Here is a 115,343-nt window from a genome sequence, read left to right as displayed (position 1 = left end):
GTACGCTTCGAGGACATGCGGCCGGGCTGCTACGACATCGAGGCCCGGGTCGGCGACATGGACCGGGCCGGGATCTGGGCGGCGCTGTGCTTCCCCGGCATGCTGGCGAGCCAGGCGGGGGTGGCGTTCGGCCGCACCCGCGACCAGGACCTCGGGCTCGCGCTCGTCCGGGCCTGGAACGACTGGCACGTGGACGTGTGGGCCGGCACCTACCCCGAGCGCATGATCGCGCTCCAGCTTCCCTGGCTCCCCGATCCCGAGATCGCGGCGAAGGAGATCAGGGCCAACGCGTCACGCGGTTTCAAGGCCGTCGTTTTCCCCGAGTTCCCCACCCGGCTGCGGCTGCCGTCCATCCACACCCGCCACTGGGACCCGTTCTTCGCCGCCTGCGAGGAGACCGGCACGGTCGTGTGCCTGCACACCGGCGCGTCCTCCTGGGCACCGGTGCCCTCGCCGGACACCCCGGTCGAGGCGATCACCACGCTGATCCCGGCGAGCGCCATGTTCGCCTGCGCCGACTGGCTGTGGTCGGGGGTGGCGCTGCGCTTCCCCAAGCTGCGCGTCCTCATCGTGGAGGGCGGCGTCGGGTGGCTGCCGATGCTGGCCGAGCGGGCCGACTACGCGCTCGACCACCCCGTGGCCGGCGAGCCGATCTGGGAGGGCGGCCTCAAGCCCAGCGAGGTGCTGCGGCGCAACTTCTACTTCGGCACGCTCGACGACAGCGCGCTGAGCTCGGTGCGGCTCGCCGTGGGCATGGAGCGCGTGCTGCTCGAGTCCGGCTATCCGCGCGCGGAGTCCACCTGGCCCGACACCCAGCGCGCCGTTGCCCGCAACCTCGGCAGCCTGCCTCCCGCCGACATCGCCAGGGTTTCGTACGGCAACGCCGCCCGCCTGTTCGGCCACCCCCTGCCCTCCCGGGCCTGGCTGCGGCAGGAGCAGCTCTAGCTCGCCGGCGAGGGCAGCCGGGGGACGCTGTCGATCAGCCGTCGCGTGTAGGGGTGGCGGGGAGCGCCGAGCACCTGGGCGGTGTCCCCCCGCTCGACGATGCGGCCCCGCTCCAGCACGGCCACCTCCTGGCAGAGGGCGGCCACCACGGCCAGGTCGTGCGACACCATCACGACCGTCAGCGCGCGGGTCTCCCGGAGCTCCTGCAGCAGGTCGACGACGCGCACACGGGTGGAGACGTCGAGCGCGCTGACCGGCTCGTCCGCGAGCAGCACGCGGGGCTCGCACACGATCGCCCGTGCGATGGCGATGCGCTGCCGCTGCCCGCCGGAGAACTCCTGCGGATAGCGGCTCGCGGCGTCCTCGGGCAGGCCGACCGACCGCAGGGCCTCGGCGACCCGGGCGGCCATGTCCTGTCTGAGCCCCAGCGACCGCAGGGGTTCCGACACGATCCGGCCCACGCGCTGCCTGGGGTCGAGCGACGAGTACGGGTCCTGGAACACCGTCTGCACGCCGCGCCGGAACTCCCGCATCCGGGCCCGGTCGCGCGGCGCGAGCTCCTTGCCCTCGTAGAGGACCTGGCCGCTCGTCGGCCTGGCCAGCCCGAGTAGCAGGCGCAGCAGCGTGGTCTTGCCCGCGCCCGACTCCCCCACCAGCGCGAGGCTGCGTCCGGGCGTGACGGCGACCGAGACGTCCGTGAGCACGGGGGCCGAACGGCCGTAGGCGAAGTGCGCGCCCCGCACCTCCAGGACGGGCCGGGTCGGCTGCGTCATGACGTCCTCCACTCGAGTGCGCCGTCGAGCCGGCGCGCGCTGCCCACCAGCTCTCTCGTGTACGGGTGGCGTGGTGCGTTGACGACCTCGCCGACGCTGCCGGACTCCACCGCCACGCCGTTCTTGAGGACGATGACACGCTCGGCGATGCGCGAGACGACCGCCAGGTCGTGGCTGATGAACAGCAGCGCCATCCCCCGTTCCTCCACCAGGCCGTCGAGCAGCGTGAGGACCTCGGCCTGCACGGTGACGTCCAGGGCGGTCGTGGGCTCGTCCGCGATGAGCAGGGCGGGGTCGCAGGCGAGGGCCATGGCGATCGCCACCCGCTGGCGCTGGCCGCCGGAGATCTCGTGGGGGTACGCGCGAGCGATCCGATCGGGGTCGGCCAGCCGCACCTCCTCGAGCGCGGCCCGCACCGCCGCGTGCAGGGCGCGTCCGCGCAGCCCCCTCCGGCGCCGGAGCGGCTCGGCCACCTGGCGGCCCACGCGCATGAGCGGGTCGAGGGCGGTGAGCGGCTCCTGGAAGACCGTGCTCGTCGCCCGGCCGCGCAGCGAGGTGAGCCGCCGCTCTCCAGCCGTCACGACGTCCGTACGGCCCAGGCCGGGCGCGTCGAACACGACGCCGCCCGAGACGGTCATCCCGGGAGGCGCGAGCCCCATGATCGCCAGGGCGGTCATGGACTTGCCCGACCCCGACTCTCCGATCAGGCCCAGCCGCTCGCCCGCGCCCAGGGTGAACGACACGTCCGAGACGAGGTCGCGGCCCTCGGCGCTGCGTACATGAAGCCCGGTCACGGTGAGCAGGGTCACCTCGTCCTCCTCCGGGTCGGGTCGGCCACGTCGCGCACGCCGTCGGCGATGAGGTTGACGCCGACGACGAGGACGACGAGCAGGACGCCGGGGGCGATCACCCCCGCCGGGGCGATGAACACGCTCGCCTGGGCCTCCTGGAGCATCCGCCCCCAGGAGGCGTTGGGGGGCGGTGCGCCCAGGCCGAGATAGGACAGGCTCGCCTCCGCCAGGACGGCCAGGCCGAACTGCAGCGCGAGGTTCACCGACAGCGTCGGCCAGATGTTCGGCAGCACATGTTCGACGACGACCCGGGGCCACGACGTGCCCGAGGTGCGTGAGGCCGTGATGAAGTCCTGGGCCAGCACGCGCTTGACCAGCACCCGGGTGAGCCGGGCCACGATCGCCGACATCGCCAGCCCGATCGCGATGATCGCCGAGCCGAGCGACGCCTCCCGCGCGGCGGTCACGAGCATGGCCAGCAGCACGGTCGGGAACGCGATGAGGATGTCGAGGAGGGCCGAGAGCGTGTCGTCGAGCCAGCGGGTGGCGAAACCGGCGGCGAGGCCGCCCGCGAGCCCCACGAGCCCGCCGATCAGCACCGCGCCCGCGCCCGCCTCCAGGGCGACCCGCGCGCCGATCATGAGCTGGGTGAGCAGGTCTCTGCCGAGCTTGTCGGTGCCGAGCAGGTGGGGCAGGCCCGGTGGCATCAGCCGGCCGCCCGTGGTGTCGTCCGGCGCGTACGGCAGCCAGAAGAACGACACGACGGCCACGGCGAGCACGAGACCGGCCAGGACGCAGCCGGCGATCAGCGTCGCCGACCGGGGGACACGACGGGAGACACGGCGGCGGCCCGCGCTCATGCGCCGTCTCCCGGGAATCTCCCGCCGAGGGAGCGGCGCAGCCGCGGATCGACGAGCCGCTGCACGAGGTCGGCCGCGAACCCGATGACCAGCACCGCGAACGTGCTCACCACGAGGATCCCCTGGATGACCGGATAGTCGTGCTGCGCGAAGCCCTTCACGAGCATGGTGCCGAGCCCGGGCAGCGCGAACACGCTCTCCACCACGACCGCGCCGAGGAAGGTGGTGGCGAGCTCGATGCCCAGGATCGAGACGACCGGCACCACCGCGTTGCGCAGACCGTGCCGCCACATCGCCCCGATGAACGACGAGCCGAGCGCCCGCGCCGTACGCAGGTAGTCGCTGCCCAGCACGTCGAGCGTGGCCGACCGCACGTAGCGGATCAGCGAGGCCGACATGACCAGGGCGATCGTGACGACGGGCAGCGTCAGCGAGGTGAGCGCCTCACCCGGGTCGGCCCAGTCGTCCTGGGGGAACCCTCCGGCCGGCAGCACGCCGAGGTGGAGCGCGAACACCGTGATCAGCAGCATGCCGACCCAGAAGACGGGCACCGCGATGCCGAGCTGCGACAGCGCGCTGAGCACCGAGCCATACCAGGTGCTCGCCCGGTAGGCCGCGACGAACCCGACCGGTACGGCGATCACGACGGCCAGGAGGAAGGAGAGCAGCGTCAGCGGCACCGTCACGACCAGCCGGGCGGCGATCTCGGGGCCGACGGGAAGCGTGCTGACGAACGAGGAGCCGAGGTCGAGCCGCGCCATCTCGCCGAGCCACGAGACGAACTGCTGGAGCAGCGGCCGGTCGGTCCCGATCGCGTGGCGGGCCGCCGCGACCTGCTCCGGGCTCGCCCCGACCGACAACAGCGCGTTGGCGGGGTCGCCCGGCAGCAGGCGCAGCAGCAGGAACAGCACCACGGCGGCCAGGAACAGCGAGACGACGAGGAACGCCGTCCGGCGCAGCAAATATGCGGTCATCAGGGTGCCACAGACGAGGGCATCAGCCCCGGCCGCCGCTCTTCTTGATGCCGTACGCGTAGAACTGGGAGTTCAGGCCGTTGACGGGGTAGCCCGACAGCGACGAGGACGCCACGACGATCTGCGGATAGAGGTAGAGCCAGTCGCTGGCCGCGTCGGCGGCGATCTGCCGGTTGACCTTCTTCAGCAGCTCGGTCTGCCCCTCGGCCGTGTCGGACTGCTCGGCCTGCTCGACCCACTTGGTGACCTGCGGGTTGTCGTAGCCCCAGTAGAAGTCGGGGTTGCCGTACCAGACCACGTCGCGGTCGTTGACGTGCTCCTGCAGCGTCGCCGCGAAGTCGTGGTTCTTGTAGACCTTGGTGTACCACTGGTCGGCCGTGATGACGTTGATGTTCACGGTGATGCCGACCTTGGCCAGCTCCGACTTCACGAACGTCGCGACAGTGGGATGGGGGTCGTAGTTCGGCGTGTCGAGCGTGAAGGAGAAGCCGTTCGCGTAGCCCGCCTGGGCGAGCTCCTGCTTGGCGAGGTTCGGGTCGTACGGGTTGACCGAGGTGAGGTCCTCATACCAGGGGTCGGTGGGCGGCACCATCGAGCCGATCAGCGTGCCGTAGTCGCCCCAGATCGAGCTGAGCAGCTTCTTGTTGTCGATCGCCGAGGTGATCGCCTTGCGGACGAGCACCTTGTCGAACGGCGCCTTGCGGTCGTTGAACGCCAGCAGCAGCTTGGTCGTCGACTTGCCGTTGTTGATCGTGTAGTCGGCGCTGTTCTCGAAGTTCGCCAGCGCGTCGGGGCTCTGCTCGCTGGTCACGACGTCGACCGCCTTGGTCAGCAGGGCGTTGTTCAGCGCGGTCGCGTCGGTGAAGTAGTGGAAGACGACCTGCTTGTTGGTCGCGGGGGTGCCCCAATAGCCGGGGAAGCGCTCAAGGGTGAGCGCGGAGCCGCGCTTCCACTCGCCCAGCGTGTAGGGGCCGGTGCCGTCCTCGGTGGTCGTCAGGTTCTTGGCCTGGGAGTTGACGATCCACACGTAGCTGAGGTTGTAGACGAGTGAGATCGACTTGCTGGAGAGCTTCACCTTGACGGTGGAGTCGTCCGGCGTGTCGATGCTCTTGATCACGGTGAGGCTGCTCTTGCGGGCCGACTGGGAGTCGGGGCCGATGACCTTCTCGATGCTGTACTTGACGTCGGCGGAGGTGAGCGGCTTGCCCGAGTGGAACTTCACGCCGTCGCGCAGGGTGAAGGTGTAGGTGAGGCCGTCCTTGCTCACCGTGTGGTCCTTGGCCAGCAGGCTCTCGACCTTGCCGTCGTCGGTGAGCCGGAACAGGCCCTCGTAGACGTTGCCGTTGAACGCCTCCGTCACGCCCTGTCCGCCCCCGGCCGTGTTGTCGAGGTTCTGCGGCTCGTAGAGCGATCCGATCTCGATCGTCGCGTCCGGGTCGTACGCCGCCGTCGTCCCGGCGCCGCTCGTCGAGCCTGCGGACCCGGAAGACCCTGCGGACCCGGAGGAGCCCGATCCGCACCCGGCGAGGGCGAGCGCGAGCACGAGTGCGGCGCCGAGCAGCGACGTCGTCTTGCTGTTCACTGTTTCTCCTGGTCGGCGGCCATGCGGCCGCTTGGTGCCGTGGGGTGAGAAAGGGGGTGAGGGAATGGGGGAGAAAGGTGGGAGAAAGGGGGGAGATCAGTGCGGCAGGAAGCCGTCACGGAAGACGGGGAGCTTCTCCCCCGCTTCGACGGGCACGTCCAGCCGGTTCCGCGTCGGCGGCAGCGGACAGTTGTAGAAGGGCGAGAAGGCGCACGGCGGCGCGAAGGCGCGGTTGAAGTCCAGGACGACCCGGCCGCCGGGCTCGGGCTCCACCGTCACGAACCGCCCGCCGCCGTACGTCGCCGAGCCGTTGGTGCGGTCGCCGAGGACGAGGAGCAGCGTCCCCTCGTCGTCGAAGGCGGCCAGGTTGTACGGCGTGCCGTCGAGCGTGAAGGTGATGTCGCCGGGCACCGCGTGGTCGCGGGTGCCGCCGGCGTCCTTGAGGTGCTCGAAGGGCAGCAGGCGCGTGTCGGACACCGGGGTGAAGACGGCCTCGATCACCCATTCGGGAGCGAACGGGAAGACGTCGATGGTCTCGAAGTGACGGATGGCGGGCGACTCCGCGTCCCACAGCCGGATGCCGTGCTCGGGCTCGCCGGTCGCGATGTGGGTCCGCTCGATCCGCGTGGCCGTGACGCTCGGCGGCCGGCCGGCGAGGGCCTCCTCAAGGGACACCTCCTCGCCCGGGGCCGGCCACAGCGTCTCCACCAGAGCCAGGTTGCCCAGCGGGGCCCGTACGGCGGCCAGCCGCTCCGCCCGCCACGCCTCCCACCCGGCTCGGGCGGCTTCGATCGTGGCTGCGGAGGCGCGTGAAGACATGGCGGTAATGCTCGTTTCGGTAGATCAGCACCTTTAGTGAGGTTTGAGCATTACCCTACATAATCGGTAGGATTATGACCAATTGATCACTTCACCGTGGCGCGGGGGTCCCTCTCCCACTCGACGAACTGGCCGCTCTCGCCGAGCAGCGCGGTCGCCAGCCAGACGAACACGCCGAAGTCGTCCACGATTCCCAGACCGAGCAGGAAGTCGGGGATCACGTCGATGGGCGACACGATGTAGGCCACGGCCATGCCGAGCATGGCGAGCTTGCCCTTGGTCAGGCCCCGATAGTCGCCCTTCACCGCCGCGCGGAGCATCCGGGGCACGGCCCGCAGCCGGGCCGAAAGGCCCGGCGAGCCGGGCTTGGAGACCTCGCGGTAGGCGCGCCAGGTGGCCGCCGCACGTCCTGCCTTCGCCATGAGGACACCTCCAGGGGGATACCTCTGCCCGCTTTGCCCTTTGGTTAACGTACGGCTGCTTAACGTACGGCGGGGCCCACCCGGTTCCGGCTGTCAGGCTTCCGGCGCGAGCGCGCGTACGGTCTCGGCGAGCGGCAGGTCGCCGCCCGGCAGCGGGGCGAGCACGGGCGTGTCCAGCCCGGCGGCCACGTACTCCCGCACCCGGGCGCGGCAGGTCGCCGCGTCGCCGTGCACGACGAGGTCGTCCACCACCTCGTCGGGGATCGCCTTCAGCGCGGCCTTCCGGTCCCCGGCCGCCCACGCCTCCTGCATGGGCCGCAGCAGCTCTCCCCGGCCCAGCCACTCGTGGAACGCCGCGTACACCGGCACGGTCAGATAGGCGGCCAGCAGCCGGCGGCCGATCTCGCGGGCCTTCGCCGCGTCCTCGGTCACCACGACGAACAGCCGCGCGGTCAGCTCGGTCTCCGGGCCCAGCTCGCCCCGCACCTGCCGTACGTCCTGGGGCGACAGCCAGTTGGTGATCGCGCCGTCGGCCTCGCGGGCGGCCAGGCGGAGCATCCCGGGCCGCAGCGCGGCCAGCACGATCTTCGGCGGCGTCGCGGGGGCCTTCTCCAGCCGGAAGCCCTTGACGGCGAAGGTCTCGTAGCTCTCGCTCACCTTCTCCCCGGCCAGGGCCGCCCGCAGGAAGCGCAGGGTGTCGCGCACCCGCGCGTACGGCTTGTCGAACTCGCCGGCGTTCCAGTTGCCCACGATGACCGGGGACGACGCGCCGATGCCCAGCACGAACCTGCCGGGGGCGAGGTCCGCCAGCGTCGCCGCCGACATGGCCAGCAGGGCCGGGCCGCGGGTGTAGACGGGGACGATCGCGGTGCCCAGGCGCAGGGACGGCGCCCACTCGGCCGCCAGGGCCAGCGGGACGAACCCGTCCGTGCCGCCCACCTCGGCCGACCACGCGTCGGTGTAGCCCAGCGCGGGCAACTCGGCGACGAGCTCCTTCGACTCGACCGGCGTCTGCCCGAAGAACGGAATCGTCATGCCCCAGCGGTCCACGGCCACCCCTCTCACGGTTGTGACCCGACCATACCAACCGGACGGTATGGAGTCGCGGTCACGCCCGAAGTTCGTGCACCACCTCGATCACTTCCCTGGCCACGCCCTTGATACCGGGCAGGTGCGACAGGCCGACCAGCCGGTCGACGAGCGGGACGACCCGGTCGATCAGCCGATAGGTGCGCGCGCAGCCGGGCGAGTTGTCGTGGACCCAGAACAACACGACCCCCATCCACAGCAGCCACAGCAGTTCGGGAAGCTCCTCGCGCAGCTCGTCGTCCATCCGTCCGGCCGATCCCTCGACCACCTCCCGATAGAGCGCAATGGCCGACTCGCGGGCGGGCGCCGACTCGGCGCTGAACGGGCTCAGGGGGTTGCTGGGCTCCGCCGCGTGCTTGAAGAACTTCACCGCGAACTCGTGGTAGGGCTCGGAGATCCGCACCCATTCCCGCAGCACGCCGCCGAGCCGTCCGGCGAACGATCTCTCGGCGGCGAACACCTCACGGCAGGCCGCCTCGTGTGTCTCCTGCGCCCGGTCGTAGTACGCCTGGATCAGCTGTTCCTTGGACCTGAAGTAGTAGTAGGCGTTGCCCACCGACACGCCGGCCTCCGCGGCGATGGCACGCATGGTGGTCGCTTCGTACCCCCGATCCCTGAACAACCGGAGGGCCGTCTCGACGATCTGCTCCCGTGTACTCTCGGCCACGCTCGTCACTGTACGGCTCGGGCCCGTGTCCGGTCATGAACCGACAAGATGATCCACGAGTCGCGGCAAACCGCGTCGTGGCAGCGAGCCTGCCCGTTCCCACGTGTGGCATTGAAGACCTCAGCCCCCGTCGTCGACCAAGGAAACACCGAGGAAGCGAGGCACGTGGAAGTCCGCCCGTCATGGCGGGGGCTGGCCGGCATCGGCACCGCCGTACTGATCTGCCTGCCCATGCAGCACGGCAGGGACCCCCTCCCCCCTCCGTCACCGCCGCCCGCGGCCGATCCCGGTGTCGAGGTGAGCGGGGAGGTGAGCGTTGAGGTGAGCGGGGAGGTGAGGGGGGAGATCTCCCTCCCGCCGCTGCTGGCCGGCACGTTCATCGCCACGGTGAAGACCTGGGACACGATGGCGGCGGACGAGCGGATCGGCCACGCGCGAGCGGCCGGCCTGCTGCTGGACGCCGGGGTGCGCCGGAAGTCGACCGGAGGCTGCACCGACCGCCGCCGCCCCTCCTGCACGTCGCTGGAGGCGATCCGCTACGGCACGCTGATGCGCACCATCGACCTGCGGCGCGACAGCGGCTGCCCGGTGACGGTCACCGGCGGCACCGAGACCGGGCACGCCGACGGCCGCTACAGCCACGGCAACGGCTACAAGGTGGACCTCGCGCACAACCGGTGCCTCGACGCGTACATCACCGGCGCCCATCACTACTGGCGCACGCGCGCCGACGGCGCGGCGCTGTATCGCGCCGCGCCGCCGGACATGGGAGCGGAGGTGGGATCGGACATGAGAGGTGATGTGTGGGCCGACGAGCCGACCCACTGGGACGTGCTGTTCCGGTGACGACCTACGCGAACTCGGTCGCGACCAGCGCGGCGATCTCGGCGGTGTTCAGCGCCGCGCCCTTGCGCAGGTTGTCGCCGCACAGGAACAGGTCGAGCGTGTTCGGGAAGTCGATCGCCTGGCGGATCCGCCCGACGTAGGTCGGGTCGGTGCCCACGACGTCGGCCGGCGTGGGGAACACGCCGTTCGCGGGGTCGTCGAGCACCACGACGGTCGGCGCGGCGTCGAGGATCGCCCGGGCGCCCTCGACCGTGACCTCCCGCTCGAACGTCGCGTGGACGGCCAGCGAGTGGGTGGTCACCACCGGGACGCGCACGCAGGTCGCCGAGACCTTCAGGCCGGGGATGCCGAGGATCTTGCGCGACTCGTTGCGGACCTTCAGCTCCTCGGAGGTCCAGCCGCCGTCCTTGAGCGAGCCCGCGAGCGGCACCACGTTGAGCGCCAGCGGGGCCGGGAACGGCGAGCCGGCCAGGTCGGGCACGGCCTTGCGCACGTCGCCCGCCACGGTGCCCATCGTCCGGTCGCCGGCGACGGCCTCGATCTCGGCGTACAGCCGCTCGGGCCCGGCCACGCCGGCGCCGGACACCGCCTGGTAGGAGGCGACGACCAGCTCGCGCAGGCCATACTCGCGGTGCAGCGCGCCCATCGCGGCCATCATCGACAGCGTGGTGCAGTTGGGGTTCGAGATGATCCCCTTGGGCCGGTTGCGGGCCTGCTCGGGGTTGCACTCGGGCACCACGAGCGGCACGTCCGGGTCCATGCGGAAGGCGCCGGAGTTGTCCACGGCCACCGCACCGCGCGAGGCGGCGATCGGTGCCCACTCGGCGGAGACCTCGTCCGGCACGTCGAACATCGCGATGTCGACGCCGTCGAACGCCTCCGGCGACAGCGCCTGGACGACGACGTCCTCGCCGCGCACGCTCAGCACCTTGCCCGCCGACCGCGGCGAGGCGATCAGCCGGATCTCGCCGTACGCGTCGGACAGGTCGGTGCGGCCGGTCAGGATGTCGAGCATGACGGTGCCGACGGCACCGGTCGCGCCGACGACGGCGAGGGTGGGCTTGCGGCTCATCGTCCGGTACCTCCGTACACAACGGCCTCGACCTGGTCGGCGTCGAGGTCGAACGCGCGGTGGGCGGCGGCGACCGCGGTGTCCACCTCGTTCTGCCCCACGACGACGGAGATGCGGATCTCCGAGGTCGAGATCATCTCGATGTTGACCCCGGCGTCGGCCAGCGCGCCGAAGAACTTGGCGGTGACACCCGGGTGCGAGCGCATGCCCGCACCGATCAGGGAGACCTTGCCGATCTGGTCGTCGTACAGCAGCGACTCGAAGGCGACCTGGTTCTGGATCTTCTTCAGCGCCGTGAGGGCCGTCTGGCTGTCGTTGGCCGGGAGCGTGAAGGAGATGTCGGTGCGACCGGTCGCCGCGGCCGACACGTTCTGGACGATCATGTCGATGTTGATCTCGGCGTCCGCCAGCGTGCGGAAGATGGCCGCCGCCTCGCCGACCTTGTCGGGCACCCCGACCACAGTGATCTTGGCCTCGCTCCGGTCGTGCGCGACCCCGGAGATGATGGGCTGCTCCACTTCGGTTCCTTCGCTGTAGGGGTCGGAGACGACCCAGGTGCCTTCCCTCGTGCTGAACGAGCTTCTGACGTGGATGGGCAGGTCGAACCTGCGGGCGTACTCCACGCAGCGCAGGTGCAGGATCTTCGCCCCGCACGCCGCCATCTCCATGGCCTCGTCATAGGAGATCCGCGGGATCTGCCGCGCCGTACGGACGATGCGGGGATCGGCGGTGTAGATGCCGTCCACGTCGGTGTAGATCTCACAGACGTCCGCGCCGAGCGCCGCCGCGAGCGCGACGGCCGTGGTGTCGGACCCGCCCCGGCCCAGCGTCGTGATGTCCTTGCTGTCCTGGGAGACGCCCTGGAACCCGGCCACGATCGCGATCTGACCGGCGTCGACGGCCTCCTGGATGCGGCTGGGCGTCACGTCGATGATGCGCGCCTTGCCGTGCGTCGAGTCGGTGATGACACCGGCCTGCGAGCCGGTGAAGCTGCGCGCCTCGTGACCGAGGTTGGCGATCGCCATCGCGAGCAGCGCCATCGAGATCCGCTCACCCGAGGTCAGCAGCATGTCGAGCTCGCGGCCGGGCGGCAGCGGCGACACCTGCTGGGCGAGGTCGAGCAGCTCGTCGGTCGTGTCGCCCATCGCGGAGACCACCACCACGACGTCGTTGCCCGCTTTTTTCGTCGCGACGATCCGCTGGGCGACCCGCTTGATGCAGGACGCGTCGGCTACGGAGGAACCACCGTACTTCTGCACAACGAGCGCCACTGGAATCTCCAACGAATCAGGACGTGGAGCTCACAGTGTACTTGGACGTCCCAAACTGAGACCGGCACCGACCAGCATGTGGACGCCCCGCCGTACGGTCAGACGGCGGTGCCCTCTTCCACCACGTCCAGCCGGGTGTGCGCGACGAGCGCCTGCAGGGCCCGCAGCGCCGCGCCCGCGTGGTTGCCCCAGGTGTTGAAGTAGGAGTACTGCCACCACCACAGCGCCTCCAGCGGACGGCCCGCCTGGTAGTGCCGCAGCCCGTGGATGAGGTCGGCCGCCACCGCCGTGAGGTCGTCCGACAGCCGGTAGGGGGTGACCACGGTGTCCTTGTAGGGGTCGAACACCTCGGCGTAGTCGTCCACCGGGGCGAGGCGGGCGGCGAGAGCCGTACGGAGGGGGTCGATGTCGGGGTCCTCGCTCAGCGCGGGCTCGACGTTGCCCTGGAGGATCACGTCCTGGGCGGCCCCGAGCTGGGTGCCCGCGAGGCTGACCTGGGCCACCTCCACCAGGAGAAGCGGCAGCGTCGCGTCGCCGCCCTCACCGCCGGCCAGGCGGGTGAGGCCGTCGATGAAGTTCTGCGCGTGTCCGGCGACGCGTGCGGCCAGGTCGTTCCACTCGTCAGACATCCAGCAGCCTCCGTCCTTCGAAAGCGCGGCCCAGAGTGACCTCGTCGGCGTACTCGAGATCACCGCCCACAGGCAGACCGCTGGCCAGTCGGGTCACTTTCAATCCCAGGGGCTTGACGAGCCTGGCCAGATAGGTGGCCGTCGCCTCGCCCTCGAGGTTCGGGTCGGTCGCGAGGATCAACTCGGTCACCTGTCCGTCGGCCAGCCGGGTCATCAGCTCGCGGATCTTCAGGTCGTCCGGGCCGACGCCGTCGATCGGGCTGATCGCCCCGCCGAGCACGTGGTAGCGACCACGGAACTCGCGGGTCCGCTCGATCGCCACCACGTCCTTCGACTCCTCGACCACGCAGATGACGTGCGGGTCACGCCGCGCGTCGCGGCAGATCCGGCACTGGTCCTCTTCGGCCACGTTTCCGCACACGCGGCAGAAGCGCACCTTCTCCTTCACTTCGAGCAGCGCGTGCGCGAGCCGCTTGACGTCGGCCGGGTCGGCCGCGAGGAGGTGGAACGCGATCCGCTGCGCGCTCTTGGGACCGACGCCGGGCAGCAGCCCGAGCTCGTCGATCAGGTTCTGGACGACCCCTTCGTACATGCTTCTAGAACCCCGGCAGCTGGCCGCCGAGGCCGCCCCCGAGTCCCTGCGCGAGCGGGCCGAGCTTCTCCTGCTGCAGCTCCCCCGCGGCGCGTACGGCGTCCCGCACGGCGGCGAGCACGAGGTCCGCGATCGTCTGCGCGGTCTCCTCCGGGTCGCTCGCGTCGATGGCCAGCGGGCTGATCTCGAGCTCGAGAAGCTCGCCGCTGCCGTTGACGGTGGCGACGACCAGGCCGCCTCCGGCACTGCCCTCGACCTCGGCGTCGCTGAGCTCCTGCTGCGCGGTGACGAGCTGCTGCTGCATCAGCTGAGCCTGCTCCAGCAACTGCTGGAGGTTGACATCCCCTGGGTTCACGATGGTTGCGCTCCTCAGCGTCCAGCGACGTGTTCGTCGCGACCGAGCCTACGGTGTCCGCCCCGGTTCCGCACCGGCGTGCGTACGTGTTCCGCGCCGGGTCGCAGGCGGACGAACACCGGTTACCCCACCAGTCTCCGTCCATGCGGCGGCGGTTCTTCAGGCAGGGAAGGCGCTCAGGAGTGGTCGATCTCCTCGATGACGCGACCGCCCAGCTCGCGCTGGATCAGCGCCATGCCCGACAGCTCGCTGACGTCCGCGTCGTCGTCGTTGAGCGGGTCCACGTCATCGTCAGGCCGGGAGGATCCGCCGCCCTTGCGGCCGGGCACCGTCTCCGGCCAGGCCTGCCGGGGGCCGGTCTGGGCGGCGGCCCTGGCCGCCGAGCGCGCCGCGGCCAGGCCCGGGCCCGGCGCGGACCGTGACGATGACGATGACGGGGACGGGGACGGGGACGGGGACGGGGACGGGGACGGCGCGTCGTAGTCGTCGGACGGCGCGTCCGGCCACGACTCGTCGGTCGTGCCGGCGGGCGACGCCGCGGGTGCGGCGGCCTTCCGCTCCGGAGCCGGGGCGGTTTTGGGAGCGGCGGCCTGCGGCGGCGCGGGCGTAGGAGCCGACGCGGCGGGCGCGGCCGGCGGAGCCGGTGGAGCCGTGGGCGCGGAAGACGGCGCAGGGGACGAGGTGGGGGACGAGGTGGGGGACGGGGTGGGCGCCGGCGGACCGGACGGCCCGCGGGTGGCGGGACCGGCAGGGCCGGGGCCCGAACCGCCGACGACGACATCGACGCGCCAGGTGCCGCCGAGCACGTCGCCGAGCGCGGCGGCCACCACCTCGTCGCGCTTGCCCTTGAGGAAGCCCTGCACGTCGCCCGGCTTCTCGAAGCCGACGGTCACGACGTTGCCCTCGACGCCGAGCAGCCTGCCCTGCGCGTTGAGGATCATCCAGGCCACCCGCTGGCGGTTCTTGATCGCTTCGAGCACCCGAGGCCACGCCTGCTGCACCGGCCCACCGCCCACGGCGGGTGCCTGGGCCTGCTGCGCCTGCGGAGGCGGCGACGCCGCCCCGGCGCCGGGCCGTACGGGGGTCGGCCAGTCGTCCGCGGCCGGGCCGGGAGCCTGTGTCGGAGACGGTGCCGGGGTCGCGGGCTGTGGAGCCACGGGGGCCTGGGGAGCCGCGGACGACACGGGAGCCGGCGGCGCGACGGTGTGGGTCCCGGCCGCGACGCCGCGCTCCAGCCGTTCGAGGCGGGTCAGCAGCGCGGCCTCGCCCTGGTCGGCCCCGGGCAGCAGCACGCGGGCGCACATCAGCTCCAGCAGCAGCCGGGGGGAGGTCGCGCCGCGCATCTCGGTCAGCCCGGCGTTGAACACCTCGGCCGCCCGGGTCAGCTCGGCGGGGCCCATCGACGCCGCCTGCGCCTGCAGACGCTCCAGCTCGTCGGCCGGCCGGTCGAGCAGGCCGCTGCCCGCGGCCTCGGGGACGTTGGAGAGGATCACCAGGTCGCGGAAGCGTTCGAGCAGGTCCGTGGCGAAGCGGCGCGGGTCGTGACCACCCTCGATCACCCGGTGCACGGCGTGGAACACGGCCGCGCCGTCCCGCTTGGCGAACGCGTCGACCACCTCGTCCAGCAGGTCGCCGTCCGTGTAGCCGAGCAGGGACACCGCCCGCTGATAGGTGATGCCCGACTCGTCGGCGCCCGCGAGGAGCTGGTCGAGGATCGACAGGGTGTCGCGGGCCGATCCCGCCCCCGCCCGTACGACCAGCGGTAACGCCGCCGGCTCGTACGGCACGGACTCGGAGTCGAGAATCTCCTCCATGAGGCGGCGCAGGGTCGCGGGCGGCATCAGCCGGAAGGGATAGTGGTGCGTGCGGGACTTGATCGTCCCGATGACCTTCTCCGGCTCGGTGGTGGCGAAGACGAACTTGAGGTGCGGCGGCGGTTCCTCCACCAGCTTCAGCAGCGCGTTGAAGCCCTCACGGGTGACCATGTGGGCCTCGTCGATGATGTAGATCTTGTAGCGCGCCGAGACGGGGGCGAAGAAGGCCCGTTCGCGCAGGTCGCGGGCGTCGTCCACACCGCCGTGCGACGCCGCGTCGATCTCGATGACGTCGAGGTGGCCGGGCCCGGTGGGGGCCAGCGCGACGCACGACTCGCACTCCCCACAGGGGTCGGGCGTGGGGCCTTTCTCGCAGTTCAGCGACCGGGCGAGGATGCGGGCGCTGGAGGTCTTGCCGCAGCCGCGCGGACCGCTGAAGAGATAGGCGTGATGGATCCGGCCGCTGCGCAACGCCTGGCGCAACGGGTCGGTGACGTGCTCCTGCCCCTTGACCTCGGCGAACGTCCCGGGCCTGTACTTGCGGTACAGCGCAAGACTCATGCCGCCTCCTCGGAGGGTCGACCCGGCCGGAGTACCCCGCTAACGGAGAGACCCCTCGCACACCCGCCAGAGCCCGCTTATCCTTGCTGCCTTCCGGCCCTGGGGAGGTTCACAGGATGACGCCGCGCGAGGGGTCCGTTCCACAGTCTAGCCACTCGACGGGTGTGCGCGGGCCGTCGAGACAACAGTCGAAACCACGCCGGAAAGTGGGCTAAGCTGTCCGACGGAGGATTCGCCTAGTTGGCCTAGGGCGCACGCTTGGAAAGCGTGTTGGGGGCAACCCCTCAGGAGTTCGAATCTCCTATCCTCCGCGCTTGGTTGAGCAGCAAGAACGCGAAAGGCCCGGTCCATCCAGCCGGGCCTTTCGCGTATCCGGAGATTCACCAGGAAATCGGCCCTGCGTCGTCGAAGAACCCGCCGGTCGGGCCGTCGTCGGGCAGGGTCGCCAGCTTGATCGCGATCGCCGCGCCCTGTTCCGGCGTACGGACGCCGCGGAAGCCGTTGAGGTCGGTCGCACAGAACCCCGGGCAGCCGAGGTTGATCAGGATGTTCGTGTCCTGTAGCTCCTTGGCGTACTGCACGGTGACGGCGTTGAGGAACGTCTTCGACGGCGCGTACGCGGCGGCGATCGGGCCCGTCTCGACGCCCGGAGCGGTCTGCCGGGTGAGAGAGCCGACGGTGCTCGACATGTTCACGATCCGCGGCGACGCCGAGCGGCGCAGCAGCGGCAGCATCGCGTTGATGACGCGGATGACGCCGATCACGTTGGTCTCCACGGTCGCCCGCATCGTGGCGGGGTCCACCGTGGTGGGCGTCTGCGGCATGCCCCCGGTGATCGCCGCGTTGTTGACGAGCACGTCGAGGCGGCCCCCGCGCTCCTCGATCAGCGCGGCGGCGGCGGCCACGCTCGCGTCGTCGGTCACGTCGAGCGGCACGCCGAACGCGTCGACGCCGGCCGCGCGCAGCTTCTCCACCGCGGACTCGCGGCGCTCGTCCTCGCGGGCGCCGACGCCGACACTCCAGCCGAGGGCGCCGAGGCCGGCCGCGATCTCATAACCGATCCCCTTGTTCGCGCCGGTGACCAGCGCGATCGTCTGTTCGCTCATGCGTCTCATCCTGTCCGCGACCCCGCCGGGACCTCCAACACCGTTTGGTCCACCATCGATACCTCGCGGGTATCGATCCCGCGCTCCCCGGGGATACCGTGGCGGCGTGGAGACGCGGGAACTGCGGTATTTCGTCACCGTCGCCGAGGAGATGCACTTCGGACGGGCCGCCCATCGGCTCGGGATCGCGCAGCCGCCGCTGTCGCGGGCGATCAGCCGGCTCGAACGGCGGCTCGGGGTGGTGCTGTTCGAGCGCACGAGCCGCTCCGTCACGCTGACCGAGGCCGGGTCGGTGCTGCTGCGCGAGGGCCGGGCGGCCCTCGACGCGGTCGAGGCCGCCGAGCGCCGCACCCGCCGCACCGCGCTCGCCGCTACCGGCAGCCCCAGCCTGGTCCTCGTCACGAAGGCCGGAGCGGCCGCCGAACTGCTGCCCAAGCTGCTCGACGCGTACGCCGCCGAGCCCGGCGCGGTCGCCGTCGACGTGCTCCTGTGCGGCATCGGCGAGCAGGAGCGCCTGCTGCGCGACGGGCGGGCCGACGTGGCGCTGCTGCACCGGCCGTTCGACTCGGCGTCCGGGTTCGACACCGAGGAGCTGCGTACGGAGGGGCAGGTGGCCGTCCTGCCGGCCGGGCATCCCCTGGCCACCCGGTCGCACGTGCTGATGGCCGACGTCACCGCCCTGCCCGGGCTGCCGATGCCGCGCTGGCCCAACCTCGACGGCACCTACCCGGACGGCCCCGGTCCGCAGGTCCGCGATCATGCGCAGCTGCTCCAGCTGATCGCGCTCGGCCGGGCCGCGGCGGTGCTGCCGGAGTCGGCCAGGGCCTATCTGCCCGCCGGTCTCGCCGCGGTGCCGGTGCTGGACGCCCCGGAGGTGACGACGCTGATCGCGTGGCCGCCGCACAGCCGCTCGCAGGCCGTCGCCGGGTTGGTCCGGGCCGCCACCCGTCTCTAGGTCGTGTCTCCCTAGGCTGGCCCGCATGGAACTGATCGACTTCCCGGCGAGTCCGCGTGCGGGAGACCTCGACGTCCGGTGGATCCACGGCTCGGAGTCGGCCAAGCACAACGCCGACCCCGACATCCAGGTGCACCGCTACGACGAGCACACGTACGTCCTGCGCCAGAACAAGGCGATCAACTACGAGGCGCCCTTCATGTTCCTGATGTTCGGGAACACCCGGGCGCTCCTGCTCGACACCGGCGCGACCGCCTCACCCGCGTACTTCCCGCTGCGCCGGACGGTGGACGAGATCGTGGACCGCTGGCTGGCCGATCACCCCCGCGAGGACTACGGGCTCCTCGTCGCCCACACGCACGGCCACGGCGACCACATCGCGGGCGACGGCCAGTTTCGCGACCGCCCGCACACGGTGATCGTGGATCCCGCGCCGGAGCGCGTACGCGAGTTCTTCGGCCTCGGCGACGATCTCGACACGCCCGGCGCCGTCGACCTGGGCGGCCGCGTCCTGGACGCGGTGGCGAGCCCCGGACACCACAAGTCCGCCGTGACCTTCTACGACCGGGCCACCGGTCTGCTGCTGACCGGTGACACCGTCTATCCCGGGCGGCTGTACGTCGCCGACTGGCCGGCGTTCGCGCAGACGATCGACCGCCTGGTGAAGTTCGCCGAGGACCGCCCCGTCACCCACGTGCTCGGCTGCCACATCGAGATGACCACCACGCCGGGCGAGGACTACCGGATCCGCACCACCTATCAGCCGGACGAGCCGCCGCTCCAGATGACGGTGGAGCACCTGCGGCAGGTCCGCGACGCGGTGGCGGAGATCGGCGGCCGGCCCGGCGTCCACGTCTATCCCGACTTCATCGTCTACGCCTAGCGATCAGATCCAGGCGCGCAGCAGCATGCGGCTCAGCCAGGCGTCGTACGGAATGGGCACGGCGGTGAGCACGGGCGACAGCCACCAGAAGTTCACGAGCGCGAGCAGTGTGAACGCGCCCACCACCGCCGCCCCCGTGGAGCGCCGCGCGGCCGGCGCGCCCGGCGGCCCGAGGACGAGCCCGCACGCCAGCACGATCGCGAGGACCATGAACGGCACCGCCGGAAGGGCGTAGAACAGGTACATGGTGCGGTCGTCGGCCAGCGCGAAGTAGAACCACGGCAGCCATCCCGCGCCGTAGGCGAGCAGGACGGCGCCGGCCCGCCAGTCGCGGGTCCCCAGATACCACGCCACCATCGCGACCAGCGCGAGCAGCCCGCCGTACCAGATCACCGGGGTGCCGGTCCCGAGGATCTCCTGGGAGCAGGAGGCGGCGCCGCACGTGCCGCCGGGCGACCGGTAGAAGAACGCGATGGGCCGCAACAGCAGCGGCCAGGTCCACGGGTCCGATTGGTAGTCGTGGTGCGTGCTCAGCCCTTGGTGGAAGCCGAACACCTGGCTCTGGTAGTCCACCAGGGAGCGAAGCGAGTCGAAGACGAAGTAGGCCCAGCCGTTCGAGGTCGCGCGGTCCCAGTTGCGGCCCCACCCTCCGGCCGAGGCGAACCATCCGGCGAACGACGCGACGTAGACGACGACCGGCACGGCGCCGAGCCAGGCGAGGCCGAGCGGCCAGTCGAGGCGGGCGGCCCGCCGACAGGGCCGGGGCAGGCCGACGGCACGCCGGGCCCCGCAGTCCCAGACGAGCGTCATGATCCCGAACGCCACGACGAACAGCAGGCCGGTCCATTTGGTCGCCGACGCCGCGCCCAGGCACACGCCGGCCGCCAGCCGCCAGGGCCGCAGGCCGAGCCGGGGAGGGGGCCCGAGCAGGGCGGAGGTGCGATACCACTCCGTCAGGCGGGTGCGGGCCGCGTCGCGGTCGGCGACCAGGCAGGCGAAGCCCGCGAGCACCCAGAACATGAGGAAGATGTCGAGCAGGGCGGAGCGCGACAGCACGAGATGCAGGCCGTCGATGGCCAGCAGCAGCCCGGCGAGGCAGCCGAGGAGGGTCGAGCGGGTCATCCGGCGGGCGGTCCGCGCCAGGACCAGCACGCTGAGCGTGCCCGCGAGCGCGGCGACGCACCGCCACCCGAAGGGCGTGACGCCGAAAAGCCACTCTCCTGCCCCGATGAGCCATTTGCCGAGCGGCGGGTGGGCGACGTATGCGGCGCACTCCTCGACCGTGCCGCACGCCTTGAACACGTCCGTGCCGCCGCGTACGAACACCTGGTCGGCGCCGTCGGCGAACTGCCGCTCGACCCCGAACCTGATCAGCGAATAGGCGTCCTTGGCGTAGTAGACCTCGTCGAAGACGAGCGCGTGCGGGACATCGAGGCGATAGAACCGGAGGAACCCCCCGAAAGCGGCCACGGCCAGCGGGCCGAACCACCCCCGCCCGCCCGGCATCGGCGGCACCAGCCGGGGTAAGGCGGTCAGAGGCACGCGGTGATCCTAACCCGGCAAAACCCGAAGATCAGGGCAAGACGGATCCGGCATGGCGTTCGTCCCGCATGATCATCGCCGTCCGGGGCAGTAGCCCGCCGACCACCGGCCACTCCATTGGGAGCGTCGCAGATGGATTTCGATGACCGAGCGCAACTCGACGCCTCGCAGGTCGAGGACGTCGGCCGTGGAGGAGGGTTACGCGGCGGGGGTCTGGCCGTCGGCGGCGGAGCCGCCGGCATCATCGCCCTCATCCTGGCCCTGATCTTCGGCGTCAACCCCGGCGACATCACCGGCCGCGACGAGCCCGCCGGCCTGCAGCCGACCAGCGACCTGAGCGCGCAGTGCAAGACCGGCGCCGACGCCGACCAGTCGGAGAAGTGCCGCGTCGTGGGCGTCGTCAACAGCATCCAGAAATACTGGGGCGAGCAGATCGACGGCTATTCCGGCGCGAAGACCACGCTGTTCTCCGGCGGGGTGCAGACCGGGTGCGGCGCCGCGGACTCGTCCGTCGGCCCCTTCTACTGCCCCGCCGACAAGCACGTCTACCTGGACCTGTCGTTCTTCGACGAGCTCCAGTCGCGGTTCGGGGCCAAGGGCGGCCCGTTCGCCCAGGCGTACGTGATCGCCCACGAGTACGGCCACCACGTGCAGGACCTGCTCGGCACGATGAACCGGGTGGGCCAGGACCAGGGCGCGCAGAGCGGCTCGGTGCGGCTCGAACTCCAGGCCGACTGCTACGCCGGCGTGTGGGCCAAGAACGCGGTGGACACCGGCTTCTACGCCAAGCCGTTCACCGACGCCGACATCCAGGAGGCGCTCGACGCCGCCGCGGCGGTGGGCGACGACCGCATCCAGGAGCAGGTGCAGGGCAGGGTCAACCCGGACGCGTTCACCCACGGCACCTCCGCCCAGCGGCAGAAGTGGTTCACGAACGGCTACGCGTCGGGCGACCCGGCGCGCTGCGACACCTTCTCCGGGGGCATCTGAGACCCTATAAAGGGCCTCGGGCGCGAACCTTTGCGTCGTCTCCTAAACTACATACCGTGATCTTTAAGTTGGTCGGTGACGGACGGCCCTATCCCGAGCACGGACTGTCGTCCCGCGAGTGGGCGAAGATCCCGCCCCGGCAGGTCCGGCTCGACACACTGATCACCACGAAGGCGGTGCTCGACCTGCACTCGTTGCTGGCCAAGGACTCGACCTTCTACGGCGACCTGTTCCCGCACGTGGTGCAGTGGAAGGGCGAGCTCTACCTGGAAGACGGCCTGCACCGCGCCCTGCGCGCCGCCCTCCACCAGCGCTCGGTGCTGCACGCCCGCGTGCTGGAGGTCCAGGACTAGGCCGGTCTCCGGGCGAGATCCGCTGTCTGCCTGCTTCGGTAGCCTTACGGTCATTTGACGTGACCTGCCCTCGAAAGAAGGGAGCCGGGCAGTGCTCGACGACGCCGGACTCCACGCCCTCCGCGAGGCGGCTCGGCTGTCTCCTGACAACCTTCCCCTGCGGCGCCACCTCGCCGAGCAGCTTCTGACCAAGGGTTACCTCGCCGAGGCCGAAACCGAGTTCCGCGCCGCCCTCGTGCTGTCGCCGCAGGACCCGGACGTCATCGCCGGTCTCGCGGAGGCCTTCGTACGGCAGAGCGCGTACGGCGCCGCGCTGTCGGCGCTGGAACCGCTCCTGGCGGCTCCCGGGCACGCGCCGCGTGTGGGGCTGCTCGCCGCGAGGGCGCTGCTGGGCGAGGGCGACGTGGCCGGGGCGGCGCGCCGGTATCACGACGCGGTCGCCCGTGATCCCTCGCTGGCCGACCCCGATCTCGCCGCCCGGCTGACCCCCCAGCCCGTCCCTGCCGCCCCGCCGTACGCGCCCGAAACACCCCTTTACGGCGCAGAGGCCGAGCGCTCGGGCGTCACGTTCGCCGACGTGGCCGGCATGGAGGCGGTCAAGGAGTCGTTGCGGCTGAAGCTCCTGCTGCCCGTCCAGCAGCCCGAGCTGTTCGCCGCGTTCGGCAAGCGGGCGGGCGGCGGCGTGCTGCTGTACGGCCCTCCGGGCGCGGGCAAGACCCACCTGGCGAGGGCCGCGGCCGGCGAGCTCGGCGCGGCGTTCATCAGCGTCGGGCTGGCCGACATCCTCGACATGTACATCGGCTCCAGCGAGCGCAACCTGCGGGCCACGTTCGAGATGGCCCGCCGCCACCGGCCGTGCGTGCTCTTCTTCGACGAGGTGGACGCGCTGGCCGCGCGCCGCTCGGACATGCGGCAGGCGCACACCCGGCAGCTGGTCAACCAGTTCCTGGCCGAGCTCGACGGCGTGGAGGAGAACGCCAACGAGGGCGTCCTCGTGCTGGCGGCCACCAACGCGCCCTGGTACATCGACGTGGCCTTCCGGCGTCCCGGGCGGTTCGACCAGATGGTGTTCGTGCCCCCGCCGGACGCCTCGGCCCGCGCCGCCATCCTGCGCATCCTGTGCCGCGACAAGCCGCTCGCCGAGATGGACTACGACGCGGTGGCGAAGGTGACGGACGGCTTCGTCGGCGCGGACCTCAAGGGCGTGGTCGACCGCGCCGTGGAGACCAAGCTGCGCCAGTCGATCAGCGCGGGCCGTCCCCTCCCGCTGACGACGAACGACCTGCTCACCGTGGCCCAGGCGACGCGGCCGACGGCCGTGAAGGAGTGGCTGGGGACGGCGCGCAACTACGTCCTGCACGCCAACGACTCCGGGGCGTGGGACGAGCTGATGCCCTGGATCGACGGCAAGGCGGGCAGGACGGGCAAGAAGGGCAGCAAGGGCGGATGGTGACCGCCGCACCGCTGGAGCGGGCGCGGACACTGCTGGAGCTCAACCGTCCCGCCGAGGCCGAGCGGGAGCTGCGGGGCCTGCTCGCCGAGGATCCCCAGAACGTCAGCGGGCACGCCTACCTCGCGGTGGCGCTGGCGCAGCAGCGCAGGCCGGCCGAGGCGATCGGCGAGGCCGCGGAAGCCGTACGGCTCGCGCCGGACCACTGGTTCCCGCACTACGTGGCCGGTCAGGCGTACTACCGGGCGGGTCGCCCAAGGGAAGCCGCCGAGGCCACGCGGGCGTGCCTGGAGCTCGCCCCCGAGCACGCGCCGGCCTGGGAGCTGCTGGCCCGGGTGCACGTCGACGCGGCGCAGTGGCCGCTGGCGGCCGACGCGGCGCGCCACGGGCTCGCCCTCGCGCCCGAGGACGCCGACCTGGCGAGCCTGCTCGCGGTGGCCCTCGCCATGCTCGGCGACGCCGCCGAGGCCAAGGAGGCCGCCGCGCGGGCCGTGCGGCTCGATCCCGAGAGCGCCCTGGCCCACCTGGCGTACGGACGCGCGCAGCTCGCCTTCGGCTCACCCGGCGAGGCCGCCGGTGCGTTCCGCGAGGTGCTCCGCCTGTCTCCGGGGTTCGACCAGGCCAGGGACCTCCTGGTGGCGGCGCTCAAGCAGCGCAATCCGATCTATCGCCTGCTCGCCCGGCTGCGCGGCACGTTCTTCGGCGGGTGGCGGATGCTGCTCCTGCTGCCGGTCGCGCCTCCGGTCATCGCCCTGTTCGTCCTCATCGCGCTCCTGCACTGGGCGGCCTGGGTGGCCGAGGCGGTCACCACCCTGCGCCTGGCCCGCGCCAGGGCCACCCGGCTGCTCTTCGAGGGCCCGGAGGCGCGCACCGCCCTCGTGTGCTGCTGCCTACCGGCCCTGGGCGCGGCGCTGCTCGTCACGGGCGTGGCGACCGCCCAGGAGGCGGTGGGAACGGGCGGCGCGGCGGTCATGGCGCTGGTCACCCCCGTGCAGGAGGCGGCGCACACGAGCGCGCCCCGGGGCCGGGCCGTCCTGTACGGCTGGGCCATCCTCCTGGGACTGGCCGCCGCCCTGGCGATGCTCCTGTCCTCCACCTCCGGCGCGCTGCTCACCGCCTACGCCGCGCTGGCCGGCATCTGGATCGCGGCCGGCGTACGGCGCCTGGCCGGCCCCAAGTCGACCGCCCCCTGAACGCACAAGAGCCGCCGACCCGTTCACGCAGGTCAGCGGCTCTTTTTGGTGGCGGTGGAGGTGGGATTTGAACCCACGGTAGGTTGCCCTACACACGCTTTCGAGGCGTGCGCCCTCGGCCACTAGGCGACTCCACCGCGCAGCAGCTTACCGGACGAACCCCACTGCGCGTGCATCCGTTTTCTTCCGGCCGCCGGCTCAGGCGCGGCGGCCCGAGAAGAAGCCGGTCAGCACGGCCGCGCACTCGCCCGCCAGCACGCCCATGACCACCTCGGGCCGGTGGTTGAGCCTGCGGTCCCGCAGGACGTCCCACAGCGATCCGGCGGCGCCGGCCTTCTCGTCCGCCGCGCCGTACACGACGCGGTCCACGCGGGCGAGGACGGCGGCTCCGGCGCACATCGTGCAGGGTTCCAGGGTCACGACCAGCGTGCAGCCCGTCAGCCGCCAGTCGCCGATCCGCGCGGCGGCCGCGCGCAGGGCGAGCACCTCGGCGTGGGCCGTGGGGTCGGCGCTCGCCTCGCGGTCGTTGCCCGCGGCGGCGAGCACCTCTCCCGGCTCCTCCGAGCCGGGCCGTGACGGGCCCAGCACGACGGCGCCGACCGGCACCTCGCCACGCCCGCCCGCCCGTACGGCCTCCGCCAGCGCCAGCCGCATGGCGGCCTCGTACGCGTCGGGCGGGGAGGCGGTCACCGCAGCCGGTCGAGCTCGTCGGGGAAGCCGAGCCGTTCGGCGATGAGGGAGAGGATGTCGGCGGGCAGAACGCCCTCCTCCATGCTGAGCTCCACGAGCTCCTCCGCACTCAGCGAGAAGTCGGCGAGCAGCTCCAGGTCGCCGACCGGACGGATGCCGAGGTCGGGCGCGTCCTTGTCGACCACGACGCCGGCCAGCTCGGCGAAGATCTCGCCCAGAGGGTCGTTCTGCACGGCGTGCGCGTCGGAGATGAACACGCGGGGATCGAGGTCGTCCTCATAACGGATGATCGCGAACCACTCGTCCTCGACCTCCACGCAGAGCAGCGCGAGCTCATCGCCGCTGAGCCCCAGGGCTTCCTGCAGGGCGTCGCTCAGGTCGTCGGCGATCTCGGCCTCGCCGAGATCGACCTCGGCGCCGATCCACCGGCCGTCGATGCGGGCGAAACCGGCGGAGAAAAGGTTGGATCTGGAGGGCATTGCCGTCTCCCCAGGTCAGCCGATGGCGGCGTCGACGGCGCGTTCGAATGGCTGGGAGAAGCCCAGCCGCGCGGCGATGCTGGACAGGACCTCGTCGGGTAGCAGATCGAGGTCTCCGGACAGCGCGCCCAGCTCCATCTCGTCGAGCCCGAGGTCGGCGAAGATGGACAGGTCCCCGGCGGGAAGCACGCTGTCGAGCTCCTCCTCCTCGGGGACGGGCACGTCGAGGTATTCGAGGACCTGCTGCGCCAGCGGCCACTCCCAGGCGGCCGTGATGTCCGAGAGGAAGACGTCCACCTGCTCGCCGAAGACCCGTAACGCCACGAAGAAGTCATCCCCTACGGCGACCATGCCAATCGTGGTTCCCATGCTGGGGGTCTGGCGGAGGGCGTGAATGAGGCCGTCCAGATCGGAGGTCAGCGCCACCGGGAGCATCTCCGCCTCCCAGCGGTCCTCCTCGCGATAGACGACGATGGCGAAGTCAAGAGTGTCCACGTCTGTCATCGTCTTCCCCACCGCACGCTCTTCACGCAGGCAATGGTCGCAGAATCGGAGTCGCACCGTATGGCGCTCACTCCAAATCGTGATCAAAGACTCAGCCGACGTCGAGGCTTTGCCCAGGAGAGGGTAACTTTTGTTCCCATGGAGACCCTCGTCGTCGACCACCCGCTCGTCGCCCACAAGCTCACCACTCTCCGCGACGTGCGGACCGACTCGCCGACGTTCCGCCGTCTGGCCGACGAGCTGGTCACGCTGCTCGCCTACGAGGCCACCAGAGACGTGCGGGTCACCGACGTGACGGTCGACACACCGCTCGTGTCCACCCAGGGCGTACGGCTGGCGCGGCCCGCGCCGCTCGTGGTGCCGATCCTGCGCGCGGGGCTGGGGATGCTCGACGGGATGACCCGGCTCCTGCCGACCGCCGAGGTGGGCTTCCTCGGCATGATCCGCGACGAGTCCACACTGAAGGCCCAGACCTACGCCACCCGGCTGCCGGAGGACCTGTCCGGCCGGCAGTGCTACGTGCTCGACCCGATGCTCGCGACGGGCGGCACCCTGGCGGCGGCGATCAACTTCCTGTTCGACCGCGGCGCACGGGACGTCACCGCGATCTGCCTGCTGGCCGCGCCGGAGGGCATCGCCTACCTGGACGGGGCGTTCCGCGGCGGCGGCCGGCCGATCCGGGTGGTGACGGCCGCCCTCGACGAACGGCTCAACGAGAACGGCTACATCGTGCCCGGCCTCGGCGACGCCGGCGACCGCCTGTACGGCGTCGTCTGACCTCCCGCCGCGCTGATTCCCCCGGGTGATTCCCGGGGGTCTGATTTCCCTTCCTTTCCGCGTGGTCCGTCCGCATCCCACCTCTGGTTACACTACGCGCCCGGTAGGGTACGCAGTGTGATGACGACGTCACCTCGCGCTCTCGCGAGCGGCGCGCCACCAGGGAGAGCGATGATCCAGCATCCGGCCGAGGAGCCCTACGAACAGCTCGAGGCCCTGCTCAGGGACGAGTTCGCGGAGGTGCATCCTCCCGCGACGGTGACCCGGTGTGTTCAGGCCGCCCACCACGGCGCCATCGAGGTCACCGGACAGGCGCATCCCGCACTGGTCGAGCGCATCGCCCGCAAGCATCTGCGGGTCCTGGCGACCGCCGCGGCGGAGCGGGGCTGACCGTCGTCACGATCAAGAAAACCCGTTGGCGATTAGCCGCTTTACCAAACGGGGCGTCTGGGTAATGTATTGGTCATGGGAGTGGTGACGGCGGTGCAGGCGAAGAAAGTCATCAAGTGGACGCTCATCGTGTCGGCGGGTTTCTATCTGCTCACAAGACCGACTGACGCGGCCCACACGGTCCACGGGGCCTTCAACGGGATCATCAACGCGGCCGACTCGATGGCGCAGTTCTTCGCAACCCTGACATGAGACTTGTGACCCACGGGGACTCGGCCCCGTCGTCGGTCAACCGCTACCTCCTCCCCCACGAACAGCAAGTCATCATGGTCCGGCGTCACCCCGCCGTCCTCCTGCGCCCGATCGCCGAGATCTTCGGCGGCCTCATCCTCGCCGGAGTCCTCAGCAAGTTCCTGAGCGACAACGGCGCGAGCCAGGCCCTCGCCCTCGTCTGGTGGGCCTGGCTCCTGCTGCTGGTTCGATTCGTCTGGAAGGTCGCGGAGTGGTCGGTCGACTACTTCGTCGTCACCTCCCAGCGCATGCTTCTCACTACGGGCCTCATCACGCGGAAGGTCGCGATGATGCCCCTGAGCAAGGTCACCGACATGAGCTTCCAGCGCTCGCTCCTCGGCCGCATGCTCGGCTACGGCGAGTTCGTGATGGAGTCGGCCGGCCAGGATCAGGCCCTGCGCACCGTCCCCCACATCCCCTATCCGGAGACCTTGTACCTGGAGGTCTGCCAGATGATCTTCCCCAGCAAGGACGGGGACGACGACTGACCGAAGGCCCACCGTCCGATATCTCGACACCGTGATCGAACCTTCATCGTCGTGATTCTTGACGGAGGGTTACACGATTCGGCCGCTTCGTGCCATTATGGCGACACTATTGACCCTTCCCCCGCCCTGAGAGATCAGATGCCGAGTCAGGGAACCATCGGCGACCGCGTCCGCGGATTGCGGTTGAGCAGGCGCATGTCACAGGCCCAGTTGGCCGGACCCGACCTGTCCGACAGTTACGTCTCACTCATTGAGTCCGGAAAGCGGACACCTACACCGGTCGTCGCCCGACTGCTCGCCGAGCGGCTCGGTTGCACCACCGAGTTCCTGCTCCACGGGATCGAACCCCGGCAGCGAATCGACACCGAGCTCGGCCTGCGACATGCCGAGCTCGAGCTGTATCACGGCGATCCCGCCGTGGCGGCCGACCGCTTCGGGGAGATCGTCAAGGCGGCGGGTGAGGACAACGCCATGCTGGCCGCCCACGCGCGCCTCGGTGTGGCGCGGGCGCTGGAGGCCCAGGGCCGCATCGGCCGGGCCGTCGAGGCGTACGAGCGGCTGCGCCGCGAGGCCGCCGCGCATCCCGAGCGCCTCGCCGACCTGCCGCTGACGGTGGCGCTGTGCCGCTGCTACCAGCGGGCCGGCGACCGGCTGCGGGCGCGCGACCTCGGCGCCCAGGCGCTCGGCCAGATCGACCGGATCGGCGTGGTCGAGGGCGAGCTGGCCACCGAGCTGGCGCTGGCGCTGGTGGAGGCCGAGACCGGCCTGCCGTACGTCGAGCGGGTGCTGTCGGCCACGGACCCGGGGCACGCGAGCGACCGCAGCGCGGAGATCCTCGCGCTGTGGCAGGCCAGCGTCGCGGCGGCCGAGGGCGAGGACTCGGCCCTGGCCGTGCAGCTCGCCGAGGACGCCCTCGCGGCGGGCCGTCCGGCCCGGATCGCCGTGCGACGAGCCCGCATCGCGATGCACTGGGCTCGCATCACGGCGGCGAATCCCGAAGGCGCCGATTTGGATCGAGCCAACGCCCTGGCGCAGGCCGCGGCGGACGTCTTCGCGGCGTTCCCGGCCGAACGGCAGGACCACGGGCGGAGCCTCGTGGTGCTGGGTTTCGTACGCTTCCGGACCGGAGACGCGGAATCCGCAGCCGAGCTCGCCAGCCGGGCACTGGATCTGTTGGACGGCGCCAAGGGGACCACCGCGGCGACCGCGAACATGATCCTGGCCGAGATCGCCTTGGCACGGTCCGAAGATCCGGCCACCGCTCTGGAGCGCGCGCACGACCTGCTGGACGGCGAGACGCCCGACCGGGAGACCGCCCGGGCCTGGCGCATGCTCGGCGACCTGTGGGGCCAGGCCGGTGCCCTCGACCGGCAGACAGGGGCATATCGTAGAGCCCTGGAAGCGGTCGGAATCCGCGTGAACATACCGGGCTCCATGACCACGACGGTGCTCGCTCGATAGCCTCCTGGGGCTCCGGACTTGTGCTGGAGGCTCTGGAATAATGAGGGTCTACCACTCATTCCATCATCGGATGATTGGCAACCCAAAGGAGGCTGACGTGAGCCTGCGGACGGCGCAGCGGGCGTCTCTCGTGGACCAGGTGATCGACCAGCTCAAGGAGCAGATCACCTCCGGCTCCTGGCAGATGAATGCCAAGATTCCCACCGAGACGGTGCTCGCCGAGCACCTCGGAGTCGGCAGGAACACGGTGCGTGAGGCGGTCCGCGCGCTGACGCACGCCGGACTGCTGGAGTGCCGCCAGGGCGACGGCACGTACGTGCGGGCCACCAGCGAGCTGTCGGGCGCCATGGCCCGGCGGCTGCGCGCGGCCGAGCAGCTGGAGATCCTGGAGGTCCGGCGCGCCCTGGAGGTCGAGGCGGCCCGGCTCGCCGCGACGCGGCGGACCGACGGGGACATCGCGTCCGTCGAGGCCGCGCTGGCCGCGCGCGAGAAGGCATGGTCGGACGGCGACCCGGACGCGTTCGTCGAGGCCGACCTCGCCTTCCACGTGGCGGTCGTCGAGGCCACGCACAACAGGGTGCTGATCGACCTCTACATCGACTTCTCCGCGGCGCTGCGGGCGAGCATCGCGGCGGCCGGCGGCTCCCTGGAGCAGAACTACATCCCCCACGACGCGATCGTGCGCGCGATCGTCGCCGGCGACGCCACCGCAGCCGAGCGGGCCGGACACGCGTGCATGGAGCACATCCTCATCGCCCTCACCGACTCCGCCGCCATCCCCTCCTGAGCCCCTCCTGAACCCCTCCTGAGCCCCGCCCGGCGAGCGTGCTCAGCCGAGCCGCAGGGACATGACGAGGTAGCGGAAGCCGGGGTCCTCGCCCTCGTCGGTGATCAGCGCGGGACGGGTCGGCGAGTCCATGTGGATGCGCGCCCGCCCCGTCTCGACCCCCGCCAGCCCGTCGAGCAGGAAGTGGGGCTGGAAGGCGATCTGGATGTCCGGGCCCGCCAGCGCGGCCTCGACGACCTCCGCGCCCCTGCCGATGTCGCCGCCCCCCGCCTGGATCAGCACCTGTCCCTGGGAGAACGACAGCCGGACCGCGGCGTTGCGCTCGGCGACCAGCACGACGCGCTTGACGGCCTCCACGAACGGCGCGACCTCCACGTCGGCGTGGTTCGTCCACTCCGCGGCCAGCCGGGACCGGTAGTCGATGAACTGGTCGTCCAGCAGCCGCACGGTGGTCGTGCGTCCCTGGCTCTCGAAACCCGCCACGTTGTCGCCCAGGCCGATCGCCACCTCGCCGCCCCGCAGCGATCGGGCCACCTCGACCAGCACCCGCGCCGGCACGACCACGCCGTGCCGCGCGTCCTGCCGCTCGGGATGCCACAGGAACTCCGCGGCGGCGATGCGGTAGCGGTCGGTCGCGGCCATCGACACCCGCGGGCCCTCGATGTCCACGCGGATGCCCGTCAGCATGGGCAGCGTGTCGTCGCGGCTCGCGGCGGCGGCCACCTGCCCGACCGCGGTGGCGAACGCGCCGCCGCCCACGGCGCCGACCTTCGGCGGCATCGGCGGGATCGCGGGGAAGTCCTCGTCGGGCATCGTGATCAGCCCGAACTCCGTGCTGCCGCAGGTGAGCACCGCCTCGGAGCCGCTTCTGACGATCTCGACGGGCCGGGCGGGCAGGCTCCGGGTGATCTCGGCGAGGACCTTGCCGGGGATCAGCACCCGCCCCGGCTCGGCGACGTCGGCCTCGACGTCCGCACGGGCCGAGACGTCGTAGTCGAAGGCGGACACCCGCAGGTCGTCACCCGCCTCCAGCAACAGGCCCGCGAGGACGGGCACGGCGGGCCGGGCGGGCAGCACCCGGGCCGCCCACGCCACCGCGTCCGCCAGAACGTCGCGGTTCACCTGGAATTTCATCCCGACCTCCTGCCTGTGCCACAGCTCGCTCCCAAACGTAGCGGCCTGCACCGACAATCCCGGCGGCGCTACTTGCTGTTGAGGAAGGCGAGCACGGCCAGGACCCGGCGGTTGTCGTCGTCGGAGGGCGCGAGGCCCAGCTTGGTGAAGATGCTCGCGGTGTGCTTGCCCACCGCGCTGTCGCTGAGGAACAGCCGCTGCCCGATCGCGGCGTTCGACCTGCCCTCGGCCATCAGCTCCAGCACCTCGCGCTCCCGGGGGGTGAGGCGGCCGAGCGGTTCGTTGCGCGCGTTGCTCGCCAGGAGCCGGGCGATCACCTCGGGATCCATGGCCGTCCCGCCGGCCGCGACCCGGCGTACGGCGTCGACGAACTGCTCGCCGTTGAACACCCGGTCCTTCAGCAGGTAGCCGACGCCGCCGGACCCGTCGGCCAGCAGTTCCCTGGCGTACAGCTGCTCGACGTGCTGGGAGAGCACGAGGACCGGCAGGCCGGGCACCTGCCGCCGCGCGGCCAGGGCGGCCTGCAGCCCCTCGTCGGTGAAGGTCGGCGGCAGCCGTACGTCCACGACGGCGACGTCGGGACGCTCGCCGACCAGGGCGGCGAGCAGCTCGGGGCCGGACTCGACCGCCGCGACCACCTCGAACCCGTGTGCGCGCAGCAGCGCGACCAGCCCCTCCCTCAGCAGGTGCAGGTCCTCCGCGAGAACTACACGCACCCGCCGCCCTCCGTTTCCCTGGTCCGCACCGTCGTCGCCAGCGCGACGGCCAGCAGGCCGCCGCCGAGCGCAATCATGCCGACGATGACCGGCCACTGGAAGGGCCCGGGCACGTGCAGGGCCAGGAACCACGACTTCACCGGCGATCCCACCAGCTTGAACACCATCGCGACCAACCCCTGCGGAAACAGCGCGATCGGCCACAGCACCCAGCACAGGCCGCCGAGGACGCGCCACGGGGACGACGGCGCCGGACGCTGCCGGAACGCCCGGGGCAGCTCGATGACGGCCGTGGTCGGGCCGCCCACGGGGCTGTTCACCGCGAGGACGCCCTCGAAGGCCCCGAGCCTGCGCTCGATGCCGCGCAGGCCGGTGCCGCGCTCGGGGTCCGCACCGCCGTGGCCGTCGTCGGTCACCGTCACGCGCAGCGCCGGGCCCTGCGCGCTCAGGTCCACCCACACCTCGGTCGCGTCGCCGTGCCGGGCGGCGTTGGCCAGCAGCTCGCTGACCGCGAAGTACGCCGCCGACTCCAGCGGCGCGGAGGCGCGCTCGGGCAGGTCGACCGTGACGTGGACGCGCAGCGGGCTGTCCAGGGCGAGGGCGCGTACGGCGTCGCCGAGGCCGCGCTCGGCCAGCACCGGGGGATGGATGCCGCGCACCAGCCGCCGGATCTCCTGCAACGCGGTCGCCGACGCCTCCCTCGCCTTGCCGAGCAGCGCCCGGGCGGCCTGAGGGTCGCTTTCGAGCAGTTGCTCGGCCGCGCCGATCGTCATGCCGATCGCCACCAGGCGGGCCTGGGCGCCGTCGTGCAGGTCGCGCTCGATCCGGCGCAGCTCGGCGGCCTGCGAGTCCACGGCCTCGGTGCGGGCGGCGTCGAGGCGGGTGACCCGCTGGGCCAGCCTGGCCTTCTCGGTGGGGCCCAGCAGCGCGGCGGCGACCTGGCCGTGCAGGCGCACGGCCCACGGCGCGTACCAGGGCGTGGCGATCACCGCGAGCAGGATCCAGACCACGCCCGTCGCCGGGTCGCCTCCGGCCGCCCACGCGACGCCGTACGCGACCGCGAGCAGCGGAGCGGCGACCACGAAGCCGCCGGCCACCGGCGCGGAGAGCAGGAAGGCGAGGTCGCGCCAGGTGGCGGGGTCCTTGGTCATCCAGTTCCACCGCTTGTTGAAGGCCGGGATCGTGGGCTTCCTGTAGAGGGTGCGGCCGTCGCGATACCACCCGTCGGCCTGCGGGACCGGCGGGGGCGGCGCGGGCCGGTAAGGATCGTCGATCGAGATGCCCGACCAGCGGGCGGCCAGCACGCGCTGCCGCCGGGTCACGGCCCGCGCGAGCCGTACGGCCGAGGGGAAGACGATCACCAGGCCGACCAGGAAGGTGAGCAGCACCGCCGTCAGCATGACCAGGCCGGCGGCCAGGCTCAGCAGGGCGAGGCCCGCGAGGGCGGTGCTCCGGGCCAGGGCGGTGAGGGTCGGACGAGCTGCGGCCATGAGTCCAGTTTGGGCGCTGACGCCGGGTGGGCACAGTGGCCGAAGCCGCACGATGGGGGTGGAGGAAAGTGCACCCCCGTCGGGTCCGCAGCCGCATTCTCCGCGGACCGCCGAATTCCTAGCGTCGTGGCCATGGCAATCATCACCGTGGATCACCTCCGCAAGACGTACGGGACGCGGGTCGCGGTCGAGGACGTGTCGTTCTCCGTGAAGGAGGGCGAGGTCTTCGGCATCGTGGGCCGCAACGGGGCGGGCAAGACGACGACGGTCGAATGCGTCGCCGGGCTGCGCACCCCCACTGCGGGCACGGTCACCGTGGACGCGGACCTGAAGGAACAGGTCGGCGTGCAGCTCCAGGAGTGCTCGCTGCCCGACAAGATCCGGGTCGGGGAGGCGCTGGCGCTCTACGCCTCGTTCTACTCCCGGCCGGCCGACTGGCGGGCCCTGGCCGAGGAGGCCGGTCTCGACCTCCGCGCGCCCTTCGGGAAGCTGTCGGGCGGGCAGCGCCAGCGGCTCTCGGTCGCGCTCGCACTGGTCGGGAGCCCGCGCATCGCGATACTCGACGAGCTCACCACCGGCCTCGACCCGCGCGCCCGCCGCGAGACGTGGGACCTGATCGCCCGGATCAGGGAACGCGGCGTCACCATCCTGCTGGTGACCCACTTCATGGAGGAGGTGGAGCGCCTGTGCGACCGGGTCGCGGTCATCTCCCGGGGACGGGTGCGCGCGGTGGACACCCCCGAAGGGCTGGTCGCCCGCGCCGGCGGCGAGCAGCGCCTTGTCTTCCACACCGACGACCCCGTGGACGACCTGCGGGCGCTGCCCGAGGTGGCGTCCGTCACCGTCGCCGACGTCGGGAACGGCCCGGAGGTCACCGTCACCGGCACCGGCGAGCTGCTGAGCGCCGTCGCCGCTGTGCTGCCCCCGTCCCGTACGCGTGGCCTGCGCATGGAGCGCACCACCCTCGACGACGCGTTCCTCGTTCTGACCGGCAAGGAGGAGTCATGACGAAAGCATTCGGAAAGCTCGCGGCCGTGGAGGCCCGGCTCTTCCTCCGCGAGCCGATGGCGGTGTTCTTCGCGATCGTCCTGCCGGTGGGACTGCTGCTGGCGCTGGGCACGACGATCCCCGCCTTCCGCGAGGCGGATCCGTCGCTGGGCGGGCAGCGGCTGGTGGACGCGCCCTTCACGGCGATGATGGTGCTGCTGTCGGTCGTGACGCTCGGGCTCAGCGTGCTGCCGGCCGGCCTGGTGCTCTACCGGGAGCGCGGCGTGCTGCGGCGGCTGTCCACCACGCCGGTGCGGCCGGGCGCGCTGCTGTCGGCCCAACTGCTGATCAACGTGGTCGTGTCCGTGGTCGCCACCACGCTGACGCTGGTGCTGGGTCACCTGGTCCTCGGGGTGCCGACGCCGGGCTCGCCCTGGGCGTTCGCGGGGGTCTTCGTCCTCGGCACGCTCACCGTCCTCGCCATCGGGCTGCTGCTGGCCGCCGTCGCGCCGAGCTCACGGGTCGTCCAGGGCGTGGGCGCGGCCCTCATGTTCCCCCTGCTGTTCCTCGCCGGGATGTGGCTGCCCCGGCCGCTGATGCCCGAGGTCCTGCGCCGGATCAGCGACTTCACCCCCACGGGCGCCTTCGGGCAGGGGCTGATGGACACCCTGGGCGGGCACACCCCCCAGCCGCTCCACCTCGCCGTACTGGCGGGCTGGGCACTGGCCGCCGGTCTCGCCGCGGCCCGGCTGTTCCGCTGGGAGTAGCCCATGCGGCCCGTACGGCCCGGCGCCTACCTCGGAGGTAATCGCCGGGCCGATCGGCGACCGGATAGCGTCCAGGGCGTGACCGTCGCAACGCCCTATCAGCGGTCGTTCGGGGAGCTCCTGCGCCAGTGGCGCGAGCACCGGCGGATGAGCCAGCTGGACCTGTCCAACCGCGCCGAGATCTCCACGCGGCACATCAGCTTCCTGGAGACCGGCCGGGCCACGCCGAGCCGCGACATGGTGCTCCACCTCTCCGAGCATCTCGACCTTCCGCTCCGCGAGCGCAACCACCTGCTGCTGGCCGCGGGGTACGCCCCCGTCTATGGCGAGTCGCCGCTCGCCTCGCCGCAGATGGCGGCGGTGTACGACGCGATCCGGCGGCTGCTGTCGGCCCACGATCCCTTCCCGGCCGTGGTGGTGGACCGGCTCTGGAACCTCGTCGACGCCAACGACGGCATCGGGCTGCTCGCGGAGGGGATCGACCCCGACCTGCTGGGCAACGTGCTGCGGGGCAGCCTGCACCCCGAGGGGCTCGCCCCGCACATCGTCAACCTGGGCGAATGGCGGGCGCACCTGCTCGGCCGGCTGCGGCGGCAGATCACGCTCACCGCCGACCCGCAGCTCGCCGAGCTGTACGCGGAGCTGCGCGAATACCCCTGCGACCAGCCCGAACCCGAGGTGGAGCTGCCCGGCCCAGGAGACATCCTCGTGCCGCTCCGGGTGCGGCGGGCCGGGCGGGAGCTGTCCTTCTTCAGCATCGTGGCGACCTTCGGCACCCCGCTCGACATCACGGTCTCCGAGCTGGCCATCGAGTCGTTCTATCCGGCCGACCCCGCGACGGCGGCGTTCCTCCGCGGCGCCTCTTCGTGATCGTCCGGATATCGTCCGGCGTCCGTGCGGCGATACGGTCCTGCCACAATTCCCTCAACCAAGATCCAGGGTGAGGAGACCGGAGTGCCCGCACGGGTGCTGACCAACACGTTCCACGTGGACGCCGCGCCGGAGGAGGTCTTCGAGCACCTCACGACGCCCGAGAGTTACATCGGCCTGTCGCCGCTCGTGGTGGCCGTACGCGACGTCGACCGGTCGGAGCCGGGGGTGGTGCGTTACACCTCGGTCGAACGGTTCCGCTTCCTCGGCCTGAAATACGACAACCCCATCGCCGTCACGCTGCTGACCGAGCGCACGGCCGAGAGACTTTCCGTACGGGGACAGGTGGACAGCCCCGGCGGCGTGCGGATGGGCTACCGCTTCGACCTGTCGCCGGAGGACGGCGGCACGCGCATGGACGACCGGCTCGACCTGAGCGCGCCGTGGCTCGTGATCGGCTTCGCGGCGGGCCAGGCGCGGAAGGTGCAGCTCGCCAGGGCCCGCATCCTCGCCGAACGGCTATCCGGGCGGTCTACGCGGGGTTCGTGAACGACTCCAGCGACTCGGTGTACGTCGCGGTCGCGAGCGCCTCACACGATCCTTGCGTGAGAAGCTGGAGCTCCCATTACGCCCGGGAGGTATCACATGCTCGTGCTGGCGCACGTCAGTGACATCCACATCGACGGAAGCGAGCGCAACACCTCGCGTGCCGCCCGCGCGCTCGCCTACGCGCGGTCGCTGCGGCCCGACGCGATCGTGCTCACCGGTGACCTCGCGGACCACGGCACCGCGGAGGAGTACGAGACGGTCCGCGAGCTGATCGCGGGCGACGACGTGCCGCTCGTGCTGTGCCCGGGCAACCACGACGCGCGGGGCGACCTCCGCAAGGTCCTGCTGGAGCAGGACGGCGACCACCCGGTCAACCAGGCCCTCAACCTCGGCCACGCGACGATCGCGCTGTGCGACTCCAGCATCCCCGGCCGCCCCGAGGGCGCACTGGACGACGACACCCTGGCCTGGCTCGACTCCGTACTCGCCGCCACACCCGGCGTCCCCGCCCTCGTCGGCATGCACCACCCGGCCGTTCCGCTCGGCATCCCGTACGTGGACGGCATCCGGCTCGGACGGCCGGAGGGGCTGGCGGAGGTCCTGGGCCGCCACCCGCACGTCGTCGCGGTGCTGGCCGGGCACGCCCACACGGCCGCGGCGACGACGTTCGCCGGGCTGCCGTTGCTGGTCGCGCCGGGAGTGGTGAGCACCGCGCTGCTGCCGTCCGAGGCATCGGGGCGCCCCACGCTCGACTACGACCTGCCGCCGGCCATCGCCCTCCACGTGCTGGACGACGGCCGGATCACCACCCACTACCGCCCTGTGCTTTAAAACGCGTGCCCTGAATACCTGGGCCTTGAATACCTGGGCCTTGAATACCCGTGCCCTGAATACCTGGGCCCTGACCTGTCAGGCGCCGGGAGCCTCGTCGGGGATCCACGAGCCGTGGAACCCGGCAGGCACCCGGCGCGGCAGCCGTACGGACGCCACCCTGGCCAGGTCCGACGCGTCGAGCACCAGCAGCTCGGCGCCGTGCTCGGTGGTCGCGATCGACAGCAGCCAGCCCTCGTCCTCGGCCCCGGCGTCCGGCGCGGGGACGAACACGGCCTCGCCCGGCGAGCGCTCGCCCGTCTGGTGGGCCCGGCTCGTGCCGTTCGCGGTGTCGTACTTCACGATCGCGTCCTTGCCGACCGCGTAGACATAACGGCTGGTCAGGCCGGTGCGCGTCTCGTTGATCGTGGGAAACTCGACGTCCAGGTCGTCGAGCTGCTCGTCACGCGCGACGCCGGTGGCGGGGTCGAGCGTCCAGCGATGCAGGGCCGCGCCCCCGGTGTGGGCGGCCGGGTTGGCCACGCCGCCGATGGTGGGCCAGAAGCCGCAGAACGCCCCCGGCGAGTAGCGCACCGCGTCGACGACGACGCGCCCGTGCTCGTCCTCGCTCGCGTTGCCCACATGGAAGACGTAGCAGGGGTCGATGTCGAACCACCGCACGTCGCCGGTGGCGCGGCTCATCACGCCCAGCCGCGCGCCGTACGCGTCGTCCCACCGGTAGGGCATACCGCGGCCCACCAGGTCGAAGTCGAAGACGACCGGCAGGTCGAGCCACACCACGTGGTGCCGGGTGATCGCGAAGTCGTGGGCCATGGTGGGCCCCGGCACGTCCACCGGCCGGCTCTCCACCAGCTCGCCGCCGGCCGACAGCCGGTGATAGGTGAGGTAGGGCTTGGCCCAGCCATACCCGAAGAAGTGCAGCTCCCCGGTGATCGGGTCCTCCTTCGGGTGCGCGGTCATCGCGGTGGCCAGCCGCCCGCCGAAGTCGCAGGGGCCGACCGTGTCGAGCTCGGGCGTCATCTCGTACGGCAGGCCGTTCTCCACGAGCGCGAGGATCCTGTCGGCGTGCCGGATCACGTGGGTGTTGGCGGGCACGGCCGCGAGGTCCACCCCGCGCTCGTGCACGTACGGCGCGCCGGCGAAGCGCGTGGTGCGGACCCAGCGGTTGCGGTACCACTCCGCTCGCCCGTCGCGCAGCCGGATGCCGTGGATCATGCCGTGGCCGACGAACCAGTGCCCGCCGTCCTCCCCAGGGCGGGGGTTGGGGCCGTTGCGGAAGTAGCGGCCGGTGAGCTCGGGCGGCAGCGTGCCCTCGACGGGCAGGTCGATCGCGTCGATCTCGTCCGGGACGGGGGCGAGGCGGCCGGTCAGATAGGAGGCGGTCGGCTGCGAGGTCGCCGGTGTCGTCGTCGGCTCCGTGGTCGTCGGCTCTGTGGTCGTCGGTGTCGTGGTCGTCGGCTGCGTGGTCATGGCGGAGGCTCCGATCAGGCGGCGTAGCGGGCGCGGACGATCTGGGGGTAGCGGATGGTGAACAGGGCGGGGAGCGCGAAGCCGCACACCTTCACGGCGATGATCGCGGCGGTGGCGTGCGGGGCGAACGCGAGCAGCAGGGCGAGGCCGACGGCGTTGAGGGTGAAGCCCACCGCCCAGACGGCGGTGATGACGGCGTTGACCCGGTAGAACAGCGGGGTCGCCTGCACCTCGGCCGGGGTCGTCCGGCGGGCGATGCCCAGCGTGAACGGCTTGCGGATCGCCAGCGACCCCCAGGCGGTGAGCGCCAGCCAGGCCACCGAGACGGCCGGGCCAAACTCGCCGAAGGGCGCCGGCGTGATCGTGAACGCGGCGAGCGTCAGACCGGCGAAGAACACCCCCGAGCTGAGCTCGATGACCAGCTCGTCCCAGCCGCGCCCGGCCCTGCGGTCGACGGCGAGCAGCACGAGCGAGACGAGGAGCGCGGCCGTGGCTCCGAACCTGGCCTCGCCGTTCGTGCTGAGGACGGCGAAGGCGATCCACGGAAGGAAGGTGAGGACGTAACGGAGCACCGGGGGTTCCTTCGGTTCGACGTTCCATTAGTGACATGTCGAAAGTAGAACTTCCATTATCGACATGTCAACACAGGAATGTACGATCGGATCCATGAGCCTTCGTCATGCCATGCTCGGCCTCCTGTCGGCCGGGCCCGCCAGCGGCTACGACCTGCTGAAGACCTTCGAACTGTCGCTGGAGAACGTCTGGCCCGCCACCCAGAGCCAGCTCTACGCCGAGCTCGGCCGGCTGGCCAAGGAAGGGCTGGTGCGGGTCGCGGCGGAGGGCCCGCGCGGGCGCAAGGAATACGAGATCACCGAGGAGGGCCAGGCCGAGCTGCGCCACTGGCTGGTCGACGTGCCGCCCACCATGACCCGGCGCAGCGACATGCTGCTGCGGGTCTTCTTCCTCGATCAGGTCGGCGCCGACGCCGCCCGCGGCTACCTGGAACGGCTGGCCGAGCGGGCCGTCCACGAGCACGACCAGCTCCTCGGCATCCGCGAGTTCGTCATCGGCCAGGGCGGCGACGCGCTGCGGCTGTACGGCGACATCGCGCTCGAGTGGGGCCTGCGCCTGACCGCCGCGCAGCGCGAGTGGGCCGAATGGGCCGCCGCGCGGGTTGCCGCACTGGAGCCCGAAAAGGCCGGGCAGGCCGGGGCCGAGTAAGGACTTCCGCGGGCCCGGCTGGGTGGGTGCACTCCGGCTCCCACCCGCGGATACCGGAGCCCACCCACCGTTCGTTCACCGTCGAGGCGGTCTTCATCCTCACCCTGTGGGAGGGGAAGATGCCCGCAGCCGGAGCCGTCGCCCCACATGCCCAGGGGCGCGCACAGCGTGGGGAAGCTAGTGCGTGGCCATGTCCACGAAGCGGCTGTAGTGCCCCTGGAAGGCCACCGTCACCGTGGCCGTGGGGCCGTTTCGGTGCTTGGCCACGATCAGGTCCGCCTCGCCCGCGCGCGGCGACTCCCGCTCGTACGCGTCCTCCCGGTGCAGCAGGATGACCATGTCGGCATCTTGCTCGATAGAGCCCGATTCGCGCAGGTCCGACACTTGTGGGCGCTTGTCCGTACGCTGCTCGGGGCCACGGTTGAGCTGGGAGATCGCGATGACCGGCACCTCCAGCTCCTTGGCCAGCAGCTTCAGCGCACGGGACAGCTCCGAGACCTCCTGCTGGCGGCTCTCGGTCTTCTTGGGCGAGCTCATGAGCTGGAGATAGTCGACGATCACGAAGCGCAGGTCGTGGCGCTGCTTCAGGCGGCGGCACTTGGCCCGGATCTCCATCATGGACATGTTCGGGGAGTCGTCGATGAACAGCGGCGCCTCGGCGACCTCGCCCATCCGGCGGGCCATCCGCGTCCAGTCGTCGTCGCTCATCATGCCCGAGCGCATCGTGTGCAGCGCCACCCGCGCCTCGGCGGACAGCAGACGCATGGTGATCTCGTTGCGCGACATCTCCAGCGAGAAGATGACCGTGGTCATCCCATGCTTAATCGCCGCAGATCGGGCGAAATCCAACCCCAGGGTCGAGTTGTGCGTGGGGATGCATGACCTGCCGGCCAGATACATGTGGTCGGCGTTGTCGACCTCCACACACCTCACCGGGACGGAAGACACCGGGCGGACGTCCACGATGTAACGCACCCGCGTGGTGGGATGCGCCTTCGTCACCTGCCTGTCGGCCTTCCGCGCGAGCCGGAAGGCCTTCTCCACCGGAGTAAAGTTGATCATGTAGCAGGTGGACGACTCCGCGGTCCTGCCCTTGACGGTCTTCGTCCTCATCGTGGCCTTGTGGCCCAGGCTGAGCACGAGTTCGAGCGCGTCTTCGGCGAGCCTGCGGTTCGTGAGAGCGAGCTGCACCTGCCCGTTGCGGTTCACGTAGCCGTCGGTGTCCAGGAGTCCGGCCAGAAGATCCCGCCGCTGGCGCTGCGACGCGCGAAGGTACGACCGGGGGATGTGCTTGTCACCGAGCACGCCGAGGCCCCGCAGGATCGCCTGCACGCTGCCGTGGTCGTCGTGACACTTCTGACACCGCCTGCCCCCCGAGGACGGCTCGCCGCAGTCGCCGCAGGCTGGAGCGGAGACCGGCTCCGAGACGAACCGCGCCCCGCCCCCGCAGGACCGCCCGCACGTGCGCACCTGGGAGGTCCTGGGAACGAACGGTTTTCCACAGACAACGCAGTCACGCTCCGGCGACGGCTCCGGAGCGGGAAGCTTCAGCGCGTAGGCGATGCCCGTGCCCAGCCGGACGACCCGCAGGCCCTCGGACTCGAGCTGCGCGACGATCTCAGGCTCGACGGTCGTGATCCTCGCGCTGTCGCTGTGGCCGTCCCCGAGCCAGACGCCCAGAGCGTACGGCGAGAGGGGCAGCTCACGCTCGGGCAGGTCGAACGCCTCCGCGACGGCCACCGCGTGGTTCGGGCGGTTGTCCGACGAGGCGCAGCGCAAAGTGGCGGCGATCTGCTCGGTGGTCACGACGTCGCCGTGGACGGCGGTCGTGGCCGCGTTCTTCGGCCTGCGCACGTGCTCGTTCAGGCTTTCGAAGAGCCGCCTGCGCGAGTACACGGGCGTGTTCCAGACATGGCTGCGGGCCGGGCCGCTCAGCGGGCGGGGCGCCTTCCCCGCCGATCCGACCGCGCGCTCCACCGTGTGCAGCACGTTATGGAACCGCGAGCCTACGACGGCCAGCGCCTCCCGATGGGTGATGAGCTCGTCGGGAAGCGTCAGCGCCGCCGCGTAGGCGTCCTCTACCTTCCGCAGCTCGGCGGAGGACCAGTAATAGCTCGTTCTGCTCTCCGAGCGCTGCCGGCGGCCGGCCCGCGTGCTCGTACGCCACTGGTGCTGGGCATCGGCCACGATGACCGTGCCGTCGCTGAACTCGACCTCGTAGCAGGGCCTGTCCACCATGACGTCCGTGGCGGCCACGACGCGAGTCGGACGTCCGTCGGCGCCGATGAGATGGTCACCGACCTTCACCTCGCCCATCGTGGTCCACCCATCGGGCGTGGGCAGTGGTGTGTCGAGGGCCAGCGCCTTGCCAATCGCCGGACGGGCGGCCACGACGATCATCTGGCCGGGGTGGAGGCCGTTGGTCAGGGCGTCGAGATCCTGGAAACCGGTCGGGACGCCGACCATCTGGCCGCCGCGGCTGCCGATGGCCTCGATCTCGTCCAGCGCCGACGGCATGATCTCCGCCAGCGGGAGGTAGTCCTCGGAGGTGCGGCGCTCGGTGACCTTGTAGATCTCGGCCTGCGCGCGGTCGACCAGGTCGTCGACCTCCTCGCCCTGGCCGCCGTAGCCGTAGGAGACGATGCGGGTGCCGGCCTCGATGAGGCGGCGCAGCACGGCCTGCTCGCGGACGATCTTGGCGTAGTAGCCGGCGTTGGCGGCGGTGGGCACGATCGCGGTCAGCGTGTGGAGGTAGGCGCCGCCGCCGACCCGGGCGACCTCGCCGCGCTTCTGCAACTCGTCGAAGACGGTCACCGAGTCGGCGGGCTCGCCCCGGCCGTACAGATCGGTGATCACTTCGAAGACGATCTGGTGGGCCGGCCGGTAGAAGTCGTCGGCGCGCAGCACCTCGATGACGTCGGCGATGGCGTCCTTGGACAGCAGCATGCCGCCCAGCACCGACTGCTCGGCCTCGATGTTGTGTGGCGGCGTCCGCTCGAACGTCGAATCGGAGCCTCCCGGTCCCCCCGGGAAGTCGAGCACGCTCACCCTCACACCCCCTGCCCAGCGGTCACAGCAACCCCAGCCCGGTGCGCAAGTCTCCCCAACCCCGGGGTCAGGCGGCAACTTGACCAGTGGACAACCCTGTGGACAACGTGTGCAGTCCGCTCCCCCGACATGTGAAAACCCTGGGGACGACCCTGTGGACAGTGCGGTGACCACGTCGGCGAAGGCCGCTGCCACCTGGGATTTCGATATCCACGGCCTGTGGAGGAAAGAAAGTGGCCGGAGAATCTCGATACCGATCGAGCATGGCTCAGTAAGCCCCAAAATAGGCTTATGCCACTTACCTCCGGGGCGGGACACGGCCGTGCCCACGACAGGGAGATCCTCAGGCTCGCGATCCCGGCATTCGGGGCCCTGGTGGCCGAGCCGCTCTTCCTGCTCACCGACTCCGTCATCGTCGGCCACCTCCCCGATCCAGCGCTCGGCGCTCTCGGCGTGGCCAGCGCGGCTCTGTCGGCCCTCGTCGGACTGTGCGTGTTCCTCGCATACGCCACCACCGCCGCGGTCGCGCGGAGGCTGGGGGCGGGGGACGTCAGGCAGGCGATGCGCCAGGGGATGGACGGCCTGTGGCTGGCCGCGATCATCGGACTGGCCGTCAGTGTGGCGTGCTGGCCTCTTGCTCCATTTATCGTACACCTGTTCGGAGCGACCGGCCAGCTCGCCACGCAGGCCGTCACCTATCTGCGCATCAGCCTCCTCGGCATCCCCGGCATGCTGCTGGTCCTCGCCGGCACCGGCGTCCTGCGCGGGCTGCAGGACACCCGCACCCCGCTGGCCGTGTCCGTCGCGTCGTTCGGGCTGAACGGGCTGCTCAACATCTGGTTCGTGCTCGGCCTCGGCTGGGGGATCGCCGGATCGGCCTGGGGCACCGTCGTCGCGCAGTCTCTGGCCGCCGCGACCTACCTCGCTCTGGTCGTGCGGACCGCCCGCGCGCACGGCGCCTCGCTGCTGCCCGACCTCGCCGGTGTGCGGGCCGCCGGCGCCGCCGGGTTCGCCCTTGTCGTCCGTACGGCATGCCTGCAGGCCGTGCTGCTCGTCGCCACCTCGATCGCCACCCGGATGGGCGACGACCAGATCGGCACGCACACGATCGCCGCCCGCATTTGGACCTTCCTCGCCTTCGCCCTCGACGCCATCGCGATCGCGGGGCAGGCCATCACGGGCCGCGCGCTGGGCGCGGGCGACACCACGGGCGCCCGCGAGGCGACCAGGCGCATGGTGATGTGGGGCATCGGATGCGGTGTCGTGTTCTGCGCGGCCGTCCTGCTGGCGCGCCCGCTGGTGCCCGCCCTGTTCGACGCGCACGGCCAGGCGGCCGCCGAACTGCTCGCCGTACTGTGGCCGGTCGCGCTCCTGCAGCCGGTCGCGGGCGTCGTGTTCGTGCTCGATGGGGTGCTCATCGGGGCCGGCGACCAGCGCTACCTCGCCTGGGCGGGGCTGTGGACGACGCTGGCCTACCTGCCGTTCGCCGCCGTCGCGGGCACCCTGGTCGCCCTCTGGCTCGCGCTCGGCGTCTGGATGGCCGCCCGGCTCGTCACGCTGGCCCTCCGCGCGTACGGCAGCGCCTGGATGGTCACGGGCGCCTCGCGGACGGCCGCCTGACTCACATGCGGCGGGCCTCCAGCACGCGCTGGAGGAACGCCTGCGTGCGCGGATGCTCGGGTGCGCTGAAGATCTGCTCGGGCGGGCCGCTCTCCAGCAGCACGCCGCCTTCGAGGAAGCACACGGTGTCGGCGATGTCGCGGGCGAAGCCCATCTCATGGGTGGCCAGGATCATCGTCATCCCGGTCTCCTTGAGCTCGCGGATCACGCCGAGCACCTCGGTGACCAGCGTGGGGTCCAGCGCGGAGGTGACCTCGTCGAGCAGCAGCAGGCGAGGGTCGGTCGCGACCGCGCGGATGACCGCGACCCGCTGCTGCTGGCCGCCGGACAGCCGGTCGGGATACTCCCCCGCCTTGCCGGCCAGCCCGAACCGGTCGAGCAGCTCGCGCGCCCGCGCCTCGGCCTCCTCGGGCCGCACGCCGTGGACCTTGCGGGGCGCGAGCGTGATGTTGTCGAGCACGGTCATGTGCGGGAACAGGTTGTACGCCTGGAACACCATGCCGATGCGGCGGCGCACGTCGTCGGGGTCGGCCCGCACGTCGGTGATCTCCGTGCCGTCCAGGTGGATCGCGCCGTCGTCGATCGTCTCCAGCAGGTTGACGCAGCGCAGCAGCGTCGACTTGCCCGAGCCGGACGCCCCGATCAGGCAGACCACCTCGTGCGGCGCGACCTCCAGGTCGATCCCGCGCAGCACGCTCAGCCCGTGGTAGTGCTTCCAGACGTCTTCGATCTTCAGCAGGCTCATGCCGTGCCGCCTCCCGTACGGCGCCGGGCGGCCCGCGCGGCGAGATGGTCGGTGAACCGCGCCATCGGCACCGTCAGCGCGATGAAGAGCAGCGCGGCGACCAGGTAGGGCGTGTAGTTGAAGGAGGATGCGACGTGGATCTGGGCCTGGCGCAGCGCCTCCAGCGGGCCGAGCACGGAGACCAGCGCGGTGTCCTTCTGCAGCGAGACGAAGTCGTTGAGCAGCGGCGGGATCACCCTGCGGACGGCCTGCGGCAGCACCACGTGACGCATGGTCTGACCGTGGCTCAGGGCCAGCGACCGCGCCGCCGCCCGCTGGCTCGGGTGCACCGACTCGATCCCCGCCCGGAACACCTCCGCGACGTACGCGCCGTAGGACAGCACCAGTGCGATGATGCCGAGCGTGACCGGGTCGCTCGGCGTGCCCTGCAACTGGAGTGCCGGGATGCCGAACCCCACCAGGTAGATGAGCAGGATCGTCGGAATGCCGCGGAAGACGTCCGTATAGAGCACGGCCAGGGCGCGCAGCGGGAAGAACACCGGTGAGCGCAGGCCGCGTACGACGGCGACGAGGAGGCCCACCACCAGGATGAACACCTCGGCGATGAGGAACATCTCGATGTTGAGCACGAAGCCGCGCAGCACGTCGGGCAGCGCGGCGACGAACGCCTCGGGGCTGAGGAAGGTCTCCCGCACCCGCGGCCACCCCGGCGACGAGGTGATCCCGACGACCAGGGCGACCACCACGACGATCGTGGACGCGGTCGCGACGGAGACGGACCGCCGCGCCCGGCCGCGCAGCTCCGCCTCCCGGCGGAGCTGGCGCTCGCTCTTCACCCAGGCGGGCGGCTTCGTGTCCTCGGAAGCCCCCGCCGCGGATTGCCCGTCGGTCACTTGAGCTCCGGCGCGCCCGCGGCCGCGGTCAGCCACTGGCTCTCGATCTGCGCGAGCTCACCCGACGACTTCAGCTCGCCGAGCGCCTTGTCGACGCAGCTCACCAGCGGGTTGCCCTTCTGGAACAGCAGGCCGAACTCCTCGGGCTCCCCGGCGTTCGCGTCGAACTGACCGACGATCTTCGAGCCCTCCACCTGGGCGGCGGTGACATAGAAGGCGGTCGGCAGGTCGACGACGATGGCGTCGATCTGCTTGTTCTTCAGCGCGTTGACCGCGTCGACCTGCTGGTTGAACACGCTCGGGTCCTTGGAGGGCTGGATGACCGACCGCACCGCCTCCAGCGCGGTGGTGCCCGCCTGTACGCCGATCTTGGCGTCCTTGAGCTCGGCGAGGCTGGTGGCGGAGGCGAACTTCGTGCCGTCGAGGGCCACGACGCCCTGCTTGACCGTGTAGTAGCCCTGGCTGAAGTCGACGGCCTTGGCCCGGCTCGGGGTGATCGAGATCTGGTTGACGTCGAAGTCGAACTGCTTGGGCCCCGGGGCGAACGACGAGTCGAACGGCACGACCGCCCAGGCGACCTCGTCCTTGGTGAAGCCCATCTTCTCGGCCACGGCGTAGGCGACCGCGCTCTCGAACCCCTGCCCGTTGGAGGGGTTGTCGTCCTTGAACCACGGCTCGTACGCCGGCTTGTCGGTGCCGATCGTGAGCTTGCCGGGGGTGGTGAGCTTCAGGCTCTCCTTCGCGCACGCGTCGGCGGCGGCGGAGCCGGCCGGGCTCGCGGCGGCGCTCGCGGTGGTGGAGGTGTCGTCCGCCGGAGCGCAGGCGGCGGCCGCCAGCACGAGGGCGCCGGACGCCAGCAGGAGTGAGGGACGGCGCATCGCAGCCTCCATCAAGGGGTGTTTCCACGAAATCCGCTAAATCGGACGGCAAGATACTAGCGTTCCGTATAACCCTTGTTGACCTGAGGGGAATCACTCCGCACCGGACGGCTCGGAGAACCGCGAAGGGCCCCTCTCCGGCGTACGGAGAAGGGCCCTCGACGGAACTGCGAAGGGTGTCAGCCCGCGACCACCTCGACGTCGAGGGTGGCGGCGACCTCCGGGTGAAGCCGGACGCTCACCTTGTGGGTGCCGACGCTCTTGATCGCGTTGCCGATCTCGATGCGGCGGCGGTCGAGCTGCGGACCGCCGGCGGCCTTGACGGCGTCGGCGATGTCGCCGGTCGTGACCGAGCCGAACAGCCGGCCCGACTCGCCCGCGCGGGTCGTGAGGCGCACCTTGAGGGCGCCGAGCTGGCCGGCGACCTCCTTGGCGGAGCCCAGGTCGCGGATCTCGCGGGAGGCACGCGCCTTCTTCAGCGAGGCGACCTGCGACTCGGCGCCGCGGGTCCAGCGGATGGCGAAGCCACGCGGAATGAGGTAGTTGCGGCCGTAGCCGTCCTTGACCTCGACGATGTCGCCGGGAGCGCCGAGGCCGGAGACCTCAGTGGTGAGGATGAGCTTCATTTGTCCTGAGTCTCCTTTCTCAGCGCGCGGTGCTCGTGTACGGCAGCAGGGCCATCTCACGAGCGTTCTTGATAGCGGTCGCCACGTCGCGCTGGTGCTGGGTGCAGTTGCCCGTCACCCGGCGGGCACGGATCTTGCCGCGGTCGGAGATGAACTTCCGCAGCAGCCCCGTGTCCTTGTAGTCGACGTAGGAGATCTTGTCGTGGCAGAAGAGGCAAACCTTCTTCTTGGGCTTGCGCACTGCCGGCTTCGCCATCGTGGTGCTCCTCTCAGAGCCCCGCATGAAGCGGGAATGGTCGCTCGGTTGTGTTTACGGTGGTTGGGACCGGAAGGCCCCGGTGACCTAGAAGGGCGGCTCGTCGCTGAAGTCGCCGCCGAAGCCGCCGCCGCCGCCCTGCGGGCCGCCGCCGAAGCCGCCGCCACCGCCGGAGCCGTAGCCCCCCTGCGGAGCGGGCGCCGCGGTCGCCCACGGGTCGTTGGCCGGTCCGCCGAAGCCGCCGCCACCGCCACCGCCACCGCCCTGGCGCGAGGTCTTGTTGACCTTCGCCGTGGCGTTGCGCAGCGAGGGGCCGACCTCGTCGACCTCGACCTCGTAGACCGTGCGCTTCTCGCCTTCCTTGGTCTCGTACGACCGTTGGCGCAGCCGTCCCTGAACGATCACCCGCATGCCGCGCTGGAGGCTCTCGGCGACGTTCTCCGCCGCCTGCCGCCAGACGTTGCAGGTGAGGAACAGGCCCTCGCCGTCTTTCCACTCGTTGGTCTGCCTGTCGAGGAACCGCGGAGTGGACGCGATGCGGAACCGGGCCACGGCCTGCCCCGTCGGGGTGAAGCGCAGCTCCGGGTCGTCGACAAGATTGCCGACGATCGTGATCTGGGTGTCGCCTGCTGCCATCGGTCGCTTTCGCCTTCCTATCCCGTCAGCTGAGCCGTCAGAGGCTCAGAGTACGGCCCGGGCCCGACAAACCGCCGGGCTTCGGGGTGCTGCCAGTGAAGCTCAGTGGAGCTCGGGGCGGATGACCTTGGTGCGGAGAATGCCCTCGTTCAGGTTGAGCTGGCGGTCCAGCTCCTTCACGGTGGCGGGCTCGGCGGTCAGGTCGACCACGGCGTAGATGCCCTCGGACTTCTTGGCGATGTCGTAGGACAGACGGCGACGGCCCCAGACGTCGACCTTCTCCACGGTGCCGCCGTCGTTGCGGACGACGCTGAGGAACTGGTCGAGCGACGGCTGCACGGTGCGCTCGTCGAGGGACGGGTCGAGAATGACCATCATCTCGTAGCGACGCATGTGTGATCCAACCTCCTCTGGACTCTTGCGGTCACGACGCCTTGCCGTGACAGGAGGACCCTGCGCCTCGCGCCGGGTGGCATGCCCCCCGGCCCTTATCAGACGCAGTCGAATAAGGCTATCAGCCACTTGGCCCCACCCGGCCCGGAGAGTGAAACTGGAGGTCGGAGAGGGGGTAGCCGCGATGCGAAACGCCATCGGCCGAAAAAGAAGGCACCCCGGTCACTTCACACTCGACACGGACGGCAGGCCGCACCCGCGGGAGAACGCGATGACGATCGCGACGCTGGTGTGCGGCCTGGTGGCGTTCGTCACGGGCTTCATCGTGGCGGCCCACATGATCGCGTCATGGGTGGGCGCGGTCGGGTTCTGGGGCGGGCTGTACGCCCAGTTCGTCTCGTCGACCACCAGACAGCGGGCGCTGATCATCGTGGGGATCGTGGGGTCGTTCGTCGGCGCCGCGCTGGGCATCGCGCACGGGGGATTCCTCCCCCGTGGCTTCTCCCTGCGCAACTGACGCGTGACCGTTCAGCCGCCGATGTGCAGGTCCACGCCGAGCAGCACGAGGAACCACAGGAAGACCGCGATCAGCGCCTGGGCGACCTGCTTGAGGAGGGTGGGGGTGATGTAGTGGTGGAGCCAGGCCACATAGAGGCCGACGAGGATGTAGATGAGAAGGATGAAGCTGCCTAAGCGATATCTCATGCTCGTCTCCTTGACGACGAAGTAGTATCGCGCGCGGGTCTGGGGGGCGCGTGCACACGCGACTGCCCTGTTTCGCACGCTTGAAACAGCGCGCCCTCTTGAAACGCTCTTGGAGAGCGCCTAGAGTTCGCCCCCGCGTCCGGCGGCCTCGCGATCAGGCGGCAAGCATTGATGGAGGAACGGCATGGACAGCCACAACGGCGCCCGCCCGCGGATCGGAGCCCACGTCGACCAGGACGATCCGCTGGCGCACGCGGCGGCCCGCGGCGCCGACGTGGTGCAGTTCTTCCTCGGCGATCCCCAGGGGTGGAAGGGCCCGGTGATCCCCGCCACCGCCGACGCCCTGCGCGCCTCGGACGTGGACGTCTACGTGCACGCGCCGTACGTCATCAACGTGGCCACCGCGAACAACCGCATCCGCATCCCGAGCCGCAAGCTGCTCGACGCGCATCTCAAGGCGGCGGCGGCGATCGGCGCCAAGGGCCTGATCGTCCACGGCGGGCACGTCAGCGCGGGCGACGACCCGCAGATCGGCTTCGACAACTGGCGCAAGGTCTTCGAGCGCACCGAGTGCCCGATCCCCGTGCTGATCGAGAACACGGCCGGCGGCGGCAACGCCATGGCGCGCAAGCTGGAGCGCATCGCCCGGCTGTGGGACGCGGTGACGGCGGGGGCGCCGGATCCCTCGGTCGTCGGCTTCTGCCTGGACACCTGTCACTTCCATGCGGGCGGTGAAAAGCTCGACGGCATTGTGGAGCGGGTGAAGGCGATCACGGGCCGCATCGACCTCGTGCACTGCAACGACTCGCGCGACGCGTTCGACTCCGGGGCCGACCGCCATGCCAACATCGGCAACGGCCAGATCGACCCCGAGCTGCTCCTGGAGGTCTGCCGGAAGGCCGGGGCGCCGATCGTGGTGGAGACGCCGTTCGAGGGCCAGGCCGACGACATCGCGTTCCTGCGCAAGCACCTGTAGGCACTCGTCCACACCCTGTGGATAACTCTGCGGATTGAAACCGTCAGGAAGCGGGTACGGGCGCCGGAACCCCTCGCTCGTCCCGCACCCTCCCGGTCCTGCGCGTGGCGCGCCACAACTGCACGTACGACGTGACGGCCGCGGAGAGGAAGACGAGGTTGCGCAGGACCAGCACGAGCGTCCCCGGCAGGGTGCCTGTCCAGCTGTAGTCGAGCTCCACCCAGGGATACATGACGCCCGTCAGCAGGGCGGCGACCATGACGAGCAGGGCGGCGGGCCGCTGCGTCGGGCCCGGCCGGTCGCGCCGCACCGACAGGATGACGGCGGCGATGCCGATCACCCACACGAGATACTGCGGCGACAGCACCCGGCTGGTGGCGACCAGGAAGAGCACCGTGGTGAGGGCGGCGTCGTAGTACGACCGGGGGCTGGGGGCCGCGCGCAGCCACCACAGGCCGATCAGCGCCAGCGCCACGGGCGTGGCGGCCAGGCTCAGCATCGTCGCCACGCCCACGCCGCCGCCGACGGCCTCCATCGCGCCGTGCCGATAGGTGGTGTAGCCGTCCCACCAGCCGAGGGCGCGGGCGAGCGCGAACGGCGTGGCGGCCAGCGACTCGATCTGCAGCCCGCGCTTTTCCTGCGCGGTGAGGAAGTCCAGCGCGTGCGGCAGGCTAAGGGCGGCCACACCGCACCCCCCGGCAGCGACCGCGATCGTGAGCCCCGACGCGGTCAGCAGTTCGCGCCACCGCCGCAGGCCGGCGAGCAGCGCGACCGGCCAGACCTTCACGAGGAGCCCGGCGCCGATGAGCGCCCCCCGCACCACCGGGTTGGCCGACGCCGTCAGCGCGAGCACCGCCACGAGCGTGACCATGAGGTCATAGCGGGAGACGAGCACCGGGCCGAGCAGGGCCGCGCCCACAGTCCACGCCCACGGGCCCGTACGGCTCCCGCCGCGCCGGGAGTTCGAGAACCGCACCAGCACGAGCAGGATCACGAGGTCGCACAGCGCCGCCAGCAGATAGAAGGCGACGTGGTAGCCCAGCGGCAGCAGCCGGGGGGCGAGCAGCGGCAGCGCCGCGAACGGCGGATACTGCCACTTCTCGTCGCCCGCCGGGAACTCCCCCTGCGCCAGGATCTCGGACCAGTGGCGATAGAGGGTGACGTCGTTCCTGAACGCCTCGCCGTGCCCGGTCGGGATGGTCTGGGTCGCGACGAGGAGGAGCATCCCCCTGGTCACGACCCACACCAGCAGCAGGAGCCATGGTGGCCTCCGGCGCATCGTGTCTCCCCCGTTCGTCGCGGACACTCTCACGCGACGCTACGCGATGCCTCCGCACGGACGGCTCGGAACCGCGCCGCGACGGGCGCGAAATCCGATGTAAGTTTCACGGCTTCACACCGTCTCCGGCTGTCGCCGCACCCCTCGCGAGAGGAGCGAACGGCGCAGCACGAGACGGTCCTCGGCGTGGTCGAACACCCCGCCCGACGGGTCGTCGACCTCCCCCTGGCGGATGACGTCGTGCTCGGGCCGCAGGATGTCGCGGACGACGAGCGCCATGAGGATGACGATGGTCAGCGCCCGGGCCCAGACCGACAGGAAGTAGGGGTCGTCGCCGATGCCCTCCCCGGCGTGGTCGGGATACTGGCTGATCAGGTAGAGCCAGATCGAGAAGAAATACCAGCACTCGGCGACCTGCCAGGCGGCCAGCGCCCCCCACCTCGGCCTGGCCAGCACCGCGAACGGCACCAGCCACAGGACGTACTGCGGCGACCAGACCTTGTTGGTGATCATGAAGGCGGCCAGGGCGAGAAAGCACAGCTGCATCAGGCGCGGGCGGCGCGGCGCGGCGAGCGCCAGCACGGCGACGCCCAGCAGGAGCACCGCCAGCGCGGCCATGGCCATGGTGTTCAGCTTCTCGGCGTCGCCGAGAAAGGCCAGGAAACCGGGCCTTTCCATGCCGAACCACTCGGTCTTCTGGAAGAAGAACCACAGCCCGCCCCAATCGGCGCCGCGCTCGCTGCTGAACGCGTAGAACTTCTCCCAGCCCTCGAAGTTGACCAGCATGATCGGCACATTGACCAGCAGCCACGCGGCAGCGGCCCCGGCGACGGTCTTGAGGAACGGCACCCACTTCGCCGTACGCACCGTGAGCAGGAACAACGCGCCGAAGAACATCAGCGGGTAGAACTTCGTGGCCACGGCGAGGGCCAGCAGCACGCCCGCGAGCCACGGCCGGTCGCGGGCCCAGGCCAGCAGGCCGCCGAGCGCGAGGGCCCCGGCGGCGAGGTCCCAGTTGATGTACGCGCAGAGGATGACGGCCGGGCCGACGGCATACCAGAGCGCGTCCCAGCGGCGGGCGTGCCCGGCGAGCGCGGCCGTGAGCAGCACGCCCACGACCAGCGCGATCCCCATCAGGATCACGGTGACGTCGTAGAACACGATCCCGTCACCACCCGCGAGGCGGCGGGCGAACTCCATGATCCCGCCGATGCCCACCGGATATTCGACCGGGTAGTCGACGTACGGGACCTTGCCCTCGTTGAGCTTCTCGGCCCAGAACAGCGGATAGATGTCGGTGTAGCAAAAGTTCGTGAACTGCCCGACGCCGCCGTTCCAGGCTCCGCCGAACCGGCAGGGATATTTCCACAGGTACGCGAGAACGGCGCCGAGCCCCCCGAGAAGCCCGAGAGGCAGGTACGGCATCGCCCGCGCGGCGACCCTGAGCAGCCGGGCGAAGTCGTTCGTGATCCGGGTCGTCATGCTCGGTATTGCACCATTCAACGCCTCGGCTTGGCGACTCCGCGCATCGGAAGGGCCCGCGGCGGGAGTCGCCGCGGGCCCCTTCGGGACACCGGATCGCGGATCAGGCGCCGGTGCCGTTCCTGCCGTTTCCCGACCCGGTCGGCAGGGCGGCCGGGGGCTGGTTGATGTTCAACGGGACGTCGTCGCCGCCGGGGCCGCCGTCCGAACCGCCCGTGCCCCGGTCGTCGCCGAGGCCGTCGCCGCTGTCACACCCCGGGCCGCCGTTGAAGCAGCTGCCGTCGTCGGGGAAGTCGGTCGGGAAGTCGGTCGGGAACCCGGCGTCGTCCGGCTCCGGGCTGGGCGTCGGCGTCGGGCTCGGCACGATGTTCTCCGGGCTGCCCAGCCCGGCCTTCTGCGGGAACTGCTCGACGGGCTTGCCCGCGAGCGCCTCCATCATGAAGTTCCGCCAGATGGTGGTCGGGTAGGTCGCGCCCTCGATGCCGGCGCCGAGCGATATCTCACGGGGCTTGGAGTAGGGGTTGTTCGGGCCGTACTTCTTGCTCGGCTTCCCTCCGGGGGTGTCCGGGCAGTTCGCGTTGACGGGCTGGACGATCTTGCCCGACTTGGTGACGCACTGCTCGCGGTACATGCCGACCGCGGTGGAGATCTGCGGGGTGAAGCCGACGAACCACGCTTCCTTGTTGTCGTTGTTCGTGCCGGTCTTGCCGGCGGCCGGGCGGCCGATGCCCTTGCCCTGCGCCGTACCCGTCTTGAGGACCTCCTCCATCGCCGCCACGGAGTCGGCCGCCGCCTCGGGCGTGATCACCTGCTTGGCCTCACGGCGCTCGGCGAAGACGACCGCCTTGTCCTTCCGGACCTCCTTGACCACGTGGTAGTCGACGTGCTTGCCCTCGTTGGCGAAGATCGAGTAGCCGGCGGCCTGCTCGACCGGGGTGACCAGGGCGCTGCCGATGGAGAACGCGTACTTGTGCTCCTTGACGTCGTCCTCCAGCCGGGTCTTGTCGAGCCCGGCCTCCTCCGCGATCTGCTTCACCGCGCTGAGCTGCCCGATCGTGCCGTTCTCCTCGTCCAGCTTGTACGCCATGGACGCGAAGGCCGTGTTGACCGAGTCGGCGGTCGCCGTGGTGACGTTGATCGCCGACCCGACGTTGTGGCTGTTGCCGATGGGCTTGGTGCCCGGGAGCTCCTCCGGCACCGTCTTGTTGCCGGGCACGAAGCTGTTCAGGCTGTGCCCGGCGTCCAGCCAGGCGGCCAGCACGTACGGCTTGAACGCCGAGGCGGCCTGCTTCTTCGAGTCGAACGGTTCGTTCCAGTTGTCCTTGACGTAGTCCTCACCGCCATAGAAGGCGAGCACCCGTCCGTTCTTGGGGTCCACGGCGGCCAGACCGGCGTGGATCTCCTTCGGCAGGCTGGCGGTGGTGCCGCGGACCGCCTTCCTGGCGGCCTGCATGAGCTTCTTGTCGAAGGTCGAGATGATCTTGTAACCGCCGCTCCTGACCTGGTCGGGCGGCAGGTTCATCCGGGTCTTCAGCTCCTGCAGCACCTGGACGACCATGTAGCCCTTCAGACCGCCCAGCTCGTTGCTGTTGCGCTCCGGAACGGTCTTGGGGAACTTGGCCGTGCCCGGCAGCTTGCCGTACTTGGCCGGGTCGAGCTTCGCCATGGCGTTGACGACGTCCTTGAACCGGCTCTGCAAGCGCGGGGAGTCGGCGTCCAGGGAGGGCGTCTGGATGCGCGCGGCGAGGTAGGCGCCCTGCTCCACGGTGAGCTGTTCGACGTGCTTCTTGAAGTACGCCTGCGCGGCGGCCTCGATGCCGTACGCCCGGCCGAAGGGCACCGTGTTGAGGTACTGCAGGAGGATCTGGTCCTTGGTCATCTCCTTGTCGAGCTTGACCGCGACGAAGATCTCCTTGATCTTTCGCTTGATCGACACTTCCTGGCTGAGGCCGTCGTAGTAGTTGCGGGCCATCTGCTGGGTGATGGTCGAGGCACCCTGGAGCTGCTGCCCGGTCGCCGTCATGTAGACCGACCGGATCATGCCGGGGATCGAGATGCCGCTGTCGTCGCGGAAGGTGTCGTTCTCGATCGCGATCACGGCGTCCTGGACGTGCCGCGGCACCTTGTTGATGTCGTCCAGGATGACGCGCGGGGTGCCCACCTTGGCGATCAGCGTCTTGCCGTCGTTGTAGTAGATGGCGCTGCCCTGCGCTATGGCTTCCGCCTGCGTCGCCTCCGGAACCGGGGTGTTGGCGTAGGCCACCGCGATCATGCCGAAGGTGCCGGCGGCCAGCACGGTGAAGGCCGCCACCAGGATCTTCCAGCTCGGGACGAAGCGCCGCCAGCCCGTACGGCGCGGCCTCTCGTCGTCCTCGTCGAAGTCGTCGAAGTCACGCGGATCCCGGGGGCCGCGTCCGCCGGGACCACCCGGACCACCCGGACCACCCGGGCCGCCGGGTCCACCGGGGCCGCCGGGGCCACCCCGGCCCGCGGGCCTGCGGCGGCGGCCGCCGGTCTGGATCGCCTCGGTGCGCTGCTCGTCCCCCCGGGGGTCGCGGGGGTCGCGGGGGTCACGGCCGTCACGGGTGTCGCGGCCGTCGCGGGGGAAGCCGCCCGCCGGCATGCCCATCGCCTGGGTGCGCTCGTCCCCGCCGGGACGGCCGGGCCTGCCGGTGCCCGCAGGGCCGCCGGGACCGCCGGGGCCGGCCGCGTAGCGCGGGTCACGGCCCCCCGGCGGGCGTCCGCCGCCCGCCGGTCCCCGGGCCCCCTGCGGTCCCGGAGCCGTTCGCTGCGGCCGGCCCTGTTCCGGCCGCGGTTCCGGCCTGGGAGGCACCGCGTTCATGGCCGCCGTGTCCTCGAAGGCGGCCGCCTCACGGCGGCGGTCGGGTCCGGCCGGCCGGGCGCCGCGGGGCGGCTGCGGGGCCGGTCCCCTGCCGGGCTGCCGTGGCGGGGCGGGCTCGCCGTACTCGCCGTACTCGTCGGATTCCCGGGGCGAGCGACGACGGCGCCCAGGGCGGGATGATCCACCGGAGCCCGAGGCGTCCTCGGGACGGCCGGTCGGCTCCGGTCCGTAGCTGCTGTAAGTCACGCGTCCTCGTCAGATGGTTCGGGGAATTTATCGACGTCGGCCGGCAGGCCGGCGGGCTGCCTCCTGGAGGTGGAGGTCCGCCCTAGAGGGAAGGGCCCGGGGGATCGGCTGTTCCGAGGACGAACGACACCGCCAGGTGGTTCCAGGAACAACCTTGGCAGACCTCCACCACGTAGACGCGGAATTCGCGGTATTCCCGCGCCATCGCGGTGAGCTCGGCCATCCCTTTTGCCTGGCCGGCTACTCGTCCTAATTCGTCCCCATATACGTATGTGACGTTGGTCACGTTCCTTCGTTCACATATGGGGCAGCTGCGGCTCGTCGGCTCTCCGTGGAACCGGGCCGCGCGGAGCAGGTAGGGGTGGGCGTCGCACACGTCCCGCGCCCGCATGCGGCCGGCGCGGACGGACTGGACGGCCGCCCGCTTAGCGAGGCCGTAGTCCACGACCGACCGCTGTGACCACATACGGCCAGATTACGACCCTTTGCCAAAACTTGCCCAACCGTTGACCCGTTGCCATCTATGACACCCCGACGTATCCTGCGGATGTATCGAGTCGATACATCGGTCGGACACAGGGGGTGGTTCCAGTGACGGGCTCTCGTGGAGGTGTGCTGGAGCTCGCCGTCCTGGGATCGCTGCACGAGACGCCCTTGCACGGATATGAGCTGCGCAAACGGCTCAACACGCTGCTCGGCATGTTCCGTGCCTTCTCCTACGGCTCGCTGTATCCCTGCCTCAGGGGTCTGCTCAACGAGGGCCTCATCGCCGAGGAGGAGCCTCCCGAGGACACGGTTCTCGGCCGTAGGTCGAAGATCGTCTACAAGATCACGGCGGAGGGCAAGGAGCGGTTGCAGGAGCTGCTCAGCCAGTCGGGCCCGTCCTCATGGGAGGACGAGAGCTTCGGCATCCACTTCGCCTTCTTCCGCCACACGGAGGCGGAGGTGCGGCTCCGCATCCTGGAGGGCCGCCGCAGCCGCCTGGAAGAACGCCTCGACCGCGTCCGTGAGGCTCTCGCCCGCACAAGAGAGCGGCTGGACACCTACACGCTTGAGCTCCAGCGCCACGGGCTGGAGTCGGTCGAGCGCGAGGTCCGCTGGTTGAACGAGCTGATCGACTCGGAACGGCGGAGCCGTTCGGCTCCCGGCGAGGGGGGTCACCCTCCGGATCCCGCGCAAGCCGTACAGGAAGAGACCCAGAGGGCGGACACGCCCGAGGCAGATAGGTAAAGGAGCGAGTGCTATGGGTTCGGTGCGCGTAGCCATCGTCGGTGTGGGCAACTGCGCCTCATCGCTGGTGCAGGGCGTCCATTACTACAAGGACGCGGATCCGAGCAGCCGTGTGCCGGGCCTCATGCACGTGCGGTTCGGTGACTACCACGTCGGTGACGTGGAGTTCGTCGCGGCCTTCGACGTGGACGCCAAGAAGGTCGGCCGCGACTTGTCGGAGGCCATCGTCGCCTCGGAGAACAACACGATCAAGATCTGCGACGTGCCGCCGCTCGGCGTCACCGTGCAGCGTGGCCCGACCTTCGACGGCCTGGGCACGTACTACCGCGAGATCATCGAGGAGTCCGACGAGGAGCCGGTGGACGTCGTCCAGGCGCTGAAGGACGCCCGGGTCGACGTCCTGGTGTCCTACCTCCCGGTGGGCTCGGAGGAGGCCGACCGCTTCTACGCCCAGTGCGCGATCGACGCCAAGGTGGCGTTCGTCAACGCGCTGCCGGTCTTCATCGCCTCCGACCCCGAGTGGGCCGCGAAGTTCACCGAGGCCGGCGTCCCGATCGTGGGCGACGACATCAAGTCGCAGGTCGGCGCGACGATCACGCACCGCGTCCTGGCCAAGCTGTTCGAGGACCGCGGGGTCGAGCTGCTGCGCACCTACCAGCTCAACTTCGGCGGCAACATGGACTTCATGAACATGCTGGAGCGCACCCGCCTCCAGTCCAAGAAGATCTCCAAGACCCAGTCGGTCACGTCGCAGATCCCGCACGAGATGGCCAAGGCCGACGTCCACATCGGCCCGTCCGACCACGTGCCGTGGCTGGACGACCGCAAGTGGGCCTACGTCCGCCTCGAGGGCAGGTCGTTCGGCGACACCCCGCTCAACCTGGAGTACAAGCTCGAGGTCTGGGACTCGCCCAACTCCGCCGGCATCATCATCGACGCGGTCCGCGCGGCCAAGATCGCCCTCGACCGGGGCATCGGCGGCCCGCTGCTGTCGCCCTCGTCCTACTTCATGAAGTCGCCGCCGGAGCAGTACTCCGACGACGCCGCCCGCGAGGCCGTGGAGAAGTTCATCCGCGGCGAGGCCGAGCGCTGACGTCCGTCGTCCACCGCGTGTCCCGCCCCGGTTCCGCTCGATCGGACCGGGGCGGTCCCATGTCCACGCCCGGTGGACCTCAGTGGTTCGTGAGCGGGCGCGCGGCCGGCGGCAGGGCGGCGGCGTCGGCCACCGGCCAGGCCAGCGGGTCCGGCCCGAGCGCGACGAGCTGGGGCACCTGCTCCCTGGCCCAGGGCGAGATGTCCAGCTCCCCGCTCATCACCCCGGCGGCGAAGCGCGTCCAGGGCTCCCACCTGACCTCGCCCACCTCCTCGGCGTTGGGCGCGGCCTCTTCGGTGACCACGGCCCGGTAGACCGGGCACAGCTCGTTCTCCACCGTGCCGTTGTCCATCACGGCGCGATAGGAGAAGCCCGGCAGGATCAGGTCGACGGACTCGACCGTCAGGCCCAGCTCGAACCCGAGGCGGCGGATCACCGCCGACGACAGCGGTTCGCCCGGCAGGGGGTGCCCGCAGCAGCTGTTGGTCCACTGGTCGGGCCAGGTCACTTTCGAGCCCGCCCGCCGCGACAGCAGCACGCGTCCGCGTTGATCGAAGACATAGCTGGAGAACGCGAGATGCAGCGGCGTGTCGGCGCTGTGGACGGTGGATTTGGGGGCGGTGCCGATCGGGTTTCCCTCGCCGTCGACCAGCACGACATGTTCCTGTGACGTCACTCTGCGAGAGTACGTGATCACCTTGCCGCGGGTGAGATGTACGGGTCTTTATCAGGGTTGCGCCTGATGCCCGTGCGTGATCGCCCGCGTAGGCTGTCGCCCGTGTCCTACGCCTCTGATCTGCGGGTGGTCCTGCGGGGTCGAAACTTCCGGCGGCTTTTCGCCACACGGCTCGTCTCGCAGTTCTCCGACGGGATCTTCCAACTCGCCGTCGGCGGCTACGCGTTCTTCAGCCCGGAAAGGCAGGCAAGCGCGACCGCCATCGCGGCGGGCCTCGCCGTGCTGCTCCTGCCGTACAGCGTGCTCGGGCCCTTCGTCGGGGTGTTCATCGACCGCTGGTCGAGGCGGCAGATCCTCGTCATCGCGCCGGTCGTGCGCGGGGTCCTGCTGGTGGTGGCCGCCTGCCTCGTCGCGGCGGGGGCCTCCGACGTCGTCTTCTACGCGGCGGCCCTCGGCGTGCTCGCGGTCAACCGCTTCTTCCTGTCGGCCCTCAGCGCGGCGTTGCCCCATGTCGTGCCGTCCGAGAACCTGATGATGGCCAACGCGGTCACGCCCACTTCGGGCACGGTGGTGACGTTCGTCGGGGCGGGCGCGGGCGTCGTGCTCCGCGTGATCTCCGGATCGGACGACAGGGGCGTGGCCGTGCTGCTGGTCTGCTCCGGCGTCGTCTTCGGCCTGAGCGCGCTGATCGCGCGGACGATGGAGCGCTCTCTGCTCGGCCCCGCGTACGATCCGGACCGCCCGCAGGCCCGCGAGGCCGTACGGCACGTGCTCGCCGGCCTGGTGGACGGCGCGCGGCACATCGCGCACCGGCGTTCGGCGGGGGCGGCCCTCAGCGGCATCGCGACGCACCGCCTGATGTTCGGCATCTCGACGGCGGCCGTGGTGATGCTCTACCGCTACCACTTCACCCACGACCCAGACGACGCGCTGAAGGGCATCGCGCTCGTGCTGGGCGCCGTCGGCGCGGGAAGTTTCGCCGCGGTCCTGGTCACCCCGTGGGCCACCGAGCGGGTCCGCATCGAGGTCTGGGTGCCGGCGATGCTCGTGACGTGCGGAGTGCTGGAGTTCGCCCTGTGCGCGACGTTCCAGGAGTGGGCGTTCGTCGCCGCCGGGCTGGTGATCGGCGTCGCGGGGCAGAGCGTGAAGATCTGCGCGGACACCGTCGTGCAGCGCGACATCGAGGACGCCTATCTCGGCCGCGCCTTCTCCGTCTACGACATGCTGTTCAACGGCATGACGGTCCTCGGCGCGGTGCTGGCGGCGGCGCTGCTGCCGCGCGACGGCATGTCCTATCTCGCGCTCGCAGTGATCGGGGCCGGCTACCTGCTCGGCGCGGTGGTCTATCGGCTGACCCTGCCCTCCGCCGCACGCCGCAGGCCGCCGGTGCCCGCCGTCGACTGACTCCCGTCGATCGGCCTCCCGTTGATCGGTCTCCCGTTGATCGGTCTCCCGTTGATCGGCCTCACAGCGCCGCGGTGGCGGCGACCATGGCACCGGTGATGCGGGCGATGTCGCCGGGCGTGCAGGCGTACGGCGGCATCGTGTAGATCAGGCGGCCGAAGGGCCGCAGCCACACGCCGTGCTCCATCACGATGTCCTGAATTTTCGCGACATCGACGGGCTGGTCGGTCTCGATCACCCCGATCGCGCCCAGCACCCGTACGTCCCGTACGCCGGGGGCGCCCACGGCCGGGGCGAGACCGTCGAGCAGGGCCCCCTCGATGTGTGCGACCTCCTCCCGCCAGGGCCGTTCGGCGAGCAGGTCGAGCGAGGCGCCGGCCACGGCGCAGGCGAGCGGGTTGCCCATGTAGGTCGGGCCGTGCATCAGCACGCCGATGCGCTCGGCCACCCGCGAAGTGCACAGCGTGGCGGCGAGCGTCATGTAGCCGCCGGTGAGCGCCTTGCCGACGCACATGATGTCCGGCCTGATCCCGGCGTGGTCGCAGCCGAACATCTCCCCCGTGCGGCCGAAGCCGGTGGCGATCTCGTCGGCGATCAGCAGGATGCCGTGCTCGTCGGCCAGCTCGCGCAGCCGCCGCAGATAGGCCGGGTGATAGAACCGCATGCCGCCGGCGCCCTGCACGACAGGCTCGACGATGATCGCGGCCAGCCGGTCGGCGTGGGCCTCGACGGCCGCGGTGAGCTCCGCCAGATAGACCTCGTCGGGACCCGCCTGCGCGGTCCCACCCGGGCGGCGGCCGTAGTCATGCGGCGGCATCGGCGCGAAGACGTGCCGCGGGAGCATCCCGGTGAACAGGTGGTGCATGCCGCCGACCGGGTCGCAGACCGACATCGCGGCGAACGTGTCGCCGTGGTAGCCGCCCCGCACGGTCATCAGAGCCGAGCGCCCGCTGTACTGCACCGCCATCTTGATCGCGACCTCGACCGCCACCGAGCCCGAGTCCGCCAGGAAGACGCGGTCGAGCCCGGTCATCCCGGCCAGCCGGTGCGCGAGCCGTACGGCGGGCTCGTGGGTCAGGCCGCCGAACATGACGTGCGCCATGTCGCCGAGCTGGTCGCGCGCGGCGCGGTTGAGCCGCGGGTGGTTGTAGCCGTGAACGGCCGCCCACCAGGAGGCCATGCCGTCGATCAGCTCACGGCCGTCGCCGAGCGTGATCCGCACGCCCTCGGCCCGGCGGACGACGTGCACGGGCACCCCTGACGGCACCCCCGTGTAGGGATGCCAGACGTGCTCCCGGTCGAGCCGGAGGACCTCCGCGGCGTCCACCTACGAGACGATCCCGTTGTCGCGCGCCCAGTCGAGCAGGGCCTGCCGCGCGGCCTCCTTGCCGATCATGCCCTGGTCCATGCGGATCTCCAGCATGTGCTTGTAGGCCTTGCCGACGACCGGTCCCGGCGGCACGCCGAGGATCTCCTGGATCTCGTTGCCGTCGAGCTCGGGGCGGATCTTGGCCAGCTCCTCCTCGTCGGCCAGCCGGGCGATGCGCTCCTCGAGCTGGTCGTAGGTGCGCGACAGGGCCTGGGCCTTGCGCTTGTTGCGGGTGGTGCAGTCCGCCCTGGTCAGCTTGTGGAGGCGTTCGAGGAGGTGTCCCGCGTCGCGGACGTAGCGGCGCACGGCGCTGTCGGTCCACTCCCCCGTCCCGTAACCGTGGAAGCGCAGGTGCAGCTCCACGAGCCTGGACACGTCGGACACCACGTCCTTGGGGAACTTGAGCTCGGTGAGCCGCTTCTTGGCCATCTGCGCGCCGACGACCTCGTGGTGGTGGAACGACACCCGGCCGCCGGGCTCGTTGCGCCGCGTCTTCGGCTTGCCGATGTCGTGCAGCAGCGCCGCCCACCGCAGCACCCGGTCGGGACCGGACGCCTCCAGGTCGATGGCCTGCTCCAGCACGATCAGCGTGTGCTCGTAGACGTCCTTGTGCCGGTGGTGCTCGTCGATCTCCAGCCGCAGCTTGGGCAGCTCGGGCAGGACGTGGGCGGCGAGCCCGGTGTCCACCAGCAGCGCCAGCCCCAGCCTCGGGTGCGCGCCGAGGATCAGCTTGTCGAGCTCGTCGCGGATGCGCTCGGCCGAGACGATCTCGATGCGGCCGGACATCGCGGTCATCGCCTCGACCACCTGGGGCGCCACGGTGAACCCGAGCTGGCCCGCGAACCTGGCCGCCCGCAGCATCCGCAGCGGGTCGTCGTCGAACGACTGCTCGGGCCTGCCCGGCGTCCGCAGGATCTTGGCGGCCAGGTCGGGCAGGCCGCCGTACGGGTCGACGAACTCGTGGCCCGGCAGCCGCACGGCCATGGCGTTGACCGCGAAGTCGCGCCGGGCCAGGTCTCCCTCCAGCGAGTCGCCGTACATCACCTCGGGTTTGCGCGAGGCGGGGTCGTAGGACTCGCTGCGGTAGGTGGTGATCTCCAGCAGCCAGCCGCCCTTGCGCACGCCGACGGTGCCGAAGTCGATCCCGATCGTCCAGACGGCGTCCGCCCAGTCCTTGACGATCTCCAGCACCCGCTCGGGGCGGGCGTCCGTGGTCAGGTCGAGGTCCTTGCTCGCGCGGCCGAGGAGGACGTCGCGCACGGAACCGCCGACCAGGGCCAGCTCGTGCCCCCGGGCCGAGAACAGCTCACCGAGCTCGTCGGCGACCGGGGCGATCCGGCGGAACAGTTCGTTCACGGCGCGCTGCTGGCTGTCGCTCAGATTTGAAACGGACAAGGCTGGGTAGGTCCTTCGGTCACGGAACAGAAACTCTCCCCCGATGGCCCAGGTGTTCAGGTGTCACCCAGGGGAGACACGCTTAGCGATCACCAGGCCACGGACGGTTCGGGGGCGCTGGACGACGCAAGGAGCACACGAGATGAAAGACGCTCTCGCGATTCACCGCTGGCTCCTCGCCCACCAGATCCACCATGAGATCGTACGTCTTCCGCGCCCGTTGACATGCTCGGACGAGCTTCCCGAGGTGCTGGGGGTATCACCCGAGAGGTGCCTGTGCGTGTCGCTGTTCGAGGTGTCGGCGCGAGGGCGGACACACGAGGTGGCCGTGGTGACCGCGGTGAATGCCTGTCCCGGGCCGGCGAACGTGCGCGCCGTGCTGCGCGCTCACAGGGTAACCGTCGCGTCGGCCTACACCGTGAACTCCGCGACCGACTACGCGCACGGCCTGGTCTGCCCGCTTCTGCTGCCCGACGACCTGACCGTCTTGGTGGACCAGCGCCTGCTGGAGCGCATCGATCCCGACGAGGTCGTCCACACCGCGACCGGCGAGCGCCGCACCGCGTTGCGCGTGCGTGCCATCCACCTGTTCGACCTGGTGGCGGCCAAGCCCGTCGACCTGAGCGCCACCCGGCAGAGGGGTCCCACGAGCCTCGTGAGTCCTATGCGGACTGCTTAGGCCATAGCATTCTGGGCGTGCGCCGTACCTCACCGCCGGCCGGCACATGATCCGTAAGGCCGCGCTGCTGACATTGCTGACCGCCCTGCTCGCCTCCCCCGCGGGCATGGCCGGTACGGCTGTCGCGGCACCTCCTCCGGGTCGTGTCGTGACCGCGGCACCGGCCGATCCGCTTCAGGTCAGCGAGATCACGCCGGAGGTCGTGCGCGTCGCCACCGACCCCATCACGGTCGAGGGGACCGTCTCCGGCACGCCGGGATCGTTCGTCCGGGTCGCCGTCCGCTACTCCCGGGGCAGGCCGTTCGCCTCCCGGGCCGAGATGGCGGCCTACCTGTCGGAGCAGGGGTACGGCACCACCAACTGGAGCACCAGGATCCAGGCCACGGCGCTCGACCAGTCGGGAAAGCTTCCCTTCCGGTTCACCGTGACTCCCGCGGAGCTGGGCCTGCCCAGGCCCGGGGTCTATCCCTTCGAGATCGAGCTGACCGACGCGGGGACCGGCCAGCGGCTCGGGATCGAGCGGACCTTCCTGACGTACGCCCCCAAGGGCGAGCAGATCCCCACGATCAAGCTGGCCGTCGCCCTGCCGCTCGTCGACCGGCCCCACCGCGCCGACGACGCGACGTTCATGGACGACGATTTGCCGGCCTCGCTCACCTCGGGCCGCCTGGCGTCGCTGCTCCAGACGGCACAGGACACCGGCGACGAGGTGACCTGGTTCGTGGACCCCGCCCTGCTCGACGACGTCCGCGCCCTGTCCTCCGGCCCCAGGAACGTGCGCGGCACGCGCAAGGACGCCGATCAGGCCGCGGGCCAGTGGCTGAACGGCCTGCGCAGCGCGTTGACCGACAAGACCGTCATCTCCACGCCGTACGCCGATCCGGACATGGCCGCGCTGGTCCACCACGGCCTCGACAAGCAGGCCGCGGCGTCCGTCCAGCGCGGGGCGGCGCTCGCCGGCGAGCTGCTCGGCCGGGAGATCCGCGGCACCACCGCGTGGCCGCCCGGCGGCAAGATCGACCGCGACGCGGTGGACGAGCTGGCCATGTCGGGTGTGACGTCCGTGCTGCTGTCGGGAGACGCGCTGCCGCCGCGCCCCGAGGGCCAGGGCACGACGCAGACCGGACAGCCCGTCCCCCCGCCCGCGCAGCAGGCCACTCCCGACGGAGCCGCCCGGCTCGACACGATCGCCGACAACCCGCTGACCGCGCTGCTGGCCGACCCCACGCTCAGCGAGGTCCTCGGCGGGAACGTGTCGGCTCCCGGCGCCGCGATGCTCGCACGGCAGCGGTTCCTCGCCGAGACCGCGATGATCGCCTTCGAGCAGCCGGCCCAGCAGAACGGGCTGCCCGGGCAGACGGGCCAGACCGGGCAGGGCGGCACGGCGAAGGCGGCCACGCGCACGGTGATCGCGGCCCCGCAGTCGCATCTGTGGACGCCCGACCCGGCGTTCGTCTCCAGCCTCCTGCAGGCCGCATCCAGCGCCCCCTGGCTGCGCATGACCTCGCTCGACTCGATCAAGCCCGGCCGGGTCCAGGTGCCGCGCGCCGACCTGACGTACACCGAGCACGACCGCCAGACCGAGCTGAGCCGCTCCTACCTCGCGACCGTACGCAAGCTGGAGCGCAAGGCCGACGCCGTGGCCACCGTCACCGAAGAGCACACGGACGTCTTCCACACGGCCATACTCCGGCTGTCGTCGGCCTCCTGGCGGGGCGACGGCAAGCGGGCGCTGTCCTTCGCCGGGCAGGTGCAGAAGGCCATCGACGCGCGCATCGACGACGTGTCCGTGCTCGACACCCCGCGCGCGGTCGCGGGCAGCAACGGCCAGGTCCCCGTCAGCGTGGCCAACAACCTGGACAAGGACATCCAGATCAAGATCCGGGTCACCTCGGCCAGCAAGTCGCGGCTCGCGATCGACGCCCCCGGAGGGGTCTACATGACCCCCACGACCACGATCCTCGCGGGACGCAGCCAGCTCGTGAACGTGCCGGTGATCGTGCGCGACGAGGGCGGCGACGCGAGCATCTCGGTGCAGCTGCTGACCGACGGCGACGAGAAGTACGGCAACGCGGTGCGCGTCGTGGTGCGCGCGACCGGCTACACCGGCATCGCCCTCGTCATCGTGGGGGCGGCCGTGGTCATCATGCTGGCCGCCGTGGTGATGCGCGTCCTGCGCCGCAGGTCGCGCAAGGCGTTCCCGTTCGACGGTTCCGGCGGCGAGGACGGCCCGCCCGGCGACCGGCAGGGAGCCGTCCCGGCCGAACGCACCCAGTCGCCGTAGTCTTGGGTCGCCTTCCCGGGACCACTGGAGGAAGGCGGCCACCCCAAGTCAGGCCGCCGCGAACCGAAGGACAACCATGAGCAGGATGCTGCGGGCCAGCGCGATCATGGCGGCCGGGACGATGGTCTCGCGGCTCACCGGCTTCATCCGTACGGCGATGCTCGCCGCGGCCATCGGCACCCTCGCGCTCGGCGACGCGTACAACGCGGCCTACCAGATCCCCTACATCCTGCTCGACCTGCTGCTCCAGGGCGTGCTCAGCGCCGTGGTCGTGCCGGTGATCGTGCGGGCGCAGAAGCGGGACCCCGACGGGGGCCAGGCGTTCGAGCAGCGGCTGATGACGCTGGGCGTGGTGGTGCTGACGGCCGTCGCGGTGATCGGCGTGCTGCTGGCCCGGCCGATCATGGAGCTCTACACCGCCTCGAACTGGTCCGAGGACAAGGTCGCGGTGGCCACCACGCTGGCCAGATATCTGCTCCCGCAGATCGCGTTCTTCGGGATCGGCTCGCTGGCCGGGGCGATCCTGAACACCCGGGACCGGTTCGCCGCCCCCATGTGGGCGCCGGTGCTCAACAACATCGTGGTCATGGGAGTGCTGGCCGCCTATTACGTCATCGGCACGTCCGACATCGAGAAGGTGACCGAGCGCGACCTCACGCTGCTCGGTCTCGGCACCACCGCGGGCATCCTCGCCCAGGCGCTGGTGCTGATCGTCGCGCTGCACCGGGTCGGGTTCCGGTTCCGCCCCCGGTTCGGGGTGCGCAACACCGGTCTCGGCGAGGCGGCCAGGGCCGCCGCGTGGACGTTCGCCTTCGTCGGCGTCAACCAGATCGGGTTCTGGGTCACCACCAAGCTCGCCACCGGCGCAGGCGACCGCGCCCCGGGCGCCGGCAACAGCGCGTGGGCCTACGCGTTCCAGCTCTTCCAGCTCCCGTACGGGATCATCGCGGTGTCGGTCATCACGGCGATGCTGCCCCGGATGAGCAGGCTCGTGGCCGACGGCGACCTCACCACGGCCCGCGGGGAGTTCTCCTCCGGAGTGCGGCTGGTCTCCTCCGTCATCGTCCCGTCGGGCCTGCTGCTGATGGTGCTCGGCCCGGCGGTCACCACGCTGATCTTCTCGTGGGGCAACATGACGACGGGCAACGCGATCTACATCGGTCACGTGCTGCAGGTGTTCGGCGTCGCGCTCGTGCCGTTCTCGATCTTCCAGCTCCTGCTGCGGGTCTTCTACAGCTTCGGCGACACCCGCACCCCCGCGATCATGGCCGGGGTGAACGTGGTCGTCAACGCCTCGCTCAGCCTCGTGGCCTACTTCACGCTCCCCGACCGGTACATCGTCATCGGTCTGGCGTTCGCCTACCTGATCACGTACATCGTGCTCTGCGGCGTCGCGTGGGTGCTGGCGAGCCGGAAGATCGGCGGGCTCGGCGGCAGGGAGATCGTCGCCGGCCTGGGCCGGATGTACGCGGCGGCGATCCCGGCCGCCGCGCTGGCGCTGGCGGTCCTGTGGCTGGCCAGGGAGATCACCTCGATCACCCCCGTCAGCTCGGCCGTGGTGCTCGTGGTGGGCGGCGGCGCCGGGCTGCTGCTGTACATGTTCGCCGCGCACCGGCTGCGGGTTCCCGAGGTCCGCTCCATCATTGGACTTGTCGCAAGCCGGGTAGGACGGTAAGAGTCCTCAAGAACGACCGGCAACTGGAAGGTAACGCGAAAGTCCGATTCGGACGTCTTCGATCGGGAAGGCGGGCACAAGCGGCACGGCACTAGCATGGTGCGCCAGGGAGTGTTGAGACACACTCAGAGAACGTCCCGCAGAACTTGCCCTACCGATGGATTCGGCCGGGCGGGTGACCGCGAGGGCGGAGGAGGACCGGCGGCGGCGGCCGTACGGGCCTGTTCCGGCTCCGCGGATGCTCGTCTCCGGGGTCTCGCCGACCCGGCGGTGCTCCGCTCGGCGACCACGGCAGGCAGGAGGTTTTAGGGGCGCGATCTGGTGTTTCGGACCGGCGAGCGGAAGCGGGAAGGCGTGGGCGGAACCACCCGGCATCGGCTGATGCATGCCGATGAGCCGCGGAGCGGGGCGGCCGCATGAGCATGTCCACGGTCGAACCGGGGACCAAGCTGGCGGATCGGTTCCGCCTGGAGGACAGGGTCCACGAATCCGGCGGCGCGACCCTCTGGAAGGCGCTGGACGAGATCCTCGCCCGCCCGGTCGCGGTCCACACGTTCGCACCCGATTTTTCCCGAGTCGAGGAAGTCGTCACCGCCGCCCGCCTGGCGAGCCGCCTCACCGACCCCCGCCTCACCCAGGTCTTCGACGCGGCCGACGAGGACGGCACGGCGTACGTCGTGAGCGAGTGGGTCAGCGGCGAGTCGCTGCTCGACCTGCTGGAGAGCGGGCCCGTCGAGCCCGAGCGGGGCGCCGCCCTGGTCGCCGAGGCCGCCGAGGCCCTGGCGCACGCGCACGCGGCGGGGCTCACCCACCTGCACCTGACCCCCAGCCGCCTGGTCTGGACGAGCGGCGGCACGGTCAAGCTCCTCGGCCTCGCCGTCGACGCCGCGATCCTCGACCTGAGCAGCGAGGACCCCGCCAAGGACGACGCCGAAGGGCTGGGCCGCCTGCTCTACGCGGCGCTGACCGGCCACTGGCCCGGCGACTCCGACTGCGGGCTGCCCCCCGCTCCCCTGGACGACGGCAAGATCTGCACACCACGGCAGGTCACCGCAGGAGTCCCCGGCTACCTCGACGCCATCACCTGCCGCGCGCTGCTGCAGGAGCCGCGGCGCGGGCAGCCGCCGCTGGCCACCCCGGCCGACGTCGCCGAGGCGCTCGCCGAGGTGCCCCGCCCCGCGCCGGCGCCGGTCACCACCGCGCCGCCCGCGTTGAACCTGCACACCGAGGCGCCGGACGGGCTGGGCAGGTCGGCCATGCCGCCCCGCGTGCCGTCTCATCTGGCACATCAGATGTCGATGGTCCCGCCGCCACCGCCGCCGCGTCCGCAGACCGGCGCCGCGAGCAAGGTCCTGCTGACCGTCATCGTCCTGCTCGTGATGGCGGCCGTCGGCGTGGGCGCCTGGACCGTGGGCAAGAACCTCGGCAACACCCCGCGCGACGTGGCCCAGTCGGGCACCGCGCAGTCCCCCTCCCCCTCGCGGAAGCCGGTCACCGTCAAGCCGGTGAGCGCGGCGGGGTTCGACCCCCTGGGCACCGACCGCGCCGAGAAGCCGGAGCTCGCCCCGCTCGCCGTCGACGGCAAGCCGTCCACCGACTGGCACACCGACAGCTACAGCACCACCGACCTGGGGCGCCTCAAGGACGGCGTCGGGCTCATCCTCGACATGGGCAAGCCGATCCCCATCGCCGACGTGGTCGTCTCCCTGGGCAACGCCGGCGGATCGACCGTGCAGCTCAAGGTGGGCGACGCGGCGGATCTGTCCTCTCTCAAAACCGTGGCGGAGAAGAAGGGCGCATCGGGTTCGGTGACGCTCACCCCGGAAAAGGCCACGACGGGTCAGTACGTTTTGATCTGGTTCACTCGGCTTCCCCCCTACAACGGGCAGTATCGTGGCACTATCTACGAAGTAACGGTGCATTCCCCAGGATCGGCATAGCAGGGACTTGTGAATTCCCCACCAGACAATCCCCCGACGGCTGAGCACGCGCGACGCGCGACGTCCGATGCCGATCTGCTGGCCCGCCACCTCGGCGGCGACCCTCACGCGTTCAGCGAGATCGTCAAGCGGCATCGCGACCGGATGTGGGCGGTCGCCCTGCGCACGCTCGGGGATCCCGACGAGGCCGCCGACGCGGTCCAGGACGCGTTCGTCTCGGCCTACCGGAAGGCGGACAGCTTCCGCGGCGAGGCGGCGGTCACGACGTGGCTCCACCGCATCGTGGTCAACGCCTGCCTCGACCGCATGCGCCGCAAGTCCGTGCGGCCGGTCGCCGACGACGAGCTCATCGAGGCCGCGGAGCGCGAGGCCCCCGCGACCGACCAGGCCGGCGAGCGCGAGGTCTCCCTGGAGGTCACGGCGGCGCTCAAGCTGCTGCCGCCCGACCAGAGGGCGGCTCTCGTGCTGGTCGACATGATGGGGTACGCGGTGGACGACGCGGCGGCGGTGCTGGGCGTCCCGCCGGGCACCGTGAAGAGCCGCTGCGCAAGGGGACGCGCCAAACTCGCACCGATTCTTTCGCATCTGCGGAACCGATCCGACCTCACTCGCGTCTCATCCGGGAAGGGAGCAGAACTTCGTGACGGGTGACACGCACTACGACCTGGAGGTTCTCGCCGAACTGGCGGAGGGTCTCCTCGACGACACGACGGCCCGGCGGGTCCGCGAGCATCTCGCGGTCTGCGACCCCTGCGGGGAGAGCCTTGCCGACCTGGCCGCGGTCCGGGAGGTCCTGGCGGCGATGCCGGTGCCGGCGATGCCTCTGGGCGTCGCCAGGCGTATCGACCGGGCGCTGGCCGCCGAGGCTCCGGACTGGGACCGCGTCCTGCGGGACGCCCCTTGGGACAGCGCTCCACAGGAGCCGGCCCCGTGGGAAAACGCCCCATGGGACGACGTTCCGTGGGAGACGGTCGAGCCTCCGGTCGCCGCTTCGGTGGAAACCACCTCGCAGACCACCTCGGAAATCGCCGCGGACACACGCACGGAGCCGGAGCGCGAGCCCGCGCCGGTGGTTCCGCTGGGTGTCGTCGCCGACGACGGGACGATCGTGCCGGCCGGGCGCCGATCCGGACCGCGTACGGCGGGCCGCAAGGCGTCCAGGCGGCGCACGTGGGCGTTGCCGGCCGCGGTCGCCGCGGCGGCGGCCGTCGTGATCGGGAGCGGTGGTCTCGCCACCGGCCTGCTCTCGTTCGGCGACTCGCCGTCCCGGCAGGTGGTGAGCCAGGGCGCGCCCGGCCAGAGCCCGGACAACGTCCAGGCGCTGACCTACTCGACGTACGCCAGCGGCCACAACTACACCAGCCGGGAGCTGCGCGGGCCGCTGCTGGGTTACTTCGGCGTGGCGCCCGGCTCGGGCACCAACGACGACGAGGACCTCGACACCTGCGTCAAGCGGTTCTCGACCGAGCTCGACCGCACACCGATCGGCGTCGACAAGGCCCTCTACAACGGCAACGAGGCCACGGTGATGGCGTTCTGGGAGGACAAGAGCAGCAACGCCGTACGAGTGGTCGTCGTGGACTCGCGGTGCCACAAGCTGCGGCCCGAGGTCCTGGCCTCCTGGAAGTGACCGCGCGGCGCGAGCCGTACCATCGGCAGTGACGAAGCCCCCCGCGACCTCCGGGGGGCTTCGCCGTATCGGGGATCCCCCCGGGAATGACCGGGGCCTAGGATCTGTTGAGGGCACTGCATGTCCACCGGGAGCGAAGAAGGCGGGTCCGTTGAGCGACGTTCGTAACGTGATCATCATCGGGTCGGGTCCGGCCGGTTATACGGCGGCCGTCTACACCGCGCGCGCGGACCTCAAGCCTCTCGTCTTCGAGGGGTCGGTCACCGCCGGCGGCGCGTTGATGAACACCACCGATGTGGAGAACTTCCCCGGGTTCCCCGACGGCATCATGGGCCCGGACCTCATGGACAACTTCCGCAAGCAGGCCGAGCGCTTCGGCGCCGAGCTGGTGGCCGACGACGTGGTCGAGGTGGACCTCACGGCGAACCCCAAGGTCGTCAAGACCCACACCGACACCTACTACGCCAAGTCCGTGATCCTGGCCATGGGGTCGGGCTATCGCGAGCTCGGGCTGGAGAACGAGAAGCGGCTGTCGGGGCGGGGCGTGTCGTGGTGTGCCACCTGTGACGGGTTCTTCTTCCGCGACCAGGAGATCGCGGTCGTCGGCGGCGGCGACACGGCGATGGAGGAGGCGATCTTCCTGACCCGGTTCGGCAAGTCGGTGACGGTGATCCACCGCCGCGACTCGCTGCGCGCCAGCAAGATCATGCAGGACCGGGCGTTCGCGAACGAGAAGATCCGCTTCATCTGGAACAGCGAGGTCGTCGACGTGCTCGGCGAGGATCGGATCTCCGGTGTGCGGATACGCAACGTCAAGACCGGCGAGGAGACCGAACTGCCGGTCGGCGGCCTGTTCATCGCGATCGGCCACGAGCCGCGCACCGACCTGGTCAGGGGCCAGATCGACCTTGACGAGCAGGGGTACATCAAGGTCGAGACGCCGTCGACGCGCACGAACATCGACGGGGTGTTCGCGGCCGGAGACGTCGTCGACCACACCTATCGTCAGGCCATCACGGCCGCCGGGACCGGATGTGCGGCGGCGCTGGACGCCGAGCGCTGGCTGACGGTGAACGCCTGAGTCCCGACGTCGGGAATGCGGGGACTGTCCCCGCGGTTGTCTGCACCGCCACACCACTCATGCAAGGGGAGAGATACCGTGGGCGCGATCAAGAGCGTGACGGACGCGAGCTTCGAGGCCGAGGTCCTCAAGAGCGACAAGCCGGTTCTGGTCGACTTCTGGGCCGAGTGGTGCGGTCCGTGCCGTCAGGTCGGGCCGATCCTCGAGGAGATCGCCGCCGAGAACGCCGACAAGCTGACCATCGTCAAGCTGAACATCGACGAGAACCCGGTCACGCCCCGTGACTACGGTGTGCTCCAGATTCCGACGATGAACGTCTACAAGGGCGGAGAGGTCGTCAAGCAGATCATCGGCGCCAAGCCGAAGGCCATGCTGCTGCGCGAGCTCGACGGCGTCATCTGACGGCCGATACCCGCCGGCATCATCCGAAGAGCCCCCCGCACGCGTGCCGGGGGGCTCTCGCGTTTCCCGGGTCCCGTACGCGGGACCGCCGAGCCGGTGGGGTTTTCTTGCCGGTGGGGTTTCTGGGCCGGTGGGGTTGCTGGGCCAGTGGGGTTTCTGGGCCGGAACGAGACCGGTGAGCCAGCGCTAGACCGGTGGGCCAGGGACAGACGGGGTGGGCCGGGCGAGACCTGTGGTGCCCCTCAGACGGGCCGCAGGGCCCGCTCCGGGGACATCGACCCCAGCAGGCGCTCCAGCGCCACCTCGACGTCCTCACGCCACGACACGGCCGTCTTGAGCTCCAGCCGGAGGCGGGGGAAGCGCAGATGCGGGCGCACGGTCTTGAACCCGACCGACAGCAGATAGTCCGCGGGCAGCACGCAGCCGCCCGGCTTCTCCCACTTCAGGTCGCCGAACGCCTCGATCGCCCGTACGCCGCGGCGGGTCAGGTCCTTGGCGACGCCCTGCACGAGCATCCGGCCCAGCCCGCCGCCGGTGAACTCCTGCACGATGTGCGCGGTCATCAACAGCACCGCGTCCGAGCTGACCGGAGAGGTCGGAAACGCCACCGAACGCGGGACGTACAACGGCGGGGCGTAGAGCACGAACCCGGCCGCCACCCCGTCCACGTAGGCGATCTTCCCGCAGCTTCCCCATTCGAGGAGGGTCGCGGAGATCCACGCCTCCTTCTCCAGGGCCGGGTCGCCCGCCTCCACGGCGCGCTCGCCGCCGACCGGGTCAAGCTCCCAGAACACGCACCGCCGGCACCGTCGCGGCAGGTCATCGAGATTGTCCAGCGTGACATTGACCAGCCGACGCGACACGTGATGCCCCAATCCCCGTCAGGAGTCCTGCCAGAAAAGCGCGCGAATACGGCGTCTCCAGCTCGCATCGTAACTCAGGGGAAGGGCCGGGAGCGGGCGCGCCACAACAGCCGCCGACGACCATTAAAGGGGTTGGGCCGGCCGAAACCAGTGGTGCGGGAATGCAAGAAAAGGGGCCCTTGATGGTCAATACCCTGTTGTGATCGGAGTGGCGCGTTACCGTACCCTGGATTTCTCGGCTACGTGATCGGAGGTGGACCGTGGCACAAGAGCTTGATCACGGTCGGACGAACGCGACTCAAGGGTCGCGCATTGACGCCTACGTCGACAGGTACGCCGCCCGCGCTGCCGGGATGGTCGCCTCCGAGATCCGAGCTCTCTTCGCCGTCGCGTCGAGGCCCGAGGTGGTCTCGCTCGCCGGCGGCATGCCGTACGTGAACGCGCTCCCCCTCGATCTCGTCAGCGAGCTCGTCGCCGACCTGGTCGCCTCGCGCGGCTCCGTGGCTCTGCAGTACGGCTCCGGGCAGGGCGACCCCGCCCTGCGCGAGCAGATCTGCGAGGTCATGCGCATGGAGGGCATCGAGGCGAACGCCGACGACGTGGTCGTCACGGTGGGCTCACAGCAGGCGCTCGACCTGATCACCCGGATCTTCATCGACCCCGGCGACGTCGTGCTCGCCGAGGGACCCTCGTACGTTGGCGCGCTCGGGACGTTCAGCGCCTACCAGGCCAAGGTCGTGCACATCGCGATGGACGACCAGGGCCTCATCCCCGAGGCCCTCGCGCAGACCATCTACGCGCTCCAGGCGGCCGGCAACCGGATCAAGTTCCTCTACACGATCCCCAACTTCCAGAACCCGGCCGGCGTCACCCTCAACGAGGTGCGCCGCCGCCAGGTGCTGGAGATCTGCCGCCGCGCCGGCGTCCTCGTGGTGGAGGACAACCCTTACGGCCTGCTCGGGTTCGACGGGGAACCGATGCGGGCGCTGCGGGCCGACGACCCCGAGGGCGTGGTCTACCTCGGCTCGTTCTCCAAGACCCTCGCCCCCGGCTTCCGCGTTGGCTGGGCCCTCGCCCCGCACGCCGTACGCGACAAACTGGTCCTGGCCATGGAGTCGGCGGTGCTGTCGCACTCGTCCTTCACCCAGCTCGCCGTCGGGCAGTATCTCGCCACCCAGCCGTGGCGGGAGCAGATCAAGTCGTTCCGCGAGCTTTACCGTGAGCGGCGCGACGCGCTCCTCGGCGCGCTCGACGTGCTCATGCCGCCCGGTTGCACGTGGACCCGCCCCGCCGGCGGGTTCTTCGTCTGGATGACCCTCCCCGAGGGGCTCAACTCCAAGGCGATCCTCCCTCGCGCGGTCGCCGAGCGGGTCGCGTTCGTGCCCGGCACCGGCTTCTACTCCGACGGCGGCGGCTCGCGGAACATGCGCCTGTCGTTCTGCTATCCGGAGCCCGAGCGCATCAAGGAGGGCGTGCGCCGCCTGGCCGGCGTGATCGAGCAGGAGCTACGGCTGCGGGACACGTTCGGCACGGGCTCCACACCGGGGCACTCTGGCGTCGACACTCCCGGCCCGGATCTCGCCTGAACACGGTACGGCCGCTGCCCCAACGTGACGGAGGAGCCGCCCATGGCACCGCTCATGGGCGGCTCTGGCACAAGTACGACCTCGTCTGAGACCTGACGCGACGACGCGGCGGCGCGGGCGGGGCACTAGCCTGTTCAGGCTGGCCGTACTGACTTGTCGAGGCGAGAAAGGCCCTCTTCGTGAGCGAGCGAACGATGACCCAAGGATCGCCCCCCGCGCGTCCGTGGAGGGGGACGCGACTCGGGCCAGGCGAGACGAATCACCGCTGGACCGCGATCGGCGCCGTGGTGGAGCGCATGGGCGGTGAGGCGTGATGAGCGATCTGGGCCACGTGCTCATCCTGGCGGGAGGGCTCTCCTACGAGCGTGAGGTCTCCATCCGCTCGGGACGCCGCGTCGCGGAGGTGCTGCGGGCCGCCGGCGTGGACGTGGAGACCCGCGACGCCGACGCCACCCTCGTGCCCGGCGTGCTGGCGGACCCCCCGGACGCGGTCTTCGTCACCCTGCACGGCGGCGCCGGCGAGGACGGCGCTATCCGCTCGGTGCTGGAACTGCTCGACGTGCCCTACGTCGGTGCCACGCCGGACGCCTGCCGGGTCGCGTTCGACAAGCCCACGGCGAAGGCGGTCGTCCGCTCCTGGGGGCTGAACACGCCCGACTCGGTCGCGCTGCCCAAGGAGACGTTCCACGATCTCGGCGCCACGGCCGTGCTCGCCCGCATCATCGACCGGCTCGGCCTGCCGCTCTTCGTCAAGCCCTCGCGCGGCGGGTCCGCGCTGGGCGCCTCCATGGTGCGCACGGCGGAAGAGTTGCCCGCCGCGATGGTCGGGTGCTTCGCCTACGGCGACACCGCACTCATCGAGCGGTACGTCCAGGGTGTGGAGGTCGCGGTCTCCGTGGTGGATCTCGGCGACGGGCCGGTCGCGCTTCCGCCGGTGGAGATCGTGCCCGACCGAGGCGTCTACGACTACGCCGCCCGATACACGGCCGGGCAGACCGAGTTCTTCGCGCCGGCTCGGCTCTCCCGCGAGGCCACCGAGGCGTGTGCCGGCATGGCGGTCGCCGCCCACACCGCGCTCGGCCTGCGCGACATCTCCCGCACCGACCTCATCGTCGACGCCGACGGCAAGCCGTACTTCCTCGAAGTGAACGTGGCACCCGGCATGACGGAGACCTCCCTGCTGCCCATGGCCGCGGAGGCTGCGGGCCGCGATCTCGGCACGTTGTGCAAGGGACTCCTGGAGCTCGCCGCCGCCCGCGGCTGACTCGCCTCCGTTTCACGTGAAACACTCCTCCTCCAGGCCAGTCCTAGAGGGGGAGTTGGTGTGCATTGGGGTGGGTGAGGACAGCCGCGGCGCGCGCCCAAGCCAGACCGACCCCGTGACCGACCTCACGACCACGAAGCACACTAGCTTGCCCCGACCAAAAAACCCTCACAGACCCCAGCCGCGCCGCCCTACGCGGACAACCCCGCGACCACAAGGCTCACCCAGCCCCCCGGCTAAGAACCGCGCGGAGCCCACCGGCCACACGCTCGCGCGGCCCATGCGCGGGAACTCTAGGGACGGGTTGGCCTGGCTTGGGGTCGTGAGAACGGTCGTGAGAATGGTCGCGGGATCGGTTGCGTGGGGGCGCGTAGCCGAGGGAGTCAGTGTGATGCTTGGCCGGGTTCCGGTCACTGCGCCGGAAGGAACCTCCGGTCCTCCCGAAGTCCGCTCCGCTCCACCCACGAAAATCCCTCGCAAGCTCCGAATTTCCGCGGGGCCCGGGCCTGGGCCTTCGCTGCGGTCCTCACTCCCTTCCGCTCCGCTCCCTCGTCCGGACGGTGGTTGAGGCACGAACGCCAGGGGATGGCCCGACGAGGCTGACGCGCCTATCAGCCGCCTGGTCCGGCTTCCCCATCGACGCATCGGAGCATGACACGGAAGACAGCGTCTCCAGGGGCGCCCCACGCACCCTCCCCCATCGCGACCCGGCACCCCGGCGGCACTCCGTCCTGCCGCCGCCAGCCGGGAGGCATGTCTGCCTCTTGCGCTGGGGGCACCCCGAACATAACGTCGGCCTCGGTGGTGTAGGAGTCGCCGGCGGAGGAGCCCTCCCAGGCCGCCGGGGATCCGAGGCGATCACGGTCATCGTCGGGTCCGCGTCGGGTCCGCGTCGGGGGCGATCCGGGGGGGACCACACCGAGCGGCCCCAGTCGTGGTCGTGAGAGGGGGCCGAGCGCCGTGGCGGTCTGGTCCATGAGCACCTGGTGGAGACCTCGCTTCAGGAGGCGATCGCCTCTGCTCCCAGGCATCGGGTGCCGATCTACCCCGTCGACGCCGCCGGGGCGGCTCGAATGGACGTCTGCAAGTGCGCCCGTTCGCGAGCAGAGGGAGCGGAGTGGGCTCCGCGGGCACCGGAGGGCTCCTTCCGGCGCAGTGACCGACCCGGCCGAGGCTCCTGGACACCGCATTAGACGGCTCCGATCAAGGCGTGGCTGGCCGCCGGAAACCACGGCGCAGCCAAGCGGTCGGCCTCCTGTGGCCAACCAACCCATGTGAGCGCCGGGGACACCCGGTCGGGCAGCCGGGAGGACCGCAACGGGGCGTGGTCAGGCATTGGTAAAGGCGACGAGGGCTCGCAGGGACGCCGGTGAGCGAACGGGCTGCGAGCCTGCTCGCAACGGAGGGGGCGACACACGACCCCAGGCTCAACTTGCGGGGCACTGGGCGCGATGTTTCACGTGAAACCTGCGGCAGGGGCGCCTGTACTGCGCCCGGGCCGGGACGCCGCGAGGGCGGCAGCCACCCGGATGCCGCCCTCGCCGCCCCCGACCACGGGGGCGCGGTTTTCCTGCCGCAGGCTCTGCGGTCACTCCGCCGTGATGCCCCTGCTGCGCATCGCGTGGGCGGCATCCGGCGCCATCGTGTCGATGATGCGCTCCAGGTCGTCGATCGTGGAGAACTCGACCACGATGCGACCCTTCCGGCTGCCGAGATCGACCTTCACCTTCGTCTCGAAGTGGTCCGAGAGGCGATCCGCCAGATCGCGTAGCGCGGGGGCGGTCGGCTTCTTCGCCCGGGGCTTGCGCGGCGCCGGCCCGGCGGTCGCCTCGCCCAGAGCCACGATCTCCTCGACGGTCCGGACCGACAGGCCCTCGGCCACAATCCGGATCGCCAGCCGCTCCTGGGCGGCGGGGTCGTTCAGCGCCAGAAGCGCCCGCGCATGCCCGGCACTGATAACCCCTGCTGCCACCCGGCGCTGCACCTCGGGAGGAAGGTTCAGCAATCGCAGGGTGTTGCTGATGTGCGAGCGCGACCGTCCGACCTTCTTGGCCAGCACCTCGTGCGTGGCTCCGAAGTCGTCCAGCAGCTGCTGATAGGCCGCCGCCTCCTCCAGGGCGTTCAACTGCTCCCGCTGGAGGTTCTCGATCAGCGCCTCACGGAGCATTTCGTCGTCCTGCGTGCTCCGGACGATCGCGGGGATGCGGTCAAGCCCGGCGAGCTGCGAGGCGCGCCACCGCCGCTCCCCCATGATGAGCTCGAAACGGCCGTCCTCCACGGCGCGGACGACGACCGGCTGCAGCAGGCCGACCTCCTTGATGGACGCCGCGAGCTCGCCGAGCCGGTCCTCGTCGAACACCTCCCGCGGCTGCCGTGGGTTCGGGGAGATGGAGTCGACCTCGATCTCCTGGAAGTAGGCGCCCTCCACCGGACGCAGGCCCGTCGCCGGCGTGCCCGGCGCGGTCGACTGCAGGCCGAGAGGGGGAGCGCTCGCCGTGGACGCCGGATCGACGATCGGTCCCGTGGGGATCAGTGCCCCAAGACCCTTGCCCAGTCCCCGACGCTGCTGGCTCACCGCTGCTCCTTCACGCCCGCACCCGCACAGAAGCCAATGCCCAGCGACTCGGAGTCACTGGGCACCGGCACGCACACACCAGGAGAGAGTACCGCTGCGAAGCCCCGCCATGAGTCGACGCGCGTCCAGCTGTGGACAGCCCGCCCCATACGTCGGCACGTGTGCCGGTGTGAGCGTCTCGAAGCCCATGACGCTCGGATCCATGAACGTCCGGAGGCCATCAGATGCCGAAATCTTGCCTGTCACAGCCGGCACGTGCGGCAGCTGCGGCCGCCCAGGGTCGTCACGGCTCAGAAGTGGGGGCCTTTCTGAACTTCCACGACCCCGGAATCGCCCCCGCCCCGGTGCTGCCCCGGCGCATCGGCTGCGCCGGGGCCAGGAACGCCTTGCCGGCACGTGCTCGTCCGCACGCGATCTCTCCCGCCGTCCGGACGGTGCCGCCTACGCCACGCCGTCAGGCCCCGGTGAGGGCCGCGGCGCGGTAGGCGATCTCGCGAGCGGCGCCCATGTAGGCCAGTGCCCCGCTCGAACCCGGGTCGTACGTCATGACCGACTGGCCGTAGCTGGGCGCTTCGGAGACGCGGACGCTCCTGGGGATGACGGCGTCGAGCACGGTGTCTCCGAAGTGGGAGCGCACCTCCTCGGCCACCTGGGAAGCGAGGCGGGTGCGCCCGTCGTACATCGTGAGCAGGATAGTCGAGACCGACAGCGTCTGGTTGAGGTGCGCGCGCACCAGTTCCACGTTCTGCAGAAGCTGCGTGAGCCCCTCCAGGGCGTAGTACTCGCACTGGATGGGGATCAGCACCTCCTGCGCCGCCGCCATGGCGTTCACGGTCAGCAGGCCCAGCGACGGCGGGCAGTCGATGAGGATGTAGTCGAACTCCATCGAGTCGAACGAGGCGAGCGCCCGCCGCAGACGGGTCTCCCGGCCGACCATCGGAACCAGCTCGATCTCCGCGCCCGCAAGGTCGAGGGTCGCCGGAGCACAGTAGAGGTTGGGCATGTCGGGGACCGGCTTCACGATCTGCGACAGCTGCATGTCGTCCACGAGCACCTGGTACACCGACGGCATCCCCGACCGGTGTTCTGTCGCCAACGCCGTGGACGCGTTGCCCTGCGGGTCGAGGTCGACCACGAGAACGCGCTGATCGTGCATGGACAGCGCTGCCGCGAGGTTGACGGCCGTGGTGGTCTTGCCCACGCCGCCCTTCTGGTTGGCCACCGTCATCACGCGACACCGGGAAGGCCGGGGCCAGGACCCCTCGTCGCGCGTCGAGTAACCGACGGAAGGCGCAGCCGCCTGCGGGGGCGTGGCGGCTGTTTCACGTGAAACCACAGAACTCAGTGCCTCTCGTACCAGCGGCGAATCGCCAGGGTTAAGGGGGGTCTGGGACACGGTCGTCGTCCTTTCGACCGGCGAGACAGGGGGACGAGGCCAGCCCACCCCGGAGGACCGGCCTGCTGTCGCGATCTCCCAGCGTAGGGGGAGCCGAGTCTCCGGCCAACCCAGGCCCGCTGTCACACCGCCTGATCCGGCGTCCGCCACCGGCTCACCTCTTTCGTCGCCTCCGCGTGTCCGTTCGCGGAGACCGTCCGGCGACGACGCGAACGAGGGTCGCGGGCGGCTCGACCCTACCGCGCCCCACTGTGACCAACTCGACGTGCCTCACGCCGAACGAATCCAATCGAGGGCGGGCGGCGTCCAGCTCTTCCTGGGCCCTCTCCCCCTTCATCGCGAGCAACTCCCCGCCCTCGTGCAGCAGCGGCATCGACCACGACAGCAGACGGTCGAGCGGCGCGACCGCCCGCGCCGTCGCCACGTCGAAAACGCGCTTGCCGGCGAGTTCCTCGGCCCGCCCGCGCAGCACCTCCACGTTGTCGAGCTTGAGCGCCTCGACGCACTCCGACAGGAACACGGTGCGGCGCAGCAGCGGCTCCAGCAGCGTCACCGTCACGTCGGGCCGGACGATCGCGAGCACGAGGCCGGGGAGGCCGGCGCCCGAGCCGATGTCGATCAGAGTCGAGTCCGGCGGGACCGCCTCCTCCACGACCGCACAGTTCAACAGGTGCCGGTCCCAGATGCGGGGCACCTCGCGCGGCCCCAGCAGTCCCCGCACCACGCCCGGCCCGGCGAGCAACTCGGCGAACAGCCGAGCCCGCTCCAACGCCTCGCCGGTGAAAATCTCCCGGGCCACCGGGGGCGCCTCGGGCAGCTCGTTGCTCTCCGTCATCACTCACTCATCCAGGAACGCTCTTGGCCAAGGGTAACCGTCCTTCCCTCTCGGCGACGGCCGACGGTGCGGACCCGGCCAGAGCGGGAGGGCGAGGAAGGGACGTACAGGACGGAAAAGCCGCCGGTCCCGGATGTCGGGACCGGCGGCTTCCCCGCGTCGAAACTGTCGGAACTGTGAAGGCGATCAGGCGGGCAGGACCACCACGAAGCGGCGGGGCTCCTCGCCCTCGGACTCGCTGCGCAGGCCGGCCGCGGCGACCGCGTCGTGAACGATCTTGCGCTCGAACGGCGTCATCGGCTTGAGCGCCTTCGGCTCGCCGGTGCGCTTGACGTCGTCGGCGGCCGCGGCGCCCACCTTGGTGAGCTCGGCGCGGCGCCGCTCCCGATAGCCACCCACGTCGAGCATGAGCCGGGAACGCTCGCCCGTCTGGCGGTGCACGGCCAGGCGCGTCAGCTCCTGCAGCGCCTCCAGCACCTCGCCGCCGGGTCCCACGAGCTCCTCGCCCTTGACGCCGACGATCGAGACCACGGCACGGTCTCCCTCGACGTCCATGTCGATGTCGCCGTCCAGGTCGGCGATGTCGAGCAGGCCCTCCAGATAGTCCGCCGCGATCTCGCCCTCCTGTTCAAGGGCTTCGATGTCGGGAGCAGGCTTGAGGGTCTCCTCAGCTTCGGTCACGTCCGGACTCTCCTTCTCCTACGACTTCTTGCTGCCGGTGCGCTTGCTGCGGGGCTGGCGCGTCGGCTGCTGACGGACGATCTTGGGGGCGGGTTCCGGCTCAGGCTGCGCCGGCGCTTTGGGCTTCCCCACCAGCTTGGTGAAGATGCCGTTCGTCGGCTCGGGAGTGGTGATGTTGCCCTTCTCGTCCACGACCGGCATCGGGTGACGGCTGTAGAACCAGTGCTGCTGGCCGAGTGTCCACAGGTTGGTGGTCACCCAGTAAAGGATCAGACCGAGCTGGAAGTTCAGGCTGAAGATGGCGAACAGCGGCGAGATGTACATCAGGATCTTCTGCTGCTGCGCCATGGGGTTGTCCGGCATCTGCGCCATCGAGCGCTTCACGCTCTGCCGGACGGTGAGGAACGTGGTGCACGAGCTGACGGCCACGAAGCAGGCGAGGACGATCTTCGTCGTCACCGGATCGGCACCGAGACTCCGGATGACCTCGGCGCTGTCGAAGAACTTCGCCGCCAGCGGCGCGCCGAGGATGTGCGCGGAACGCGCGCTGTTCACCAGCTCCTTGGTCATGCCGAAAACGGCCCGGTCCTCGGCGATGGCCCGCAGCACGGTGAACATCGAGATGAAGATCGGGAACTGCGCGACGATCGGGAGGCAGCCCCCGAGCGGGTTGGCGCCCGCCTCCTGGTACAGCCGCATGACCTCCTGGTTCATGCGCTGCTTGTCGTTCTTGTACTTCTTGCGCAGCTCCTGGACCTTGGGCGCCAGCTCCTGCATCTTGCGCGACGAGCGCATCTGCTTCATGAAGAGCGGGAAGATCAGCAGACGCATCAGCACGGTCAGCGTGATGATGGTCAGCGCCCAGTTGAGACCGCTGCTGGAGGGGATGAAAGTGCTGTAGCCGGCGTGGATCTGGGTGATCACCCAGGCCACCGCCGTATACAGCCAATTCAGGAATGGCAGCTCCACCGAGCTAGCTCCCTTGCGTTTCGTCGTGAGACCGGACTCGGCGTGGGGGCACCGGGTCGAAACCTCCAGGATGGAACGGGTGACACCGTCCGATACGCCTGACGGTCAGCCATACCCCGCGCGCCGCTCCATGAACGGCGACGGCTTCCAGGCCGTAGGCGCTACAGGACGGTTCGAACCGGCACCTCGGCCCCAGCATCGGGCTGATGAAGGCACGGTAGAACCGGATGATCGCGAGCAGCACGCGGGCGACCGGCCCGGTCGCGGGCCGGTCGGCCTCCCCGGCCATCAGGGCCGGGGTCGGTTGCTGCGCTGTCATTACCGTCCATCCGTCGGGGTCCGGGAATCGGACCCGCGCCGCCGGAGTAAACGACTCAGCGCGACGTCGAGTTCGGCGGCCAGGTGCTCGCTGCGCGCGGACGCGGCCGGTGGATTGGCGCGTACCACCAGAAGGCTACCTCTCGGCAGCAGTGGCAGGCGGCTCCGCACAAGGTGTCTCAACCTGCGCCTGACCTGGTTCCGCACCACGGCGCCACCGACTGCCTTGCTCACGACGAAGCCGACCAGCGGTGGCTCGTCGGCGTCACGCAGGTTCAGGTGTGCGACCAGGGTCGGACACCCGGCGCGCCGCCCACGGCGAATCGCGTCGGCGAACTCATCACCCCGCCGCATGCGGGACGCGGACGGCAGCACCGGGCCTTCCTCGACGTATGGCCGCCCGCTCCGCTCGGCACGGGCGGGCGGCGTCTGATCGTCAGACCGTCAGCTCGGCGCGGCCCTTGCGGCGGCGCGCGGCCAGGATGGCGCGGCCGGCCCGGGTGCGCATGCGCAGCCGGAAGCCGTGGGTCTTCGCGCGGCGACGGTTGTTCGGCTGGTAAGTACGCTTGCTCACGGGTGGGCTCCATGCTTCGGGTACGTCCGCGGCGTTCCGCGGGCGCGGTACATTCCAAGGTCACGGCTCGTCAGATGCGCGGGCATGCGAAAAAGCCGTCGCGTGATTAGCCGACCGGGACACGTTACGGGCCCACCGTACGTCAGGTCAAACCGGCACACGTGACGGCAAGCGAGTACGGCGAGCGACCATGGGCCGTTAGGCTGTGGACAACGCCTTGAACGCAGGTTGCGCACACCGCTACCGTCGGCCGTCCGGCCCTTCCCCCCATCAGCGTGAATATGCCCGGGGAGGATGCACGGGCTGTGCACATCATGTGGATCATATGTGGATGGCAGCCGGACGAGGACCGGTGCGGCGAGGCGCACAGGACTGAGAAACGACACGGATCGCGGCGGGCGAGCGGGGCCGCGTAACGAGAGGAGGGGCCGAGCCATGGAAGGCGTCGATCTCAACGCTGTATGGGCTCGGGCGCTCAGGACCCTGCTCGACGAGGGCGTCTCGGGGCAGCAGCGCGCGTTCCTCCAGATGACGCAGCCCTCCGGCCTCATCAACGACACGATTCTCCTGGCGGCCCCCAACGACTTCGCCAAGGAGGTCATCGAGGTACGGCTGCGCCCGCTGATCGTGCACGCGTTGTCGCAGGAACTCGGCCGGCCTGTGCGGATCGCCGTGATGGTGGATCCCGGCGCCGGTCTGCCCGCCGCCTCGGACCCCGCCGCGGCGTCGCCGGCAGATCATCGTCCACAGACGCCGTCCACAGATTATCCACAGCCCCGTCCGCAGGCTCCCCGCTTTCCCTTAGCGGAGGACGGCCCGATCCGCCGCGAGGCCGAGCCGCACGGGCCGCATTATCCACAGGGCCAGCAGTATCCACAGCCTCCGCAGCACATGTCCCCGACGGACCACGCGCAGCGGCCAGGCGGCTACTCCCCCGAGCCGCCCGCCGCGCCCAAGCCCGAGCCGATGCCGGGCCCGGTGGCCGGTTCCGCGTCCGGCGGCCCCGGGCAGAACCGCTGGGACGCCCGCAGCGGCCGCACCTCCGGTGAGCCGGCCCGGCTGAACGCCAAGTACACCTTCGAGACGTTCGTCATCGGCGCCAGCAACCGTTTCGCGCATGCCGCCGCCGTCGCGGTCGCCGAGGCCCCCGCCAAGGCGTACAACCCGCTGTTCATCTACGGCGACTCGGGGCTGGGGAAGACCCACCTGCTGCACGCGATCGGTCACTACGCGCAGAGCCTGTACGACGGCGCCCGGGTGCGCTATGTGAGCTCCGAGGAGTTCACCAACGACTTCATCAACTCCATCCGCGACCACAAGGCCGACGGGTTCCGCTCCCGTTTCCGGGCTGTGGACATCCTCCTTGTCGACGACATCCAGTTCCTGGAGGGCAAGGAGCAGACGCAGGAGGAGTTCTTCCACACCTTCAACACCCTCCACAACGCCAGCAAGCAGATCGTCATCTCCAGCGACCGGGCGCCGAAGCAGCTCGTGACGCTGGAGGACCGGCTGCGCAACCGGTTCGAGTGGGGGCTGATCACCGACGTCCAGCCGCCCGAGCTGGAGACGCGCATCGCGATCCTGCGCAAGAAGGCGATCCAGGAGGGCCTGGCCGCGCCGCCCGACGTGCTGGAGTACATCGCCAGCCGCATCGCGACCAACATCCGCGAGCTCGAGGGCGCGCTCATCCGGGTCACCGCGTTCGCCAGCCTCAACCGGCAGTCTGTGGACATACAGCTCGCCGAGATCGTCCTCAAGGACCTCATCAGTGAGGACGCGAGCCCGGAGATCACCATCTCCCTCATCATGTCCACAACCGCCGAATACTTCGGTGTGTCCCTCGACGACCTGTGTGGAAGCTCACGCTCGCGTGCCCTGGTCACCGCCCGGCAGATCGCCATGTATCTGGCCCGCGAGCTGACCGACCTGTCCCTGCCCAAGATCGGCCAGCAGTTCGGCGGGCGCGACCACACGACCGTGATGCACGCGGAGCGTAAGATCCGGTCGCTCATGGCGGAGCGGCGCTCGATGTACAACCAGGTCAACGAGCTGACGACACGGATCAAGCAGCGGGCACGCAACGCTTAGTACACAGCTGTGGATAACTCTGTGGATCAAAAACGCCGCCCTCGACGGCGGCTCCGTCGCGTTACCCCTACCCTCTCCGGCCCTCCAACACGCCGTCCCCACTTGGGGACAACTTTGGGGAGAACCTGGGGATGGTTTGGGGAATACCCGTGGACGAGCTGGGGACGCCCTGTGCGTACCCGTCACACACAACTCAGGCGTCCCTTTTACCCCGTGGACAACCGGTGGAAACCTCGTGGATTACTCGTGGACAGAGGGGCCTCCGTCTGGGGAACAGGTGTGGGGACAGCGCGGCCACCCACAGTCCACAGGGGGTCCGTCCACGTTTCCCCCACACCGGCAGTGGATGAATCAGCTCCGCTGAGCTGCGAAAATGCTCGACATCCACATATCCACACTGCCTAATGAGACGACTTGTATCTCTCTCCCTAAGAACTCAAGAACCATAGAAGGGGTTCTGGAGGCGCACAGGTGCGGGAGAGTGAAGACTTGACGAAGCAGCGACACCCAGGAGGCTGATCCACGTGATGTTCCGGATCGATCGCGACGTGCTCGCCGAGGCCGTGGCGTGGACGGCACGGAGCCTTCCGGCCCGTCCCTCGGTGCCGGTGCTCGCCGGCATGCGGCTGGAAGTGACCGACGACCAGCGGCTGAAGCTCTCCGGCTTCGACTACGAGGTCTCCGCCGAGGTGACCCTCGAAGTGCAGACCGGGGAGCCGGGCGTGGTGCTCGTCTCCGGCAAGCTCCTCGCCGAGATCACCCGCGCGCTCCCCGCACAGCCGGTCGAACTGGTCGTGGACGGCGCCAAGGCCGTCGTCACCTGTGGCAGCGCCCGGTTCACACTTCTCACCATGCCTGTGGAGGACTATCCCTCCCTGCCGGCCATGCCGCCCGCCGCCGGACGGGTCGGCAGCGACGTGTTCGCCTCCGCCGTCGGCCAGGTGGCCGTCGCCGCGGGCAAGGACGACACCCTCCCGATGCTCACCGGCGTGCGCATGGAGATCGAGGGCGACACCGTGACCCTCGCCGCCACCGACCGTTACCGCCTCGCCGTACGCGAGCTGAAGTGGCAGCCCGAGCAGCCGGACTTCCAGGCCGTGGCGATGATCCCCGGCCGTACGCTGGCGGACACGGCCAAGGCGCTGGGCGGCACCGGCGCGGAGGTCGAGATCGCGCTGAGCTCGGCCGGCGGCACCGGCGAGGGCATGATCGGGTTCTCCAGCTCCGGACGGCGGACGACGACCCGGCTGCTCGACCCCGAGTTCCCCAAATATCGCTCGCTGCTGCCCACCGAGTTCTCCGCCCGCGCGGATCTGTCCACAGCCTCGTTCGTGGAGGCCGTCAAGCGCGTCGCGCTCGTCGCCGAGCGCAACACCCCCGTACGGCTGGCCTTCCGCGGCGGAGAGGTCGTCCTGGAGGCCGGCAGCGGCGACGAGGCGCAGGCCGTGGAGGCGCTGCCGGTCGATTTCGACGGCGACGAGATCAACATCGCGTTCAACCACCAGTTCCTGCTGGAGGGCCTGGGGGCGATCGACTCCGACGTCGCGCGACTGCAGTTCACCACGCCGACCAAGCCCGCCATCCTCACCGGGGGCAAGCCTGTGGACGACGGGGGGAGCGAGGACTACCGCTACCTCATCATGCCCATCCGCCTGTCCAGCTGACGCGGCCCGGACACCCCGGGCGTACGATCTCCTGCGGGCATGGACCCCCTGTGCATGGGTACGCGTGCCTCCGTGGACGACGCAGACGTTTGAGGGGTGGCTCAGATGCAGATCGGCATGATCGGGCTCGGCAAGATGGGCGGGAACATGGCCGAGCGGCTGCGGCGTGGCGGCCACGACGTCGTCGGCTATGACCGCGATCCCTCCATCAGCGACGTGAGCAGCCTGAAGGAGCTCGTCGAGAGGCTTCAGGCGCCGCGCGCGGTCTGGGTCATGGTCCCCGCGGGGGCGCCAACGCGGAGCACGGTCGAGCAGCTGCGCGAGCTGCTGTCGGCCGGCGACATCGTCATCGACGGCGGCAACTCGCACTATCTGGACGACCAGCGGCACGCGAAGGACCTCGGCACCCGCGGCATCGGTTTCGTCGACGTGGGCGTCAGCGGCGGCGTCTGGGGCCTGGAGTACGGCTACGCCCTGATGACCGGCGGCGAGGAGGAGCACGTCCGCCGGCTCATGCCGATCTTCGAGACGCTCAAGCCGGAGGGCGAGGACGGCTTCGTCCACGCGGGCGGCGTGGGCGCGGGCCACTTCGCGAAGATGGTCCACAACGGCATCGAGTACGGCATGATGCAGGCCTTCGCCGAGGGCTGGGAGCTGCTGGAGGCCAGCGACGTCGTCACCAACGTCCCCGAGACGTTCAAGAGCTGGCGGAGCGGCACGGTGATCCGCTCGTGGCTGCTCGACCTGCTGGTGCGGGCGCTGGAGGAGGACCCCGACCTCTCCGAGCTGAAGGGCTACGCGGAGGACTCCGGCGAGGGCCGGTGGACGGTCCAGGCGGCCGTGGACCACGCGGTGCCCCTGCCGGCCATCACGGCCGCGCTGTACGCGCGTTTCGCCTCGCGCCAGGCCGACTCCCCGGCGATGAAGATGGTCGCGGCGCTGCGCAACCAGTTCGGCGGGCACGCGGTCGCCTCCGCCGAGGGCCAGACCGGCAAGGGCGCCGACGCCCCCGGCGCCGACGTCACCCCGCCGGTCGAGGCAGAGGGCTGAGGCAGAGGGCTGACGCGCCTCGGCGTCGTCCACACGCTGTGGACGCCGGGGCCTCGCCCGGGTGACGCCGCCGGACTCGTCCGCACGTAGGGCGATATGTAGGGCGAACGGGCCTCCCGCCGAGCCTGATCGCCGGCGGACGGCTCCGCGGGCACCGATCGTCCACAGGTTGTGGACGAACCATCCCGCACCGGCCCGTCTCTCCACAGCGCGCCGTTTCTCCACAGGACAACGCGGCCGGGACGCGAAGGCCGGGCACCGGCACTAGCCTGGCGGGGTGCACGTGGCGAGCCTGTCCCTCACCGACTTCCGGTCATATCCGGAGGTCGAACTCGTGCTGGAACCGGGGGCCACGGCGTTCGTCGGGCCGAACGGGCAGGGCAAGACCAACCTGGTCGAGGCGCTCGGCTACGTCGCGACCCATTCCAGCCACCGCGTGGCCACCGACGCGCCGCTCGTACGGCACGGCGCGCAGCGGGCGATCGTGCGCGCGGCGGTGGTCAGGGACGACCGCCGGGCGCTGGTCGAGATCGAGATCAACCCGGGCCGGGCCAATCGCGCCAGGGTGAACCGCTCCCCCGTCCCCCGGCCGCGCGACGCCCTCGGACTGCTGCGGACCGTGCTGTTCGCCCCGGAGGACCTCGCGCTGGTCAAGGGCGACCCGTCCGAGCGCCGCCGGTTCATGGACGACCTGCTCGTCGCTCGCGTCCCCAGGTTCGCGGGCGTGCGCGCCGACTACGAGCGGGTGCTCAAGCAGCGCAACGCGCTCCTGCGTACGGCCGCGGCGACGCGGGCCGGACGGCGGCGCGGCGGCCGCAGGCAGGAGGACGACGCGGCCTTCGCCGCCGCCGGCGCGGGAGACGTCCTGAGCACGCTCGAGGTCTGGGACTCCCACTTGGTGCGCCACGGCGCGGAGCTGCTGGCGGCGCGGCTGCACCTGGTGGACACGCTGCGTCCGCTCGCGGCGAAGGCGTACGCCACTCTCGCCCCGTCGTCCGGACTCGCCGATCTCGAATACCGGCCGTCGGGGTTATCCACAGATATCCCCACCCTGGGGACAAACCGGGAACTACTGGCCGAGCACCTGCGGGCGGGCCTCGCGGAGGCCCGTCAGGCGGAGCTCGAACGCGGCGTGACCCTCGTCGGCCCGCACCGCGACGACCTGCTGCTGCGGCTGGGCGAGCTGCCGGCCCGGGGTTACGCGAGCCACGGCGAGTCGTGGTCGTTCGCCCTCGCGTTGCGCCTCGCCGCCTACGACCTGCTGCGGGCCGACGGCGGCGACCCCGTGCTGATCCTGGACGACGTCTTCGCGGAGCTGGACGGTCAGCGGCGCAGGCGGCTCACCGAGATCGTCGCCCCGGCCGAGCAGGTGCTCATCACGGCGGCGGTGCCGGACGACGTGCCGCCCGAGCTGGCCGGCGCCCGGTTCGACGTGATGGAAGGGAGCGTGACCCGTGTCCGATGAGATATCCACAGGCGGTGGACAGTCCCCGCAGGGCTCGGCCGCGCGGGGCGCCTCGCTGGCGCGGGAGAAACTGGCCCAGGCGAAGGCCGACGCGCTGAAGCGGGGCCAGCTCCCCCGCAGCGAGCCGCGCCGCCGTTCCGGGTCGGGCGGCGCGCGGCGTGACTCCGGCGACCCGCTGCCGTTCGGCCGGGCGATCCGCGACCTGCTCGCCGCCCGGGGATGGGAACAGCCGGTCGCGGTGGGCGGGGTGTTCGGCCGCTGGACGGAGATCGTCGGCCCCGACCTGGCCGCCCACACCAGGCCGGAGAGCTTCGAGGACGGTGAGGTGGTGGTCGCCGCCGACTCGACCGCCTGGGCGACCCAGGTCAGGCTCCTCGCGTCCACGCTGGTCAAGCGGCTTAACGAGGAGCTCGGCGACGGCACCGTGACCCGGGTCAAGGTGCACGGCCCCGGCGTGGGCCACCGCCCGGAGGGCGGCCTGCGCGTACGCGGAAGTCGCGGGCCGGGCGACACGTACGGCTGACGACACGGCGGCGCGCGCGTCCCACGGCCCGCGACGCCCGCCGGACGAACACCGGACGAATGCCGAACCGGCCGCGGCGAACGCCAAGCCCGGTCCGCGGCTCGGCGAACCCATACCGGCTGCGGCGAACGCCAGCCGGTCCGTGACGAAATCCGGGCCGGCCACGCGGCGCCCGCCGGATCGGCCGGTGGAGAGCCGTGAACCGACCCGCGGAGACCCCGAACCGGCCCAAAATCGCGTCTGAGGCTTCGACCCCCATTCCGTGTAGGGGGTGCTCGGAAACATGATCGTCAAGCGACAGGGCATCACAGCCCCCGTGAATGCCACCTCTTGTCTCTCGGACCGGTAGAATGCAAATGGACTCAAGGACACGTCCGGTTTGCGTCACCCCGGTCCCATGGGCCGACATCCCCTGGGTGTGCGCATCGGGGCACTCACGACGGTGACGGGCACGGCAGGGGCAGCCATTCCACGGTGTCGCCCGCCGCGTGTCCGCGGCAGGAGGATTTCGCACTTGTCCTACGACGCTAGCTCTATCACCGTTCTCGAAGGGCTGGAAGCGGTCCGCAAGCGCCCCGGCATGTACATCGGTTCCACCGGTGAGCGCGGGCTGCACCACCTCGTCTACGAGATCGTCGACAACGCGGTCGACGAGGCGCTGGCCGGTTACAACGACCTGATCGAGGTCACCCTGCTCGCCGACGGCGGCGTGCGCGTGATGGACCACGGACGTGGCATTCCCGTGGGCATCGTCGCCGCCGAGGGCAGGCCGGCCGTCGAGGTCGTCTTCACCGTGCTGCACGCCGGCGGCAAGTTCGACAGCAAGTCGTACGCCGTCTCGGGCGGCCTGCACGGCGTGGGCGCCTCGGTCGTCAACGCGCTGTCGTCGCGCCTGGAGGTCGAGGTCCGCACGGACGGCCACGTGTGGCGGCAGAAGTACGTGACGGCCAAGCCGACGGCCCCGCTGGAGAAGGGCGAGCCGACCGACGAGCACGGCACGACCATCAGCTTCTGGCCCGACCCGGCGATCTTCGAGACGACCGCCTGGAACTTCGAGACGCTGGCACGCCGGTTCCAGGAGATGGCCTTCCTCAACAAGGGTCTCAGGATCACGCTGACCGACGAGCGGCCCGACCACATCATCGACGGCGCGCCCAAGGTGGTCACCTACCACTACGAGGGCGGCCTGTCCGACTTCGTCAGGCACCTGAACTCGAAGAAGGAGCCGATCCACAACTCGGTGATCGACTTCGAGGAGCACGGCGACGGCATCTCGGTCGAGATCGCCATGCAGTGGAACGCCTCCTACTCCGAGTCGGTCTACACCTTCGCCAACACGATCAACACGGCCGAGGGCGGCACCCACGAGGAGGGCTTCCGCGCGGCGCTGACCACGATCGTCAACCGGTACGCGCGCGAGCAGAAGTTCCTCAAAGAGGGCAAGGACGACAACCTCAGCGGCGACGACGTCCGCGAGGGCCTGGCCGCGATCATCTCGGTGAAGCTGGCCGACCCCCAGTTCGAGGGCCAGACCAAGACGAAGCTGGGCAACACCGAGGCGAAGTCGTTCGTCCAGAAGGCCTGCAACGACCACCTGCGCGACTGGTTCGAGCGCAACCCGGGCGAGGCCAAGGAGATCATCAACAAGTCGCTCCAGGCGGCCCGCGCCCGCATCGCGGCGCGGCAGGCCCGCGACCTCACCCGGCGCAAGTCGCTGCTGGAGAGCGGCAGCGGCCTTCCCGGCAAGCTGGCCGACTGCCAGTGGTCGGAACCGGAGAAGTGCGAGCTGTTCATCGTCGAGGGCGACTCGGCCGGCGGCTCGGCCAAGGGCGGGCGCGACCCCAAGTTCCAGGCGATCCTCCCGCTCCGCGGCAAGATCCTGAACGTCGAGAAGGCCCGGATCGACAAGGTCCTCAAGAACAACGAGGTCCAGGCGCTCATCACCGCTCTCGGCACCGGCGTCCACGACGAGTTCGACATCTCGAAGCTGCGCTACCACAAGCTGATCCTCATGGCGGACGCCGACGTGGACGGCCAGCACATCACGACCCTGCTGCTGACGCTGCTGTTCCGCTTCATGCGCCCGCTGATCGAGGCCGGGCACGTCTACCTGTCCCAGCCGCCGCTCTACAAGATCAAGTGGGACCGCAAGGGCGAGGACGCGTCGTACGCGTACTCCGACCGGGAGCGGGACGCGATCATCGAGGACGGCGTCGCCCGCGGCCGGCGCGACCCCCGGCTCCACGACGGCGTGCAGCGGTTCAAGGGTCTGGGCGAGATGAACGCCTCCCAGCTGTGGGACACCACGATGAACCCCGACACCCGGGTGCTGCGACAGGTCACCCTCGACGACGCCGCGCAGGCCGACGACCTGTTCAGCGTGCTGATGGGTGAGGACGTCGAGGCCCGCAGGAACTTCATCATCACCAACGCACGCGACGTCCGCTTCCTCGACGTCTGAGCAAGCGTGGCCGACCAGAAGGACTTTTCGTGACGGAAGTGAACACGCCGCCTGGGCCTCCCGCCGATCGCATCGAGCCGGTCGACATCCAGGCCGAGATGCAGCGCAGCTACATGGACTACGCGATGTCCGTCATCGTGTCCCGCGCGCTGCCCGACGTCCGCGACGGCCTCAAGCCCGTGCACCGCCGCGTGCTGTACGCGATGTTCGACGGCGGCTACCGGCCCGACCGCGGCTACTTCAAGTGCTCCCGCGTCGTCGGTGACGTCATGGGCTCCTACCACCCCCACGGCGACACGTCGATCTACGACACCGTCGTACGACTCGCGCAGCCGTGGTCGCTCCGCTACCCGCTCGTCGACGGCCAGGGCAACTTCGGCTCGCCGGGCAACGACCCGGCCGCCGCGATGCGGTACACCGAGTGCCGTCTCGCGCCGATCGCCATGGAGATGCTCCGCGACATCGACAAGGAGACCGTCGACTTCCAGCCCAACTACGACGGGCGGTCGCAGGAGCCGATCGTCCTTCCGTCGCGTTTCCCGAACCTGCTGGTCAACGGATCCGCCGGCATCGCGGTCGGCATGGCGACGAACATCCCGCCGCACAACCTCCGCGAGGTGGGCGAGGCCGTCAAGTGGGCGCTCGACAACCCCGAGGCTACCGACGAGGAACTGCTCGAGGGGCTGCTCGCGCGGGTCAAGGGTCCCGACTTCCCGACCGGCGCGCTGATCGTGGGCCGCCGTGGCATCGAGGACGCCTACCGCACCGGCCGCGGCTCGATCATCATGCGGGCCGTCGTCGAGGTCGAGGAGGACCCGAAGGGACGGCAGTGCCTGGTCGTCACGGCCCTGCCGTACCAGGTGAACCCGGACAACCTCGCGCTGACGATCGCCGAGCTGGTCAGGGACGGCAAGGTCACCGGGATCGCGGACGTCCGTGACGAGACGTCCTCGCGCACCGGCCAGCGGCTCGTGATCGTGCTCAAGCGCGACGCGGTCGCCAAGGTCGTGCTGAACAACCTCTACAAGCACACCCAGCTCCAGACCACGTTCGGCGCGAACATGATCGCGCTGGTGGACGGCGTGCCGCGCACGCTGCGCCTCGACCAGTTCGTCCGGCACTACATCACGCACCAGATCGAGGTCGTGGTCCGGCGGACCCGGTTCCTGCTGCGCAAGGCCGAGGAGCGGGCGCACATCCTGCGCGGTCTGCTCAAGGCGCTCGACCGGCTCGACGACGTCATCGCCCTGATCCGGCGGTCGCCGTCGGCGGCCGAGGCGCAGGGCGGCCTGATGACGCTGCTGGACATCGACCAGGTCCAGGCGCAGGCCATCCTCGACATGCAGCTGCGCAAGCTGGCCGCGCTGGAGCGGCAGCAGATCCAGGACGAGTACGACGGCCTGATGACGCAGATCGCCGACTACCAGGACATCCTGGCCTCCGAGCCCCGCCAGCGCCGGCTCGTGTCGGACGAGCTCGGCGAGATCGTCGCCAGGTATGGCGACGAGCGCAAGACCGAGATCACCGCGTACGAGGGCGACATGTCCATCGAGGACCTGATCGCCGAGGAGGACGTGGTCGTCACGATCACGCGCGGTGGCTACGCCAAGCGGACGAGCACCGACCTCTACCGGGCGCAGCGGCGCGGCGGCAAGGGGGTCAGGGGCGCGCAGCTCCGCCAGGACGACATCGTGGAGCACTTCTTCGTCACCACGACGCACCACTGGCTGCTGGCCTTCACCAACAAGGGCCGGGTCTACCGCTTCAAGGCGTACGAGCTGCCGGACTCGGGCCGGGACGCCCGCGGCCAGCACCTGGCCAACCTGCTCGCCATGCAGCCCGACGAGCACGTGATGGAGATCCTCGACCTGCGGGACTACAACGTCGCGCCCTACCTGGTGCTGGCCACCCGCAGCGGCCTGGTGAAGAAGACGCGGCTGTCCGAATACGATTCGCCGCGATCCGGTGGCCTGATCGCTATCAATCTGCGCGAGGATGACGAGGTGATCGCCGCCCGTCTCGTCTCCGAGGGTGACGACCTGCTGCTCGTGTCCAAGAACGCGCAGTCGATCAGGTTCACGGCCTCGGACGAGGCGCTGCGCCCGATGGGCCGCGCCACCAGCGGTGTGATCGGCATGCGGTTCGTGGACGGCGACGAACTGCTCGCGATGAACGTCATGAGCGACGGCGACGACGTGTTGATCGCGACCGAGGGCGGGTATGCGAAGCGGACACCCGCCGACCAGTACCCGGTGCAGGGCCGGGGCGGCAAGGGCGTACTGACGGCGAAGATCGTCAGCGCTCGTGGCAAGCTGGTCGGAGCCGTCATGGTGCGTCCCGAGGACGAGGTCTTCGCGATCACCTCTGCGGGCGGGGTGATCCGCACCAGCGCCGGCGAGATCAAGCAGTCGGGCCGCCAGACCATGGGCGTCCGCTTGATGAATCTGGCCGAGGGTGACAGCGTTGTGGCCCTCGCTCGCAACGCCGAGTCGTTGGAGACCGAGGAGAACGGGGCAGGAGGCGAGGCATGAGCGAGCGTAGCGGGCGAATCGCTGACCACAGCGCGATTCGCGGATGCGCACCCGAGCCGTCAGATGAGGGCGTGGCATGAGTGACACCGGCGGACCGCGGACACCCGGCGCCAAGAAACCCACGGGCGCCCGCCCGACGTCGTCTTCGAACGGCGTTACCGCACGGGCGCACGATGGCGGTAGCGTCGCCAAGGTGGCTTCCGAAGGAGATGACGTGACCGCCGCCGACAAGGCGAAGGCCGACGACACCATGCGCATCCGGACCTCGGGCGCCGACCAGCCGTGGAAGCGGCAGCCGGGCTCGGACGGCGCGTCCGAGAACGGCCGGTCCGAGAACGGCCGGCCGGACGGCGGCAGGGGCGACGGTGGCGGGGCGACCGCGCAGTACCCCCGGCCCGCAGGCCTCGGTACGTCCACACCCTCTGTGGACAATGGCCGTCCGCCTGTGGACAACGTTCGTCCCTCCGTGGACGGCGGCTCCGTACGCGGCCTGAGCTTCGGGCCGGCCGGCGGAGACCGGCCCGAGCCCGCCAAGAACAAGGACAAGAAGCTCGGCGTACGCCCGCCGCGCAAGGCCCACCTGGTCCTGCGCAGGATCGAGCCGTGGTCGGCGATGAAGTTCAGCTTCGTCGTATCGCTGGTGTGCTTCGTCGTGCTGTTCGTGGCCGTCGCCGTGCTGTACGGCGTGCTGTCGGCGCTCGGCGTCTTCTCCTCGATCACCGACACCGTCAACCAGCTCACCAGCGGCGCCGGTGGCGCCGGGGCCGGCACGATCGACATCGCGAGCTGGTTCGAGCCCGTCCGCATCCTCGGATACGCGGCTCTGCTGGGCGCGCTGAACGTCGTGCTCATCACCGCGCTGTCCACCCTCGGTGCCGTGATCTACAACATCTCCGCGGACCTCGTGGGCGGTGTCGAGGTCACCTTCAGCGAAGCCGAATGACCCGCCGATACGGCAGGCCGCCCACACGAGCGGCCCGCCGTACGGTTGCGCCTCGATGGCACGACCACGGACCCGGACACGGTAAGCTTTTCCTCGTTCGGAACGACGGATTCGCCACCGGATACGGGATGCGGTAACCTTCGTTGCGCGGTGCGGGGCTATAGCTCAGTCGGTTAGAGCGCTTCCCTGATAAGGAAGAGGTCCCAGGTTCAAGTCCTGGTAGCCCCACCACGAAATACCAGCTCAAAGGCCAGTTCCCAAGATCCGGGACCTGGCCTTTTGATCGTTTGACCGTCATCTGACCGTCGCGCTGTCCGTCACTAGCGGGCACCGATGCGTTCAAGTGAGTTTGGCGGGCAACTGAATTACGGGTCAGGGAAGAGCCCAGATCGTAGGTGGCGCCGATTGCGGCCTGACCGCGTTCATCGAGGCGATCCTGTACGGCGGACCTCGACGCCCCACCGTCTTCCTCAGCCGCCAAGCGGGCCGGCGAGCGCGCCAGGGGAGCACGCGGAGGTCGGCGCCGCCCATGAGCTAGGTCAGCTCCTACAGGGCCGGCCCCCTTTGCACCCCTGCCAGACCTTGCGTCGCACCTATTGCATGTGGCCCAGTTACCGTTAGACGGTCTCAGGTGACCATGTCTCCGGGTCGATTGCCGTACCGCACTCAGAAATCGAGGAGGTCATCGAGGGTGACCTCGTCGAGCCGGGGGTCGTCCGGATCGATGAGACGTTCGGCTGCGATCGACTCGATCGTACGCTCCGAGCCCGGTGCGGCTCCTAGCTCCCGGATCGCGTCGATTTCCTGTCGAACCAGTTTGGCGACCCGGAGCTGGTCCCGAGGCGTGAGATCCGCCGAGTCGTAGGCGCGGATGACTGCCTCCTTGGCCCGTGCCTGGAACCTCTCCTCGTCGCCCTCCAGGTACGCGGCTCCCGCGGCTCTGATCAACGCATCCAGCTCCGGAAGACACCAGTCATCCCGCTCCCGGCGGCACTCTACGCGCAGGAGCAGGAAGTCCACTCCGGTGAGCTGGGCGCCGTCGTGATGCAGCTGGCCGTCCCTGACCTCCAGCTCGCCGCTCACCTTCGGCTTCACTACAGCAAGGTGCCCGGGGCGTAGCACGTTCCCGCCCCCGCCGTGAGAGGTCATCGCGTAGTGGACGACCAGTTCTGGCCGGTCTCCGGTCGAGCCGAGAAGGTTGTCGAACCCATCGGAAATCTTGTCCGCGATCGCTGCGGCCGTGGACAACGGAGGTCCCATCAGGGTGGCGAAACCGCTGACCACGTCCATCGCTGTCGCGAGCGGGCCGTCGACGGCTGCCTTGTAGAGCGCGGCCTCGATCTCGACCACGCCTCCGTTGTATGGAAGCAGCGGTGTCACTGGGAAATCCAGTTGCGCGCCCGGCGCCTGCCATGATCCAGGAGGCCTGCTGAAGGCAGAGAAGGGCGTGCTCTCGGATCCCCGCAGCTTCAGGGACATTCCACCCTGGAGCGCAGGGAAGAACTTCTCGGTCCACTCGACCCGTTTGGCCAGGAAACCCTCGACCAGCCAGAGTCGCAGATATCCGTCGCGCGGCGGCAGCGGTTCGCTTTCGGGGCCTTCCAGGAACCGGACCGTGACGTGCTCGGCGTCGTCGTCGAACCACCGGCGCACCCGGTTCCATATCCGGCTTTTGGTCATAACGAGGTCTCCTCCGGAAGGCGTAGGTAAAGGATCACATCGCGGCTCGGCAGGTCCTCGCCGTCGTCGTGCTCATGCTGGGCTATCAGGCGTTTGACCTCGCGTGTCAGGTTGATGATCTGCAGAGGGACAATCGGCGCGCGCAAGGTGAGCATTATTTGCACCACTTGTGCGGCCGTCTCGTCCGGCAGTGGTGGGACGATCAGGATGGCGGTGGCGTCATTTACGTCGACGATCTCCCGAGCCAAGGCAACGAACCCCGTACGCAGCTTGCCCAACGGCCGAGGCGGGCCGTCGACCGGATCGGCCATCAGGAAGAAGACGCCCGTACGGTCGGCAGGCGCCGGTCGCAGCAGGTTCTGCCGACTGGAGGAGGAACCGCCGTCGCGGTCGGCGATGCGGATGTGCCAGCCGGCGGCCGTCCTCACGGGCGTGCCCACGCAGCAGGAATCCGGCAGGAGACGTCCGTCCAGTCCTCGTTCGGTACGTGCCAACTGCTCGGGCCCGTAATAGTGGATCCCCTCGAAGCTCCCATGTGGCCAGGGCCCTCCTGGTTGCCAGCGGAAGGCGACCAGCCTGCGCCGGTCCTGGGCCGCGAGGCCCGCCCACTGTTCCCAGGGGGCAAGATCCTGATCATGGGAAACCTGCACCGCCACGAGCCGTGCCCGCGGTTCGCCTCGGATGGCCTCACGGAGCCTTGCCTCATCCAGTTCGCGGCCCGGTGGAACGACGACGATCGGCTCGTGCGCCCACGACGTCGCAAGGGTGGCGGTGCCGGTGCGTATCGGCAGCGCTCCCCGCAAGTGAAGCTCCGGCGACGACGACTGGACCGTCGGGAACGGATACTCCTCGATCGCCCTGCGCCTGTCCTGCCATGGGGGCCTCAGCGGGCCGTGTGAATCGACGTACGCTTGCCCTCCGGCACGGATCACCGCCAGCGAGGAGAGGATTCCGGCCTGCTCGGCATATGGTGCGCACTGGCCCGCGCGCAACAGCCGGGCGGCCTGCCTCAGCAGCAGGCTCCCCTGGTGCGGATCCCGCATCGCCAAAGACTCGCCTACGTACAGGAACGCCCTGCCACGCTCGCCGTCGGCGAAGGACATCGGGCGGCCTAACCGGAGCATCAACTCCGGATCACACACGAATCCCTTGAAACGGGGCGGCCGCCCCAGCATCTCGCTGATGTCCGCCGCGGACTCCGCCGGCGCGATGCCCGGCTCTGCCTCGGGTAACGCATGGTGAGGGAGACTCTCGTTCGGGTCAGCGCACTGATAGAAGCCATGGAAGCTACCTGCATCCTGCACCTTCGCAGGGCGTGCTCCCTCCACGAGGGTGAGGACCAACCAGGCCTCGGCACGTACGCGAGGCGATCCCGACAGCGCGACCCGGCGGATGGACGGGAACAGCTCGGTCGTCCGGTTCCTGCGGCAGAGCCGAAGCAGCATGAGCTGGCACTCGTCGACAGTGTCCGGGTCGTCCGCCGTCTGGACCGCCGCCTCAATGCGGTCGCGGAGCAGATCGGCGGCCCGTTCAGGTTGGCCGAGAACGTCCCAGCACTCGGCGAGCTGGACGATGAGAGGCCGAATCCTATGGTGTATCCACCGGATCGGCCACCGCCCGGGGACGTACCGCTCCGATTGCTCCACGATGGTGAGCAGCCGCACGTCCACCATGCCCTGGGCGAGCAGCAGCCGCAGGCCGACCGATGCCATCCGCTCGGCGTCGATGTCGCCGAGCCTCGGCAGGACCCCGGAGATCTTCTCGTGGATCGCCTCCTCATCGGTCCATACCTTTCCCGCCATCCAGGCGGCGAAGAGCCGGACCGTCCACACGTTCGCGTCGAGGTCCCGCGGTGGCAGCCAGTCACGGCAACCGCGGCTGTACGTGGCGGAGCCCTCCGGTGCCAGATCGTACTCGGCCGCGGCCTGGTACTTGCCGGCGAGTATGTATCGGATGACCTGCAGTGAGTTCTGGACGGGGTCTCCGGGCGGGCGGCGTCCCACCTCGTCGCGGGCCAGCAGCCATGCCTCGTCGGCCGCGAGGATCGCGTCCGGCGGGGCCGCGTCGCCGAACCGGTCCAGCACTTGGTCCGGCGACTCTTCGGTGGAACCGGCCGTTATCCTGCCCAGCGCCGCCCGTGCCGCCAGCACCAGCCGCTGCTCCGGCGACGGGTGCCGGGTTGCGCTGTTGCCTACTGCCTGCCACAGACGCAACAGATCCGTGCGCTGCCCGAGGTGCAGGTGCGCCGCCGCCTGGGTGGCGAGAATGGCGGCGCGGATGGTCGCGTCTTCCTCGTGGGCGCGCAGTGCCTCCGCCGCTAGAGCGCGGGGCGCCACCTGGGAGGCCCAGCCCCACGCCCCCTCCGCCACGATCCGGCTCTCAAGCACCGCCCACAGGTCGGCCGCCTCCTCGACAGGCAGGAGCCGTACGGCGATCTCCACCGTCTCCACCGGAAGATCGATAAGATTCGCCTGCACCAGCAGGGTGGCGGCAGTGCGGCCGATCTTCTCTCGGTCCACCGGGTACCGGCCGGCCATTGCAACGTGCAGTCGTGGAAGCAGGTTCTCGTCGATCTCGACGACACGTGGGCGCCCCTCAGGTGTCCAGGACACCACGCGTACCCACTCCTGTGCCGCGAGCTGGTCAAATGCGGGGCCGCCCATTGTCAGCTCGCCGAGTTCCCGGTCAAACCTGCCGAGCTCCGCTGCCACTCCAAGCACGGCCTTGAGGCCGGTCGACGGCAATCGGCCGATGATGCGCTGCTCGACGTACGGGTCGCGCCCCAGCCGTTCGAGCGCGGACGGCTCGAGGGACGGGTCGGTCAGCACCCATGAAGCGTAGGCAGCCAGATCGAAAGGGTTGTGCCGGTTTCCTTGCCTGGAACGGGCGAGCAGCACTTCGGCCCATCGGGCGGGCACGCGGCGCACCTTCAGGTAGTCCTCGGCCTCCGCCGGTGTGAAGCCGCCTACCTCAACCACCCGCACGAAAGGCCGGGCTTCGAGCAGGGGACCCCCGGTGGCGAGATTCGGGGTCGGCGGCTCCACCAGCCACCTCCGCCCGGCCAGAACGACCCGCAGGGCGGGAGCCGCCGCGTGCAGAGAGGACAGGATCTGGAAGGTGCGCCTCAACGCCGGGGCGCTGGCTCCAGGCAGGTAAAGTTTGGCCAGCTCCTCACAAGTGTCCAGCACGAGCAGGATCGGGCGCTTCGGGTTCCGCAGCGCGGCGGCGAAGGCTTCGACGGTCTGGGCGAGCAGCTCCTCGACCAGTGCGGCGTCGCTACGTTCCCGCGCGCACTCCTCGTGTAGGCGGTCGGCCGCGTCGACGAATTCCCGGTAAAGGGCCTCGTCGTCGCGTGTGGCGAGGTACGGCAGCAACTCCTGCCCCAGGGCGAGCAGCAACTCCGCAGGCCGGTCCTCCGGGTAACGGGGATCGAGGTGGTCGAAGTCGACCCTGGCGACGAGCGGCGCGAGAAGACCGCGATCGGCGGCGAAGCGACCGGAGGCGAGGTAGCGGATCACCATGGTTTTGCCGACCCCGCCCATTCCGAGCAGATGCAGCGTCCAATGGACGTCGTCGTTGAACAGGGCCGCGATCTCCTTTTCGATCAGCGGCCGTCTCACATAGTGCTGGAGGTGGTGGGCGTCGTCCTGCTGCCGGTAAAAGAGGTCGACGCGCCACCGGGCCCGCCGGGCCGCACCGGCCAGGGATCCCGCCGCCACCGTGCCCACGGCCTCGGCGCATGCGATCAGCTGCGCCGTGGCAGCGAAGTCCCCCTCGGACGCCCGTTCGTCAACCGCCTTTACCAAGCTCATCCCCGATTGGTCGTGACGGTGCGTCCGTGTGACCGATAGCCAGAGCGGGTTGGTGACAAAGGGGGCGATGATCTCGGGATCGACGGGGAAGCCGCGAAGGTGTTCGGCCAGCTCAGCGCGCACCCTGTCCCGAACCCAGAACGTGCCGAGGGCCTGCTGCTGCTCGATGACGCCGGCGTCCTCGAGTTCGCCCAGGGGAGCGGTCCCAGGGCGAGGGAACGCGCACACCGCCCAGGCCGTACCGCCGTGGGACTCCATGCGTTGCACTTCCTCGCCGGTGAGGGGATCCACGACTCCGACAGTGCCATTACTGGAGGACCACGCGACCAGGGTCCGGCCGCCGAGGGGGAGCACGCAGACCCCGTACACACCGCCGTGAGTGTGCCGCTTCTCTTGAACGACGATGCCAGTGTCGGGGTCCCAGATCAGGATCCGGCCGTCGTCGCCTCCGGATGCCAGCAGAGTTCGGGGTCCGAGGGGCACGGCGCACACATCGCGGGCCGGACCGCGGTGACTGCTGTGGTGGGACAGCTGCTCCCCGCTCACAGGATTCCATATGCGAACGTGGCCGTCGTCCCCCGCGGTGGCCAGCAGCGTCCGGCCGCCCAATGAAAAGGAGCCCACCTGCCACACTGGACCGATGTGGCTGCCGAGTCGGTGGAGTTCTTCGCCGGTGGCGGGGTCCCAGAGCCGTACGGTCGCGTCGGCGGAAGCGGTGGCCAGCAGCGTCCGGCCGTCCAGCGGAAAGGAGCAAAGCCCCCGAACCGTCCGAGTGTCGCCCTTCAGCCGACGTAGTTCCTCCCCCGTGGTGGGGTCCCAGAGCCGCACGGACTCGTTGAAGGAAGCGGTGGCCAGCAGCGTCCGGTCGTCCAACGGAAAGGAGCAAAGCCGCCACACCGCGCGGGTGCGGCCGTCGAGACGGCGCAGTTCCTCCCCCGTGGCGGCGTTCCAGATCCGGACCATGCGGTTGTCGCCAGCCGAGGCCAACAGGATGCCATCATCCGACGGAATCGCCTCAACGCTCCGCACCGCGTACGCCCGCTCGTTGAGGCGGCGCAGTTCGGCGCCGGTGGCAGCACCCCAGACGCGTACTGTGCCGTCATGGGAAGCGGTGGCGAGTAGTGGCAGCGAGGGGAGCACCCGCCTCGCGAGGTCCCTGGTCCACTCGGGAAGCAGCGCGAGCACCGCCAGCAGGTCGCGGTCGAACCGGTCGAACCGTCCGTCGGGGGAGTCGCCTGGAAGCCGGAGCGCGCTCATTGACGCCTGCTCACGTAGGCGTCCCAGGCGGCCGCGTCGTCGTCCTCTGTGAGTCGGCCGTAGTTCTTGTGTAACTTTGCGATCCCGTAGAGGCCCCCGTCTACCTCTGTGGGCCTGCCCTGGAGGGCCTCGAAGGCCCAGTCCTCCAGCTTCACGCCCCTCTTCGCGACGTACACCATGCGATGGTCCTCCTTCCAGGGATGCAACAGCACCCACTGGAACTCCAGGGCCGCTTCCGCACTGGACAGCCGGGTGAGCTCGGGAAACGCGTACCCCGGCCCTCTGTGCGTTTCGAGGAAGCTTTTCAGCATTCGCCCGTTTGCGTCGTTCAGTGATCCGGTGGCGACCACTGGCACGGGGCACGTTCTCGTGCCGAGCCCGGTGGTCTCCACCATCGCAAGTAGGTCGCGCAGTACTCGCCACTCGTGGATGTTCTCGGCAAGGACCGCAACCCGCGTACTGGGTCCGAACGGGTCACCCGCCCCGGACAGTACATGAGTGAATCGTTCCAGGTCCTTGGCGAGCCGCCTCCGGGCCACATCTGTGTCCAGCGGCTGCGTGCCATCCCTGAACTCGGCCAGCCCCTCTTCCAGCGGATCGCGCAGCAGGTGCAGCCCCGTCAGTGGTAGATCAAGGAAGTCGGCAACGCGGTAGGCCTGACGGAAGATCTGGTAGATGAGCTGTCTCAGGTCGTCCGGAGGCCTGCTCCAGAAACCTCCCGACTTGTACGGCCCGAGCATGAGCGGCAGGTGCCCGGCTCGCAGGAGACGCAAGCCGATCTCGCGCAGTAGCCGTGTGCCGCCCTCACCCTTGATGGAGCCCGAGGTCCAGGACACCACCATGCCCAGCCGCTCTGCCGGGACGGGGCTGAATAGGTGATCCGTGACGCGGAGGATGTCGCCGCGCCCGATGAACACCGGCGGTTTGTGTAGCTCCAGGAAGCGGGTGAGTTCGTTGATCCGCTGCCCTGGCTCCGGATCGACCAGGCGGAAGCCAGGCTCGACGGAAGGCGCCATGAAGATCGTCGGAAAGGCCCAGTCCAGCCCCTCCTCGCACTCGCTGTGCAGGAGCGCGGCGTGCCGTCCTTCGGCGGCGGCCCGGCTGATCGGAAGCCCTAAGTGAACGGCCTCGGTGAACCGGCGCACAAACAGGCGGCACGCCTTCTCGCTGACATCGCCAGACATCGCCACGACGATCGGAATGCCGTCTGTGACCAATTCCGCGGCCAGCGGCAAATAGCTGCCGGGCTGCCCGCTACGGCAGGAGCTCAACACGAGCAGTTTTGGCACCGAGCCGAATGCCTTGCCAAGGTGGGTGGCGCCATACGCCCTGTCTTTGAGCCTGACGACCGGGTTCCCCTCCACGTCCACGTCGCCGTGGGCCACCAAGTGCACAAGGTCGGGCTTGAAGTCGGAGCACACACGTTCTAGGTCGTCGAGGCGCGCTCCTTGCAGGACACGGGTAACACAGGAGCCCTCATGGGCAAATCCCTTCAGCAGCCCTACGAACATTGCGCCGGGTCGGATCACGGCGTCAGTGAGGGACGCGCCGATGGCGAACAGAAGGCGTGGCGGATGCCTGACGGTGACGGGCGCCGCCGTTTGCGAGGTAATCAGCCGGGTGTAGGCGACCAGCCGGCAGGCGTCGGCAGAGAGGGGCTTGCCGTCATCACCGCACATGGCTTCCCACACCTCGCCGTGCAAGAAGAAGCGGTCGAAGGCCAGCGCCAGTTCGATCTCCGGACCGAGCTCACGGATCGTCGGCCAAGACTCGGCCAGCAGGGCACGGTAAAGCCACCTGCCGTATGCAACCATGTCTCCCGGGCAAGGCGCATCCGACAGCAGTCGGGCGAGAACCTCCGTCGGCTTGTCGTCTAGCCGCAGTTGGTACGGAGGCACCAGTTGTTGGTCCCCGTGCTTCACTGTCACCGTCGTTTCGGTGACCTCCACGGTCACGCGGATCATCCAACCAACTCCCGGGCCAACCGTTCGGCCAGCTCGTCCACTTCGGGGGGTGGCAAGGAGGGACCGAGGACCCCGGGAGGCCCGCATTCTGGAAGGATCCGCACCAAGTTCTCCTGAACTATTGCCTGATCTCCGTGCCTCGCCGCGACCACGGAGGCGCTGACAATGAGCCGGGCTGTCTCCCGTCTGCTCAGCCGGGATACCGCTGGGTCTGGCTTGGTGAGAGCCGTCGCCCACGCGGCTATCTGCTGCGCGCTCAACCGCTCGCCGGTAACCTCCCGCAACGGCCTGCCCTGCACCGGGATCGATAGGAGCGCGTCCGCCATTGGGTCGCCGTCGCCGCGATCCATGGCCTCGATCAGGGCCACTCGTACGTCCCACGGCGGGTACCGCGCCGACGGTCTGGTCATGCCGTACTGCAATTCCTCCACTGCCCAGCGCGCCGAGGACCCGACCATGAGCACGGAGTAAGCGTCCGCGAACAACTCCAGGCCCCAGCCCGTCCAGCGCGTGTCGTCCTCGTCCGCGATCCGCCGGATCGCCTCCCGGGTGGCCCGTTCCAGTCCGAGGTCTTTCTGTACATGGTGGCCCGTCTCATGCGCGACGATGACCAGCCACCAGGCTTCTTCGACAGCGCAGTCAGGCAGGGCTATCGTCGGGACCGGCAGTTGCCGGATGTACTTCGCGGCTGGCCCGTCGGCCGGTGCCCTCAGGTCCTCCGGCACAGAGACACGAGGGGTGGACATCCCATCGAAGCGGATGTCCACGTACGGCAGCGGACCCACGGGAGCGGCCCTACCCAGCGCGGCGAACGGCTCGGTCCAGCAACTGCGAACTACCTCGTCCGCAGCGCGCAGCAGACGACCGAGCCGGTCGAGACGGCGCTGGTCGTACTTGTCGGCATACCAAGTGAAGATCCGCCGGACGGTCAGTAGGCTGCGGTCGAGCTTTCGGCACCGCTCGTACGCCTCAGGAGCCAGCATGGTCTTGGCGGTGTCTAATTCCGCGTCGAGAGCATGCAGCATTCTGGTCAGCACGCGGCGCAGGATCGTGAAATGCGCGGTGAACCGGGCGAACTGCGGGTCGCTCTCGTGATCGTCCAGCCAGGCGCCGATCTCCTGCCGGAGCACGGAGCACGAGCGTGAGGACCGCGCGACGCGCTCACGTACCCGTTCTGCACTTAAATCAGCGCTCATAGTGCGATTATGGGGTTTGCTTCCCTCCTGGCGGCTGGTAATTCGCAGATCACTCTGTGATACCTGGCGGTCTGGGCCTACGTGGCTCTACATGAAGGGCAGGTGAGGTTCAAATCCCCATGTCAGAGAGGCCAGCAACCGGGCCCAGGTGCCGTCCTGGTCCCAGCGCTTGCACCGCTCGTAACAGGTCTGCCAGGGGCCGTACCGCTCGGGGATGTCACGCCACGGCGCGCCGGTTCGCAGCCGCCACAAGGTGCCGTCGATGACCTGCCGGTGATCGCGCCACGGACGGCCCTTGCCGTCCGTGGCGGGCAGTAACGGCTCAATCCGCTGCCAGGCCTTATTGGTCAGCTCACTACGTCTCACCACGAACGATCATCTAATACTCCAGCCGTAGTTCCTGATCATGGCTCATAAAGAGCTTGCCGCCGGTAATGGCTGGCCCGAGCGCGGGCTTGATGGCGTCGCCGCCAGCGGGACCATTGGAGTAGGTCGGTCATGCTGTGGGCGGTCTGGACGAGCATCCGGACGAGCAGACGCCGGGTCTCGCCGAGCGTCATTGGGGCCAGTTCGTGTTCGGCCGGCTGGTCGGCTCGTTGGTGGGCGGTGACCGCGGCGAGGAAGGCGTGGGCGAGCATGGCCAGGGTGGTCCACCGGTACCAGGACGTCCACCGGCGGACTTGATGCTCGTCGAGGCCGGTCAGGCCCTTGCCGGTCTGGAAGGACTCCTCGATGGTCCAGCGACGCCCCGCGACCATGACCAGGACCGCCAGCGGGACCGGGACGGGGGCGTAGCAGCGGTAGAAGGCCAGCTCACTGGTGCGCCGGTTCCGGCGGATCAACAACCAGTGCCGGCCTGGCCGCTCACGGTCGATCTCGACGAGGGCCCAGTCGTAGTAGCGATACCCCTTGGCACCCGTGCCGGCCGACAACCGCTGCCAGGACGCCTGCGCCACCAAGAAGATCACCTGGTCGGCTCTGCAGGCTCCCGCTCCGGTGGTCACCCGGTGGCTGGAGGCGACCGCGAGCACGTACCCGACCTTGCGGGCTTCCAGCTCCGCGCGCAGGTGCGGGCTTTGGCCGTAAACCTCATCACCGGTCACCCACCTCGCCTCGACCTCGGCGTCCAGAGCACGGGCGACCATCCGCGTCGCCAGTTCGCCCTTGGTGGCGAACTGGCGGTCCTGCGGTACTCCCGCCCGCCCGCACCTGTCGGCGTCGCCGGTCCATGCCTGAGGCAGGTACAGCTCCCGGTCGATGAAGGCGTGCCCGGCCGGGGTGGAGTAGGCGAGGAAGACCGCGACCTGGCTGTTTTCGATCCGTCCGGCAGTGCCGGTGTACTGGCGCTGCACGCCGACCGTGCCGGTGCCCTTCTTCAGGTCGCCGGTCTCGTCCACCACCAGCACTGCGCCATCGTGCCCGAGGTGCTCCACCACATAACCGCGCAGGTCGTCGCGGACAGCGTCGGCGTCCCATACCGCCCGTGACAGCAGGTGCTGCATCCCGTCCGGTGTGCGGTCTCCGGCGTGTTCGGCCAGCGTCCAGCAGTTCTTACGCGGTAACTCCGACAGCAGCCCGCCCAGCAGGGCTCGGACACGCCGCCGTGGCTCCACCCGGGAGAACCTGTTGCCGATCCGGTCGGTGAGCTCATCGAACATCGCCTGCCACCGCGAGGCCGCTACGCTATCGCCTGCGGCCACCGCCCGATCTTTGATTGTCAGCACAACACTCGATGATCGCGGTGGCCGTTCCCATCTCTGCCACCAGCCCACGCGCAAGATCGCCATCTACGGCTGGAGTACTAACCGCATCAGCTACGAGCATTTGTCAGACGGGCTCTAGGAGCAAATGGAGTGATCCGCCGAGTTTTGAGTTCCTAACGGAAGTCAAGCCGATCATGAGCTTGGGTGTGGGGGCAGGGTGATTGGCGCGGCGGCCTGCTGTCGTCGTGTGGAGGGTGAGCGGTCAGAAGCGTGAGGCGGCTCGGCGGTCAGGTGGGTGTTCGCTGGGTAGCGTTGGGTGTGGACGGGCCGGCTGCCGGAGCATCGCTGGGTGACTCCTGATCGCGTCGGCTCGTTCCTTGCTTGAGCCGCTTGCTGACGCGTTTGGGCCGGTTCTTGGCGCGGTCGGCGTCGGTGACGGTGTAGTGCTCGGCGCAGATTGTGCGGCCCTGCTCGGGGGTGATCGGCGTGCCGTCGACATCGCGCAGTTGGTAAGGGGTGCGCGTGCGCCAGCAGGCGGCCAGCCGGGTGACGAGGGTGGCGGCCAGGGTGCACACGGCGGAGTTGTGGTGCTTGCCCTGGGTGACGACGAGCCGGTGGTAGCGGGCGGCGAGGGTGGGGTCGGTTTTGCGGGCGCGGTCGGCTGCGTTGAACAGTGCCTCGCGCAGGGCGGGGTCGCCGGCTTTGGTGGGTGGCCCGTGCCGGGAGCTGGTGCCGGATTCGTCCAGGCTGGGGGTTAGGCCGGTGAAGGCGCGCACGCCGGCCAGGTTGTCGAAGCGGTCGGGGTTGCCCAGCGCGCCCAGCACGGCGGCGGCGGAGATGGTGGCCATGCCCGGTCCTGAGGCGATCAGACCGGCGGGGTCGGCCTCGGAGTACAGCACGCCGATGCGGGAGTCGAGGGTGGCGATTTCCTCCGACAGGTGCAGGGCCAGGCGGGCTTCGGCGGCCAGGTCCTCGGCGAGTTCAGCGAAGTTGAGCCCACTGGCGGCCCAAAAGGCGATCGTGGTGTCGGCGGCGGCCAGGATGGCGGTGGCGTGGCCCTCGCGCCAGGCGCCGCGGCTGGCACGGATGAGCAGGGCGGTGAGCCGCTTGTGGCCCAGGCGGCGCAGGGCGGCGGGGTCGGCGCCGGTGCGTTCTAGCACGGTCAGCGCGGCTTTGGAGTAGTCTCCCTGGCCCAGCACGTCCGCCCATTGCGGGCCGTAGATCTCCAGGAGAGCGTCGATGCGCTGGGCGGTGGCGGTGCGGCGTTTGACCAGCGATCGGCGGCGGCGGGTGGCTCGGCGTAAGGGATCGGCCGGGCCGAGTTCGCCGGTGCTTGACAGGCGTAGTCCTTCGGGGTGCAGCAGCGGGATGCGGGCCAGGATCCGGGCGTCCAGCCGGTCGTTCTTGGTGTGCTTGTGGTAGTACCTGCGCAGATCGGCGGACTGTTCAGGGGTGACCATCGCGATCTTCGCGCCTTTGGCGGCGAACCAGGCGGCCAGCGGGATCCAGGCGTTGCGGGTGGGTTCCATCACCACCAGGACTTCGGCGGCCTGTTGCGGCAGGCTGGCCCACAGCTCCTCCAGATCCTTCACCGTGGTGCGGAATCTGCGGCCGGAGAAGAGGAATTCGCCGGCCTCGTTCGCGCAGGCCACCTGGTGCGCCGCCCGGCAGGCGACATCGATACCCAGTCGGAGTTTCACAGCATCCCCTCTTTGTGGCGATGGTGACGACGGTGCGCGTGGGAGCCTCGCCTGTACGAGCGTGGACGCATGTTCCGCAAAGTGATCGAGTGTTTGCCCTGACATTCGGTAGTAGCGGTTCGTCGCCGGACGCCGCAGGTGAGCGACGAGGAGAGGCGACCGCGAGTTCCCAACAGGGATGCACATGCGCCGGGTAGATCCGTCCAGCCGGACGATCAAAAGACAGGAGTCCCCGGCCCTGAGGTCAGGGCTGCCAGTCGGTACGGAAGCCGTACTGGAAGGACCCACCCGGACACCCTACGAAACCGCCAAGATGCACCGGCAGCTCCACGAGCGAGGCTAAATGTCGGTAGCCAGGAGTAGGCTTTCGGCCACGTGAAAACTCCGGGGTGCGTCGCTCGCGGCGGCAGGCACACTGGAGCCTTCCCCATCCCTACTTGAACGATGCCCCAGCTAGCATCAGGGCACGTGGTCTCCTTCAGACAGCTGTTCCACGTTGCCAAACTGGGGCGTATCCCGGTCCTTCCGCGTAACTCAAGGAGGAGTACGTGCAGCTGATCGGTGCCCACATTACCAATTACCGCTCGGTGGAAGATTCCGGGCGCTTTACTATCGAGCCGGATGTTACCTGTTTAGTCGGCAAGAACGAGTCGGGTAAGACGGCGGTCCTGCAATCTATCTATCGCTGCAATCCAGTGGAGTCGTCCAAGAGGTTCGACGAGGTCGTTGACTTTCCGGCCCGGTTAACGAGCAAACGCAAGCAGTGGAAGGCTGACGAGCGAATCCCTGTCGTCCAGCTAACCTTCCGCTTCGACGATGGCGAGATCGAAAAGATCGAAGAGGATCTCGGCGTAGGGGTGCTTGAAAGTCCAGAGTTCACGGTTACGGCCGGCTACCGCAATGAGGCGCGAACCTTTGACCTAAAAATCAACGAGGGAGTAGTCGTCGAACATCTGCGCAAGCCGCTTGATTTACCCTCGGCAGGTGCTGCCGCAGTGGGAGCCGCGACGACGATTCCTGAGTTGCTGGCCGCGTTAGAGAACTTAGAGGATGCGACCTCGGGGTCTTCGGCCATCGTTCAACGAATCCGCGACTGGCGCAGGTCCAGTCTCATGCTACATATCGTCGATCAATACGCCAGTGCATGGATGCCGAGATTTGTCTATTTTGACGACTATGATATCATGTGCGGGAAGGTATCTATCCCTGACCTAATTCGTCGTCGCGACGCTGATTCTCTATCACGTCGAGACCGCGCGCTCCTCAGTCTCCTCAATATGGCCAGCGTCGACCTTAGAGACTTCCAGACCACGGACAGGCATGAGCGCCTGATTCGGGAGCTGGAGAACTCGAGCAATGTCATCTCTGATGAGGTCTTTGAGTACTGGTCTCAGAATGATCAGCTTGAAGTGCAGCTTGAGATCCTGCAGCCGGAGCAGGACGCCCAACCGCCCCTGAACGAGGGACCGATCCTGCAGGTGCGCGTTCTGAATCGTCGACACCGCGCCTCAGTCCCCTTCGATGAGCGGTCCCGGGGCTTTGTCTGGTTCTTCTCATTTCTCGCATACTTTACCGAGCTTGAGGAGGCTGCTGAGCAGGACCTGATTCTGTTGCTCGATGAACCAGGCCTGTCTCTCCACGGGCGCGCGCAGGAAGACCTCCTCCGCCTAATCGATGAGCGCCTCGCTCCTAAACATCAGGTGCTCTACACCACCCACTCGCCGTTCCTAGTCTCGGCTGACCACCTGCATCGAGTGCGCACGGTCATCGATCAGGACAAGGTCGGCACGAAGGTGTCAGCGGAAATCTTCAAGGCCGACGAAGACACTATCTTCCCGCTACTCACTGCTATGGGCATCGAGATGACCCAGACGATGTTCATCGGGGAGCACAACCTTCTGTTGGAAGGGCCGAGCGATCTCATCTACCTCGATGTGCTCACTGACGTGGTCGAGAGTACTGGCGGTGCGGGGCTAGATCCGCACTGGGTAAAGATCCCTGTCGGCGGAGCAGGCAAACTGTCGACCTTTGTCAGTCTGTTGGGTGCGAATCGACTCAACATCGCGGTCCTAGCCGACTCTAGCACTAAGGATGTCGGCGCGATTAGGCGATTACGTGACAATGGTCAGCTTAGAGCTAATGGCCTGATCCAAGTCAGCGAGTTCGTTGGCACGGGAGATGCCGATATCGAAGACCTCTTCGAGACTGACTTTTATCTTGAGCTGGTCAATAAGGCCTACAGCAAAGAACTTTCTTCGCGCATCACGTCCGCGGATCTCAACCCCCGTGACCCTCGTATCGTGAGGCAGATCGAGGGCTACTTCCAGCAGCACGGCCTTGGGAAATTCAACCACTACAAACCCGCAGCTCTCCTACTGCGCGAGCAGGCAGCTCTGCTACAGAAGATCAGCTCGGTGACGGTCTCTCGTGCGACACAGCTCTTTGCCCGTCTGAATAGTCTTCTCACCTGATACCTCTCAGGAGGGCTGGGGCCTGGGTGAAGGTCCCTTCGATGGGCCCCGACCGGCGGGATGCCCTTCAGCCTCAGCCCGCCGGTCCCGTGGCTCGTACTATCTATTCCTCAGTCCTCTACTCGCAGAGAAAGGATGCGAAGGAGCTCTATCGTGGGTACCCGGAAGGTGTCCCCAGCATGGATGACGGAGCAGGGGAACTCGCCGCGTTTGACGAGGCGGTAGGCGGTGTTGCGGCTGAGGCCGAGGGCGCGGGCGGCGGTCAGCAGAGGGACGACGGCAGGGAGGGCAAGTACCTCCTCGATGGTCATGGGCGTCACTCCGCCTCCCCTCCTCTCTCCGCTCCGGCAGCCAGCAGGCGTGCTTTGGCGAGCGCGCAGTAGTCCGCGTTGAGTTCGATGCCGATGAACTGCCGGCCGAGTTGCCGGGCGGCAAGGGAAGTCGTTGCCACTCCGGCAAACGGGTCCAGGACGGTGCCGCCGGGGCGGCAGCCGGCGGCAATGGCTCGGAGCGGGATGTCGATCGGGAACGGGGCGTAGTGGGCGCCCCGGTAGGGCCTGGTCGAGATGGTCCAGACGTCGCCGGGGTTGCGGCCGTTCGGATTGGCCGCATCATGGGCTCGGCCGGTGGGGCGGATAACCGTGCCGTGCTGTGCGCCGGCTGACTCCGCCAGGTTGTACTTGCGGACCGGCGGCCAGGGCGTCTGGATGGCGTTGCGCTTCATCTCGCCGCGCCGAGAACGGCGAGACAGCGAGCGGTCGCCGGTGTACTGCTCGCGGATGGCGTCGAGATCGAACCAGTAGAAGCGCTGCTTGACGAGCAGGAAGATCAGCTCGTAGCGGGTGGAGAGTCGGTCCAGGACCGACTGCGGCATGGCGTTGGGTTTGGACCAGACGATCGCGTTGCGCAGGATCCAGCCGTCCCGCTGGAGGGCGAAGGCGACCCGCCAGGGCATGCCGAGCAGGTTCTTGGGCGGCACGACACGACGGGAGCGGGGCCGTACGACCGGCTGCCGCTGGTTGTAGTCGGCGCCACGGGCGTAGCCGTCGGAGTCGGCGGCGTAGACGTCGCCGAGGTTGAGCCAGCAGGTGCCGTCGTTGGCCAGCACTCGCCGGGCCTCCGCGAACGTGGCGCGGAGGTTCTCCACGTACTCGTCGGGCGTCGACTCCTGGCCGTACTCCTCGGGACAGTAGTCGCGAAGCCCGTAGCTGGGCGGGCTGGTCACCAGGCAGTCCATGGACCGGTCGGGCATCTCGGAGAGCACCTCGCGCGCGTCGCCGAGGTACAGGGTGGAGTGGTCGTCTCGCCAGTACGGAGCCCTCATCGCGCCTCCTCCTGCATGGAGAGAGCCTTCGCGAGAGGGAGCCACCCGGCCGAGGCCGGCTGGCGGTTGACCTGTAGCCAGGTCGTGCTCGTTACTTCCATTTCTGTTCCGGGGCGGAACTCAGATACGCGCTTCGAGTGCAGCAGCGGCCTCCGGCACCGCTCCGGCGTGAGCCGTCAGACCTGGTGAGAGCACCTGCGTACCTCTGGCGTCGCCCTGGCGGATGCCTCTTGAAATGCCGCACCACCAAACGCCAGAGGCGTGCCAGAGGTCCTCGGGGATTAGCGCCGGAGCCGCGCCAGAGGCCCCTCCTACAACCGGGTTCGACGAAGCGAAATCCCTCTCGCCGTGGAGAACCCGATGAGCACGAACCCATCCGACACCGCCGGCCCGGACCGGTCACCCCTGGACATCGCCGAGCGCGCCTTCCGAATGCTCGCCTGCGCGCCCAGCAGCCTCGCCGTCGACGGCAGGGAGGTCGGGCACGGCCTCCCCCGCCGGCGAATGTCGCTGATCGAGCTGCGGGATGTG

The 115,343-nt window shown here is 69.9% G+C and carries 103 protein-coding genes, 3 tRNA genes, 1 other RNA gene and 1 pseudogene (1 of these 108 running past the window's edge); 47 read left to right on the top strand and 61 right to left on the bottom strand.

Annotated features, from left to right (window positions below; translation table 11 throughout):
* A protein-coding gene (locus FLX08_RS18790) for an amidohydrolase family protein (protein ID WP_244312736.1) crosses the window boundary here: on the top strand, positions 1-945 show its 3' portion. 180 nt of this gene lie to the left of the window's left edge; the window shows 945 of its 1,125 coding nt (coding positions 181-1,125); its start codon lies off the left edge, out of view; the stop codon is at positions 943-945.
* Here FLX08_RS18790 and FLX08_RS18785 read toward each other — a convergent pair.
* From FLX08_RS18785 to FLX08_RS18745, 9 genes are all read right to left on the bottom strand, one after another.
* The gene (locus FLX08_RS18785) at positions 942-1,718 is read right to left on the bottom strand and encodes an ABC transporter ATP-binding protein (protein ID WP_142620168.1); all 777 of its coding nucleotides are present in this window, start codon (positions 1,716-1,718) and stop codon (positions 942-944) included. The genes FLX08_RS18790 and FLX08_RS18785 overlap by 4 nt on opposite strands.
* Entirely contained in the window at positions 1,715-2,527 is an 813-nt protein-coding gene (locus FLX08_RS18780; protein ID WP_142620167.1) for an ABC transporter ATP-binding protein, read from the bottom strand. Before FLX08_RS18780 ends, FLX08_RS18785 begins: the two co-directional genes overlap by 4 nt.
* Positions 2,524-3,369 carry an ABC transporter permease gene (locus tag FLX08_RS18775; protein ID WP_142620166.1) on the bottom strand — a complete coding sequence of 282 codons (846 nt, stop codon included), beginning with the start codon at positions 3,367-3,369 and terminating at the stop codon, positions 2,524-2,526. The genes FLX08_RS18780 and FLX08_RS18775 overlap by 4 nt, the downstream gene beginning before the upstream one ends.
* Positions 3,366-4,343 carry an ABC transporter permease gene (locus FLX08_RS18770; RefSeq protein WP_142620165.1) on the bottom strand — a complete coding sequence of 326 codons (978 nt, stop codon included), beginning with the start codon at positions 4,341-4,343 and terminating at the stop codon, positions 3,366-3,368. The genes FLX08_RS18775 and FLX08_RS18770 overlap by 4 nt, the downstream gene beginning before the upstream one ends.
* Before the next feature lie 22 nt (positions 4,344-4,365).
* Complete coding sequence (locus FLX08_RS18765; RefSeq protein ID WP_142620164.1) at positions 4,366-5,925, bottom strand: ABC transporter substrate-binding protein; 1,560 nt, start codon at positions 5,923-5,925, stop codon at positions 4,366-4,368.
* 96 nt (positions 5,926-6,021) lie between these two features.
* Positions 6,022-6,744: a DUF1684 domain-containing protein gene (locus FLX08_RS18760; RefSeq protein WP_142620163.1), complete on the bottom strand. Its 723-nt coding sequence runs from the start codon at positions 6,742-6,744 to the stop codon at positions 6,022-6,024.
* An 86-nt stretch (positions 6,745-6,830) separates the two neighbouring features.
* Complete coding sequence (locus tag FLX08_RS18755) at positions 6,831-7,166, bottom strand: YkvA family protein (RefSeq protein ID WP_142620162.1); 336 nt, start codon at positions 7,164-7,166, stop codon at positions 6,831-6,833.
* A gap of 93 nt (positions 7,167-7,259) precedes the next feature.
* Positions 7,260-8,201 (bottom strand): LLM class F420-dependent oxidoreductase, encoded by a 942-nt coding sequence (locus FLX08_RS18750; protein ID WP_208761530.1) that lies wholly within the window; start codon positions 8,199-8,201, stop codon positions 7,260-7,262.
* A gap of 73 nt (positions 8,202-8,274) precedes the next feature.
* On the bottom strand, positions 8,275-8,922 hold the full coding sequence (locus FLX08_RS18745; RefSeq protein WP_244312735.1) for a TetR/AcrR family transcriptional regulator: 648 nt from the start codon (positions 8,920-8,922) through the stop codon (positions 8,275-8,277).
* Between the two features lie 165 nt (positions 8,923-9,087).
* Here FLX08_RS18745 and FLX08_RS18740 point away from each other — a divergent pair, with 165 nt between their 5' ends.
* Positions 9,088-9,768: a hypothetical protein gene (locus FLX08_RS18740; RefSeq protein WP_142620160.1), complete on the top strand. Its 681-nt coding sequence runs from the start codon at positions 9,088-9,090 to the stop codon at positions 9,766-9,768.
* A gap of 4 nt (positions 9,769-9,772) precedes the next feature.
* Here FLX08_RS18740 and FLX08_RS18735 read toward each other — a convergent pair whose 3' ends face one another.
* The 7 genes from FLX08_RS18735 to ffs all read right to left on the bottom strand — a co-directional run bounded on the left by FLX08_RS18735 (position 9,773) and on the right by ffs (position 16,201).
* The gene (locus FLX08_RS18735; protein WP_142620159.1) at positions 9,773-10,840 is read right to left on the bottom strand and encodes an aspartate-semialdehyde dehydrogenase; all 1,068 of its coding nucleotides are present in this window, start codon (positions 10,838-10,840) and stop codon (positions 9,773-9,775) included.
* Positions 10,837-12,111, bottom strand: a complete 1,275-nt coding sequence (locus FLX08_RS18730) for an aspartate kinase (RefSeq protein WP_030508661.1) — start codon at positions 12,109-12,111, stop codon at positions 10,837-10,839. Before FLX08_RS18730 ends, FLX08_RS18735 begins: the two co-directional genes overlap by 4 nt.
* 98 nt (positions 12,112-12,209) lie before the next feature.
* Positions 12,210-12,740, bottom strand: a complete 531-nt coding sequence (locus tag FLX08_RS18725) for a DUF5063 domain-containing protein (RefSeq protein WP_142620158.1) — start codon at positions 12,738-12,740, stop codon at positions 12,210-12,212.
* Positions 12,733-13,332, bottom strand: coding sequence for a recombination mediator RecR (recR, locus tag FLX08_RS18720; RefSeq protein ID WP_142620157.1), 600 nt, complete (start codon positions 13,330-13,332; stop codon positions 12,733-12,735). Before recR ends, FLX08_RS18725 begins: the two co-directional genes overlap by 8 nt.
* Before the next feature lie 4 nt (positions 13,333-13,336).
* The gene (locus tag FLX08_RS18715; protein ID WP_079320096.1) at positions 13,337-13,687 is read right to left on the bottom strand and encodes a YbaB/EbfC family nucleoid-associated protein; all 351 of its coding nucleotides are present in this window, start codon (positions 13,685-13,687) and stop codon (positions 13,337-13,339) included.
* 176 nt (positions 13,688-13,863) lie between these two features.
* On the bottom strand, positions 13,864-16,062 hold the full coding sequence (locus FLX08_RS18710) for a DNA polymerase III subunit gamma and tau (RefSeq protein WP_142620156.1): 2,199 nt from the start codon (positions 16,060-16,062) through the stop codon (positions 13,864-13,866).
* 43 nt (positions 16,063-16,105) lie between these two features.
* Positions 16,106-16,201: signal recognition particle sRNA small type (gene ffs, locus FLX08_RS18705), an RNA gene on the bottom strand.
* A gap of 86 nt (positions 16,202-16,287) precedes the next feature.
* Between ffs and FLX08_RS18700 the strand changes: the two genes are divergently transcribed.
* Positions 16,288-16,373, top strand: a tRNA-Ser gene (locus FLX08_RS18700).
* Positions 16,374-16,442: 69 nt separating this feature from the next.
* On the opposite strand, the gene FLX08_RS18695 is transcribed toward FLX08_RS18700, so the two are convergent.
* Positions 16,443-17,168, bottom strand: coding sequence for an SDR family oxidoreductase (locus tag FLX08_RS18695; RefSeq protein ID WP_142620155.1), 726 nt, complete (start codon positions 17,166-17,168; stop codon positions 16,443-16,445).
* Positions 17,169-17,274: 106 nt separating this feature from the next.
* Between FLX08_RS18695 and FLX08_RS18690 the strand changes: the two genes are divergently transcribed.
* Complete coding sequence (locus FLX08_RS18690; protein WP_142620154.1) at positions 17,275-18,123, top strand: LysR family transcriptional regulator; 849 nt, start codon at positions 17,275-17,277, stop codon at positions 18,121-18,123.
* Between the two features lie 25 nt (positions 18,124-18,148).
* Positions 18,149-19,006 (top strand): MBL fold metallo-hydrolase, encoded by an 858-nt coding sequence (locus tag FLX08_RS18685; RefSeq protein ID WP_142620153.1) that lies wholly within the window; start codon positions 18,149-18,151, stop codon positions 19,004-19,006.
* Positions 19,007-19,009: 3 nt separating this feature from the next.
* On the opposite strand, the gene FLX08_RS18680 is transcribed toward FLX08_RS18685, so the two are convergent.
* Positions 19,010-20,548, bottom strand: coding sequence for a dolichyl-phosphate-mannose--protein mannosyltransferase (locus tag FLX08_RS18680; protein ID WP_341874337.1), 1,539 nt, complete (start codon positions 20,546-20,548; stop codon positions 19,010-19,012).
* Between the two features lie 132 nt (positions 20,549-20,680).
* On the opposite strand from FLX08_RS18680, the gene ypfJ reads away from it, so the two are divergent.
* From ypfJ to FLX08_RS18660, 4 genes are all read left to right on the top strand, one after another.
* Positions 20,681-21,538 (top strand): KPN_02809 family neutral zinc metallopeptidase, encoded by an 858-nt coding sequence (ypfJ, locus tag FLX08_RS18675; RefSeq protein WP_142620152.1) that lies wholly within the window; start codon positions 20,681-20,683, stop codon positions 21,536-21,538.
* Positions 21,539-21,594: 56 nt separating this feature from the next.
* Positions 21,595-21,891: a type II toxin-antitoxin system VapB family antitoxin gene (locus FLX08_RS18670; RefSeq protein WP_142620151.1), complete on the top strand. Its 297-nt coding sequence runs from the start codon at positions 21,595-21,597 to the stop codon at positions 21,889-21,891.
* 91 nt (positions 21,892-21,982) lie between these two features.
* Positions 21,983-23,344, top strand: a complete 1,362-nt coding sequence (locus tag FLX08_RS18665) for an ATP-binding protein (protein WP_142620150.1) — start codon at positions 21,983-21,985, stop codon at positions 23,342-23,344.
* A complete protein-coding gene (locus tag FLX08_RS18660; RefSeq protein ID WP_142620149.1) occupies positions 23,338-24,534 on the top strand; it encodes a tetratricopeptide repeat protein in 1,197 nt (398 codons plus the stop codon). Before FLX08_RS18665 ends, FLX08_RS18660 begins: the two co-directional genes overlap by 7 nt.
* 49 nt (positions 24,535-24,583) lie before the next feature.
* On the opposite strand, the gene FLX08_RS18655 is transcribed toward FLX08_RS18660, so the two are convergent.
* The 4 genes from FLX08_RS18655 to FLX08_RS18640 all read right to left on the bottom strand — a co-directional run bounded on the left by FLX08_RS18655 (position 24,584) and on the right by FLX08_RS18640 (position 26,207).
* Positions 24,584-24,671, bottom strand: a tRNA-Ser gene (locus FLX08_RS18655).
* 61 nt (positions 24,672-24,732) lie between these two features.
* A complete protein-coding gene (gene tadA / locus FLX08_RS18650) occupies positions 24,733-25,188 on the bottom strand; it encodes a tRNA adenosine(34) deaminase TadA (protein ID WP_142620182.1) in 456 nt (151 codons plus the stop codon).
* 32 nt (positions 25,189-25,220) lie between these two features.
* Positions 25,221-25,703 carry a tRNA adenosine deaminase-associated protein gene (locus FLX08_RS18645; RefSeq protein WP_142620148.1) on the bottom strand — a complete coding sequence of 161 codons (483 nt, stop codon included), beginning with the start codon at positions 25,701-25,703 and terminating at the stop codon, positions 25,221-25,223.
* A 15-nt stretch (positions 25,704-25,718) separates the two neighbouring features.
* The gene (locus FLX08_RS18640) at positions 25,719-26,207 is read right to left on the bottom strand and encodes a tRNA adenosine deaminase-associated protein (RefSeq protein WP_030508646.1); all 489 of its coding nucleotides are present in this window, start codon (positions 26,205-26,207) and stop codon (positions 25,719-25,721) included.
* Positions 26,208-26,345: 138 nt separating this feature from the next.
* Here FLX08_RS18640 and upp point away from each other — a divergent pair, with 138 nt between their 5' ends.
* The 6 genes from upp to FLX08_RS18615 all read left to right on the top strand — a co-directional run bounded on the left by upp (position 26,346) and on the right by FLX08_RS18615 (position 30,401).
* Positions 26,346-26,984 carry a uracil phosphoribosyltransferase gene (gene upp, locus FLX08_RS18635; RefSeq protein WP_142620147.1) on the top strand — a complete coding sequence of 213 codons (639 nt, stop codon included), beginning with the start codon at positions 26,346-26,348 and terminating at the stop codon, positions 26,982-26,984.
* A 171-nt stretch (positions 26,985-27,155) separates the two neighbouring features.
* Positions 27,156-27,374 (top strand): hypothetical protein, encoded by a 219-nt coding sequence (locus FLX08_RS18630; protein WP_142620146.1) that lies wholly within the window; start codon positions 27,156-27,158, stop codon positions 27,372-27,374.
* Between the two features lie 75 nt (positions 27,375-27,449).
* Positions 27,450-27,626, top strand: coding sequence for a hypothetical protein (locus FLX08_RS40715; RefSeq protein WP_167530479.1), 177 nt, complete (start codon positions 27,450-27,452; stop codon positions 27,624-27,626).
* Entirely contained in the window at positions 27,623-28,153 is a 531-nt protein-coding gene (locus FLX08_RS18625; RefSeq protein ID WP_030508643.1) for a PH domain-containing protein, read from the top strand. Before FLX08_RS40715 ends, FLX08_RS18625 begins: the two co-directional genes overlap by 4 nt.
* 138 nt (positions 28,154-28,291) lie before the next feature.
* On the top strand, positions 28,292-29,614 hold the full coding sequence (locus FLX08_RS18620) for a helix-turn-helix domain-containing protein (RefSeq protein ID WP_142620145.1): 1,323 nt from the start codon (positions 28,292-28,294) through the stop codon (positions 29,612-29,614).
* Between the two features lie 97 nt (positions 29,615-29,711).
* Entirely contained in the window at positions 29,712-30,401 is a 690-nt protein-coding gene (locus FLX08_RS18615; RefSeq protein WP_142620144.1) for a FadR/GntR family transcriptional regulator, read from the top strand.
* Between the two features lie 42 nt (positions 30,402-30,443).
* Here the strand turns inward: FLX08_RS18615 and dnaN (FLX08_RS18610) are convergent, their stop codons facing one another.
* The 3 genes from dnaN (FLX08_RS18610) to FLX08_RS18600 form a co-directional block, all read right to left on the bottom strand.
* Positions 30,444-31,535 carry a DNA polymerase III subunit beta gene (gene dnaN, locus FLX08_RS18610; RefSeq protein WP_142620143.1) on the bottom strand — a complete coding sequence of 364 codons (1,092 nt, stop codon included), beginning with the start codon at positions 31,533-31,535 and terminating at the stop codon, positions 30,444-30,446.
* A gap of 68 nt (positions 31,536-31,603) precedes the next feature.
* On the bottom strand, positions 31,604-32,251 hold the full coding sequence (locus FLX08_RS18605) for a response regulator transcription factor (protein ID WP_079314250.1): 648 nt from the start codon (positions 32,249-32,251) through the stop codon (positions 31,604-31,606).
* Positions 32,242-33,741 (bottom strand): sensor histidine kinase, encoded by a 1,500-nt coding sequence (locus FLX08_RS18600; protein ID WP_142620142.1) that lies wholly within the window; start codon positions 33,739-33,741, stop codon positions 32,242-32,244. The genes FLX08_RS18605 and FLX08_RS18600 overlap by 10 nt, the downstream gene beginning before the upstream one ends.
* 132 nt (positions 33,742-33,873) lie before the next feature.
* Here FLX08_RS18600 and FLX08_RS18595 point away from each other — a divergent pair, with 132 nt between their 5' ends.
* From FLX08_RS18595 to FLX08_RS18575, 5 genes are all read left to right on the top strand, one after another.
* A complete protein-coding gene (locus FLX08_RS18595) occupies positions 33,874-34,749 on the top strand; it encodes an ABC transporter ATP-binding protein (RefSeq protein ID WP_142620141.1) in 876 nt (291 codons plus the stop codon).
* A complete protein-coding gene (locus FLX08_RS18590) occupies positions 34,746-35,495 on the top strand; it encodes an ABC transporter permease (protein ID WP_142620140.1) in 750 nt (249 codons plus the stop codon). The genes FLX08_RS18595 and FLX08_RS18590 overlap by 4 nt, the downstream gene beginning before the upstream one ends.
* A 78-nt stretch (positions 35,496-35,573) precedes the next feature.
* Positions 35,574-36,365: a helix-turn-helix domain-containing protein gene (locus FLX08_RS18585; protein WP_244312733.1), complete on the top strand. Its 792-nt coding sequence runs from the start codon at positions 35,574-35,576 to the stop codon at positions 36,363-36,365.
* Positions 36,366-36,449: 84 nt separating this feature from the next.
* The gene (locus FLX08_RS18580; RefSeq protein WP_142620138.1) at positions 36,450-36,914 is read left to right on the top strand and encodes an SRPBCC family protein; all 465 of its coding nucleotides are present in this window, start codon (positions 36,450-36,452) and stop codon (positions 36,912-36,914) included.
* Positions 36,915-37,010: 96 nt separating this feature from the next.
* A complete protein-coding gene (locus FLX08_RS18575; RefSeq protein WP_142620137.1) occupies positions 37,011-37,745 on the top strand; it encodes a metallophosphoesterase in 735 nt (244 codons plus the stop codon).
* A gap of 78 nt (positions 37,746-37,823) precedes the next feature.
* Here FLX08_RS18575 and FLX08_RS18570 read toward each other — a convergent pair whose 3' ends face one another.
* Both FLX08_RS18570 and FLX08_RS18565 read right to left on the bottom strand, forming a co-directional pair.
* Positions 37,824-39,215: a carotenoid oxygenase family protein gene (locus FLX08_RS18570; RefSeq protein ID WP_142620136.1), complete on the bottom strand. Its 1,392-nt coding sequence runs from the start codon at positions 39,213-39,215 to the stop codon at positions 37,824-37,826.
* Positions 39,216-39,229: 14 nt separating this feature from the next.
* On the bottom strand, positions 39,230-39,787 hold the full coding sequence (locus FLX08_RS18565; RefSeq protein ID WP_142620135.1) for a hypothetical protein: 558 nt from the start codon (positions 39,785-39,787) through the stop codon (positions 39,230-39,232).
* 94 nt (positions 39,788-39,881) lie between these two features.
* Between FLX08_RS18565 and FLX08_RS18560 the strand changes: the two genes are divergently transcribed.
* The gene (locus FLX08_RS18560; protein ID WP_142620134.1) at positions 39,882-40,436 is read left to right on the top strand and encodes a PadR family transcriptional regulator; all 555 of its coding nucleotides are present in this window, start codon (positions 39,882-39,884) and stop codon (positions 40,434-40,436) included.
* Positions 40,437-40,613: 177 nt separating this feature from the next.
* Here the strand turns inward: FLX08_RS18560 and dnaB are convergent, their stop codons facing one another.
* Positions 40,614-43,484: a replicative DNA helicase gene (dnaB, locus tag FLX08_RS18555; RefSeq protein WP_280117116.1), complete on the bottom strand. Its 2,871-nt coding sequence runs from the start codon at positions 43,482-43,484 to the stop codon at positions 40,614-40,616.
* Between the two features lie 291 nt (positions 43,485-43,775).
* On the opposite strand from dnaB, the gene FLX08_RS18550 reads away from it, so the two are divergent.
* On the top strand, positions 43,776-45,104 hold the full coding sequence (locus FLX08_RS18550) for an MATE family efflux transporter (protein WP_142620133.1): 1,329 nt from the start codon (positions 43,776-43,778) through the stop codon (positions 45,102-45,104).
* A 1-nt stretch (position 45,105) separates the two neighbouring features.
* Here the strand turns inward: FLX08_RS18550 and FLX08_RS18545 are convergent, their stop codons facing one another.
* From FLX08_RS18545 to rpsF, 7 genes are all read right to left on the bottom strand, one after another.
* On the bottom strand, positions 45,106-45,849 hold the full coding sequence (locus FLX08_RS18545) for an amino acid ABC transporter ATP-binding protein (protein WP_142620132.1): 744 nt from the start codon (positions 45,847-45,849) through the stop codon (positions 45,106-45,108).
* The gene (locus FLX08_RS18540; RefSeq protein WP_142620131.1) at positions 45,846-46,742 is read right to left on the bottom strand and encodes an amino acid ABC transporter permease; all 897 of its coding nucleotides are present in this window, start codon (positions 46,740-46,742) and stop codon (positions 45,846-45,848) included. Before FLX08_RS18540 ends, FLX08_RS18545 begins: the two co-directional genes overlap by 4 nt.
* Positions 46,739-47,620 (bottom strand): ABC transporter substrate-binding protein, encoded by an 882-nt coding sequence (locus tag FLX08_RS18535; RefSeq protein ID WP_142620130.1) that lies wholly within the window; start codon positions 47,618-47,620, stop codon positions 46,739-46,741. The genes FLX08_RS18540 and FLX08_RS18535 overlap by 4 nt, the downstream gene beginning before the upstream one ends.
* A gap of 179 nt (positions 47,621-47,799) precedes the next feature.
* Positions 47,800-48,246 carry a 50S ribosomal protein L9 gene (gene rplI / locus FLX08_RS18530; RefSeq protein WP_142620129.1) on the bottom strand — a complete coding sequence of 149 codons (447 nt, stop codon included), beginning with the start codon at positions 48,244-48,246 and terminating at the stop codon, positions 47,800-47,802.
* Between the two features lie 19 nt (positions 48,247-48,265).
* Positions 48,266-48,502 carry a 30S ribosomal protein S18 gene (gene rpsR / locus FLX08_RS18525; RefSeq protein WP_076439843.1) on the bottom strand — a complete coding sequence of 79 codons (237 nt, stop codon included), beginning with the start codon at positions 48,500-48,502 and terminating at the stop codon, positions 48,266-48,268.
* Positions 48,503-48,589: 87 nt separating this feature from the next.
* Positions 48,590-49,138, bottom strand: a complete 549-nt coding sequence (locus FLX08_RS18520; protein WP_142620128.1) for a single-stranded DNA-binding protein — start codon at positions 49,136-49,138, stop codon at positions 48,590-48,592.
* Between the two features lie 102 nt (positions 49,139-49,240).
* Positions 49,241-49,531: a 30S ribosomal protein S6 gene (rpsF, locus tag FLX08_RS18515; protein ID WP_142620127.1), complete on the bottom strand. Its 291-nt coding sequence runs from the start codon at positions 49,529-49,531 to the stop codon at positions 49,241-49,243.
* 271 nt (positions 49,532-49,802) lie between these two features.
* Here rpsF and FLX08_RS18510 point away from each other — a divergent pair, with 271 nt between their 5' ends.
* Positions 49,803-50,048 carry a hypothetical protein gene (locus FLX08_RS18510; protein ID WP_244312732.1) on the top strand — a complete coding sequence of 82 codons (246 nt, stop codon included), beginning with the start codon at positions 49,803-49,805 and terminating at the stop codon, positions 50,046-50,048.
* An 11-nt stretch (positions 50,049-50,059) separates the two neighbouring features.
* Here the strand turns inward: FLX08_RS18510 and FLX08_RS40710 are convergent, their stop codons facing one another.
* Complete coding sequence (locus FLX08_RS40710; protein WP_167530482.1) at positions 50,060-50,236, bottom strand: hypothetical protein; 177 nt, start codon at positions 50,234-50,236, stop codon at positions 50,060-50,062.
* Positions 50,237-50,420: 184 nt separating this feature from the next.
* Between FLX08_RS40710 and FLX08_RS18505 the strand changes: the two genes are divergently transcribed.
* Positions 50,421-51,212 carry a deoxyribonuclease IV gene (locus FLX08_RS18505; RefSeq protein WP_142620125.1) on the top strand — a complete coding sequence of 264 codons (792 nt, stop codon included), beginning with the start codon at positions 50,421-50,423 and terminating at the stop codon, positions 51,210-51,212.
* Between the two features lie 43 nt (positions 51,213-51,255).
* Here the strand turns inward: FLX08_RS18505 and FLX08_RS18500 are convergent, their stop codons facing one another.
* The 4 genes from FLX08_RS18500 to FLX08_RS18480 form a co-directional block, all read right to left on the bottom strand.
* On the bottom strand, positions 51,256-52,518 hold the full coding sequence (locus FLX08_RS18500) for a glycosyltransferase family 87 protein (RefSeq protein WP_142620124.1): 1,263 nt from the start codon (positions 52,516-52,518) through the stop codon (positions 51,256-51,258).
* An 87-nt stretch (positions 52,519-52,605) separates the two neighbouring features.
* Positions 52,606-53,973 carry a glycosyltransferase family 87 protein gene (locus tag FLX08_RS18495; protein ID WP_142620123.1) on the bottom strand — a complete coding sequence of 456 codons (1,368 nt, stop codon included), beginning with the start codon at positions 53,971-53,973 and terminating at the stop codon, positions 52,606-52,608.
* A gap of 103 nt (positions 53,974-54,076) precedes the next feature.
* Positions 54,077-57,061 carry a transglycosylase domain-containing protein gene (locus FLX08_RS18490; protein WP_167530481.1) on the bottom strand — a complete coding sequence of 995 codons (2,985 nt, stop codon included), beginning with the start codon at positions 57,059-57,061 and terminating at the stop codon, positions 54,077-54,079.
* A gap of 82 nt (positions 57,062-57,143) precedes the next feature.
* On the bottom strand, positions 57,144-57,527 hold the full coding sequence (locus FLX08_RS18480; RefSeq protein ID WP_142620120.1) for a DUF5318 family protein: 384 nt from the start codon (positions 57,525-57,527) through the stop codon (positions 57,144-57,146).
* Positions 57,528-57,652: 125 nt separating this feature from the next.
* Between FLX08_RS18480 and FLX08_RS18475 the strand changes: the two genes are divergently transcribed.
* Both FLX08_RS18475 and FLX08_RS18470 read left to right on the top strand, forming a co-directional pair.
* Positions 57,653-58,291: a PadR family transcriptional regulator gene (locus tag FLX08_RS18475; RefSeq protein WP_142620119.1), complete on the top strand. Its 639-nt coding sequence runs from the start codon at positions 57,653-57,655 to the stop codon at positions 58,289-58,291.
* A gap of 13 nt (positions 58,292-58,304) precedes the next feature.
* Positions 58,305-59,384 carry an inositol-3-phosphate synthase gene (locus tag FLX08_RS18470; RefSeq protein ID WP_142620118.1) on the top strand — a complete coding sequence of 360 codons (1,080 nt, stop codon included), beginning with the start codon at positions 58,305-58,307 and terminating at the stop codon, positions 59,382-59,384.
* 79 nt (positions 59,385-59,463) lie between these two features.
* Here FLX08_RS18470 and idi read toward each other — a convergent pair whose 3' ends face one another.
* On the bottom strand, positions 59,464-60,060 hold the full coding sequence (idi, locus tag FLX08_RS18465; protein ID WP_142620117.1) for an isopentenyl-diphosphate Delta-isomerase: 597 nt from the start codon (positions 60,058-60,060) through the stop codon (positions 59,464-59,466).
* Between the two features lie 102 nt (positions 60,061-60,162).
* Here idi and FLX08_RS18460 point away from each other — a divergent pair, with 102 nt between their 5' ends.
* Entirely contained in the window at positions 60,163-61,464 is a 1,302-nt protein-coding gene (locus FLX08_RS18460; RefSeq protein ID WP_142620116.1) for an MFS transporter, read from the top strand.
* 61 nt (positions 61,465-61,525) lie between these two features.
* Here the strand turns inward: FLX08_RS18460 and FLX08_RS18455 are convergent, their stop codons facing one another.
* Positions 61,526-62,791: an adenosylmethionine--8-amino-7-oxononanoate transaminase gene (locus tag FLX08_RS18455; RefSeq protein ID WP_142620115.1), complete on the bottom strand. Its 1,266-nt coding sequence runs from the start codon at positions 62,789-62,791 to the stop codon at positions 61,526-61,528.
* The gene (locus FLX08_RS18450; protein WP_142620114.1) at positions 62,792-64,228 is read right to left on the bottom strand and encodes a CCA tRNA nucleotidyltransferase; all 1,437 of its coding nucleotides are present in this window, start codon (positions 64,226-64,228) and stop codon (positions 62,792-62,794) included. It abuts the gene before it with no gap.
* 142 nt (positions 64,229-64,370) lie between these two features.
* Between FLX08_RS18450 and FLX08_RS18445 the strand changes: the two genes are divergently transcribed.
* From FLX08_RS18445 to trxA, 8 genes are all read left to right on the top strand, one after another.
* Positions 64,371-64,907 carry an aminoacyl-tRNA deacylase gene (locus FLX08_RS18445; protein WP_142620113.1) on the top strand — a complete coding sequence of 179 codons (537 nt, stop codon included), beginning with the start codon at positions 64,371-64,373 and terminating at the stop codon, positions 64,905-64,907.
* A 46-nt stretch (positions 64,908-64,953) separates the two neighbouring features.
* Complete coding sequence (locus tag FLX08_RS18440; protein WP_142620112.1) at positions 64,954-67,191, top strand: DUF6049 family protein; 2,238 nt, start codon at positions 64,954-64,956, stop codon at positions 67,189-67,191.
* 76 nt (positions 67,192-67,267) lie between these two features.
* On the top strand, positions 67,268-68,866 hold the full coding sequence (gene murJ, locus FLX08_RS18435; RefSeq protein ID WP_142620111.1) for a murein biosynthesis integral membrane protein MurJ: 1,599 nt from the start codon (positions 67,268-67,270) through the stop codon (positions 68,864-68,866).
* Positions 68,867-69,282: 416 nt separating this feature from the next.
* Positions 69,283-70,806 carry a protein kinase family protein gene (locus FLX08_RS18430; RefSeq protein WP_142620110.1) on the top strand — a complete coding sequence of 508 codons (1,524 nt, stop codon included), beginning with the start codon at positions 69,283-69,285 and terminating at the stop codon, positions 70,804-70,806.
* Positions 70,807-70,815: 9 nt separating this feature from the next.
* Positions 70,816-71,457, top strand: a complete 642-nt coding sequence (gene sigM, locus FLX08_RS18425; RefSeq protein ID WP_142620109.1) for an RNA polymerase sigma factor SigM — start codon at positions 70,816-70,818, stop codon at positions 71,455-71,457.
* Complete coding sequence (locus tag FLX08_RS18420; RefSeq protein ID WP_142620108.1) at positions 71,447-72,436, top strand: anti-sigma factor family protein; 990 nt, start codon at positions 71,447-71,449, stop codon at positions 72,434-72,436. The genes sigM and FLX08_RS18420 overlap by 11 nt, the downstream gene beginning before the upstream one ends.
* 151 nt (positions 72,437-72,587) lie before the next feature.
* Complete coding sequence (gene trxB, locus FLX08_RS18415; protein WP_142620107.1) at positions 72,588-73,517, top strand: thioredoxin-disulfide reductase; 930 nt, start codon at positions 72,588-72,590, stop codon at positions 73,515-73,517.
* A gap of 78 nt (positions 73,518-73,595) precedes the next feature.
* On the top strand, positions 73,596-73,919 hold the full coding sequence (gene trxA, locus FLX08_RS18410; RefSeq protein ID WP_030508599.1) for a thioredoxin: 324 nt from the start codon (positions 73,596-73,598) through the stop codon (positions 73,917-73,919).
* A 242-nt stretch (positions 73,920-74,161) separates the two neighbouring features.
* Here trxA and FLX08_RS18405 read toward each other — a convergent pair whose 3' ends face one another.
* Positions 74,162-74,713 carry a GNAT family N-acetyltransferase gene (locus FLX08_RS18405; protein ID WP_244312731.1) on the bottom strand — a complete coding sequence of 184 codons (552 nt, stop codon included), beginning with the start codon at positions 74,711-74,713 and terminating at the stop codon, positions 74,162-74,164.
* A 422-nt stretch (positions 74,714-75,135) separates the two neighbouring features.
* Here FLX08_RS18405 and FLX08_RS18400 point away from each other — a divergent pair, with 422 nt between their 5' ends.
* Positions 75,136-76,368: an aminotransferase-like domain-containing protein gene (locus FLX08_RS18400; RefSeq protein ID WP_142620105.1), complete on the top strand. Its 1,233-nt coding sequence runs from the start codon at positions 75,136-75,138 to the stop codon at positions 76,366-76,368.
* Positions 76,369-76,681: 313 nt separating this feature from the next.
* Positions 76,682-77,632: a D-alanine--D-alanine ligase family protein gene (locus FLX08_RS18395; RefSeq protein WP_142620104.1), complete on the top strand. Its 951-nt coding sequence runs from the start codon at positions 76,682-76,684 to the stop codon at positions 77,630-77,632.
* 1,588 nt (positions 77,633-79,220) lie between these two features.
* Here the strand turns inward: FLX08_RS18395 and FLX08_RS18390 are convergent.
* The 8 genes from FLX08_RS18390 to rpmH all read right to left on the bottom strand — a co-directional run bounded on the left by FLX08_RS18390 (position 79,221) and on the right by rpmH (position 84,980).
* Positions 79,221-80,207, bottom strand: a complete 987-nt coding sequence (locus FLX08_RS18390) for a ParB/RepB/Spo0J family partition protein (protein WP_142620103.1) — start codon at positions 80,205-80,207, stop codon at positions 79,221-79,223.
* A gap of 454 nt (positions 80,208-80,661) precedes the next feature.
* Positions 80,662-81,435: a ParA family protein gene (locus FLX08_RS18385; protein WP_142620102.1), complete on the bottom strand. Its 774-nt coding sequence runs from the start codon at positions 81,433-81,435 to the stop codon at positions 80,662-80,664.
* Between the two features lie 322 nt (positions 81,436-81,757).
* Positions 81,758-82,438 carry a 16S rRNA (guanine(527)-N(7))-methyltransferase RsmG gene (gene rsmG / locus FLX08_RS18380; RefSeq protein WP_142620101.1) on the bottom strand — a complete coding sequence of 227 codons (681 nt, stop codon included), beginning with the start codon at positions 82,436-82,438 and terminating at the stop codon, positions 81,758-81,760.
* Between the two features lie 186 nt (positions 82,439-82,624).
* Entirely contained in the window at positions 82,625-83,119 is a 495-nt protein-coding gene (locus FLX08_RS18375; RefSeq protein ID WP_142620100.1) for a Jag family protein, read from the bottom strand.
* A gap of 18 nt (positions 83,120-83,137) precedes the next feature.
* Complete coding sequence (gene yidC / locus FLX08_RS18370; RefSeq protein WP_142620099.1) at positions 83,138-84,088, bottom strand: membrane protein insertase YidC; 951 nt, start codon at positions 84,086-84,088, stop codon at positions 83,138-83,140.
* A 4-nt stretch (positions 84,089-84,092) separates the two neighbouring features.
* Positions 84,093-84,377, bottom strand: coding sequence for a membrane protein insertion efficiency factor YidD (gene yidD, locus FLX08_RS18365; protein WP_142620180.1), 285 nt, complete (start codon positions 84,375-84,377; stop codon positions 84,093-84,095).
* A gap of 29 nt (positions 84,378-84,406) precedes the next feature.
* Entirely contained in the window at positions 84,407-84,760 is a 354-nt protein-coding gene (rnpA, locus tag FLX08_RS18360) for a ribonuclease P protein component (protein ID WP_244312740.1), read from the bottom strand.
* 82 nt (positions 84,761-84,842) lie between these two features.
* Positions 84,843-84,980 (bottom strand): 50S ribosomal protein L34, encoded by a 138-nt coding sequence (rpmH, locus tag FLX08_RS18355; protein WP_015772801.1) that lies wholly within the window; start codon positions 84,978-84,980, stop codon positions 84,843-84,845.
* Positions 84,981-85,415: 435 nt separating this feature from the next.
* Here rpmH and dnaA point away from each other — a divergent pair, with 435 nt between their 5' ends.
* From dnaA to FLX08_RS18310, 9 genes are all read left to right on the top strand, one after another.
* Positions 85,416-87,068, top strand: a complete 1,653-nt coding sequence (gene dnaA / locus FLX08_RS18350; protein ID WP_142620097.1) for a chromosomal replication initiator protein DnaA — start codon at positions 85,416-85,418, stop codon at positions 87,066-87,068.
* Positions 87,069-87,592: 524 nt separating this feature from the next.
* Positions 87,593-88,732: a DNA polymerase III subunit beta gene (dnaN, locus tag FLX08_RS18345; protein WP_142620096.1), complete on the top strand. Its 1,140-nt coding sequence runs from the start codon at positions 87,593-87,595 to the stop codon at positions 88,730-88,732.
* A 105-nt stretch (positions 88,733-88,837) separates the two neighbouring features.
* Entirely contained in the window at positions 88,838-89,782 is a 945-nt protein-coding gene (gnd, locus tag FLX08_RS18340; RefSeq protein WP_142620095.1) for a phosphogluconate dehydrogenase (NAD(+)-dependent, decarboxylating), read from the top strand.
* 277 nt (positions 89,783-90,059) lie between these two features.
* Positions 90,060-91,247: a DNA replication/repair protein RecF gene (gene recF, locus FLX08_RS18335; protein WP_142620094.1), complete on the top strand. Its 1,188-nt coding sequence runs from the start codon at positions 90,060-90,062 to the stop codon at positions 91,245-91,247.
* The gene (locus FLX08_RS18330) at positions 91,237-91,770 is read left to right on the top strand and encodes a DciA family protein (RefSeq protein WP_341874336.1); all 534 of its coding nucleotides are present in this window, start codon (positions 91,237-91,239) and stop codon (positions 91,768-91,770) included. The genes recF and FLX08_RS18330 overlap by 11 nt, the downstream gene beginning before the upstream one ends.
* A 514-nt stretch (positions 91,771-92,284) precedes the next feature.
* A complete protein-coding gene (gyrB, locus tag FLX08_RS18325) occupies positions 92,285-94,231 on the top strand; it encodes a DNA topoisomerase (ATP-hydrolyzing) subunit B (RefSeq protein ID WP_142620093.1) in 1,947 nt (648 codons plus the stop codon).
* Between the two features lie 29 nt (positions 94,232-94,260).
* Positions 94,261-96,762: a DNA gyrase subunit A gene (gyrA, locus tag FLX08_RS18320; protein WP_142620092.1), complete on the top strand. Its 2,502-nt coding sequence runs from the start codon at positions 94,261-94,263 to the stop codon at positions 96,760-96,762.
* 214 nt (positions 96,763-96,976) lie between these two features.
* Positions 96,977-97,705 carry a DUF3566 domain-containing protein gene (locus FLX08_RS42150; RefSeq protein WP_244312730.1) on the top strand — a complete coding sequence of 243 codons (729 nt, stop codon included), beginning with the start codon at positions 96,977-96,979 and terminating at the stop codon, positions 97,703-97,705.
* A 154-nt stretch (positions 97,706-97,859) separates the two neighbouring features.
* A tRNA-Ile gene (locus FLX08_RS18310) sits at positions 97,860-97,936 on the top strand.
* A gap of 435 nt (positions 97,937-98,371) precedes the next feature.
* Here the strand turns inward: FLX08_RS18310 and FLX08_RS18305 are convergent.
* The 7 genes and pseudogenes from FLX08_RS18305 to FLX08_RS18275 form a co-directional block, all read right to left on the bottom strand.
* Positions 98,372-99,358 carry a hypothetical protein gene (locus FLX08_RS18305; protein ID WP_142620091.1) on the bottom strand — a complete coding sequence of 329 codons (987 nt, stop codon included), beginning with the start codon at positions 99,356-99,358 and terminating at the stop codon, positions 98,372-98,374.
* Positions 99,359-99,381: 23 nt separating this feature from the next.
* Positions 99,382-104,454: an AAA family ATPase gene (locus FLX08_RS18300; RefSeq protein WP_142620090.1), complete on the bottom strand. Its 5,073-nt coding sequence runs from the start codon at positions 104,452-104,454 to the stop codon at positions 99,382-99,384.
* Positions 104,451-106,418 carry a CHAT domain-containing protein gene (locus FLX08_RS18295; protein ID WP_167530480.1) on the bottom strand — a complete coding sequence of 656 codons (1,968 nt, stop codon included), beginning with the start codon at positions 106,416-106,418 and terminating at the stop codon, positions 104,451-104,453. Before FLX08_RS18295 ends, FLX08_RS18300 begins: the two co-directional genes overlap by 4 nt.
* Positions 106,415-107,548, bottom strand: a complete 1,134-nt coding sequence (locus FLX08_RS18290) for a hypothetical protein (RefSeq protein ID WP_142620088.1) — start codon at positions 107,546-107,548, stop codon at positions 106,415-106,417. The genes FLX08_RS18295 and FLX08_RS18290 overlap by 4 nt, the downstream gene beginning before the upstream one ends.
* A 195-nt stretch (positions 107,549-107,743) precedes the next feature.
* Positions 107,744-107,983, bottom strand: a pseudogene (locus FLX08_RS18285) (transposase); the annotation flags it as partial.
* A 35-nt stretch (positions 107,984-108,018) separates the two neighbouring features.
* Entirely contained in the window at positions 108,019-109,272 is a 1,254-nt protein-coding gene (locus FLX08_RS18280; RefSeq protein WP_142620087.1) for an IS701 family transposase, read from the bottom strand.
* 332 nt (positions 109,273-109,604) lie between these two features.
* A complete protein-coding gene (locus FLX08_RS18275) occupies positions 109,605-111,017 on the bottom strand; it encodes an IS110 family RNA-guided transposase (protein WP_208761524.1) in 1,413 nt (470 codons plus the stop codon).
* A 548-nt stretch (positions 111,018-111,565) separates the two neighbouring features.
* Between FLX08_RS18275 and FLX08_RS18270 the strand changes: the two genes are divergently transcribed.
* Positions 111,566-113,488, top strand: a complete 1,923-nt coding sequence (locus FLX08_RS18270) for an ATP-dependent nuclease (RefSeq protein WP_142620086.1) — start codon at positions 111,566-111,568, stop codon at positions 113,486-113,488.
* 110 nt (positions 113,489-113,598) lie between these two features.
* Here FLX08_RS18270 and FLX08_RS18265 read toward each other — a convergent pair whose 3' ends face one another.
* A complete protein-coding gene (locus FLX08_RS18265) occupies positions 113,599-113,799 on the bottom strand; it encodes a helix-turn-helix transcriptional regulator (RefSeq protein ID WP_142620085.1) in 201 nt (66 codons plus the stop codon).
* A gap of 5 nt (positions 113,800-113,804) precedes the next feature.
* On the bottom strand, positions 113,805-114,812 hold the full coding sequence (locus tag FLX08_RS18260; RefSeq protein ID WP_142620084.1) for a DNA-methyltransferase: 1,008 nt from the start codon (positions 114,810-114,812) through the stop codon (positions 113,805-113,807).
* Positions 114,813-115,343 lie beyond the last annotated feature (531 nt).

Origin of the sequence: Microbispora hainanensis (assembly GCF_006874475.1) — a bacterium.
GTDB lineage: Bacteria > Actinomycetota > Actinomycetes > Streptosporangiales > Streptosporangiaceae > Microbispora > Microbispora hainanensis.
The sequence above is the reverse complement of the archived record's forward strand: the minus strand, read 5'-3'. Positions and strand labels throughout refer to the sequence as shown.

Bases quoted from the DNA above. Each gene is read 5' to 3' on its own strand.
- FLX08_RS18785 (WP_142620168.1), bottom strand. From the start codon at position 1,718: ATGACGCAGCCGACCCGGCCCGTCCTGGAGGTGCGGGGCGCGCACTTC.
- FLX08_RS18775 (WP_142620166.1), bottom strand. From the start codon at position 3,369: ATGAGCGCGGGCCGCCGCCGTGTCTCCCGTCGTGTCCCCCGGTCGGCG.
- FLX08_RS18770 (WP_142620165.1), bottom strand. From the start codon at position 4,343: ATGACCGCATATTTGCTGCGCCGGACGGCGTTCCTCGTCGTCTCGCTG.
- FLX08_RS18760 (WP_142620163.1), bottom strand. From the start codon at position 6,744: ATGTCTTCACGCGCCTCCGCAGCCACGATCGAAGCCGCCCGAGCCGGG.
- FLX08_RS18755 (WP_142620162.1), bottom strand. From the start codon at position 7,166: ATGGCGAAGGCAGGACGTGCGGCGGCCACCTGGCGCGCCTACCGCGAG.
- FLX08_RS18750 (WP_208761530.1), bottom strand. From the start codon at position 8,201: ATGACGATTCCGTTCTTCGGGCAGACGCCGGTCGAGTCGAAGGAGCTC.
- FLX08_RS18735 (WP_142620159.1), bottom strand. From the start codon at position 10,840: ATGAGCCGCAAGCCCACCCTCGCCGTCGTCGGCGCGACCGGTGCCGTC.
- FLX08_RS18725 (WP_142620158.1), bottom strand. From the start codon at position 12,740: ATGTCTGACGAGTGGAACGACCTGGCCGCACGCGTCGCCGGACACGCG.
- recR (WP_142620157.1), bottom strand. From the start codon at position 13,332: ATGTACGAAGGGGTCGTCCAGAACCTGATCGACGAGCTCGGGCTGCTG.
- FLX08_RS18710 (WP_142620156.1), bottom strand. From the start codon at position 16,062: ATGAGTCTTGCGCTGTACCGCAAGTACAGGCCCGGGACGTTCGCCGAG.
- FLX08_RS18695 (WP_142620155.1), bottom strand. From the start codon at position 17,168: ATGAGCGAACAGACGATCGCGCTGGTCACCGGCGCGAACAAGGGGATC.
- FLX08_RS18685 (WP_142620153.1), top strand. From the start codon at position 18,149: ATGGAACTGATCGACTTCCCGGCGAGTCCGCGTGCGGGAGACCTCGAC.
- ypfJ (WP_142620152.1), top strand. From the start codon at position 20,681: ATGGATTTCGATGACCGAGCGCAACTCGACGCCTCGCAGGTCGAGGAC.
- FLX08_RS18660 (WP_142620149.1), top strand. From the start codon at position 23,338: ATGGTGACCGCCGCACCGCTGGAGCGGGCGCGGACACTGCTGGAGCTC.
- tadA (WP_142620182.1), bottom strand. From the start codon at position 25,188: ATGCGGCTGGCGCTGGCGGAGGCCGTACGGGCGGGCGGGCGTGGCGAG.
- FLX08_RS18645 (WP_142620148.1), bottom strand. From the start codon at position 25,703: ATGCCCTCCAGATCCAACCTTTTCTCCGCCGGTTTCGCCCGCATCGAC.
- FLX08_RS18640 (WP_030508646.1), bottom strand. From the start codon at position 26,207: ATGACAGACGTGGACACTCTTGACTTCGCCATCGTCGTCTATCGCGAG.
- upp (WP_142620147.1), top strand. From the start codon at position 26,346: ATGGAGACCCTCGTCGTCGACCACCCGCTCGTCGCCCACAAGCTCACC.
- FLX08_RS18630 (WP_142620146.1), top strand. From the start codon at position 27,156: ATGATCCAGCATCCGGCCGAGGAGCCCTACGAACAGCTCGAGGCCCTG.
- FLX08_RS40715 (WP_167530479.1), top strand. From the start codon at position 27,450: ATGGGAGTGGTGACGGCGGTGCAGGCGAAGAAAGTCATCAAGTGGACG.
- FLX08_RS18625 (WP_030508643.1), top strand. From the start codon at position 27,623: ATGAGACTTGTGACCCACGGGGACTCGGCCCCGTCGTCGGTCAACCGC.
- FLX08_RS18620 (WP_142620145.1), top strand. From the start codon at position 28,292: ATGCCGAGTCAGGGAACCATCGGCGACCGCGTCCGCGGATTGCGGTTG.
- dnaN (WP_142620143.1), bottom strand. From the start codon at position 31,535: ATGAAATTCCAGGTGAACCGCGACGTTCTGGCGGACGCGGTGGCGTGG.
- FLX08_RS18600 (WP_142620142.1), bottom strand. From the start codon at position 33,741: ATGGCCGCAGCTCGTCCGACCCTCACCGCCCTGGCCCGGAGCACCGCC.
- FLX08_RS18595 (WP_142620141.1), top strand. From the start codon at position 33,874: ATGGCAATCATCACCGTGGATCACCTCCGCAAGACGTACGGGACGCGG.
- FLX08_RS18590 (WP_142620140.1), top strand. From the start codon at position 34,746: ATGACGAAAGCATTCGGAAAGCTCGCGGCCGTGGAGGCCCGGCTCTTC.
- FLX08_RS18575 (WP_142620137.1), top strand. From the start codon at position 37,011: ATGCTCGTGCTGGCGCACGTCAGTGACATCCACATCGACGGAAGCGAG.
- FLX08_RS18570 (WP_142620136.1), bottom strand. From the start codon at position 39,215: ATGACCACGCAGCCGACGACCACGACACCGACGACCACAGAGCCGACG.
- FLX08_RS18560 (WP_142620134.1), top strand. From the start codon at position 39,882: ATGAGCCTTCGTCATGCCATGCTCGGCCTCCTGTCGGCCGGGCCCGCC.
- FLX08_RS18550 (WP_142620133.1), top strand. From the start codon at position 43,776: ATGCCACTTACCTCCGGGGCGGGACACGGCCGTGCCCACGACAGGGAG.
- FLX08_RS18545 (WP_142620132.1), bottom strand. From the start codon at position 45,849: ATGAGCCTGCTGAAGATCGAAGACGTCTGGAAGCACTACCACGGGCTG.
- FLX08_RS18535 (WP_142620130.1), bottom strand. From the start codon at position 47,620: ATGCGCCGTCCCTCACTCCTGCTGGCGTCCGGCGCCCTCGTGCTGGCG.
- rplI (WP_142620129.1), bottom strand. From the start codon at position 48,246: ATGAAGCTCATCCTCACCACTGAGGTCTCCGGCCTCGGCGCTCCCGGC.
- rpsR (WP_076439843.1), bottom strand. From the start codon at position 48,502: ATGGCGAAGCCGGCAGTGCGCAAGCCCAAGAAGAAGGTTTGCCTCTTC.
- FLX08_RS18520 (WP_142620128.1), bottom strand. From the start codon at position 49,138: ATGGCAGCAGGCGACACCCAGATCACGATCGTCGGCAATCTTGTCGAC.
- rpsF (WP_142620127.1), bottom strand. From the start codon at position 49,531: ATGCGTCGCTACGAGATGATGGTCATTCTCGACCCGTCCCTCGACGAG.
- FLX08_RS18510 (WP_244312732.1), top strand. From the start codon at position 49,803: ATGACGATCGCGACGCTGGTGTGCGGCCTGGTGGCGTTCGTCACGGGC.
- FLX08_RS40710 (WP_167530482.1), bottom strand. From the start codon at position 50,236: ATGAGATATCGCTTAGGCAGCTTCATCCTTCTCATCTACATCCTCGTC.
- FLX08_RS18505 (WP_142620125.1), top strand. From the start codon at position 50,421: ATGGACAGCCACAACGGCGCCCGCCCGCGGATCGGAGCCCACGTCGAC.
- FLX08_RS18495 (WP_142620123.1), bottom strand. From the start codon at position 53,973: ATGACGACCCGGATCACGAACGACTTCGCCCGGCTGCTCAGGGTCGCC.
- FLX08_RS18480 (WP_142620120.1), bottom strand. From the start codon at position 57,527: ATGTGGTCACAGCGGTCGGTCGTGGACTACGGCCTCGCTAAGCGGGCG.
- FLX08_RS18470 (WP_142620118.1), top strand. From the start codon at position 58,305: ATGGGTTCGGTGCGCGTAGCCATCGTCGGTGTGGGCAACTGCGCCTCA.
- FLX08_RS18445 (WP_142620113.1), top strand. From the start codon at position 64,371: ATGAAAGACGCTCTCGCGATTCACCGCTGGCTCCTCGCCCACCAGATC.
- FLX08_RS18440 (WP_142620112.1), top strand. From the start codon at position 64,954: ATGATCCGTAAGGCCGCGCTGCTGACATTGCTGACCGCCCTGCTCGCC.
- murJ (WP_142620111.1), top strand. From the start codon at position 67,268: ATGAGCAGGATGCTGCGGGCCAGCGCGATCATGGCGGCCGGGACGATG.
- FLX08_RS18430 (WP_142620110.1), top strand. From the start codon at position 69,283: ATGAGCATGTCCACGGTCGAACCGGGGACCAAGCTGGCGGATCGGTTC.
- FLX08_RS18400 (WP_142620105.1), top strand. From the start codon at position 75,136: ATGGTCGCCTCCGAGATCCGAGCTCTCTTCGCCGTCGCGTCGAGGCCC.
- FLX08_RS18395 (WP_142620104.1), top strand. From the start codon at position 76,682: ATGAGCGATCTGGGCCACGTGCTCATCCTGGCGGGAGGGCTCTCCTAC.
- FLX08_RS18385 (WP_142620102.1), bottom strand. From the start codon at position 81,435: ATGACGGTGGCCAACCAGAAGGGCGGCGTGGGCAAGACCACCACGGCC.
- rsmG (WP_142620101.1), bottom strand. From the start codon at position 82,438: ATGACGGAGAGCAACGAGCTGCCCGAGGCGCCCCCGGTGGCCCGGGAG.
- yidD (WP_142620180.1), bottom strand. From the start codon at position 84,377: ATGGCCGGGGAGGCCGACCGGCCCGCGACCGGGCCGGTCGCCCGCGTG.
- rnpA (WP_244312740.1), bottom strand. From the start codon at position 84,760: ATGCGGCGGGGTGATGAGTTCGCCGACGCGATTCGCCGTGGGCGGCGC.
- dnaA (WP_142620097.1), top strand. From the start codon at position 85,416: ATGGAAGGCGTCGATCTCAACGCTGTATGGGCTCGGGCGCTCAGGACC.
- gnd (WP_142620095.1), top strand. From the start codon at position 88,838: ATGCAGATCGGCATGATCGGGCTCGGCAAGATGGGCGGGAACATGGCC.
- FLX08_RS18300 (WP_142620090.1), bottom strand. From the start codon at position 104,454: ATGAGCGCGCTCCGGCTTCCAGGCGACTCCCCCGACGGACGGTTCGAC.
- FLX08_RS18295 (WP_167530480.1), bottom strand. From the start codon at position 106,418: ATGATCCGCGTGACCGTGGAGGTCACCGAAACGACGGTGACAGTGAAG.
- FLX08_RS18280 (WP_142620087.1), bottom strand. From the start codon at position 109,272: ATGTTCGATGAGCTCACCGACCGGATCGGCAACAGGTTCTCCCGGGTG.
- FLX08_RS18265 (WP_142620085.1), bottom strand. From the start codon at position 113,799: ATGACCATCGAGGAGGTACTTGCCCTCCCTGCCGTCGTCCCTCTGCTG.
- FLX08_RS18260 (WP_142620084.1), bottom strand. From the start codon at position 114,812: ATGAGGGCTCCGTACTGGCGAGACGACCACTCCACCCTGTACCTCGGC.